Source organism: Kitasatospora sp. NPDC101155 (assembly GCF_044768305.1).
GTDB lineage: Bacteria > Actinomycetota > Actinomycetes > Streptomycetales > Streptomycetaceae > Kitasatospora.
Map to the genome: position 1 here is coordinate 190550 of NZ_JBIWPN010000008.1, position 114741 is coordinate 305290.

At 71.0% G+C, this 114741-nt stretch carries 104 protein-coding genes, 1 tRNA gene and 2 pseudogenes; 52 read left to right on the forward strand and 55 right to left on the reverse strand.

Features of this window, described 5'->3' with window-relative positions; translation table 11 throughout:
• Nucleotides 1-216: 216 nt before the first annotated feature.
• The 6 genes from ACIRYZ_RS14870 to ACIRYZ_RS14895 all read right to left on the reverse strand — a co-directional run bounded on the left by ACIRYZ_RS14870 (nucleotide 217) and on the right by ACIRYZ_RS14895 (nucleotide 4286).
• Nucleotides 217-441, reverse strand: a complete 225-nt coding sequence (locus tag ACIRYZ_RS14870; RefSeq protein WP_402943778.1) for a hypothetical protein — start codon at nucleotides 439-441, stop codon at nucleotides 217-219.
• 84 nt (nucleotides 442-525) lie between these two features.
• A complete protein-coding gene (locus ACIRYZ_RS14875) occupies nucleotides 526-1545 on the reverse strand; it encodes a DUF2637 domain-containing protein (RefSeq protein WP_402943781.1) in 1020 nt (339 codons plus the stop codon).
• Nucleotides 1542-2108: a WhiB family transcriptional regulator gene (locus ACIRYZ_RS14880; protein ID WP_402943784.1), complete on the reverse strand. Its 567-nt coding sequence runs from the start codon at nucleotides 2106-2108 to the stop codon at nucleotides 1542-1544. The genes ACIRYZ_RS14875 and ACIRYZ_RS14880 overlap by 4 nt, the downstream gene beginning before the upstream one ends.
• Before the next feature lie 108 nt (nucleotides 2109-2216).
• Nucleotides 2217-2924, reverse strand: a complete 708-nt coding sequence (locus ACIRYZ_RS14885; RefSeq protein WP_402943785.1) for an ATP-binding protein — start codon at nucleotides 2922-2924, stop codon at nucleotides 2217-2219.
• Nucleotides 2924-3973 carry a hypothetical protein gene (locus ACIRYZ_RS14890; protein ID WP_402943788.1) on the reverse strand — a complete coding sequence of 350 codons (1050 nt, stop codon included), beginning with the start codon at nucleotides 3971-3973 and terminating at the stop codon, nucleotides 2924-2926. Before ACIRYZ_RS14890 ends, ACIRYZ_RS14885 begins: the two co-directional genes overlap by 1 nt.
• A 1-nt stretch (nucleotide 3974) precedes the next feature.
• Nucleotides 3975-4286: a transcriptional regulator gene (locus tag ACIRYZ_RS14895; protein ID WP_402943791.1), complete on the reverse strand. Its 312-nt coding sequence runs from the start codon at nucleotides 4284-4286 to the stop codon at nucleotides 3975-3977.
• Nucleotides 4287-5022: 736 nt separating this feature from the next.
• Here ACIRYZ_RS14895 and ACIRYZ_RS14900 point away from each other — a divergent pair.
• Nucleotides 5023-5904, forward strand: a complete 882-nt coding sequence (locus ACIRYZ_RS14900) for a helix-turn-helix domain-containing protein (protein ID WP_402943793.1) — start codon at nucleotides 5023-5025, stop codon at nucleotides 5902-5904.
• Nucleotides 5905-5930: 26 nt separating this feature from the next.
• Here ACIRYZ_RS14900 and ACIRYZ_RS14905 read toward each other — a convergent pair whose 3' ends face one another.
• The 4 genes from ACIRYZ_RS14905 to fabG form a co-directional block, all read right to left on the reverse strand.
• The gene (locus tag ACIRYZ_RS14905) at nucleotides 5931-6497 is read right to left on the reverse strand and encodes a hypothetical protein (protein WP_402943795.1); all 567 of its coding nucleotides are present in this window, start codon (nucleotides 6495-6497) and stop codon (nucleotides 5931-5933) included.
• Nucleotides 6494-7744 (reverse strand): MAB_1171c family putative transporter, encoded by a 1251-nt coding sequence (locus tag ACIRYZ_RS14910; RefSeq protein ID WP_402943798.1) that lies wholly within the window; start codon nucleotides 7742-7744, stop codon nucleotides 6494-6496. The genes ACIRYZ_RS14905 and ACIRYZ_RS14910 overlap by 4 nt, the downstream gene beginning before the upstream one ends.
• 15 nt (nucleotides 7745-7759) lie before the next feature.
• Nucleotides 7760-8314, reverse strand: coding sequence for a hypothetical protein (locus ACIRYZ_RS14915; RefSeq protein ID WP_402943801.1), 555 nt, complete (start codon nucleotides 8312-8314; stop codon nucleotides 7760-7762).
• A 394-nt stretch (nucleotides 8315-8708) separates the two neighbouring features.
• A complete protein-coding gene (gene fabG, locus ACIRYZ_RS14920) occupies nucleotides 8709-9413 on the reverse strand; it encodes a 3-oxoacyl-ACP reductase FabG (RefSeq protein WP_402943804.1) in 705 nt (234 codons plus the stop codon).
• Nucleotides 9414-9833: 420 nt separating this feature from the next.
• Here fabG and ACIRYZ_RS14925 point away from each other — a divergent pair, with 420 nt between their 5' ends.
• The 3 genes and pseudogenes from ACIRYZ_RS14925 (at nucleotide 9834) to ACIRYZ_RS14935 (ending at nucleotide 12408) form a co-directional block, all read left to right on the forward strand.
• A complete protein-coding gene (locus tag ACIRYZ_RS14925; protein ID WP_402943806.1) occupies nucleotides 9834-10646 on the forward strand; it encodes a helix-turn-helix transcriptional regulator in 813 nt (270 codons plus the stop codon).
• Between the two features lie 439 nt (nucleotides 10647-11085).
• Nucleotides 11086-11598 (forward strand): annotated as a pseudogene (locus ACIRYZ_RS14930) (AAA family ATPase); the annotation flags it as partial.
• Nucleotides 11599-11865: 267 nt separating this feature from the next.
• Nucleotides 11866-12408 (forward strand): phosphotransferase, encoded by a 543-nt coding sequence (locus ACIRYZ_RS14935; protein WP_402944049.1) that lies wholly within the window; start codon nucleotides 11866-11868, stop codon nucleotides 12406-12408.
• A gap of 489 nt (nucleotides 12409-12897) precedes the next feature.
• Here ACIRYZ_RS14935 and ACIRYZ_RS14940 read toward each other — a convergent pair whose 3' ends face one another.
• Nucleotides 12898-13659, reverse strand: coding sequence for a methyltransferase domain-containing protein (locus ACIRYZ_RS14940; RefSeq protein WP_402943808.1), 762 nt, complete (start codon nucleotides 13657-13659; stop codon nucleotides 12898-12900).
• A 381-nt stretch (nucleotides 13660-14040) separates the two neighbouring features.
• Between ACIRYZ_RS14940 and argS the strand changes: the two genes are divergently transcribed.
• Complete coding sequence (gene argS / locus ACIRYZ_RS14945; RefSeq protein WP_402943810.1) at nucleotides 14041-15765, forward strand: arginine--tRNA ligase; 1725 nt, start codon at nucleotides 14041-14043, stop codon at nucleotides 15763-15765.
• Between the two features lie 17 nt (nucleotides 15766-15782).
• On the opposite strand, the gene ACIRYZ_RS14950 is transcribed toward argS, so the two are convergent.
• Nucleotides 15783-15905: a hypothetical protein gene (locus tag ACIRYZ_RS14950; protein WP_402943813.1), complete on the reverse strand. Its 123-nt coding sequence runs from the start codon at nucleotides 15903-15905 to the stop codon at nucleotides 15783-15785.
• A gap of 704 nt (nucleotides 15906-16609) precedes the next feature.
• Nucleotides 16610-16789: pseudogene (locus ACIRYZ_RS14955) on the reverse strand (haloacid dehalogenase); the annotation flags it as partial.
• A 95-nt stretch (nucleotides 16790-16884) separates the two neighbouring features.
• Here ACIRYZ_RS14955 and ACIRYZ_RS14960 point away from each other — a divergent pair.
• The gene (locus tag ACIRYZ_RS14960; RefSeq protein ID WP_402943815.1) at nucleotides 16885-17658 is read left to right on the forward strand and encodes an XRE family transcriptional regulator; all 774 of its coding nucleotides are present in this window, start codon (nucleotides 16885-16887) and stop codon (nucleotides 17656-17658) included.
• Nucleotides 17642-18115 carry an NUDIX hydrolase gene (locus ACIRYZ_RS14965; RefSeq protein WP_402943817.1) on the forward strand — a complete coding sequence of 158 codons (474 nt, stop codon included), beginning with the start codon at nucleotides 17642-17644 and terminating at the stop codon, nucleotides 18113-18115. The genes ACIRYZ_RS14960 and ACIRYZ_RS14965 overlap by 17 nt, the downstream gene beginning before the upstream one ends.
• Here the strand turns inward: ACIRYZ_RS14965 and ACIRYZ_RS14970 are convergent.
• From ACIRYZ_RS14970 to ACIRYZ_RS15015, 10 genes are all read right to left on the reverse strand, one after another.
• A complete protein-coding gene (locus ACIRYZ_RS14970; protein ID WP_402944052.1) occupies nucleotides 18103-18669 on the reverse strand; it encodes an HD domain-containing protein in 567 nt (188 codons plus the stop codon). The two genes, ACIRYZ_RS14965 and ACIRYZ_RS14970, sit on opposite strands and share 13 nt — an antisense overlap.
• 152 nt (nucleotides 18670-18821) lie before the next feature.
• Complete coding sequence (gene serS / locus ACIRYZ_RS14975) at nucleotides 18822-20108, reverse strand: serine--tRNA ligase (protein WP_402943819.1); 1287 nt, start codon at nucleotides 20106-20108, stop codon at nucleotides 18822-18824.
• Nucleotides 20109-20547: 439 nt separating this feature from the next.
• On the reverse strand, nucleotides 20548-20994 hold the full coding sequence (locus ACIRYZ_RS14980) for an NUDIX hydrolase (protein ID WP_402943821.1): 447 nt from the start codon (nucleotides 20992-20994) through the stop codon (nucleotides 20548-20550).
• A 106-nt stretch (nucleotides 20995-21100) separates the two neighbouring features.
• Complete coding sequence (locus ACIRYZ_RS14985) at nucleotides 21101-21907, reverse strand: hypothetical protein (RefSeq protein WP_402943824.1); 807 nt, start codon at nucleotides 21905-21907, stop codon at nucleotides 21101-21103.
• Nucleotides 21904-23616 carry a carbamoyltransferase gene (locus ACIRYZ_RS14990; protein ID WP_402943826.1) on the reverse strand — a complete coding sequence of 571 codons (1713 nt, stop codon included), beginning with the start codon at nucleotides 23614-23616 and terminating at the stop codon, nucleotides 21904-21906. Before ACIRYZ_RS14990 ends, ACIRYZ_RS14985 begins: the two co-directional genes overlap by 4 nt.
• 114 nt (nucleotides 23617-23730) lie before the next feature.
• Nucleotides 23731-24549, reverse strand: a complete 819-nt coding sequence (locus ACIRYZ_RS14995; protein WP_402943829.1) for a hypothetical protein — start codon at nucleotides 24547-24549, stop codon at nucleotides 23731-23733.
• A complete protein-coding gene (locus tag ACIRYZ_RS15000) occupies nucleotides 24546-25772 on the reverse strand; it encodes a radical SAM protein (RefSeq protein ID WP_402943831.1) in 1227 nt (408 codons plus the stop codon). The genes ACIRYZ_RS14995 and ACIRYZ_RS15000 overlap by 4 nt, the downstream gene beginning before the upstream one ends.
• 440 nt (nucleotides 25773-26212) lie before the next feature.
• Complete coding sequence (locus ACIRYZ_RS15005; protein ID WP_402943833.1) at nucleotides 26213-26932, reverse strand: class I SAM-dependent methyltransferase; 720 nt, start codon at nucleotides 26930-26932, stop codon at nucleotides 26213-26215.
• Nucleotides 26933-26984: 52 nt separating this feature from the next.
• A complete protein-coding gene (locus ACIRYZ_RS15010; protein ID WP_402943836.1) occupies nucleotides 26985-27815 on the reverse strand; it encodes a hypothetical protein in 831 nt (276 codons plus the stop codon).
• A gap of 3 nt (nucleotides 27816-27818) precedes the next feature.
• A complete protein-coding gene (locus ACIRYZ_RS15015; RefSeq protein WP_402943838.1) occupies nucleotides 27819-28667 on the reverse strand; it encodes a hypothetical protein in 849 nt (282 codons plus the stop codon).
• 365 nt (nucleotides 28668-29032) lie between these two features.
• On the opposite strand from ACIRYZ_RS15015, the gene ACIRYZ_RS15020 reads away from it, so the two are divergent.
• Nucleotides 29033-30016, forward strand: coding sequence for a phosphotransferase family protein (locus ACIRYZ_RS15020; protein ID WP_402943840.1), 984 nt, complete (start codon nucleotides 29033-29035; stop codon nucleotides 30014-30016).
• Here ACIRYZ_RS15020 and ACIRYZ_RS15025 read toward each other — a convergent pair.
• From ACIRYZ_RS15025 to ACIRYZ_RS15050, 6 genes are all read right to left on the reverse strand, one after another.
• Nucleotides 30007-30924: a hypothetical protein gene (locus tag ACIRYZ_RS15025; protein WP_402943843.1), complete on the reverse strand. Its 918-nt coding sequence runs from the start codon at nucleotides 30922-30924 to the stop codon at nucleotides 30007-30009. The two genes, ACIRYZ_RS15020 and ACIRYZ_RS15025, sit on opposite strands and share 10 nt — an antisense overlap.
• Nucleotides 30925-31018: 94 nt before the next feature.
• On the reverse strand, nucleotides 31019-32296 hold the full coding sequence (locus ACIRYZ_RS15030) for an ATP-grasp domain-containing protein (RefSeq protein WP_402943845.1): 1278 nt from the start codon (nucleotides 32294-32296) through the stop codon (nucleotides 31019-31021).
• A complete protein-coding gene (locus ACIRYZ_RS15035) occupies nucleotides 32293-33438 on the reverse strand; it encodes a glycine amidinotransferase (protein ID WP_402943847.1) in 1146 nt (381 codons plus the stop codon). The genes ACIRYZ_RS15030 and ACIRYZ_RS15035 overlap by 4 nt, the downstream gene beginning before the upstream one ends.
• 22 nt (nucleotides 33439-33460) lie before the next feature.
• On the reverse strand, nucleotides 33461-34435 hold the full coding sequence (locus tag ACIRYZ_RS15040) for an aspartyl/asparaginyl beta-hydroxylase domain-containing protein (protein WP_402943850.1): 975 nt from the start codon (nucleotides 34433-34435) through the stop codon (nucleotides 33461-33463).
• 29 nt (nucleotides 34436-34464) lie between these two features.
• Nucleotides 34465-35859: a hypothetical protein gene (locus tag ACIRYZ_RS15045; protein WP_402943852.1), complete on the reverse strand. Its 1395-nt coding sequence runs from the start codon at nucleotides 35857-35859 to the stop codon at nucleotides 34465-34467.
• 57 nt (nucleotides 35860-35916) lie between these two features.
• Nucleotides 35917-37083 carry a cytochrome P450 gene (locus ACIRYZ_RS15050; protein WP_402943855.1) on the reverse strand — a complete coding sequence of 389 codons (1167 nt, stop codon included), beginning with the start codon at nucleotides 37081-37083 and terminating at the stop codon, nucleotides 35917-35919.
• A 296-nt stretch (nucleotides 37084-37379) separates the two neighbouring features.
• Here ACIRYZ_RS15050 and ACIRYZ_RS15055 point away from each other — a divergent pair, with 296 nt between their 5' ends.
• The 3 genes from ACIRYZ_RS15055 to ACIRYZ_RS15065 all read left to right on the forward strand — a co-directional run bounded on the left by ACIRYZ_RS15055 (nucleotide 37380) and on the right by ACIRYZ_RS15065 (nucleotide 41463).
• On the forward strand, nucleotides 37380-38795 hold the full coding sequence (locus ACIRYZ_RS15055; protein ID WP_402943856.1) for a helix-turn-helix transcriptional regulator: 1416 nt from the start codon (nucleotides 37380-37382) through the stop codon (nucleotides 38793-38795).
• A 37-nt stretch (nucleotides 38796-38832) separates the two neighbouring features.
• A complete protein-coding gene (locus ACIRYZ_RS15060) occupies nucleotides 38833-39516 on the forward strand; it encodes a RibD family protein (protein ID WP_402943859.1) in 684 nt (227 codons plus the stop codon).
• Between the two features lie 453 nt (nucleotides 39517-39969).
• Nucleotides 39970-41463 carry a S9 family peptidase gene (locus tag ACIRYZ_RS15065; protein WP_402943862.1) on the forward strand — a complete coding sequence of 498 codons (1494 nt, stop codon included), beginning with the start codon at nucleotides 39970-39972 and terminating at the stop codon, nucleotides 41461-41463.
• Here ACIRYZ_RS15065 and ACIRYZ_RS15070 read toward each other — a convergent pair.
• The gene (locus ACIRYZ_RS15070) at nucleotides 41441-42799 is read right to left on the reverse strand and encodes a helix-turn-helix transcriptional regulator (protein ID WP_402943864.1); all 1359 of its coding nucleotides are present in this window, start codon (nucleotides 42797-42799) and stop codon (nucleotides 41441-41443) included. The two genes, ACIRYZ_RS15065 and ACIRYZ_RS15070, sit on opposite strands and share 23 nt — an antisense overlap.
• 322 nt (nucleotides 42800-43121) lie before the next feature.
• Here ACIRYZ_RS15070 and ACIRYZ_RS15075 point away from each other — a divergent pair, with 322 nt between their 5' ends.
• From ACIRYZ_RS15075 to ACIRYZ_RS15120, 10 genes are all read left to right on the forward strand, one after another.
• Nucleotides 43122-44036: a hypothetical protein gene (locus ACIRYZ_RS15075; protein WP_402943866.1), complete on the forward strand. Its 915-nt coding sequence runs from the start codon at nucleotides 43122-43124 to the stop codon at nucleotides 44034-44036.
• Nucleotides 44037-44106: 70 nt separating this feature from the next.
• Complete coding sequence (locus ACIRYZ_RS15080; RefSeq protein ID WP_402943868.1) at nucleotides 44107-45603, forward strand: amino acid permease; 1497 nt, start codon at nucleotides 44107-44109, stop codon at nucleotides 45601-45603.
• Nucleotides 45600-47000 (forward strand): glutamine synthetase family protein, encoded by a 1401-nt coding sequence (locus ACIRYZ_RS15085; RefSeq protein ID WP_402943870.1) that lies wholly within the window; start codon nucleotides 45600-45602, stop codon nucleotides 46998-47000. Before ACIRYZ_RS15080 ends, ACIRYZ_RS15085 begins: the two co-directional genes overlap by 4 nt.
• A gap of 74 nt (nucleotides 47001-47074) precedes the next feature.
• Nucleotides 47075-48598, forward strand: coding sequence for a Mur ligase domain-containing protein (locus ACIRYZ_RS15090; protein WP_402943873.1), 1524 nt, complete (start codon nucleotides 47075-47077; stop codon nucleotides 48596-48598).
• 39 nt (nucleotides 48599-48637) lie between these two features.
• Nucleotides 48638-49159, forward strand: coding sequence for a hypothetical protein (locus tag ACIRYZ_RS15095; RefSeq protein ID WP_402943876.1), 522 nt, complete (start codon nucleotides 48638-48640; stop codon nucleotides 49157-49159).
• Nucleotides 49156-49407 (forward strand): hypothetical protein, encoded by a 252-nt coding sequence (locus ACIRYZ_RS15100; protein WP_402943878.1) that lies wholly within the window; start codon nucleotides 49156-49158, stop codon nucleotides 49405-49407. Before ACIRYZ_RS15095 ends, ACIRYZ_RS15100 begins: the two co-directional genes overlap by 4 nt.
• Nucleotides 49408-49473: 66 nt before the next feature.
• Nucleotides 49474-50421 (forward strand): hypothetical protein, encoded by a 948-nt coding sequence (locus ACIRYZ_RS15105; RefSeq protein ID WP_402943881.1) that lies wholly within the window; start codon nucleotides 49474-49476, stop codon nucleotides 50419-50421.
• On the forward strand, nucleotides 50418-50879 hold the full coding sequence (locus tag ACIRYZ_RS15110; protein WP_402943884.1) for a hypothetical protein: 462 nt from the start codon (nucleotides 50418-50420) through the stop codon (nucleotides 50877-50879). The genes ACIRYZ_RS15105 and ACIRYZ_RS15110 overlap by 4 nt, the downstream gene beginning before the upstream one ends.
• A gap of 26 nt (nucleotides 50880-50905) precedes the next feature.
• Nucleotides 50906-52795 carry a glycoside hydrolase family 15 protein gene (locus ACIRYZ_RS15115; protein WP_402943886.1) on the forward strand — a complete coding sequence of 630 codons (1890 nt, stop codon included), beginning with the start codon at nucleotides 50906-50908 and terminating at the stop codon, nucleotides 52793-52795.
• A 33-nt stretch (nucleotides 52796-52828) separates the two neighbouring features.
• Complete coding sequence (locus tag ACIRYZ_RS15120; RefSeq protein WP_402943888.1) at nucleotides 52829-53743, forward strand: hypothetical protein; 915 nt, start codon at nucleotides 52829-52831, stop codon at nucleotides 53741-53743.
• An 86-nt stretch (nucleotides 53744-53829) separates the two neighbouring features.
• On the opposite strand, the gene ACIRYZ_RS15125 is transcribed toward ACIRYZ_RS15120, so the two are convergent.
• The gene (locus ACIRYZ_RS15125) at nucleotides 53830-54978 is read right to left on the reverse strand and encodes a helix-turn-helix domain-containing protein (RefSeq protein WP_402943891.1); all 1149 of its coding nucleotides are present in this window, start codon (nucleotides 54976-54978) and stop codon (nucleotides 53830-53832) included.
• Between the two features lie 3 nt (nucleotides 54979-54981).
• Entirely contained in the window at nucleotides 54982-55413 is a 432-nt protein-coding gene (locus ACIRYZ_RS15130; RefSeq protein ID WP_402943894.1) for an NUDIX domain-containing protein, read from the reverse strand.
• 177 nt (nucleotides 55414-55590) lie between these two features.
• Here ACIRYZ_RS15130 and ACIRYZ_RS15135 point away from each other — a divergent pair, with 177 nt between their 5' ends.
• The 24 genes from ACIRYZ_RS15135 (at nucleotide 55591) to ACIRYZ_RS15250 (ending at nucleotide 80707) form a co-directional block, all read left to right on the forward strand.
• On the forward strand, nucleotides 55591-56484 hold the full coding sequence (locus ACIRYZ_RS15135) for a TauD/TfdA family dioxygenase (protein ID WP_402943896.1): 894 nt from the start codon (nucleotides 55591-55593) through the stop codon (nucleotides 56482-56484).
• Nucleotides 56485-56549: 65 nt separating this feature from the next.
• Nucleotides 56550-56717: an FxLD family lanthipeptide gene (locus ACIRYZ_RS15140; RefSeq protein ID WP_402943898.1), complete on the forward strand. Its 168-nt coding sequence runs from the start codon at nucleotides 56550-56552 to the stop codon at nucleotides 56715-56717.
• Nucleotides 56718-56799: 82 nt separating this feature from the next.
• Nucleotides 56800-59808, forward strand: coding sequence for a lantibiotic dehydratase (locus ACIRYZ_RS15145; protein ID WP_402943901.1), 3009 nt, complete (start codon nucleotides 56800-56802; stop codon nucleotides 59806-59808).
• Nucleotides 59805-61064: a lanthionine synthetase C family protein gene (locus ACIRYZ_RS15150; RefSeq protein WP_402943903.1), complete on the forward strand. Its 1260-nt coding sequence runs from the start codon at nucleotides 59805-59807 to the stop codon at nucleotides 61062-61064. Before ACIRYZ_RS15145 ends, ACIRYZ_RS15150 begins: the two co-directional genes overlap by 4 nt.
• 15 nt (nucleotides 61065-61079) lie before the next feature.
• Complete coding sequence (gene fxlM / locus ACIRYZ_RS15155) at nucleotides 61080-63155, forward strand: methyltransferase, FxLD system (RefSeq protein WP_402943906.1); 2076 nt, start codon at nucleotides 61080-61082, stop codon at nucleotides 63153-63155.
• A gap of 5 nt (nucleotides 63156-63160) precedes the next feature.
• Nucleotides 63161-64315: a hypothetical protein gene (locus ACIRYZ_RS15160; protein ID WP_402943908.1), complete on the forward strand. Its 1155-nt coding sequence runs from the start codon at nucleotides 63161-63163 to the stop codon at nucleotides 64313-64315.
• A gap of 153 nt (nucleotides 64316-64468) precedes the next feature.
• A complete protein-coding gene (locus tag ACIRYZ_RS15165; RefSeq protein ID WP_402943911.1) occupies nucleotides 64469-66397 on the forward strand; it encodes an ABC transporter ATP-binding protein in 1929 nt (642 codons plus the stop codon).
• Nucleotides 66394-67770: an NUDIX domain-containing protein gene (locus tag ACIRYZ_RS15170; RefSeq protein WP_402943914.1), complete on the forward strand. Its 1377-nt coding sequence runs from the start codon at nucleotides 66394-66396 to the stop codon at nucleotides 67768-67770. The genes ACIRYZ_RS15165 and ACIRYZ_RS15170 overlap by 4 nt, the downstream gene beginning before the upstream one ends.
• Nucleotides 67767-68267, forward strand: a complete 501-nt coding sequence (locus ACIRYZ_RS15175) for an NUDIX domain-containing protein (RefSeq protein WP_402943916.1) — start codon at nucleotides 67767-67769, stop codon at nucleotides 68265-68267. Before ACIRYZ_RS15170 ends, ACIRYZ_RS15175 begins: the two co-directional genes overlap by 4 nt.
• On the forward strand, nucleotides 68264-69151 hold the full coding sequence (locus ACIRYZ_RS15180) for an aminoglycoside phosphotransferase family protein (RefSeq protein WP_402943919.1): 888 nt from the start codon (nucleotides 68264-68266) through the stop codon (nucleotides 69149-69151). Before ACIRYZ_RS15175 ends, ACIRYZ_RS15180 begins: the two co-directional genes overlap by 4 nt.
• Nucleotides 69152-69187: 36 nt before the next feature.
• Nucleotides 69188-69673, forward strand: a complete 486-nt coding sequence (locus tag ACIRYZ_RS15185) for an NUDIX domain-containing protein (protein ID WP_402943921.1) — start codon at nucleotides 69188-69190, stop codon at nucleotides 69671-69673.
• A 5-nt stretch (nucleotides 69674-69678) separates the two neighbouring features.
• Nucleotides 69679-69897 (forward strand): hypothetical protein, encoded by a 219-nt coding sequence (locus ACIRYZ_RS15190; RefSeq protein WP_402943923.1) that lies wholly within the window; start codon nucleotides 69679-69681, stop codon nucleotides 69895-69897.
• A 23-nt stretch (nucleotides 69898-69920) separates the two neighbouring features.
• The gene (locus ACIRYZ_RS15195; RefSeq protein ID WP_402943925.1) at nucleotides 69921-70397 is read left to right on the forward strand and encodes a GNAT family N-acetyltransferase; all 477 of its coding nucleotides are present in this window, start codon (nucleotides 69921-69923) and stop codon (nucleotides 70395-70397) included.
• A complete protein-coding gene (locus ACIRYZ_RS15200; protein WP_402943927.1) occupies nucleotides 70394-70939 on the forward strand; it encodes an HIT family protein in 546 nt (181 codons plus the stop codon). The genes ACIRYZ_RS15195 and ACIRYZ_RS15200 overlap by 4 nt, the downstream gene beginning before the upstream one ends.
• Entirely contained in the window at nucleotides 70936-71100 is a 165-nt protein-coding gene (locus ACIRYZ_RS15205; protein ID WP_402943928.1) for a hypothetical protein, read from the forward strand. The genes ACIRYZ_RS15200 and ACIRYZ_RS15205 overlap by 4 nt, the downstream gene beginning before the upstream one ends.
• Nucleotides 71101-71152: 52 nt before the next feature.
• Entirely contained in the window at nucleotides 71153-72133 is a 981-nt protein-coding gene (locus ACIRYZ_RS15210; protein ID WP_402943931.1) for an endonuclease/exonuclease/phosphatase family protein, read from the forward strand.
• Nucleotides 72130-72804 (forward strand): 2'-5' RNA ligase family protein, encoded by a 675-nt coding sequence (locus tag ACIRYZ_RS15215; protein ID WP_402943933.1) that lies wholly within the window; start codon nucleotides 72130-72132, stop codon nucleotides 72802-72804. Before ACIRYZ_RS15210 ends, ACIRYZ_RS15215 begins: the two co-directional genes overlap by 4 nt.
• 66 nt (nucleotides 72805-72870) lie before the next feature.
• Entirely contained in the window at nucleotides 72871-73551 is a 681-nt protein-coding gene (locus tag ACIRYZ_RS15220) for a hypothetical protein (RefSeq protein ID WP_402943936.1), read from the forward strand.
• A 95-nt stretch (nucleotides 73552-73646) separates the two neighbouring features.
• Nucleotides 73647-74282, forward strand: a complete 636-nt coding sequence (locus ACIRYZ_RS15225) for a DUF5753 domain-containing protein (protein ID WP_402943938.1) — start codon at nucleotides 73647-73649, stop codon at nucleotides 74280-74282.
• Between the two features lie 40 nt (nucleotides 74283-74322).
• Nucleotides 74323-75183, forward strand: a complete 861-nt coding sequence (locus tag ACIRYZ_RS15230; RefSeq protein WP_402943940.1) for a PP2C family serine/threonine-protein phosphatase — start codon at nucleotides 74323-74325, stop codon at nucleotides 75181-75183.
• Between the two features lie 78 nt (nucleotides 75184-75261).
• On the forward strand, nucleotides 75262-76080 hold the full coding sequence (locus ACIRYZ_RS15235; protein ID WP_402943943.1) for a hypothetical protein: 819 nt from the start codon (nucleotides 75262-75264) through the stop codon (nucleotides 76078-76080).
• Between the two features lie 82 nt (nucleotides 76081-76162).
• Nucleotides 76163-78799 (forward strand): hypothetical protein, encoded by a 2637-nt coding sequence (locus ACIRYZ_RS15240; protein ID WP_402943944.1) that lies wholly within the window; start codon nucleotides 76163-76165, stop codon nucleotides 78797-78799.
• A gap of 120 nt (nucleotides 78800-78919) precedes the next feature.
• Complete coding sequence (locus ACIRYZ_RS15245; RefSeq protein WP_402943947.1) at nucleotides 78920-79792, forward strand: hypothetical protein; 873 nt, start codon at nucleotides 78920-78922, stop codon at nucleotides 79790-79792.
• A 153-nt stretch (nucleotides 79793-79945) separates the two neighbouring features.
• The gene (locus tag ACIRYZ_RS15250) at nucleotides 79946-80707 is read left to right on the forward strand and encodes a phytanoyl-CoA dioxygenase family protein (RefSeq protein WP_402943950.1); all 762 of its coding nucleotides are present in this window, start codon (nucleotides 79946-79948) and stop codon (nucleotides 80705-80707) included.
• Here ACIRYZ_RS15250 and ACIRYZ_RS15255 read toward each other — a convergent pair.
• Both ACIRYZ_RS15255 and ACIRYZ_RS15260 read right to left on the reverse strand, forming a co-directional pair.
• Nucleotides 80688-80837 (reverse strand): hypothetical protein, encoded by a 150-nt coding sequence (locus tag ACIRYZ_RS15255; protein WP_402943953.1) that lies wholly within the window; start codon nucleotides 80835-80837, stop codon nucleotides 80688-80690. The two genes, ACIRYZ_RS15250 and ACIRYZ_RS15255, sit on opposite strands and share 20 nt — an antisense overlap.
• A 204-nt stretch (nucleotides 80838-81041) precedes the next feature.
• Nucleotides 81042-81323 (reverse strand): hypothetical protein, encoded by a 282-nt coding sequence (locus ACIRYZ_RS15260; RefSeq protein ID WP_402943956.1) that lies wholly within the window; start codon nucleotides 81321-81323, stop codon nucleotides 81042-81044.
• Nucleotides 81324-81416: 93 nt separating this feature from the next.
• Here ACIRYZ_RS15260 and ACIRYZ_RS15265 point away from each other — a divergent pair, with 93 nt between their 5' ends.
• A complete protein-coding gene (locus ACIRYZ_RS15265; RefSeq protein ID WP_402943959.1) occupies nucleotides 81417-82151 on the forward strand; it encodes a helix-turn-helix domain-containing protein in 735 nt (244 codons plus the stop codon).
• Complete coding sequence (locus ACIRYZ_RS15270) at nucleotides 82087-83286, forward strand: tyrosine-type recombinase/integrase (RefSeq protein WP_402943961.1); 1200 nt, start codon at nucleotides 82087-82089, stop codon at nucleotides 83284-83286. Before ACIRYZ_RS15265 ends, ACIRYZ_RS15270 begins: the two co-directional genes overlap by 65 nt.
• A 115-nt stretch (nucleotides 83287-83401) precedes the next feature.
• Here the strand turns inward: ACIRYZ_RS15270 and ACIRYZ_RS15275 are convergent.
• The 7 genes from ACIRYZ_RS15275 to ACIRYZ_RS15305 all read right to left on the reverse strand — a co-directional run bounded on the left by ACIRYZ_RS15275 (nucleotide 83402) and on the right by ACIRYZ_RS15305 (nucleotide 89292).
• A tRNA-Pro gene (locus ACIRYZ_RS15275) sits at nucleotides 83402-83475 on the reverse strand.
• A gap of 135 nt (nucleotides 83476-83610) precedes the next feature.
• Nucleotides 83611-84855 carry an MFS transporter gene (locus ACIRYZ_RS15280; protein WP_402943964.1) on the reverse strand — a complete coding sequence of 415 codons (1245 nt, stop codon included), beginning with the start codon at nucleotides 84853-84855 and terminating at the stop codon, nucleotides 83611-83613.
• 312 nt (nucleotides 84856-85167) lie between these two features.
• Nucleotides 85168-85956: a DUF1684 domain-containing protein gene (locus ACIRYZ_RS15285; protein ID WP_402943966.1), complete on the reverse strand. Its 789-nt coding sequence runs from the start codon at nucleotides 85954-85956 to the stop codon at nucleotides 85168-85170.
• 195 nt (nucleotides 85957-86151) lie between these two features.
• Complete coding sequence (locus tag ACIRYZ_RS15290; protein WP_402943969.1) at nucleotides 86152-87012, reverse strand: acyl-CoA thioesterase; 861 nt, start codon at nucleotides 87010-87012, stop codon at nucleotides 86152-86154.
• A gap of 170 nt (nucleotides 87013-87182) precedes the next feature.
• Complete coding sequence (locus ACIRYZ_RS15295) at nucleotides 87183-87872, reverse strand: alpha-ketoglutarate-dependent dioxygenase AlkB family protein (RefSeq protein ID WP_402944054.1); 690 nt, start codon at nucleotides 87870-87872, stop codon at nucleotides 87183-87185.
• A gap of 44 nt (nucleotides 87873-87916) precedes the next feature.
• A complete protein-coding gene (locus ACIRYZ_RS15300) occupies nucleotides 87917-88270 on the reverse strand; it encodes a transglycosylase family protein (protein ID WP_402943972.1) in 354 nt (117 codons plus the stop codon).
• Nucleotides 88271-88521: 251 nt separating this feature from the next.
• Nucleotides 88522-89292, reverse strand: coding sequence for a transglycosylase family protein (locus ACIRYZ_RS15305; protein WP_402943975.1), 771 nt, complete (start codon nucleotides 89290-89292; stop codon nucleotides 88522-88524).
• A 592-nt stretch (nucleotides 89293-89884) separates the two neighbouring features.
• Between ACIRYZ_RS15305 and ACIRYZ_RS15310 the strand changes: the two genes are divergently transcribed.
• Nucleotides 89885-90712 carry a hypothetical protein gene (locus ACIRYZ_RS15310; RefSeq protein ID WP_393031204.1) on the forward strand — a complete coding sequence of 276 codons (828 nt, stop codon included), beginning with the start codon at nucleotides 89885-89887 and terminating at the stop codon, nucleotides 90710-90712.
• Between the two features lie 219 nt (nucleotides 90713-90931).
• Nucleotides 90932-91561 (forward strand): hypothetical protein, encoded by a 630-nt coding sequence (locus ACIRYZ_RS15315; protein WP_402943977.1) that lies wholly within the window; start codon nucleotides 90932-90934, stop codon nucleotides 91559-91561.
• A gap of 180 nt (nucleotides 91562-91741) precedes the next feature.
• On the opposite strand, the gene der is transcribed toward ACIRYZ_RS15315, so the two are convergent.
• From der to ACIRYZ_RS15335, 4 genes are all read right to left on the reverse strand, one after another.
• Entirely contained in the window at nucleotides 91742-93202 is a 1461-nt protein-coding gene (gene der, locus ACIRYZ_RS15320; protein ID WP_402943980.1) for a ribosome biogenesis GTPase Der, read from the reverse strand.
• A gap of 154 nt (nucleotides 93203-93356) precedes the next feature.
• Nucleotides 93357-94094, reverse strand: coding sequence for a (d)CMP kinase (cmk, locus tag ACIRYZ_RS15325; RefSeq protein ID WP_393031198.1), 738 nt, complete (start codon nucleotides 94092-94094; stop codon nucleotides 93357-93359).
• Nucleotides 94095-94180: 86 nt separating this feature from the next.
• On the reverse strand, nucleotides 94181-95572 hold the full coding sequence (locus tag ACIRYZ_RS15330) for a DUF4419 domain-containing protein (RefSeq protein WP_402943983.1): 1392 nt from the start codon (nucleotides 95570-95572) through the stop codon (nucleotides 94181-94183).
• 62 nt (nucleotides 95573-95634) lie between these two features.
• Nucleotides 95635-96720, reverse strand: a complete 1086-nt coding sequence (locus tag ACIRYZ_RS15335) for a prephenate dehydrogenase (protein WP_402943986.1) — start codon at nucleotides 96718-96720, stop codon at nucleotides 95635-95637.
• 351 nt (nucleotides 96721-97071) lie between these two features.
• Here ACIRYZ_RS15335 and ACIRYZ_RS15340 point away from each other — a divergent pair, with 351 nt between their 5' ends.
• From ACIRYZ_RS15340 to ACIRYZ_RS15350, 3 genes are all read left to right on the forward strand, one after another.
• Nucleotides 97072-99354: a DUF4139 domain-containing protein gene (locus tag ACIRYZ_RS15340; protein ID WP_402943988.1), complete on the forward strand. Its 2283-nt coding sequence runs from the start codon at nucleotides 97072-97074 to the stop codon at nucleotides 99352-99354.
• Between the two features lie 3 nt (nucleotides 99355-99357).
• Nucleotides 99358-100908: a mucoidy inhibitor MuiA family protein gene (locus ACIRYZ_RS15345; protein ID WP_402943991.1), complete on the forward strand. Its 1551-nt coding sequence runs from the start codon at nucleotides 99358-99360 to the stop codon at nucleotides 100906-100908.
• 90 nt (nucleotides 100909-100998) lie between these two features.
• Nucleotides 100999-101361, forward strand: a complete 363-nt coding sequence (locus ACIRYZ_RS15350; protein ID WP_387623976.1) for a DUF952 domain-containing protein — start codon at nucleotides 100999-101001, stop codon at nucleotides 101359-101361.
• A gap of 15 nt (nucleotides 101362-101376) precedes the next feature.
• On the opposite strand, the gene ACIRYZ_RS15355 is transcribed toward ACIRYZ_RS15350, so the two are convergent.
• The 10 genes from ACIRYZ_RS15355 to ACIRYZ_RS15400 all read right to left on the reverse strand — a co-directional run bounded on the left by ACIRYZ_RS15355 (nucleotide 101377) and on the right by ACIRYZ_RS15400 (nucleotide 114026).
• A complete protein-coding gene (locus ACIRYZ_RS15355; RefSeq protein WP_393031183.1) occupies nucleotides 101377-102384 on the reverse strand; it encodes a helix-turn-helix domain-containing protein in 1008 nt (335 codons plus the stop codon).
• Nucleotides 102385-102621: 237 nt separating this feature from the next.
• Nucleotides 102622-103884, reverse strand: a complete 1263-nt coding sequence (locus ACIRYZ_RS15360; RefSeq protein WP_402943995.1) for a pseudouridine synthase — start codon at nucleotides 103882-103884, stop codon at nucleotides 102622-102624.
• 62 nt (nucleotides 103885-103946) lie between these two features.
• Complete coding sequence (locus ACIRYZ_RS15365) at nucleotides 103947-104540, reverse strand: SMC-Scp complex subunit ScpB (RefSeq protein ID WP_402944057.1); 594 nt, start codon at nucleotides 104538-104540, stop codon at nucleotides 103947-103949.
• 245 nt (nucleotides 104541-104785) lie between these two features.
• Nucleotides 104786-105700 (reverse strand): segregation and condensation protein A, encoded by a 915-nt coding sequence (locus tag ACIRYZ_RS15370; RefSeq protein WP_402943997.1) that lies wholly within the window; start codon nucleotides 105698-105700, stop codon nucleotides 104786-104788.
• A 151-nt stretch (nucleotides 105701-105851) separates the two neighbouring features.
• On the reverse strand, nucleotides 105852-106436 hold the full coding sequence (locus ACIRYZ_RS15375) for a hypothetical protein (RefSeq protein ID WP_402943999.1): 585 nt from the start codon (nucleotides 106434-106436) through the stop codon (nucleotides 105852-105854).
• Nucleotides 106433-107500, reverse strand: coding sequence for a ParA family protein (locus ACIRYZ_RS15380; RefSeq protein ID WP_030245868.1), 1068 nt, complete (start codon nucleotides 107498-107500; stop codon nucleotides 106433-106435). The genes ACIRYZ_RS15375 and ACIRYZ_RS15380 overlap by 4 nt, the downstream gene beginning before the upstream one ends.
• 425 nt (nucleotides 107501-107925) lie before the next feature.
• Nucleotides 107926-109041, reverse strand: coding sequence for an alanine dehydrogenase (gene ald, locus ACIRYZ_RS15385; protein ID WP_387623962.1), 1116 nt, complete (start codon nucleotides 109039-109041; stop codon nucleotides 107926-107928).
• 261 nt (nucleotides 109042-109302) lie between these two features.
• Nucleotides 109303-111333: an AAA family ATPase gene (locus tag ACIRYZ_RS15390; protein WP_402944002.1), complete on the reverse strand. Its 2031-nt coding sequence runs from the start codon at nucleotides 111331-111333 to the stop codon at nucleotides 109303-109305.
• Nucleotides 111334-111592: 259 nt separating this feature from the next.
• Complete coding sequence (locus ACIRYZ_RS15395) at nucleotides 111593-112240, reverse strand: NUDIX domain-containing protein (protein WP_393031167.1); 648 nt, start codon at nucleotides 112238-112240, stop codon at nucleotides 111593-111595.
• Nucleotides 112241-112346: 106 nt separating this feature from the next.
• Nucleotides 112347-114026 (reverse strand): CTP synthase, encoded by a 1680-nt coding sequence (locus ACIRYZ_RS15400; RefSeq protein ID WP_402944005.1) that lies wholly within the window; start codon nucleotides 114024-114026, stop codon nucleotides 112347-112349.
• Between the last annotated feature and the right edge of the window lie 715 nt (nucleotides 114027-114741).

Consider the following 114741-nt stretch of genomic DNA (forward strand, 5'->3'; position numbering starts at 1 on the left):
GGGGGGGGCGCCCACCCCCCCCCCGGGCGCCCCGCCCCCCGGGGCGCCCCCCGGGGGGCGCCCCCGCCCCCCGCCCCCCCCCCCCCGACCGGGGAGCCTCCGCCCCCTTCGGGGCGGGGGCGGGGTAAGGACTCCTTACCCCACAACTTGCTCCGCCAGGAGCCTGATCACGGTCACGCTCCGGTCCCGCCGTGGTGCCGTCCAGGCCGGGCGCGGTCACCGGCTGGCCTCGGTGTCGCGCTGGCGGATCTCGCGGACGAGGTCCTCGACGAAGTCGAGGGCGACGACCGGGTGGTGGAGGGTCCAGGGGCGGGAGTGCCGGCCGCGCTGGACGCTGCGGGTGCCGTCAGAGCCGGTTTCGATGCGGTGGAGGTGGCCGCGCTGGTGCAGGACGGCGAGCCAGGAGTCCGCCTCGGCCCAGGTGACGGGGGTGGTGCGCATGCTGGGGTGCTCCCGTTCGGTGTTGGTTCGGGTGGGTGACCGGCCGGGGTGACCTCGTCGGTCACCCCGGCGGTCGGGTGAAGGTCAGTCCCGGTCTGCGGTGACCGGCTGACCGTGCTGGGCGCGGAGCTGGGCCATCAGCTGGGTCAGGGTGTCGCTGGACAGGGGAATCTGCTGACCCCGGATCGCCTGGGCAACCACCTTGCGGGTCAGCTTGTCCTCCTCCTTGACCGCTTGTCGGGCGATCTTCAGCAGGTCCTCGGTGTCCAGGTCAGTGCGGCGGTCACTGTCCCGGTCGCTGACCTGTAGGGCGGCGACCGAGGTCGTGACCGGCTGACCGGTGACCTCGGCGAGGCTGACCTGCTGTGCGGTGACCGGCCCGTTGTCCGCCGGTCGGCCAGTGTCCGACCGGGCAGTGTCCGGGTGACCAGCCAGGTCAGCGGGCTCGGTCAGGCTGACCGGGCTGACCGGGGTCACCATCGGCCGCTTCTCCGACGCGGTGACCGGACGGCTGACCGGCTGACCGGCACTGGGGTGACCGGCGCTGTCCTGACCGTCGGTCAGCGCGCCCGGTCGCTCGGCCCGGTCAACCTCGGCGGTGACCTGACCCTGGTCAGCGTCGGCCATTCGGTCACCGCAGCCCGCCGGGTCAGCGAGGTTGACCTGTCCGCGGGCGATGAGGATGTAGAGGTGGACGGCGCCAGCCAGGGCGAGCGGGGCGATGGTGGACAGCACCGCGACCACCGTGTCGCCCAGTCGCAGACCCGCTGCGCTGCTCTGCTCGTTCAGGCGCACGGCGTGCAGGGCGTTGGCCCACAGGCTCGCCCCGGTGGCCGCGCCGAACAGCGTCCAGACGTAGATCCGGGCGCGCAGCGGGGCGTCGCGCAGCACCAGCAGGGCGCGCACGCCGTAGGAGATGAACCCGTCGATCACGAGCGGGAACAGGTAGGTGAGGAAGCCTCGGACGTGGATGGCGACGGCCATCTGCTGGAGTGCGTCGTAGCTGAGCGCGCAGCCGGCGGCGCCGAGGGCGATGACGACGGCACGGTCCCAGCCGGTGACGTGCGCGGAGTTCGGGGTGGTTGCGGTGGCGGTGGTGCTCATGCGGCCGTCCCGAAGTCGTCGCGGTTCAGCTGGTCGGCGGTGTCGCCGGTCGTGGCGGCGCGGGCGGCTTCCTCGGCGATCTGCCGGTGGCGGATCGCGCGGCGGGTCTCGCGGTAGAGCTTGAGGGCGTGCTCCGGGGTGATCTTGAGGAGCCAGGCGAGGCGTTCGACCGTGACGCCGTGGCGGTATCCGGCGAGGACGACGGCGCGGCGCTCGGCCTTGGTGAGGTGGATGTCGCGTCCGGTGAGGGTGGCGTTGACGCGGCTGTAGTCGAGGCGGTTGGCCAGCATGGTGTGCAGGGGTTCACGTTCCTCCTCGGTGAGGCCGCCCCGGATGCCGTGGGTGTCGCCCGTCTCCAGGGCAGCGTCCAGGCAGGTGCGGGCGACGGGGCACTGGGCGCACAGGGCCTTGGCGGTGGCGATCTTGTCGGCTTCCTCCGGCCCGGGGAAGAAGGTCTCCGGGTCGACGGGGTTGTACTCGGTCGGGTTGCAGACAGCCCGGTCCTGCCAGGTGTGGTCACCGAGGCTGCGGTGGCGGACAGGACCGGTCGTGGTGATGGTCATGCGGGGTTGCTCCGATCGCTCTCCGCGCGCGGTCGGCGTCGGCGGAGAGGGGCGCTGGGTCGGTGAAGGTTGGACGGCTCGCCATCGGGCGGCCGGACGCGGTGGCGGTCAGGCGGCGCGCTGGAGGCGTCTGCGGTCGACCGGCTCGAAGCTGACTCGGGTGGTCATCTGGGCGAGCCGGGACGTGACGCGGTCACCGAGGCAGGTGCGGAGGTCCTTGATCGGCAGGTTGGTGGTGATCAGAGTCGGGAGCATGTGGTTGTAGCGGCGGTTGATCAGCCGGTAGGTCTGCTCCTCGACGAACTCGCTCGACTTGGCCGCCCCAAGATCGTCGAGGATCAACAGCGGCACCCGGCTGTAGGTGGCCAGGACCCGCTCGGCATCGGTGTCCGAGCTCGGCCGCAGTTCGGCGTAGAGGTCGGCGGCGGTGGTGGCGCGCCAGCGCACCCCGATGCCGGCCTGCACCAGGACGCGTACGGCGCCGTACGCCTCGTGGGTCTTGCCGGCGCCGACGACTCCCGCCATCAGCAGGCTGGGTCCGGTGGCGACCTGGCGGCGGGCGCCCAGGCTCGGGGCGGCGGCCTGGGCGGCGACCTGCCGGACCCAGGTGAGGACCTGCGGGTTCGTGGCGAGCGCGTCGCGGTAGCGCGGCGGCAGCCCAGCGGACAGCGCGGCCTCCGCCGAGTAGGGCTCCACCTCGTCGGGGAGGGCGTCGACCGTGTGCTGGTCGATGCCCCGAGCGGCTAGGATGCGGGCCGTCCGGTCGAGCACCGACGGGCCGTCGGCGAGGGTCTGCGGGTCGCGGTGGGTGCGCATCACAGCTCCTCGGCGTAGGCGGCGACGGCGTCGACCGGGTTGGTCCACGCCTGGTGAGCGGGCACGTTAGGCCGGAATCCAGGCCGCGCCAAACCGGCGCCCCGTGCGTTCATGGCGTCGTTGACCAGGCTCGGCAGCCGGGACGGGTGGCCCTGGATCTCGGCAAACCGCCGCAGCCCGGCCCGGACGTGTTCGGCGGCGACGCCTTCGTCCAGCAGGGTCTTGACGACCTTGCCGAGGTGGCCGAGCACGCTGCCCGGCGGACGCTCGGCGCAGGCGGCGACGTACTCGCCGATCAGCTGACCGGCCGAGACGGTGTCCGCGTCGGGCGCCTGGCGCCCCGTAGGGAAAGAGGATCCAGGATCCAAGATCCTAGATCCAGGCGTCGAAGGCTCCGCGAGGTTTCGGCGAACCTTCGGGGAGACTTCGCCGAAAGGCGCCTGACCTGCGGTTTTCCGGGGGACCGGAACCGGCTCGCGATCGGCGTCGATCGCCGGGTCCACCGCATCGGCGGCGTCAGGAGCCGTCTGCGCAGGAGGCGCCGGGAAGGGCTCGCGCGGCTGGTCGAGGGCTGCTGGAGTGTTCGCCGAGGTTTCGGCGAACACTCGGGGAGCGCTCGCGGCGTCCTCGGCTGCGATTCCCGGGGTGTCGGCGAGGGGAGCCCGCTGGATGCAGGGGCCCTTGCAGACGCCGCACCGCTCCGGCTCGCAGTGCGGGCACGCGGGCAGCCGCGACAGGCTCGGCTTGTCGATCTTCTGGTGCTTGCGCCAGGTCGGGTAGTGAAAGTACCGCCGCCCGTCGCACCCGGTGTAGCGGCAGATCGCGTCGGCGGCGGCGAGCTGTTGGAGGTGGTCCTCGACGTCCGCGCGGGTGATCTCGTCGCGCATCGGCCAGATCAGGCCGCAGACAATCGCCGCGTTGTCGCGGTGGCGGCCCTGGTCGTCGGCGTGGTTGGTCATACCGAGGAAGGTGAGCATCGCCGGGATGGACACCTCGGCGAGCGTCTCGGAGACCCAGGTCTCCGGCTTGACCGGTCGGATACGCGCCATGTCAGCGGCCCCGGACCGCGAGGGCGAGCCGCCCGGTGACGAGGTCGAGGGTGTGCGGGCGCGTCCAGTCCGCGTCCGCCCAGGTCCGCAGCACCCAGCGGGCGGCAGTCTTGGTGGTGTTCCGGCTCAGCGTGAGCTGCTCGCCGTGCGCGTCGAGCGCCACCGTGTAGGGGTGGGGCCACTGGCGGCTGGGGTCAGTGAGGCTGACGCGGATGGTGACCGCGCCGGGCATCATGTCCGCAAGCTGGGCTCCGAGCCGCAGCTGGCTCGGGCTGGGCGCAGCGTAATGCGTTTCCCTGGGCAGGGCAGGCATGCGATACTCCGTGGTTCGTAGGAGCGCGTGCGGCGGCCTCTCGTGCAAAAGAAGTCCCGCCGCCCGCGCGGTAGTGAATCGGCGCCTTTGCGGCGCTGGCCCGGCGTCCAGGAGTTGGTAGCTCCAGGACGCCGGTCTCATTTCTGGCCGTGGCCTACGGCATCCGCCGTCCCTTCCGGCCTGCCCGCCATAGCGGCGGGACCAGAACCATAGGGCGACCATGGGTCACACATCCACCCCTTAACTCGCAGGTCAGAGAAGGCTTTTCCACATGCAGATCTCTGAGGTGCACTCCCGGCCGGCCACCGGGCGACCGTCGCGGATCTCCCGCACCCGAGCAGCAGTAGCGCTCGGGCGCGGGATGGATCGATCCGACTCCGGTCAGACCGTCCCACCCACACCCGACAGAGCTCTATACCTTGCGCTATCGATTGGTGTGCGATACTCCGGTATCGAGAATCATGACGGGGCTGCCTGGCGACAGGCTGCGGCGCCGAACTCACCTGCATCTCCACTTGCGGGCGACAACGGACCCGTCGCGGAATCTCCAGGCCAGGTCCAGTCAGCCGGGCCCAGAGGCCCGGCGAGGGTTGATTGGGGCGAGGATGCGCTGCCTGCAGGTAAGACAAGCAACGCCCCGATAGCGCACAGTATGCTACATGCTTACAGCTATCAAGCTGATGGTCGGGTCGTTACCCAGAGTTGATAATCGCCAGCCGCCACCAGGAGTATCCGGATGCCCGCTCGCCGCTTCGACGGACAGGAACTCCGCCGCGCCCGAAGAGCCCGCGAACTCTCTCAGGAGGCCCTGGGACGTGCGGAAGGTGTGGGGGTCGAGCAGCCCACGGTCGCGAAGTGGGAGAGCGGGACCACGTTTCCCGAGCCGGAGCGGCTGCCGGCCATCGCACGAGCGCTCGGCGAGCCGCTGAACACGCTGTTCCCGCGCGACGGTGAGCCAGATCTAGCCGACTTGCGGTGCGATGCCGGCTACCCGCAGAAGCGGACCGGCGAGCTGATCGGCGCCAAGTCGCATATCCCGGTCAGCAACGCGGAGCGGGGGGTGCGGCGGCTCGCCGACGCCTACGTCCCGCGCCTCGCCAAGGCCTACGGCGTGACCAAGAAGCAGCTCCTGGCTGCGCAGGACCGATCGTTCGGCGTCATTTCTGCAGCCCCGGTCGGCGCGCCGCCGGCTCCGCGGACTCTCGCTGAGAAGCTCACGTACCTGCTGGAGGCGACCTTCCCAAGCGGCCAGCCGACCGATGCCGAGATCGCGGTGGCCGTCAACAGTCACGCCGGCGTTGACGTCATCTCCGCCAGCGCCGTGAAGGCGCTGCGTAAGGGTACGCCCCCGCCCTCCGAGGTACTTGCCGGGCTCGCGGCCGGCGTCGTCCTGGAGGGCTTGGCCGAGTTCTTCGGGGTCACCCCGCTCTACTTCCAGAGCGATGAGCAGCTGGAGCGCCAAGTCGTGGACGCCATCAGTCTGCTGGCCCTGCGCGGAAGCGCCGACGACTTCGCCCTGGCAGCCCGCGGCGGCCAGGGCGGCCTCGACCCGGCGATGCTCGCCAAGATCAGCGCGATCGTGGCGGAGGTACAGAAAAACGCGGGCCCCCGCCGCTGAGGCGAGGGCCCGCTTCGGTCAGTTCTTCACCAGAGCCAGGCTGTGGCGGTCGCGGCGCCGAGCGCGGCGCCCGCCACGGTCTGCGCAACAGTGTGGTAGTTCAGCGCCACCCGCGACCAGCAAACGGCGACGACCAGCGGGTACGCGGCGATCCACCAGGGTGAGTGGACCACGGCCAACATGGTGACCACCGCGCTGGCGACCGCGCTGTCCACGGAGATCTTCCAGGCCGTGTTGACGGCGAGCAGGCCCACGGTCATCGCCCACAAGGCGATCATGGCGACGAGGATGTCGTGCGGAGCATGGCCGAGGACCATCACGAGGGAGCCGACGCCGATCGAGCCGAGGATGACGCCAAAGATGGGCGCTCTCTTGGTGCGGTCGACCACGTGCCGGTCGCCCCAGGTCCCCCGCTTACGCTCCCACTCGATGTAGGTCGCCGGGATGATGCCGGCGCACAGTGCCGCCAGCAGGCCCCAGCCGATGCCAGTCCAGTTGCCAGCGGCAGCAGCACCCAGACCCGTCAGCCCTGCCAGCAGGACGTTGCGCGGCTGCAGGACGTCGGTGACGGTTCGGGCAACGGTGGCGCTCACAGGGCCAACTCCTCTATGGCCATGGCGTGTTCTTCCGCCTCGGCGGTCACAAGCAGCTCCCGGATCTGGAGTTCGGTCGCCGTGGCGTACGCCTCCTCAACGCGCAGCAGCCAGGACACCTCCGCGTTCGGGTCCGCGATCGGCTTGCTGGGCAGCGCGGGCGCCGGCGAGTCACTGCGTCGGCCTTCTCGGGCGTTCAGCAGCGCTGCCTTGATCCACATCGCCTCGGCTGCCGCTTGCGGATCGGTGCTCCCGTCCGCGGCCTCTTCGATCACGGGGAGCAGGACGGGCGAAGCGTGGTGGCGCAGTAGCTCGACCACGTCCGCGATGTCCTGGGTCCACCGGTCCAGCCGCACGTCCATCGGCGGGTCGACGCGAAGGACCTCGCGCCAGCGGCTCGCCGGGCGCTGGAACGGGATGTCGGGGAATGCGCTGACCAGGTCGTGCCACAGCGGGTAGAGGCGCCACAGGGCTCGCCAGGACCTCCACCGCGACGCGGCGGCGTTGGTGGTCGGGATGCTCACCCCAGCAGCGAAGATCAGGAAGAGCAGGATCTGCATGTACTCGGTGTAGACGCCGAGCTTGTGGTCGAAGCCAGGGTCGAGCGGCTCGACGATGGTGACCCACATGAACGTTGTCCGGATCAGGACATACGCTACGCCGATGGCCATGGAGAGGGCCATCAGGCCCAACCCCGTACGCAACAGGCGAGTCTCGGCTCGACGCATGGCACTGGACCATTGGTAGCAGGTGACGGCAGATGAGGCACCCAAATAGACGTAGAAGATCGTCTCGTACAGGGTCGCGCCCCACTGCCCCGCATGGTCGGGGACGAAGTCCACGCTCGGCCGTCCGCGATTGACCACGGTGAAGAAGAGCACGGTCATCAGCGCCAGCTGCCCGATCGCGGCCTTCCAGGCGACACGTTCGATCCAGCGCGCCACGGCGACATGACGGGGGATCACTTCCTGGTCGGTCTTGCCGTAGCTCGCGACGACGTACGTGAGGATCGCCAGGATCGCTCCCGTGGACACGTAGTGCTTGAGCAGGACCGACAGGTCGACGATCGGCTGGTGGTTCATCAAACGGATTACGCCGGGGCTCTTGAGCCAGAGCGCCGCAGCGAACCCCATGTAGCAGCCCCAGAGAGCGCGCCGGTGCGCGTCCCCGTACAGGACGGCCGGCAGCCGCCACACCGCGACAACGGTCATCGTGGTCGCGGCGGCATAAGCCGAGAAAGCTAGCACGGACGATCTTCCTTCTTACTTTCGGCCGCGTCGGGGCGCGGCCACGGGGTGGGACAGGGTGGACTCCAGGAGGCTGACCATGTCGCCCCCGGACCCGGCGGGGAACTGACGCCGAACGATGCGCTTGATCAACGACGCGCTCAGCTCCGCCTCGCGCTCCTCGCGGGTGTCGTAGCGTGCACGGGCCTGGACGACAGCGCCGTGACCCATCCGCTCGACCAGGCCTTGGCGCAGGTGCTCGGGCAACAGCAGCCTCAGCGCGTCCTCGTCGAGGCTGGTGCCGTGGTCGAACCACTCGTGCACCAGCTCGTGGAGCCGAACGTGGTCGGTCTGGTTCTGCGTCGGCCTCGGGCGGTAGAAGATCAGGGAGAGCCCGTCCGCCCGCATCCGCAGGCCGCAAGCCGTGCGCAGGTCACTGCCGCGGTCGTCGAGCGGGACCAGCTTGATGGTGCGCCCGCTCACCTCCTCCATGGCGGCCACGAGACCCTCGATCGTGAACGGCTCCGGCAGCGGCAAGTCCGCCAGCTTTCTTTCGCACTCGCGGCGAAGCCGGCGCATCGTCGTCAGCATGCCGGCCAGCTCCCCAGCAATCGCAACACTTGTTGGGCGCAAAAGACCGTGCCATATCTGGTGCCCGCCGGCGGCGGGTTCGACGATTGGCCGTCCGGCGGTTGAGGCGCCGATTGTTGGAGAATAGACACCGAGTCCTCATGGGGGTTGGTCGGTCAGGCCGGCGGGTCCTGCGGGCCGCCGGGGAACGCTTGGGACGCAGCAAAGTCATGGTTGCTGCACGTGGACACGGCACGGGACGTCGACTGACACGGTGCCAGCGAGCGCTGCTACTACTCGCTCAGTGATCACCGTGTCGTTGCAGGGCGAAGGTGCTCGTCCCGGCGCGCAGGTTGTCGAGTCGGTCCTGGGCGTCCCCTCGCGCGCCCAGGACCGATGACGGCCTACGGCAGGGTCAGTGGCCCATTCCGGCGCCGCCGTCGACGGGAATGACCGCACCCGTCAGGTATCCGGCGGCGTCGCTTGCGGCGAACGCGACCACGGCTGCGATCTCCTCGGGGCGGGCCATGCGCCCGAGCGGAACGCGCTGGATGAGCGTCTCGCGCTGTTCCGGGGTCAGGGCCGCGGTCATGTCCGTTTCCGTCAGGCCCGGGGAAACGACGTTGCTGGTGATGCCGCGCGGGCCGAGTTCGCGGGCCAGGGACCGGGCGAACCCGATCAGGCCGGCCTTGGACGCGGCGTAGTTCGCCTGCCCGGCCTCACCCGTCATGGCGACGGCGCTGGAGATGAAGACCAGTCGGCCGTACTTGCCGCGGAGCATCCCTCGCGAGGCCCGCTTTGCCGCCCGGTAGGCACCCACGAGGTTCGTCTGCAGCGTCGCGTCGAAGTCCTCTTCGGCCATCCGCAACAGCAGGGTGTCCCGGGTGATCCCGGCGTTGACGACAAGGATCTCCACCGGTCCATGCTGGTCCTCAACCTCTGCAAAGGCCCGGTCAACCGACTCTGGTGAGGTCACATCGCACTGGACTGCCAGGAGCCCCTCCACCGCCTGCCCACTGCGGGACGTGACCGCCACACGGTGTCCGTCCGCAGCGAGCTTCCGGGCGGCGGCCAGGCCGATGCCGCGGCTTCCACCTACCACCAGAGCAGAACGGGACATGGGGGAACTCCTTATCTGTGGCGCAGAACGCCGAACTCGTCTTACAGCCCCCCGACGCGATCACGATGCCAGGGCGGGACGGGAACTCGCACTTCCAGAACTGCGACTTCCGGAAGTGGCAGTTCCGGAAGTCGGAGTTCCGAACTGCACGCATTGAGTACAGAGAGTAAGAATGATCAAGAATTTGGATCACTGGAAGGTTTGAGGTCAGCCCCACGCGAACGGTGGGCACTTGACACGCCATAAGGCGATCCAGGCAACTGGTCTACGCCTCCTAACTCATCATCATTCCGAGAAATCGCTACTGCGATAGGATGCAAGCCCGCCATGACGCCTCGGATGTGGCCTTTCCCACATGGACCTTGATCCACAACCGACGGCGCCCTGGAGCAGTTCGCCGGCTGACATAGAATCGACCCCATGGGAACCGACTACGAGCGTCTCGCCGCTCGCGACGAAGAGCTCGCCAGCATGGTGCAGCGGTGGCGCCGAAGGATGGATCCCAATGCCATTCCCGGCCTACATCGAGGCCCTTCCCGCCGCAAGCGAGAGCTTTCTAAAAGCGAAGTGGCTGGGCTGACTGGGGTCAGCGTCAAGTGGTACGGAAAGCTGGAGAATGGGGAAGTGGCCCAGTTCTCCGATCAATTCCTTGACCGCCTCGCATACGCTCTCCGCCTAAGCGACGCGGAACGGATCGGCCTGTACCACAAGGCGACTGGTCGGGCTCCAGCCCCGAGGGGACCGGAGCCCGACGCGATGGCCGCCATGGACGCCGACATGCAGCGCCTCCTCGACAAAGTACTGCCGGACCCTGCCTACATCTCGGATCTGGCGTGGAATGTCGTTGCGCACAACAACCCGTCCCGTGAGATGTACCCCTGGGTTTACCAGCCGAACATCATGAGATGGGCTTTCCTGTTCCCCGAGGCACGCGAGCAGCTTGTCAATTGGAAGGAATCCTGGGCCCACCCCTTCCTCGCCCAGATCCGGACGGCCGCCGCCCAGTATCCCGAAAACGATCAGCTGAAGTCTCTCGTCAAGGATATTCTGGAGGGCTGCCCGGAGGCCCAGGAACTGTGGGACCGGCATGACTTCTATGAGCACCCCGACGGCGATATCCGCAAAATGCGCATTCCCCACGGCGGAGCCAAGGAAGTTCCCGTGCGCATCATGGCCCTGGCTCCACTGAGGAATAAGCAACTGCGGTTCATCGTGGCTTTCCACGGCGTCTGATCAGCCCATACAGGCCCTGCCCACCCCGCGGCTGGTAAGGAGGCCGGTGTGCCAGCCGAAGCCGCAGGGGACATCCAGGATCTTCGCGCCGGGGGCATGAACGCCTTGGCACACAGGGCTTCGAGCTCGACCTCGGTGCTGTCGTACCCTGCCGAGGGCTCGGAAGGTCCGGGCCACCCCACCGCTGAGGAAATCCGCGCCGTCAGCAGGCATGGACTGCTGCCCGCCCCGGCTCCTCAGCCCGATCTGTCAGAACGGCGAAAGTCGAGTGATGCCGGTCACGCGAAAGATTCGTCACTCCGGCCAGTGCTCTCTCCGGATACGTCTCGCCAGGCAATGAGCCTCATGACCGGCGCCCGCCGGCACTGCTCCTTGCCCTTCCCCCGCCAACGTGACCGCTCGGTGGGCGAACTCGGCGAGCGCCAGTAGCGTGGCCCAGATGAGGACTGGTACCCCGGCGACCCGCCTGATCGTGCTACGCGGCAACTCGGCTTCGGGGAAGTCGGCCACAGCCGCCGAGCTCCGCCGACGCTTCGGCCACGGCCTTGCCCTGGTCGGCCAGGACAACCTCCGCAGGGTCATCCTGCGCGAACGCGACCACCCTGGCGCTGCGAACATCGGCCTGATCGACACTGTCACTCGCTACACCCTCGACGCCGGCTACCACGTCGTCCTCGAAGGCATCCTCTATGTCGACCACTACGGCGACATGCTGCAGCAACTGCGCAAGGACCACCGCGGCCCGACCCACTGCTACTACCTGGACGTCCCCTTCGAGGAAACGCTCGCCCGGCACGCGACCAAGGCCGAGGCGGCCCAGTACGGCGAGCACGAGATGCACGGCTGGTACAGGCCGCTCGATCTCCTTCCCAACGTGGATGAAACCGTCATTGGCCCCGACAGCACCCTCACCCAAACTGTCGACCGCATCATGCTCGACACCGGCCTGGCCATCGAGGACACCGTCAGTCTCACCGGCTGGCCCGACCAACCAACCCCCGCCCCGCCACCCAGGTCGGCACCCGGCACACAGGAACTCGTCGAACTGACCGGCGGACGCATGACTCCGGGCGTCGTCCGTGACGGCGACACCGTCCGACGCCCCGCCACCCCCGCATCGCCATTCGTCGCGTCCCTCCTCAGGCTGCTGGAAGCCCGCGGCTTCGACGGCGCGCCCCGCTACCTCCGCCGCGAGGGCACCACGGATGTCCTCACCTACATGCCTGGCGATGTCCCGGCACGCTTCCGCACCTGGTCGAACGAACAAGTCGCCGCCGCCGGCGCCCTCCTGCGCGCGCTGCACGACGCGACCAGGGGCAGTACGCTCGCTGGCCGGCACCCCGTGGTGTGCCACCACGACCCAGGCCCGAACAATATGACCTTCCTCAATGGGATGCCGACCGCGTTCATCGACTTCGATACTGCGGCCCCCGGATCGGCGCTCGAGGACATCGGATACATGGCCTGGACCTGGTGCATCGCGGCGAAGCCGACCGCGCCAACCGTCCAGAAGCAAGCGGCCCAGGTTCGGCTCCTCGCGGACGCCTACCGCCTCGAAGCCGCCGGACGGGCGGCGCTGGTCGACGCCATCCTGGAGCGGCAGATCCGCAACGCCCGCTTCTGGGCCGAGCAACCGCCCGCCGACCGCACCGGGGCCAGCGCATCCACCATCGCCTCCCGGATCCAGTGGAGCCGACTTGCGCATGCTTTCGTCCACACCCATCGCCAGACGTTCGATCAAGCATTGAATGCGCCAGCCTGAGCGCCGACGAGCGCGGTCGCTGCCTCTTTGCCTGGATGGATCAATCCGCCGGTGAGAAAGCCCTTATCGCCTGCGGACCAGGCATATCTCCGGGCGGGAAGGTCAGGCCCGGCCACTCGGGGCGAGGGTGCCAACGATGACGCAGAAGATCAGGGCGTAGGTGAACCGTCCCTTGCGAACGGCCTCGTCGAAACTGGGCCGTGAACTGCTCCGCGTCAACGCGGGTGATATGCCCTTGCTCAGCCGCAGCAGTCGCCCAGGTCCGCAGCCCCGGCAACTGTCGGCCTCACGGGGGCTCGTACGACGAGCATGCGGGGCCTCGGTGGTGACGTCGAGGACGCCACGGCGCGTAAGAAGGCCGGCGTGGTGGTGAGCAAGGCTGCCGTTGCGGAGCTGGACGTCGGCCCGGAAGCGAGGGACAAGGCGAGTCAACGCCCTGGTCGGCGACGTCGAGGACCGGATGCTTGCCGCCTTGGGGCGAGCCTCACACTACGCCAGACGCATGGCAGTGACGACTACTGCCGTCTCCGCGAAGAAGAACCGCGCGCCCGCAGCCGCTTCCTGCACCGCCGCGTGCCATGCCTCGACCTCCTCGATGTCTACAAGGCCCTTCCCCCGAGAGGCTGTGTGGGTCAACGCTTGCCTCATGTTCTCGATGCGCCGAGCTGCTTGGCCGACCAGCTCAGTTGAGGACGTGACCCAGGTGGCAACCCGCTCCGAGACCAACGGCGATGCCTGGACCAGTCCGGGGAGCTTCCGGCCAATTCGTCCATCCGCGTGATCCATCCACTGCTGTTGATCATCGGTGAAGGCATGGCAGATTCGTCTGTCCAGGTCGCGGTGCGCGCCCGCAATCACGATCGAGTCGAAGTCCACGTGCGCCACGACCGCGCGGCCTCCGGGTTTGAGTAGCCGCCAGGTCTCCGCGAGGAACGCAGATGCGTCCGGAAGGCACTCGAGCACGTTGTACGAGACAACCGCATCAGCACAGCCATCTGGCAGGGGAACGGGCTGTCGGAGGTCCGTCACCAGAACTTCGCTACCGCCGGCGTGATCAGCAAGCAGCTCCCGGGCTGCTTCGACACTTGCGGCAGAGCGATCGACGCCGGTCAGATGCACTATCGGGAACCGGCGAGCGAAGGCCGCCAGCGTGGGTCCCCTTCCACAGCCGAGATCGATCACTCGCCCGCTTGGCGGTGGTTTCGCCGAGTCGACTAGGTGATGGTGAATCAGCTCATCCTCTTCGGACATCCCGGCTTCTCCATCGATGCTGCGACCAGCGGACAACTGACCATCCTGCGCAAGAAGAACGGTGACCGGCTGCGTGAAGCCGGAAGCACGGATTTCTCACCGCCAGCCAGTAGCGCCACCGATGTTCTGGGTGAGCTGAGGGCGGTACCGGCCATGACATCTCGGGCAGTTCTGACCTGTGGTGATTCATAAGCTACACATCCTTGACGGACAATCATCGACGCTTGCTGCGGCCCGTCCGGATGATTTCGCATGGGCGAGCCCGACAGCTGGTAGGGCAGTCGGGCTCTGCAGCAACAAGAGGGCGATCGCCGGATCTACTCCTCGTCAGATCTGCGGCTGGGATTGGACGCGTCTCCTCGGCTCGGCTAGATTTTTGAAATGGCTAACCTGGAAGAGCTGCTGGGTCAGCGGCTCAAGTCGGCGTTCGAGGCAGTGGCGGGAACTTCCGTGGACCCCCTCCTCCGACGATCCCAGCACGCGCACTTCCAGTCCGACGCCGCCCTGCCCCTCGTCCGCAAGATCGGCGGCAACCCGCGCGAGATCGCCGCGCAGGTGGTAGTAAAGGCCAAGCTCGACGACCTGTGCTCGTCCGTAGAGATCTCCGGACCGGGTTTCATCAACCTGACCATCTCCGACGAGGTCCTCGGCCAGTTGCTGGCCGATACGCTCGATGACGCCCGTCTGGGCGTTTTGCAGGTCGAGGCCCCCGAGACGATCACTATCGACTACTCGGCCCCGAACGCCGCCAAGGAGATGCACGTCGGCCACCTCCGGTCGACGATCATCGGCGACACCGCCGTACGCCTGCTCGAATGGCAGGGGCACACGGTGATCCGCCAGAACCACATCGGAGAGTGGGGCACGCCGTTCGGCATGCTCGTCGAACACCTCCTCGACATCGGCGAGTCCGAGGCCGCCCACGAGCTGTCCGTAGGTGACCTCAACGGCTTCTACCGGGCCGCTCGCACGAAGTTCGACGCCGACGAGACCTTCAAGGACCGGGCCCGCAAGCGCGTGGTTCTGCTGCAGAGCGGGGACGAGACCACGCTGCGCCTGTGGCGCACCCTGGTCGACGAGTCGAAGAAGTACTTCCTCACCGTCTACAGCACGTTGGGCGTGCGCCTGAACGAGGACGACTTCTTCGGGGAGAGCTACTACAACGACCAACTCCAGTCGATTCTGGACGAGTTGGACGAGCTCGGGCTGCTCCGTGACAGTGAAGGCGCCAGGTGCGTCTTCCCCGGCGACTATCTCAACCGCAACGGCGACCCGCTGCCGATCATCGTCCAGAAGGGCGACGGCGGGTTCGGCTACGGCGCCACGGACCTCGCCACCATCCGGCACCGCCTGAGGAACCTGCACGCCACCCGGCTGCTCTACGTCGTTGGCCTGCCCCAGCACCAGCACCTCGAGATGGTCTATGAGACCGCCCGCGAGGCCGGCTGGCTCGCCCCGCCGGCCCGTGCCGAGCACATCGGCCACGGCTCAATCCTCGGCAGTGACGGCAAGATGCTGCGCACCCGCGCCGGCATCTCCGTCAAGCTCGTCGACCTCCTGGAGGAGGCGATCATCCGGGCCTCTGCCGTCATCGCGGAGAAGAACCCGGATCTGGACGAGGAGACCCGTGCCGCCGTTGCGCGGGCTGTGGGAATCGGCGCGGTCAAGTACTCCGATCTGTCGACCGACCGCCTCAAGGACTACGTCTTCGACTATGACCGGATGCTCTCGTTCGAGGGCAACACCGCCCCCTACCTCCAATACGCACGGGCCCGGATCTGCTCGATCTTCCGACGCGCCGGGATCGAGCCCGACCGCACCCTCGACACACTGGTCATCGCGGAGCCGGCCGAGCGTGCCCTGGCACTGGAGCTACTCGGCTTCGGCACCCTGATCTCCGAGGTCGCAGAGAACCTGGAGTTCCACCGGCTCGCGCACTACCTCTACGGGCTGGCCAGCACCTTCACGTCGTTCTACGAGAAGTGCCATGTACTCCGTGCCGAGGGCGACATCCGGCAGAGCCGATTGGCGCTGTGCGACCTCACCGCGCGGACCTTGGCGCTCGGCCTGGAACTGCTCGGGATCGACGCGCCCAACCAGATGTGACGCGGTTGCCCCACCGGCTACCGGGGTGGGGCAGGACGCCAGTTGATCAGCCCCGTCGAGGAGTACGGACGGTACCGCCGGTCGTACTCCTCGACGCTTTCCACCCCGTAGTCGAGCGCCGCACGATAGACGTCGATCACCGGTGCGCCCCGCTCCACAGCGCCTCCTTGAGGCGCACGATGGGGGATCGACGGATCACGCGACTGCGTTCGGTTGGATCCTTCTCCAGTTGCGTCGCCGACTGTTGGCGCTGAGGGACTGGCGCGCCTGGTCCGTGAATACGTCGATGTCCGCGCGTACCACCTCCCAGACGGCCGTAACGGCCATGTGTCCCGCATCGCCGACCTGTGCGGGACCGGGTGTAGTCCATTCCCCGAGAGCGAGTACCCAGCGATCGAATCCGTTGCATAGCAGTACGGCAGCGGCGCTGACCTCAGCGGGACCTTCCACAGCCACGACCGCAGCGGCGCGGCGCATGGCGGCACCGCGAGACGCGGCTTCGCTGGTGTGCTCACGGGAATCGTCGTACCGCCCCTGTGCAACGGCTTTCGCTGCCGCTTCGCCGGCCTCCAGTCTCTCCATCACCATGCCTAGGAAAGCTCCGTATGCTTCTCGCCGGACTTGACGCAGCCACTGCCGTTCCTGGAGCCGGTCCTGAGTCACACCAGTGATGTAAGCGGTACCGAGAGTTGCCACCGATCCGACGGCTGCGCCCAGAAGCGCTGCGATCCCAGCATCCATGAGCACATGCTGGCATGGGTGTTCGCCAACCCGACAGGGAACGGGCAAAGCGGGGGCGTGAGTACCAGCCGTCGCTGCCATGATCCGCGGGCAGAACCTATGCCAGGCCGTGCAGAAGGAACATTTCACGCATGATCAGGCGGTCGGTCCGGCCGTCTGTTGCTGCCGGTGCCACGGGTAGGTTCCCTGCGATGGACGACAACGCGCTGGCATAGATCTCTTTGCTCACGCCCCCGTTGTCAATGAGGGTGTGATCGATGTCCCACAAGACGATGAGCGCCATTGGATCAGCGTAGGCAGCACGTGGCGCAATCGTCGGCCTCATCGCGTCCCAAGACGTCCTTGCGAGTCCCGGCGCAGTCCGGTTGGATATCCGCTGTGAACGAGCGATTGCGCTCCGCACTCGCCCAGCGCGGTGTGCCCCCTGCGGCACTCGCAACGGTCTGCGAGGTGGACCCCAAGACCGTGATCCGCTGGTTAGGGGGGCGCGTGCCCCATGCCCGTCACCGGTGGGCTGTTGCCCATCACCTCCAGGTGGACGAGACCTTCCTCTGGCCGGAGCCCCGTCCCCGGGTCGCGCAGGTCACCGGTCCCGGTGCCGGCCTCGTGGCGACCTACCCCGACCGTGCCAGCGTCCCGCGGGAGATGTGGTTATCCCTGCTCCTCGAGGCAGAGCGGGACATCGACGTGCTGGTGTTCTCGGGGACGTTCTTCGCCCAGTCGAACCCGCGCATCGCCAGGATGCTGGCGCAGCGCGCGGCGGCCGGCGTGAACGTCCGGCTGTGCTTCGGTGATCCGCAGGGCCGCGCGGTGGCGATCCGCGGACGGGAGGAGGGCATCGGCGACGCCCTCGCGGCGAAGATCGGTGCCTCGCTGACCTACTACCGGCCGCTGCTGGGCACGCCCGGCTGCGAGATCCGTCTGCACGACACCACGTTGTACAACTCACTGTTCCGCTACGACGACGACCTGCTGGTCAACCCGCACGTCTGGGGCCAGCCGGCGTCCGCGAACCCGCTGCTGCACCTTCAGAAGGGCGGCGGGCTTGGCTGGTTCGACAGCTACGCTTCGAGCTTCGACGCGGTCTGGGACTCCGCCCGGCCGTGGACCGACGACGCACAGGGGGGCCAGTCTTATGGCCGGCAGGACTGAGTACTACAGCGATCCGGACGCACCGGCCGCGAACTCGCTAGTCCCTGCGAGCAACCTGCTCGTGCAGAACGAGGCCGGCGAGATCCTGCTGCAGCGCCGACGCGACACCGGGCAGTGGGCGCTGCCCGGCGGTAAGCAGGACATCGGCGAGTCCGCCGCCGACTGCGCGGTACGCGAGTGCGAGGAGGAGACCGGGATCAAGGCGGAGATCACCGGACTCCTCGGGGTCTACTCCAACCCGGAGCACATCGTCGTCTACAGCAGCAACGGTGAAGCCCGCCAGCAGTTCGAGGTGGCGTACATCGGCCGCCCGATCAGCGGTACCCCGACGATCAACGATGAGGCCGACGGTGTGCGCTGGGTGCGGCCGGGCGACCTGGACGACTACGACATCCACCCGAGCATGCGCCAGCAGATCGGCCACTACCTCAGCGGCCGGTACCCCTACCTCGGCTGACTCGCAAGAGCAAGCCGGTGTTCGGTGCGGGCCACCGCCGCCTCGAGCTCCGGCTGCGCGCGCTGGATGAACCGTCCCACCAGCGTGCCGACTCCGTACCGGGCAACGATCTCCGCGACCCGGTCACGGGCGCTGGTCGGCCCTCCGTCGGGGGTGGTGGTCATGTCGCAGAAGATCAGGGCGTCCACCAGCACCTGATCATCGAGCATCGGGAACTCGTCCTCCAGCACCTCGCGCAGCCCGCGCTCCTCAGCTTCCAGCAGGGCGAGCGAGTGGTTGGCCACCAGTCGCACGAGACGCGCGTCCGCGCCGTGCTCATCCCGCAGGAACCTGGCACCGTCAAGCGGATGAAAGCCCGTCAGCGCCAGGCGGGGCGCGTAGCCGACATCGTGGAGCACCGCGGCGGCGACCAGCAGGCCAGCATCCAGCCCCACGACCGCAGCCAGTTGCGCCGCTCGGCGCGCCACCCCCTGGGAGTGCGACCACCGCCTCGACATGGTGGCCGACAGCTCCTGCTCGGCGATCCTCCATGCCCACTGGGTCAAGGTCTCCATCACGCTGTCGGCCTCCTCACCTGGTGCCTGGTCCATGCGTTGCTGCAAGAGGGCACGCACTGCCAGGGCCGCCGCCGAGGCGGCGACCCTGGCAGTGGCCGCTCCTGCGCCGGAGGCCTGGATGTGCTGTTCCGGGCCTGCCGGCGGTACGACTACCTGGGTGCTGCCGGGGTCAGGGACTTGCAGCCGAGCCAGCGCTGCAGCACCGGCGGCACCGCGACAGTCCCGTCCGACTGCTGGTGCTGTTCCAGCAGGGCCGGCACCAGGCGGCTGGTGGCCAGCCCAGAGCCGTTGAGGGTGTGCACGTAGCCGGGCTTTCCCGTTGCGGGGCGGTAGCGGATGTTGCCGCGCCGGGCCTGGTAGTCCCGGGCGTTCGATACCGAGCTCACCTCGACGTAGCCGTCGATGCTGGGCAGCCAGACCTCGACATCGAAGGTCTTGGCCATCGAGGCGCTGGTGTCCTCGGCGGCCAGCCGGGTGATTCGGTGGTGCAGGCCGAGTGCCTCGACCAGGTTGGCCGCCTTGGTCAGGAGTTCCTCGTGGGCGGTTTCGGAGGTGTCGGGGTGCGCGAACTGAAACATCTCGACCTTGTTGAACTGGTGGCCGCGAAGGGTTCCACGGTCGGCGGCGCGGTAGCTGCCGGCCTCGCGCCGGTAGCAGGGCGAGTACGCGACGTACTTGCGCGGAAGTTCGTCCTCCGTCAGGACCTCGTCGCGGTGGAGGTTGACCAGGGCGGTCTCCGAGGTCGGCAGCAGGAACCGCTGAGGCCCGGCCGGACCCTGTTCGAGCGCGAAGACGTCGTCGGCGAACTTGGGGAACTGGCCTGCTACGTAGCCAGCCTGATAGGTCAGCAGGTGGGGCGGCAGGATCAGCTCGTAGCCGTCCTGGACGTGGGTCTCGATGAAGAAGTTGAGCAGCGCCCATTCGAGGAGGGCGCCGTTGCCACGGTAGACCCAGTTGCCGGTGCCGCCGAGCTTGACTCCGCGCTCGTAGTCGATCAGCCCCAGCCGGCGGGCCAGATCGACGTGATTGTGCGGCTCGAAGTCGAAGGCCGGCCGGGTGCCGTGCTCGCGGACGACCTGGTTCTGTTCCTTGCCGCCGGTCGGCACGTCCTCATCGGGCAGGTTGGGCAGTTGGTCGAGGAATGCCTGGCGCTCGCCGGCAAGCGCGGTGAGCTGCTCTTCGAGTGCGGCAAGGCGGGTACCGAGCTCGGTTGCCTCGGTGCGCTTGGCGACGGCGGCCGGGTCCACCGGGTCTAGCCGCGCGATCTCACGAGAGATCTGCTTGCGCTCGGCGCGTAGCGTCTCGACCTCGGTCGTGCCATGCCTGTATTTCTCATCCAGAGCAAGGAAGGCGGTGAGGTCGATGTGCACGGCTCGCTTCGCCAGCGCGCGCTCGACGCGCTGGGGGTGCTCGCGGATCACGGTGATGTCCAGCATTTAGGGTCCCATCGATCAGTCGGAGTCCGACGTGATCCCTTGGGGGCGTGGGCGAGAAGGGAACTCGCGGTGCCACCACGCCTTCGCCGTCACCCGGAGGGGACGGCCTCGACAGCTCGATAACGGGAGCGAACCGGCGGGGCATTGGGCCGCAATCGGCCGTTCCTCCCCGCACTCGGGAGGGGATTCACCCCAGGACGCGAGGCTGCCTTCCCAGCTGCCGGCAGCTCTCTCGGCTCGCGTGCCCTGCGGCTACTTGTCTCCGTCAGCGCGTTGCCCAGAGGATAGAACGCCCAGGGCGCCGCGAGCAACGCAGAATCGCCGTACAGATTCGGACTATCACTCAGAGTGACGTCACGGCGGTTGGTACGGATCAGTGTCCTGCCGACTCGGCAGCCTCCATGCCGCGGTTCTCATGAGGGCCGGCAGCCGAAGCTGATCAGCGCCGCTCGGCCAGCGCGATCAGCCCGCGCACTGGGTCCGAGACGTTCGGCGGCAGGGCGTTCGGCCTGACCCAGACGAAGTCGTCGTGCTCGCTCAGGATGATGGGCTCGGTGCTCGGCGCGGTGGCGGTGAAGGCGTACTGCCGGCCTCGCTGCCCCTTGCGGTTGGTGTAGTCGACGGAGCCGAGGTAGCCGGTGATCGTCACCGCCAGGCCGCACTCCTCCAGGGTCTCCCGCAGAGCGGCCTCCTCCACGCTCTCACCTGGTTCCACACCTCCGGACGGAAGCTCGTACTGGCCCGCCATGCAGTCGCCCTGCTTCCGTCGAAGGAGCAGGATCCGGCCACGGTCGCGGATCAGGCACCCGGCACCGAAGCGCTCGATGCCGTCACGAGCAGCATCCTCCACGGGGGCAAGGACGGACGGCGGGATGTTGCGGCACATGCGCTGCTCCTCATGTCTGGACCGCTCATGGTGAGCTGGGCCGTTACGGGCTCATTCTCGTGCCGTGGTTGGCCTGGGGAGGGACCGCCGCAGGCCAGCCGTCCGTCTACGGCGTGTCGCCGTGATCCGCCCATCTGCCGGCAGCATGGGCGGCCCGGACGCGGTAGTCGTACAGCGCACCAGGCGGGTAGTGGTCGATGCGGCTGCTCCAGTAGGTCGCCAGGATCCGGGCGACGGTCGTGACGGCCTCGCGCGGTGCCGCTTTGAAGGCCGGGACGGTCCGGACGAGTGCCTCGGCGCCGCAGGGGCTGTGCCCGGCCACGATGAAGTGCGGCACCATGAACGCGGCCACCAACCAGCCCGCCCCGAGGCGGCTGGAGCCCCAGTCGATCACGTGGACCTCGCTGTTGATGATCAGGTTGTCCGGTCGCGGGGAGCAGTGGAGCAGCGTGTCACCGGCAAGAAGTTCCGCCGGCGCTGTCTGGTAGGCACGGTGGTCGCTGATCGCAGCGGCGCCGACGAACGGGCTCGGGGTCAGGAGGTCGATCAGCGTGGTGATCTTCTCCAGGACCATGGGGATGTCCGGTGAGCGCGGGCTCAGATCGGGGTGGCGCCCGTCGACGTGCTCGAAGACGAGGGCGAGCCAGCCGTCCACGGTGTCGGTCCACAGCAACCGGGGCCCGAGGCCGGGGGGCAGGACGGAGTTGATCCCGGCTTCCAGCTGGTGGTCCTTCGAGCGCGGGTGACTGACGGCTATCGCCTTGAGGAAGACACTTCGGCGGGTCAGCGTGAGGGCGGCGCTGATGCCGGGGGTGTGGCCGCCTGGGCGCTCCTCAACATGGAGGACGGGGCCGAACTCTCGTTCCACCGCTATGCGTAAGGGGGCGGGGATGATGCCGCCGGGGTGGTTCAACGGGTGGTCTCCTCGATGATGTATGGGCCGGCCACGAGCGCGTCCAGGCCGCAGCGCAGGAAGGTGCTGACTGCATCGTTCGGCGTGCAGACGATCGGCTCGTCCGCGCCGTTGAACGAGGTGTTCAGCACGACGGGTAGACCCGAAAGCTGGCGGTAGGCATCGATGACGTTCCACAGGAGCGGGTTTGTGTCCCGGTGCACTGTCTGGACGCGGGCGGAGCCGTCCACGTGGACCACGGCTGGAAGGCGATCCCGCTGGTGCTGGCGCACCGTGCCGGTCGCCAGCATGTACGGGTAGACGAGTGCGCCGGCCGACTGCAGGGCGAAGAAGTCGTCGGCGCGCTCAGCCAGTACGGCCGGTGCGAAAGGGCGGAACGCCTCCCTTTGTTTGATCATGGCGTTGATCCGGGAAGCGGTCGTGGCGCACTGGGGAGAGGCGAGGATGCTGCGGGCTCCCAGTGCCCGCGGCCCGAACTCCATGCGGCCCTGGAACCAGCCGATCACCTTTTCTTCCCTCAGTAGCTGGGCGGCTTCCTGGTGCGGCTCGGCCGTGCGCCGTACCCGGTATCGGCCGGCAGGGATGCCGCTCAGGGCTGAGCGGATGGTCTCCTCGTCGTAGGAGGGGCCGAGGAAGGCGTGTCGCAGCGGGCGCCGGACTGGGCTGGCCGCGGTGGCCAGCGCCGCGCCGATGGAGGTGCCGGCGTCGCCTGCTGCGGGCTGGATGAAGATCCGGTCGAACCGGCCCGAGGCGATCACTGTGGCGTTGGCGACGCAGTTGAGTGCGACGCCGCCGGCCAGGCAGAGCGATCGTCGCGGTACGAGGTGCTGGGCGAAGGCGAGGAAGGAGTCGACCAGCTGCTCCAGGAGGTGCTGGAGGGCGCGGGCGATGTCGCGGTGTCGATCGGTGATCGCGTCCTCGGGGCGCCGGGGCGGCCCGAGGAGTTCGACCAGAGCGGGGCTGAACAGGTTGCGCTGGGCGCTGGGCCGGCGGTGGTGGTCGAAGTAGCGCAGGTTCAGGTGCAGTCGGCCGGTGCGCTGGTCGAACCAGGCGAGGCGCCTGATCTGGTCGAAGTACCGAGGGCCTCCGTAGGCTGCCAGGCCCATCACCTTGTACTCGTCGTTCTGCGGCCGGAAGCCGAGGTATCGGGTCAGGGCGCTGTACAGGTATCCGAATGAGTGCGGGTAGGCGATGTGATGGCGTCTCGTCATCCGGCCGTCTGTGCCGTCGTAGATCGCGGCGGTCTCGTACTCGCCGCGGCCGTCGAGGGTGACGACCAGGGCGTCATCGAAGGGGGAGGTCAGGTAGGCGCTTGCGGCGTGCGCCCGGTGGTGCGACACGGGTGTGAGCGGCAGGTGGCCCGGTAAGAGACCGCTGCGACGAACCACTTGGGGCAGTCTGCGCCGCGTGCGGTACTTGTCCAGGTCGGACAGCAGCGAGCCGATCGACGCCGGTGTGCCGTAGCGCAGGTTCGACGGCGCCAGGAGAAGGTGGAGCTTCGGGTCGACGAACAGCGCTGCCTGGTCGAGGTCCTGCGGATGGGCGCCGGCCAGGTCCAGGCAGGCCCGGATCGCCTGCTCGGGGAACACCTTCGTGTTCTTGATCCGATTCAGGCGCTCCTCTTCGACGGCGGCGGTCACCGTCCCGTTGTGAACGATGGCCGCCGCCGCGTCGTGGGTACCGAAGTTCAGCCCCAGGGTCAGAGTCAACAGCGCCGGCCGATCCGCTCGCGGCCTCCCATGCACGGGCGCTGGGCTCTGAAGGCGACGGTCACGCTGTCGGCCTGGACGTGGCTCTCGGGGGCCGTTCGTGGCAGGGCGAGGTCAATCACAGGACGGCCTCCTTGAGCCCGGTGCTGCCAGTGCAGGGACCGGAGGCCTTGAGCGTTGCGAGTTCCGAACGGTGTCGATCACTTCGTTGACGTGCTCCGGTGAGGACATGGTGATGGCGATGGTCTCCACACGCGGATCACGTAGCACCCAGGCAAGAGGACGGAGTCTGCTGCTGGCGGTGCGGGCGAGCGGGTCGATCAGGGCACCGCGGTTGAGCGGCGACATCCCGACGAAGCCGCGGCCGGCCTGCGAGATCTGGGCCAGGTGGGAGATCGGCCAGGGTGAGGCGAGGTGGTACTGGGCGGCGACAGCCGTGATCGGCTCCTCTCGCAGGGCGGCACGGACCGCAGCCGGGCCATGGCAGTAGGCGTAAACAGCGCTGATCCGCCCGGAGGCGAACGCAACCCGGGAGCCATGCCGGTAGAAATCCCTCAACGCCTTGGGGTCGTTGAGAAGTTCGGCCCGCTCGGTGCGCTTGAGGTCAACCTGGAGTACTACCGCGTCGATCCGGGCGATGCCCAGCTGGCCGGTGGACATCTCGATGGCCGTGTTGATGCGCGCTTCGAGATCTCCCCGCAGCGGGCACTCCGCCTTGACCAGGTGGCGGAGTCCGGCAACGGGGCCTACCTCGTCCAGCACCTCCCGCACTGCCCACTGCGTGCCGAGGTGTGGGTTGGAGTGGATCGTGCGGACCCCGGCGTTCAGCGCGGTGCGCAGCGCTTCCAGCCCCGGCCGGGAATCCTTGCCGGGCAGCAGACGGCCGGCGACGAACGTCGAGGTGCCGAAGCACAGGCGTTCCAGGTCCGTCACATCTCGCCCCGTGCTTCCAGCGCCTCGCGGGTCAGGATGGTGCGGAAGTGCGCGATCGGCTTCTGCTCGCCGACGACTTTGTCGAACCGCAGCTCGCCGAGCTGGTCGCGGTAGTGCTTGCGGTTCGGGTTGTCGATGTCGAACTGCTCGCTGTCGCGGTAGCCGGTCAGCCGCTTGAACGTCTCGCGCTTCTCGTCCAGGGACATCCCCCACAGGACCGGGGGGTTCTTCTGGCTTATGCAGACCGTCGTCATCCCGTTCGGGCTGATCCGCAGCTTCCAGCAGCCGCCGCACGGGTAGTCCCAGGAGAACATCGCGAGCACCGCGACCTTCACCCCTGTGTCGCCGATCTCGTAGTAGTTGTAGCTCGGGTTGTCGCCCTCGATCGACTCCCGCCGCACCGGCCGCAGCTCACCCGCTTTTGCGAGCGCTTCGAGGATCGCCTGCTCCTCCACGAACTGGTCCTTCCAGAACGCCTCGCCCTCTGCACCGAGTTGGGCGGGGTTCGAGGGGAAGAACTGGTTCAGCTTGATCGCCAGCTGGCCAGCCCCTCCGCTGTTGTTCAGCTGACGGGCGTAGTCGATGAAGGCGGGCAGCTCGTGGAGGGTGTCGCGCATGGTCACGCACGAGATCTTCGTCAGGGTTGGCAGCAGCTCGACCGAACGCTCGATGCTGCGCAGGGTGTCACTGTGGAAGCCGCGGCGGGTGATCAGCAGATTGCGCTGCTCGTCCAGGGTGTCGATGCTGACGATCGCCCGGGTCAGGCCGGCGTCGACCGCCTCCTCGATGAAGTGGTGCAGGCGGTAGCCGTTGGTCGTGACGATCTGCTGGTCGTAGCCGATCTCCTTGCCGGCGCGCAGCAGATCCACGAAGTCGCGCCTCACGGTCGGCTCTCCGCCGGTGTAGTGGACCCGCCGGAAGCCGATGTCGTAGCCGGCCTGCAGGACCTCGATCGCCTCCTCCTGCGAAGGCTGAACGATGACTCCCTGCTTCCCCTCCGGCAGGCAGTACTGGCAGCGGATATTGCAGCGGGACGTGATGCCGAACCGGAGGTTCCATTTGCGCATGCCGGGCGAGTACCGGTTGTCCATCACCTTCGGGGATTTCTGCCTGGCTTCGTGCTTCACGGGCACCTGCCTTTCAGGGGAATAACGTCCAGGAAGAGAGCTGCGCGAATTGAGCCGGTTCCAGAAGCTGTTCTCCAGGCCGCGATTACCTTGCACCGCCAGAATGGAGAATTCTCCCGATTCTGGCGGCTCTACTGGGTGCCTTCCAACCACGTTTCGGGACGCTCTGGGGACGTCCCGAAACGTATCCGGTGGGGCTGCCTGGCTCCCGCGCAGATGGCGGCGCGGAGCCGGGTCCCACCGCACTGCGAGCGACGGCGGGACCGGATCGGGGGTCTACCGAGGGAGGTGGATGCTGGTCGTCCCGCCTATTGGTGCGAGCCACCGGGGCACGATGACGTTACGCCCATAGGCCCAACTGTCGTTTTCACGAAGACCGCGAGTTCGACACCGACATGGGCCAGGCTCTGGCCTCCATGCCAGCGTTACGCGCAATGGCTGGCTGTTCGCCGACGGTACCGGCCTGCCGAGAAGAGCACGCTGCCAATCAGGGCGCTGGAGGGCGCGTGCCCCGGCGCCAGCGGCGGTGCGCTTACTCAAGCGTTGGCCAGCCACAGACCCTTGTACTGGATCTTGGGGTGCCGGTGGTCTCTTGTGGTGGCACCGGCCGGGGTGTAGCCGCAGGACCGCAGCAGGTCCGCCGTCGTGAACTTGTCTCGTTCCTCGTTGTAGACGCCGATGATCAATCGGCCGCCCGGAGCGACAACATGGTCCAGTAGATGGGCCACGTACGCTCCACGCAGGTCCGCCGGCACGTAGTCCACGCCGGTGCGGACGGCATCGAAGCGATGCGGAGGCTTCCAGCCCATCGCGTTGGCGGTCCAGATTCGACGCGCCCACTTCGGGCAGCGGGTTCGGGCGAGGTCGGCGAGGGCGGTGGAGATCTCCACCCCGTAGGGCTCGATGATGATCCCGGCTTCGGCCGCCCACTCGGTCAGGCTCTCCATGAGGTGGCCGTTGGCGCATCCGATGTCGAGGAAGGTCCCACCGTGGGGCGGGAGCAGGTCGACGAGCAGGCTGCGGGCTTCTCGCCAGCGGGTCTCGTCGCCGCTGTGGCCGGACTGGGCCCGCGGGTTGTCGCCGTTGAGGTAGGCCGGTTCGATCACGCCCAGGACGGCGGCGTGCCACTCGGTGGCCGTGATCTCGCCCGCCTGGTACGCGTCGTCAATGGGTGCCAAATCGCTCCAGCCTCGCTCCTTCGCGCTCGCGATGTCCTCGGCGTCGGTGTCGGCCGGACGGCGTGTGGGGGGGTCCATGCGTACTCCTTCCTTGTTCGCTGACGTTGGCGCTTTGTAGGCAGGGTGACGTTCAGTCCCCTTGAAGAACGCGGATCAGCCGCGCGGCCTCCCGGTGTGCCAGCCCCATTCGGGGGTCGTTCGGACTGGCGTGTGGTCCGACGATCTTCGCCAGCACGAACAGCTGCATCAGCAGACCGTCGCGGCTCTCAAGGTCTGCCCAGCGCTCCCTACGCACCCGGTCCGCGAGCGCGGGTACGGCGAGGGAGGCGGCGTACAGCGATGCCGAGTCGAGGCCGCGTGGCGCCATTCCCCAGTCCTCCCAGTCGAACATGCAGAACTCACCGGGGCCGGTGACGTTCGCCCAGTTCAGGTCGGCATGAGCAGGACACCACTGGTCCACCCGAGTGTCATGCGTTCCGGGGAAGGCAGCCTTTATTGTGTCGTCGATCAGCTGCTGCGTGATCCGTTCCGTATCCGGGGCCGCCACCCGAGCCGTTCGGTGAACGGCCAGCGCTGCCAGCGAGGCATTCAGCGAGCGCCACCAGTCGCCCGGCAGCTCCGGGTCGATGGTCACCACCGCGGCTCCGACCGGGAGCTCGGGCAGCAGCGAGGTCTCGTCCACGTGCCAGATCGCTCGGTCGTCCGGGTCCTGCCATGTCGTCGACCCGTACCAGCGTGGCATCGCCACGCTGGCCAACGCCGCTGCGGCTTCGAATCCGCCCCAGCCCTGTTCCCGCGCCCGCGGCCAGGGGCGGCGTTCGACCCGGGTCCAGCTACCGCGGTCGGTGCCGGCTCCGACCGTCCGGCGCTTGCGCACCACGCTACGCCGGTCCAGCCTCGTGCCGAGGCGCTGCTCCACCTGGTCCAGGATGTGATCGACGAGCTCCTGCCGGAGGTCCATGGTCTACCGGACGAGGCCGGTGTTGGTGCCCTGCGGTGGGGTGACACCGGTCAACTCACGTGCCTGCTCGGCGAGGAGAGGCGCGAGTTCTGGGTAGTACCCCCGATCGACAGCCTGGAGCATCTCCGCGAGAGCGATGAGCTGACCGACGCGTCCGGCCGGGGTGTCGAGGATGTCGGCGAACTCCGCGCGGATGCGGTCCGCGACCTCGGGCACGAGGAGGCTGCTGACCCACAGGACCGCAGGGTCGTAGCCGACCGGCACCAGGCCCCAGCGTTCCCAGTCGAGGATCTTGAGCGGCGCGGCGGTCAGGTTGGCCCACTGGAGATCACCGTGCCCGGTGGTCCGGTCGATTTCGGCTGGGGCCGGGATGCCGAGGTACTTCGGGAAGACCTCTTCGACCCATGTCTGGCGCAGAGTGATCTTCGTGCTCGGTGCTTCCGCGATGCCGGCCACCGCGTTCCGCAGCCCGGTCCACCAGCTGTCGTCTAGGCCGGGATCGTCGCGAAGATCCGGGGTCGAGGAGACCGCGGGTCCTACCAGGTCGAAGACGTCGGCCTGGTAAAACCAGCCCGCTTCCGTCCAGTCCACGGTGTCGTGGAGCCGGGGGCGCGGGACGGAGGCGGGGACGAGCTGTTCAGCGCCGAGGGCGCCCTGGCCGGTCGGCCGGGGCGCCCGGTGGCAGCTGCTTCTGGAGACGCGGAGCCAGGTGTTCTCGGCCCGGCGGCCGACGGTGGTTCCGGAGGTACCAAAGACCGGCGGTTCGGCGCACACGAGGCCGAGGAACGCTGCGGCCTTCTGGTGTGCTGCCGTCAGGCTGTGCCGGGTGTCGCCATCCGGCTGAAAGGGCATCAAGCACTCCTGAATCGCTTGTCGGGGATCGGTTCGGCGAGGGACACCCTGGCATCGTCCCAGTGCCGACGGGTGCTGGTCACGGTGAGAACGACGTCCAGCGCCGAGCATGCTCCGATGACCTGGAACGCGGCGGCGCGCAGGTCGTCCCGGCTGGATTAGGTTCACCAGTTCGGGTGTCATCAGGCCGGGCAGCCCCACGCGCTACAGGCTCGCTTCCGGCTCGACGCGGGATAACTGTGGAGAACCGCAAGCATTAGCCGCGAGCACCGGTATCGTCGACTCGCCGCACAGGTAACGTAGTTGACTGTGGATCATATTCCTCCTGCGCTTCACTGCGCCTGTTAGAAGTTCAAGGTAACCGCATGGAATTTCTACTGATCGAGCGCGCCGCTGAGGCGTTCCAGCAGCCAGTGACCGCCGACGAGATCCAGGCCGTCTGCCATCGGGTCTTCGGTGCCGACGTGCTGTCCGCCAGAGAATTGGGCTCGGGCATGTACAACAACACCTACCGCGTGGCCGTGGCCGGACACGAACGTCCGGTGATCCTCCGGATCGCTCCAGAGCCGGGTCGGCAGTTCCGCTCCGAGCTGCAGTTGATGCGCAACGAGTACGCCAGCGTGCCATGGTTGACGGCAATTGCGCCTCTCATGCCGCGTGTCATTGCCGCGGATTGGTCGCACGAGGTGATCGGCCGGGACTACATGGTCCAGACCCATCTTGACGGCGTACCCGCCCCCGAAGGTCTCGGTAGGTACTCCCGCACGAGCTGGCCGAGCTTCTTCCGGCAGATGGGCTCGATCGCGCGGAAGATCCACGGGGTGCGCGGTCCGCACTTCGGCCCCATCGCCGGCCCGGCATACTCCGCATGGAGCACGGCCGTGGCGGCCTCCCTGGAGGACATCGCTGTCGATCTCGACGCTGTCGGACTGGACTCCGCTGATCTGCGCAAGGTAGCCGAAGTAGCGAGCCAGCACCGTGCAGTTCTCGACGAGATCACCGAGCCACGCTTTCTCTCGGGTGACCTGTGGACCGTCAATGTAATGCTCGCCGAGAGCGCACCCGACCCAGTGATCTCCGGAGTCCTCGACCTGGACCGCACCTGGTGGGGTGATCCCGCCGCTGACTGGACGATCCGCATGGCGATGGCGAAGGCCGACGAGCGGGAGGCGTTCTGGGAAAGCTACGGCCCCCAGGACCGTTCCCCTTCCGCGGTGCTGCGCTCGCGAATCTACGAGGCCCGCCACATCGGTGCCATCCGCCTGGAGCGGCATCGGCTGGGAAACGTTGACACGGTGCCGCAGACGTACGAGCTGATGCGGGACGTACTCGACCAGCTTCAGGCGTGAGTCGCAGCATCGCGCTGGCGAGAGGTCTCGCGGCTCGGCATGCGTCTGACGCTGATCTGCGCCGCTCGCAGCTCGGTCATGAACTGGTCCTGTGGCTGGACGTAGGCGCGCAGGTCGACGTCGTGCAGCAGCACAGGTGGCCGGCTCAGCCGATGCGTGCCGGCAGCGATGAGGAAGGTGCGGGTCGTGGCGTCGCTGCCTCGCTTCGTGCGCGGCGCCTGATAGAGCAGGTACGCCGCCTGCAGCCAAGCGGTCAGCGCGGCGGCCGGGGTGGTGTGGTCCTGGGCGAGCAGAGTCATGGCGCTGCGGAAGATCGCCCTTCGGTCCGTTTCCGGAGAGCTGGCGCTGTAGACCAGCAGCTGGCCGTCGGTGGCAATCCGGGAGGTGTCCCCGCCCCGTGCGGCGACTCGAGCGACCATCACGGCCGCAGCATTGTGGGCGGCACTGCCTCGCAGTAATCGCATCCCGTGTGCTGCCTGACCGTCGGGCAACGTGACGCGGTTGCACACGACGTCCACGTCGGGCGATTGGGTGAACCTTGCGGCGATCAGCTCGGCGATCCGTCGCATGGTCCGGCTGGCGGGAGTCTCGGCGCCGCCGAGGTAGGTCCGCGTGGCCGGGTCCCAGGTGGCGCCGTCGCGGAGCCGCTCGTGCTCCCCGATCCGGAAGAGGTTCGGGTTGTCGTCGGTGATCGGTGTGCGGAACTGCTCCGCCGAGGCTGCGCCGTAGCGGCCGGTCGGGTGCGGGTTCGCCACCGCGGTCCGGTACCGCCAGTCCTCCGCTGCTTCGAACGCCGTAGTGAATGCCGTGGCCCGCGCGTCAATGTCGCGGGCCGTAGGCAGAACTTCGGTCAACGACTGGTGGAGTGAGAGTGCTGCCTCAGCCTGACAGTGAGCGAACTCGCGCACGACCCTCTGGGTGGTCGGCTCGTTGCTACGCAGAACCACGTCCGGTGTCGGGAAGCACTCAGCTGTGATCAGCGTGGGAGCTGGACGGGACATCCTAGGTCTCCGTGGTCGTGGAGTGGCTGCCCGGCCAGTCGCCGGGCTCGACGTCAATGCGGATCTGGTCGAGCAGCTGCTCTGCATATAGGTCGACAGACTGCTGGTTGGGGCCTACCACGACGAAGCTTCCGAGGCGGGCGGTGTTGTCCGTGGCTCCGTTGACGGTCTGCCCGACGACCTTGCGTGCACGGACGATCGGCACTCGGGGACTGGGGTCGGGTAGTCCGGTCACGGTCGCCAGGCGTCCAGGGTGCGGGCTGGTCAGGAAGCGCACGGTGGCGTAACCGCTGCGGGTTGGGGCTAGGTGAGCTGGGCGGCCCAAGGCCGTGTCGAGACAGGCCGCCCACGGATCGATACCGAGCGCGTGCTGGATGAGGAAGCCGATCTGCCCAGCGCCGATACGGGCTCCGATCTCGATCACGGTGCACTGGCCGTTCGGCGTCAGCATCACCTCCGTGTGTGACGCCCCGTTGCGTATCCCGACCGCGGCGATGGCCAGGTCTACCTCCTTGAGTACGGTCTGCTCGGCCACCGGAGAGAGAACGGCGGGAAGGGCATGGCCGAGCTCGACCCGATGGGCACCGCCGGTGACCGTCTTACGGGTCACGCACAGGTGTGTGCTTGTCCCGTCCTGGGTGATGGATTCGACGCTGTACTCGGTGCCCTCGATGAATTCCTGGACAAGGACCCGCGGATCGGGATCCATCCCGTACATCCCACGCGGCACCTTTGCGGCCCTGAAGGCTGCGGTGGCCTCGGCCGGACTGGTCACTACCGTGACGCCGGCGGAGCTTGCCCCTGCTGCGGGTTTCATGACGCATGGAAAGGTGATCTGTCGGGCGGAGCACAGGGCGAGCAGTTCGTCCTCGGTGCCGACAGCCCGGCTGCGGGGCGCGGTGACGCCGTGGCGGGCGAACGCCTCGCTCATGGCGACCTTGCTCCGTGCCGCAGCAGCCCGGGCCGGATCGTTGCCGGGCAGGCCGAGGGCCGCGCACACGTGCGCGAGCAGCTCCGTGAGGTACTCATTGCTGGTGAGTACCGCGCCGATGCCGTGGCGGTGGGCGTAGTCGATGACATCCCGCAGTGCCTGCTCCGTTCGCGAGAAGTCTGTCAGCAGGCGGCCGGACAACAGCGCTTGGAGGTCGGTGGCATAGGTGGCATGTGTCTCGGGATCGGTGGCGGCGTGTACCTGGTAGCCAGCTGCGACCGCAGTCGCGGCGAGGGCACCGGACTCGGGGCCGGCCGCCTCCAGGAGCAGGACGCGGGGCGTCGTCACGACAGGTAGTCCTCGCATCCGCCAGAGCGGTGGGTGTCGAGGGTGAAGCAGTGGAAGCCTCCGCCGAACAGTCGCCGGTGCCGGTGGCGGACCGGCACCGTCGTGAAGCCTGCTGCGTCGAGTGTCTTGATCAAGCCCGTGCAGTCCTCGTTGACCAGCACCGTGTTCTCGTCGATCGACAGCACGTTGAGGTCGATGTAGGGGCTGGTCAGGACCAGGTCGGCGTCGTCGTAGGCCGGGAACGCGCCGGGGTCGGGCTGCGGCGGGACGATGAACTGCCAACGTTGCAGCGGCTCGGGCAGCAGGTCACGGATGCCGTCGTGGCGGGCGAGGAACACCCCGGGCTTGAGCGCCAGGAGCATGCTGTCGATGTGGTTGTCGGCCATCCGGTGGACACGGTGGACGCGGTAGTGGCCGTCCAGGTGCCGTTCCAACCACTCGACCGCCATCGCGTGGTTCTCGTGGGCGATGTTGACCACCAGGTCGTGCCCCAGGCGCAGGACCTGGGCTCCGTCGAGCATCATCTCGAAGCCGACGTCGTACGGGGACGGCTGGGGGGAAGCGATCGGTTCGGTGGGACCGCCGAGGGTGGTGGTGGCGTCACGCGCGTAGGAGAGGTCGAAGGAGTTGTCGGTGAGCAGGGGCCGAGGCATCGTCGTCCAGCGGGCGCCAGCCGCGTAGTAGGCGTGGAAGACCGGGGCGAGCAGGCGGGTCTCCAGGTAGCGGGAGCGGATCGCGGGCGGCGTCTCGATGATCTCCTCGCCGAGGATGAGCGTGTTGTCACGGATGTTCAGTGCCGGGGTCGCCACGGCCTGCCAGCCGAGGCCGGCGATGGGGGCGGCGTTCGGCGGCAGCGGCAGGGGCCGGTGGACGATGACGCCGAGACCGGCGAGGGTGGCGGCCAGGTTCTCAACGTCCTCGTGGAGTTCCTCGGTGTAGCGGCGCTTGATGTGCCAGCTCTGCGGCCCGGCACCGCGGGTGGTGGCCAGGCGGGGGTAGGCCCAGTCCGAGCGGAAGCCCGTCAGGTTCTCGTGGTGAAACAGTTCGAAGGTGACGTCACGCTCGTGGGAGAGGTAGTTGGCGGCGGAGCCGACGATGATCTCGCGCAGCGGGGTGAAGTCGTCGTAGCTGTGCAGCTTCATGGCTGGTGGCCCTCCGGGCTGGTCAGTGGGCGGTGTTCGCAGCCGGCAGGTGACGGTGGAGGGTGGTGCGGCCGCGACGCACGTGCAGCAGGACCCCGTCGGCGGCGGGCGTGAGGGTGCGCTGCTCGCTCCAGCCAGCGAAGTGGTACTCGCCATCTCCAGTTGGCGCGAGGGCGAGGAGGCGTCCGGCGGTGGTCAGCGTCAGCTGGCCGTCAGGCTGCTGGGTGATCTGGATGGGCTGGAGTTGGCCCTCCAGCGGGTCGTCATGGTCGAAGTCGGTGAAGCCGCTGGGCAGAAGCGCCGAGTACGGAAGCGGGAACGCGAAGCCGGTGGCCTGCGGGGTCGGCCGGTTGAACAGGACGTCGGCTTCAGCGAGGATCGCCCGCCAGCCGGTAGGGAACAGGTCGACGAGATCCTCGGTGAGAAGGGCGTCGATGACGGTGTGGACCCGCACCGTGTGGCCGGTGTTGCGCACCAGGTGCTCGCGGGAGAAGTCGCCGTACCAGAACTCCCCGGCCTGCCAGCAGTGCTCGACGCCGTCCAGGACGAGTGCCGCCTCGGGGTGGGTGACGATCGGGATGTGCAGGCGTACGAACCCGCGGTCGAGGCGATACTTGGGGTCGCAGTGGGGCTGCGAGGCAGCGCCGGGGCCGAGCGCCATCAGCCGCACCGCATTCAGCGGCGCCGGGATGCCGGCGAGGATCTCGCGCAGGTAGGGCAGGCGGTCGAGCCACTGGGTGGGAGCGAAGTCGACCGGGCCGGGCCCGCCCGGGTCGGTGCGCTCCCCGTCGCCACCGGGGCTGCGCAGTGACAGGACTCGCCAGTCGATCGCGGTCGCCTCGCCAATGTGGCCGCCGGGGGCGTGAATGCGCTGGCGCTGCCAGCGGTGGCCTGTGACGGCAGCGAGCTCCCGGGCGAGCCGGTCGGCGTCGAACGTAGGGGTGAGGCGGGCGGCTTCGGCGAGCCGGACGGGTCCGGGGCGGGCAGGCGCGTTCATGGTGGAACCCTTCGAGGTGGCGGCGGCACTCAGGACGCGAAGTGCGCGGGGATACCGACGTGGTCGCTGGCGCTGTATGCGCTCTCGGGCACCGTCGCGAAGCGGGCGTTCAAGCGTTCCCAGACGGCCTGGCGGTCGGCTTCGGTGGCGTAGGCGAGGCAGAACACGAACTGCGCAAGACCCGGCTGGAGCGGGACGATCGGCATTGAGACGATGACGCCGGTGCGGCTGCCGGCATCCCAGGCGCAGCCGAGCTCGGTGAGGGCCGTGAAGAAGCTGTCGGCGTCGGGGACGGACCAGGTCGGGGGGACGTGGTACTCGACAACGGATCGTTCGGGCAGGGCGGACGTGTCGACGATGCGGTGAGCGATGACCTGGTAGATGTGCAGTGAGCCGGAGACTTGCGCGTTGACCTCGGTGAACAGCACGCGGCCGTCCGGGGTGGCGATCGCGTCGGCGCTGAGGTGACCGCGGTAGCCGAGTGCCCGCCAGGTCTCGGCCAGGCGGGTTCCGCCGTCCAGGAGCTGGGCGCGGACCTTGTCGTCCACGTCGCGCAGGGGGATGATCTGGTGGCTCAGCCGCCGGCCGACGTACAGCAGGGTGCCCATCTCGGTGGGACGGGTGCCGGTGTCAGCGGCGTAGTGCTCGGAGTAGAGGGAGGTCGCGTTGGGGGTGAACTCCTCGACGACGACGGGGAAGTGGCCCTCACCACTGGCCCAGTCCCAGCGCTGCTGCCAATACGCATCGATCGCGTCCGGCCTGGGGTCGAGCTGGTGGAGGTGTCGGGCGCCGACGTGGTCCACGGCCAGCATCGGGTCGCGGACCAGGAGCTGGTTGCCGACGCCGGCTCCGTTGTGGGCCTGCTTGACCACGACCGCCCCAGCGCTGCTGAGCAGGGTGTAGGTCGCGTCGATCGCCTCGCTCACGCTGCGACACACCGCGCCGGGGGCGATCGGCACGCCAGCCCCGGCGGCGAGCGCCCGGAAGACGGCCTTGTTGTTGCCGAGCTCTCCACCGCCCTGGGCGAAGAACGCGGCACCGGGGAACCGATTGGCCATGCCGAGGGCTGCGGCGAAGCGGGCCACGGAAGCGGACGGCCACAGCGCGAACACCTCCTCCACGAGCCGACCACTGGCGGCGGTGAGCGCCTCGCGTGCCGCGTCGAGGAACTGAGGACTGGTCAGGGCGTCTGGGTCGAGCAGGCGGCCACCGAAGCGTCCGGGCGGAGTGATGAGCACGTTCAGGCTCGCCGGGTCCACACCGGTCAGCGCGGTGACGTAGGCCAGGAACTGCGGATCGGGGGCATCGCAGAGCACGATCAGGTCCCCGTCCTGGGCGAACCACAGCAGACGCTGGGTCCAGGCTCGCAGGTCACCGCGGTCGCGGATGGCGGGATCGATGTGGTTGCCGATCAGAACTCTCATCAGGGCACTCCAGGTCACGAGGGACGTGCGACTGCCGCCGGGGCGGCGGGGGAGCGATCACGCGCCGAAGACGACCGGAAACCGGTCGAAGACGCGCATCGTCGCGGTGCGGCGCCGCACCGGTGCTCCCGCTGCGCGCAGGCGGGCCGGGTGGTCGAGGAGGGCGTGCACCAGGACACGCAGGGCGGCCTGGGCAGGGACCGTACCGATGCAGGAATGGGTGCCCCAGCCGAATCCAAGGTGCCGGTTGGGCGCACGGTCCAGCACCAGCTGATCCGGCTTGGGGAAGTGCTCCGGGTCGTGGTTCGCGGCGGCGAACAGCGCCAGTACGGTCTCTCCCGCCCGCACTGCGGTACCGCCTATCTCGCAGTCTTCGGTGGCGATCCTGCTGGTGCCCTGCACCGGTCCGTCGAACCGGACCAGCTCGTCCACTCCGCTGCGCAGCAGGTTGGGGTCGGCCATCTGTTCCAGGGCGTCGGGGTACCGCAGGAGGGTGTGCACGGCGTTGCCGAGGGCGGCAACCATGGTGCTGTAGCCGCCCTGGAACATGACCCGGGCTGTGTTGCGGACGAACAGGTCGAGGTCGGCGCCGCCGGCCGGATCGGCGTGCTGGCGGACGTGGGCCAGAAGCCCCGGTCGGCTGCTGACGGTGAACCAGGACTCCACAAGAGCGGTCAATTGCTGCCGGGCGACTTGGCCCGGCTCGGCGAGACTCGGATCGAGGCCCGCGTCCATGCTTCGCATGATCCGGTCAGAGATCTCGGCGAAGGAATGGAGGTCAGGCTGCTCCACTCCGAGGAGATCCGAGATGACGGCGAGCGCGAGTGGCGCCGCGATCTCGACCATCACATCGAAGGGGCCCTCACCGGTGAGCTCTTCGAAGCGTGCGGCCAGTAGGCGGCGGCCACGCTCCTCGATCGCTCGAAGGTCCTGGGCGCGCAGCGCGTTCATGAACAGCGAGCGCACCAGAGCCTGGTCAGGTGGATCCAGCGACTGCACGCTCAGGCTCGGCTCCGGCACCAGGGCGCCCGTGCGGCGGCGGTCGCGGGCGAAGCGTTGGTGGTCGCGCAGCACAGCGACGCAATCCGTGTAGCGGGTCAGCGTCCACGACCGCATGCCCTCATGCCAGAACACCGGCGTGGCTTCGCGCAGTGCGGCGAGTACCGGGTAGGGGTCCTCCAACGTCGCCGGGTCCAGCGGGTTGTACATCGTCAGGGACGGCATCAACTCTCCTCGCGGCTCCAGAGCGTTCCGTGGCTTCTGGCGTCGGGCCAGGGCTGCGTGCTCCCGCCCCAGCCCGACGATCAAGATCAGTGGTCGTAGGACATTGCAGACCTCCTCTCGATGCGCCGGGTCGGCGCGCCGGCACTCGTGCCTCCGGCGAGACCCCAGGGAATCGCTGCGAATGAGCTTTGAACAGAGCAGAATTGATGCACCGATGAGGCATTCATGTGGCAAACCCGCGTCTGGCCTGGCAACTTATGCAACCGACAAAGTCACGGCGCGGCAGGGGGTGGGTTATGGCGACTAGGCGCGACCGGTTCATCGCGCAACGCGCGAGCGCGGGGTTCACGCAGGAGTCCCTGGCGGCCGCGATGGGGGTCGACCGCACGACGGTCGGCCGGTGGGAGCGCGGTTCCGCTCTCCCACGCCCGTGGCAGATGGCGAAGCTCGCCAGACTGCTGGGGGTTATCACGAGCGAACTCGCCGCGCTGCTGGCACCTCTCGAGCAGGATGTACCGGCCGCCAACACGGCGTCGGCGCTTGGAGCCTCGCTGCCCAGTGGAGCCGTTCAGCGTGTCACGATGCCGGAATGGAACACGCCCGGCCGCGACGGGTACACAGCTGGCGCTGCAGTCGGCGCCGCTTCGATGACGCTCATGGACGGCGGCGCCCGGGTAGGCTGCCGGACCGCAGACGGGAGGATCATCTTCGTGGCCGTGCCGCGTAGAGCCCTGCTGCGGGGCGTCACCGGTGCTGCGGGCGTCACGGCTCCGTCGGGTCTCGCGGCACCCGATATCCAGGCAACCCCGCCTGCCCTCTCGCCGGACATCCACCCGGTCGAGAACATGAGGTCCCTTCGCAGGTCGCTCGTCGAGTGCGACAACGTCCTCGGGCCTCGCGAGGTTGTCGCCAGGGCGCAGGAGCAGGTCCGCCTCATCCAGCACCTTCGCCGCGAGGCGTCCGGCCGGGACCGGCATGACCTGCTGCAAGTGCAAGCCGAGTACGCCGAGTTCTGCAGCTGGTTGTACCAGGACAGCGGCGACCACCTTGCCGCCCAGTACTGGGCGGACCGCGCCGTCGACTGGGCGAGCGCCTCCGGAGACCAGGACCTGTCCGCCTACATCATGGCCCGCAAGTCCCAGCTCGCCGGCGACATGCAGGACTCGATCGAGGCCATCGACCTCGGCGCCTCCGCCCAGCGCATGGCCGGCGCGGGAAGTCGGCTGAGTGCCATGGGTGCGGTGTACACAGCGCACGGACACGCGTTGCTCGGCGACGAACGGACAGCCCAGTACGCCTTCGACCAGGCTCTCGCGCTGCTCGCCAAACCGCCCGAGGCACCGTTTGGCCGAGGCCGCTGGCTCAACGAGGCGTACGTGGAGGCCCAGCGCGCACAGTCGTTGTCGCTACTGGGCCGCCACCGCGAGGCGACGTCCGGGTTCGAGAAGGCGATCCGGGCCCTGCCCGCGACCTACCAGCGCGACCGCGGCGTCTACCTCGCCCGCTCGGCCATCGCCCAGTTCCACGCCGACGGCCCCGAGCACGCCGCCACAACCGCGTACTCGGCGTTGTCGATTGCGACGACCACCGGATCCGCCCGGATCCTCACCGAACTGGCGCGCCTCGACGCACTACTGCAAAGGTGTGATCGCGTGCCCGAAGTCACCCAGTTCCGGCAGGCGCTCGACAGCGTCCTGCTCCATGAAGTGTGATCAGAGTCCTTGTCGCCTCGAGAGAACGGACCCGCTGATGGCCTCCCGCCCCTTCGTCCTGCTGAGCGTCGCAACCTCCGTCGACGGTCACATCGACGACGCCTCCCCCGAACGTCTACTGCTGTCGAATGCCGAGGACTTCGACCGCGTCGACCAGGTCCGCGCCGAATCCGACGCCATCCTCATCGGTGGCAACACCCTGCGCAGCGACAACCCGCGGCTGCTGGTCAACAGCGACAAGCGCCGGGCCGACCGGATCGCGGCTGGCAAGCCCGAGTACCCGCTCAAGGTCACCATCTCCGCCAGCGGCGACCTGGGTCGGGACCTCAAGTTCTGGCACTTCGGCGACAAGAAGGTCGTCTACACCACTGACGCTGCCGCACCGAAGCTCCGGGAGACGCTCGACGGCCTTGCCGACGTCGTCAGCACCGGCCCCACCGTCGACTTTGGCGCACTGCTCGACGACCTCGCTACCCGCGGGGTCGAACGCCTCATGGTCGAGGGCGGTGGCAAGATCCACACCCAGTTCCTCTCCCAAGGGCTGGCCGACGAGATCCACCTCGCCATCGCTCCGCTGCTCGTCGGCGACGCCGCCGCACCCCGCTTCCTTCACCCGGCGAACTACCCCGGCGGCAGCAGCCGGCGGATGATGCTTCTGGAAGCCCGGACGATCGGCGACGTCGTGCTGCTGCGGTACTCCCCCAAGCCTGCGTCCAACTGATCTTCGAGGGCTCACGCCGCCCGTCGTCGAGTGCTCCCCCACTGGAGGACCACCGCCGTTGGCTCGGGCGCTTTCTCGGCGCCCGGCCGGGTGCGGTGGCTCTCCAGACGGCGGGTAGCCTACGAGCAGCCAGTAGGCCGGCCGAGAGGACGCGACCGTATGACCGAGAGCTTCGGGCTCTCGCCCAACTGGGTGGCCCGGAAGGTGGTGGCGTACGACGAGCTCCGGTCGGCGTCGGGCTCACTGTGGTGGTTGCAGTCGGATCCCGATCACGGCGGATGCCGTCGGGTCATGCGCGCCGACCGGTCGGGCACAGTCGTCGTGGTGACGCCCCCCGGCTTCTCGGTCGGAGGTCAGCTCCATGCCTACGGCGGCGGCGCCTTCGCGGTGACATCGGAGGAAGTGTGGTTCGTCGATGACGACGGTTCCCTCCTCCGGCAAGCAGCTGGCCGCATGCCCGAGCGGCTCGACTCTGTCGTCGGGTCCGCGCAGTACGGAGAGCTGGCTCCGGCACCGGGCGGCGGTCTGCTCGCGGTTCGCGGGAACGACGCCGTGGACGAGATCATCGCCGTGTCCCGGGCCGGGCAGACCCGGGTCCTGGTTCGCTCCCGCGACTTCCTCGGCTCCCCTCGGCTGGCGGCGGGCACCCTGGCGTACGTGGAGTGGCAGCGCGACCAGATGCCGTGGGACAGCACTCGCCTCGTGCTGGCCGACATCCGGTCGGACACCGTCGGGCCGACTCGCGTTGTCGCGGGCGGCCCCGGGGAGTCGGCGGTGCAACCGTCCTGGGGGCCGGACGGCCTGCTGTACTTCATGTCGGACCGGACAGGGTGGTGGAACCTGTACCGGCTACGCGATGGCGTGGTGGAGGCGGTCGCGCCCATCGAGGCGGACTGCGCGCCTGCGCCCTGGGAAGGCGGCTACCAGTCCTACGGTTTCACCGCCGACGGCACCGTCGTACTGACGGTGATGGACGGGTTCGCCACCGAGCTGCTCGCCGTCGACGCCAAGGGCCGTCGGCGACGGCTCGGCTCGAATCTCACGTCCGTGAAGCCGTACGTCGCCGTCGACGGCAGCCTCCTGGCCGTGGTCGGCTCCACGGCAAGCAGCCCGCCAGCCATCTGGTGGGTCGATCTGGCCGCGCAGACGGACTCCCTGGCCTCCCCGGTGGGCAAGGCCTCCGAGTTCCCTGTGCCCTGGACGCCGGTTCCTCCGTCGGTCGAGACCATCGCGGGTCCGGGCGGGCCGGTGCGCTTCCTGCTGCACCTGCCGCCCGGAGACACGCGACCCGGTCCTCTCCTCGTGCGGGCCCATCCCGGCCCGACGGACGACGTCCCCCTACGGCTGGACTGGGGTACTCAGTACTTCGTCAGCCACGGCTTCACCGTCGCCGAAGTTCTCTACCGAGGCAGCACGGGTCAGGGACGCGCCTTCCGGCAGTCGCTACACGGCCACTGGGGCACCTACGACGTCGACGACTGCGCGGCCGTCGCAGAACATCTCCTGACGATCGGCCAGGCGACTCCTGGAGCGGTGTTCGTCAGCGGGGCGAGCGCCGGCGGCTACACGGCGCTCCAGGCGGCATGCCGTCCGGGACCGTTCACTGCCGCGACAGCCATCTCGGCGATCACCGACCCCGCACGGTGGGAGCTGTCCGTTCCGGCGTTCCAGCGTCCGCACGCAGCTGCGCTGCGAGGCCCGGCCGGTGCGGTGAAGCCTGAGCGGATCCGCTGCCCCGTGCTGGTGATCCACGGCTCGGCCGACACGATCACGTCCGCGGAGGAGGCTATGCGCTTGGCCGAGGAGCTGGTCGGCCAGAGCGGTGACCACGGCAGCCTGCTGTTGGAGGACGGCGACCACTACCTGTCGGCGCCCTCGGCGCGGGAGCAGGCGCTCCGCGCCGAACTCGACTTCTACCGGAGCATCATGAGCCGCCTGCCAGCGTGATCGCCAACCTATCGGCTTCCGGCAGCACGGCCCGGGCGAACTCGCGCAGTTCCCGGACCGGAAGGTAGTCGGCATGGATCTGCAGGTCGGCCAGGAGGCCGGCCACCCGCTGAACGCACCGGCCTGACCCTGTCCTAGCGGTGTAGGCGACGGCTTCCCGGCCGACCGCGCACGCCCGGTCGACGTTCCCGCTGCGCAGCCAGGTGGAGGCGAGCAGGGCGGCGTCGATCGCGCGTCGGCGGACCTTGTCCTTGCCTACGCCGTCGAGGGCGTCGGCGATCTGGATTCTGGCGTCCGGCGCACGGCCGAGGTCGTGGAGGCAGTGTGCGGCCTCATCCGCGAGGTAGGCGTGGGTGAAGTAGCGGATCCAGGTGGGTTCGTCGTCCACGCTGGCTGCGTCGAGCAGCTTCTCGGCTTCGAGGATCAGCCGGGTCGCCTCGCTCTCCCTGTGCATCCTGGCGTTCGCGCGGGCGACGACGGCGGTGATGGCCGCCCGAGTGGCCGGGCTCGCGGCGGTACCGGCCGCAGCGTGGGCGGAGGAGGCCCAGCGCAGGGCGATCTCCGGATTCCCGCAGTGCAGGGCGAGGTGCCCGAGGTTCACGGCCACCAGGTAGGCACCGTACGCCTGGTCGCCTGTCGCGGTCGTCAGGGCCAGGGCTCGCTGGTAGTACTCCTGGGCCCGGTCGGGGTTGCCGATGTCGACGGCCTGATATCCGGCAAGCTCGCAGAACCCGACCGTGAGCCTGGCGCGTTGGCGCGCTGCCTGTTCGTCGGCGGCGGGCCGGCGGAGCAGGGCTTCGAGTTCGTTGTCGATGTAGGAGCTCACCTGCCGCCAATGCTGCCGGGCCCCATGCGTGTGGTCGAGCTGGCGGAACATACCGAGCACTCCCTCGGCGACAACGACGTCTTCTTCTGTGACCCACAGCGACATGGTGGCAAGCGGAGCTCCCGAGTTGACGGATGCCCAGTCGCTGACCAGCGCGTCTACCGTGGCAAGGCGCAGTCCGGCATCGCCGGCGTTGGAAGCGGCCCCTTGCCCGGTCATACCTGGTCCCGGTAGCGAAAGCGTGGCCGCCGCCGACTCGTCTCGCCGTGCTTCTGTTCCTGTTTTCGGCGCGTGGTCGGCGTCCGGGTTCTCGAGGAGTGTGGAGCGCAACTCGTCCCGGGAGATCTTCAGCAGTCGGGCGAGCTTCGGCATTTGCCACGGCTGCGGTGTCGCTTTGCCGTTCTCCCATCGGTGGACTGTTGTGCGGTCCACATCCATCAACGTCGCAAGCTGTTCCTGGGTGTAGCCGGCAGCCCTGCGCAGCGCGGCAAGCCGTCCCCATCGCGTCATCGCGCTCCCCCAGAGAAAGATTGTCCGCCGACTTCGCAGGTCATGGGCAGATTTTCAACATCAACGCCACACGATGCAACAAGTCTGCACTGTCGCACGGGCTTTGGCTGGTGGTTCCGTATGACCCGCCCAAGATTCGGCAGCGCCGATCGGACCCGGCCATCACGCAGGCGCCGGGCCCTCGGATTTGCTCAGCCCTTCCGCCCTTGTTCCGGGCGCGATCGGCATCCCCTCCAGGAAGGACCCGGCCATGGACACTGCATTCGCCCTTGATCCTGGTCGGTTCGTCCAGCACCCTGCGGGCCACGACGGCGACCTTCGTGTGGCTGTTGAGGAGTTGCAGCAGGGACGATGGATGGCTGCCCGTGCGGTGCTGGCGAGCTCGTGGGGCAGCTGGCCGCTGTGGACCGGTCGTACCCAGGTCCTGGCCGCCGTTGCCGCGCGGACCAACGTGCTCGACTACTGGTATGCCGAGGCCCCGGACAGCACCGGGCTGGTGACGCTGCTGGCACGGGTGGCCGTGGAGCGGGCGCTCCTGACCGGTGTGCAGCCGACGGATCCGCGGGTGGTTGCCGGCCTGGAACAGTCGGCCCGGCAACTGTGCTGGGACGCTGCCGCCACACTCGCCGACGATCCGGTGCCCTGGATTTGCATGCTCGCCCTGGCGCAGCTGGATCTCTCCCAGTCCCGTCCGGAGCACCGGATTTCGGCGCCCGACCAGATGCTCCCGCCCGGGCCGTGGGGGCTCCTCGCCCAGGTCCGACGGGCGGATCCGTGGAACCGCGAAGCCTTCCACCGGCTGCTCCGATTCTGGCTCGCCCAGGGTGACGGCGGCTCCGCGAGCGACTTCCTGGCGGCGTTCCTGCCGGGTGCGCCGACGGGCTCGCCTCTGCATGCCCTGCCGCTGTACCTGTATGTCGACCTTTACCGGCGGGCCGAGCGCAGGGACAAGGAGCGGGCGCGGCTGCGGTGGACGAAGAACGAGCAGGTCCGCGCCACGGTGCTGCGGGCCTACGAGAACTGGCGTGCGGCGCCCGGCGAACAGGGCCGGTGGCCTCTGGTGGATGAGAGCCACCTGGCGCACGCGCTCTGGGCGACCCGATGCCGCGCGCAGGCTGCCGAGGTGTTCGCGTCCATGGCACCCTTCATCTCCTCTCAGCCGTGGGTGAGCGTCGGCGATCGCCCGGACGCGGTCCTCCGCGAGGCCCTGGCCCAGTCGATGGCGGCCACCCGCTGACCCCTTGCCCACTCCCTGGCTAGGTGCCGGGGGCCTACACCACTGTCCTTCTTCCTCCGGAGATTTCCTCATGCCGCGCTCTGACCGCATCCCTCTCGCCCACGAGGACGACGACCATCTGCAGCTGCTCGGGATCAAGCCCGAACTGGTGCGCAGGATGGGCGGCTTCGGGAACCTTGCCATCTCCCTCACGGTCATCAGCGTGCTGTCCGGGTGTATGACGCTGTTCGGGTTCGGGCTCGTCAGTGGCGGCCCCGTCGTCATGATGTGGGGCTGGCTCGGCGTCGGCCTGGCCGTGCTGCTGGTCGGCATGGCCCTGGCCGAGGTGACGTCCGCCTACCCGACCAGCGGCGGCCTCTACTACATGGCGCTGCGGCTGGGCGGCCCGCGCTGGGCGTGGGGCACCGGCTGGCTGAATCTTCTGGGCCTATTGGGCGGGATCGCCGGAATCGACTACGGCGCCGCCTCGTTCATGGCCGCGTTCGCCGACCTGCAGTGGGGAGTCCAGGCGTCTCCGGGCCTGATCCTGGAGATCTTCGCCGGGGTGCTGTTGCTCCACGCCCTGCTGAACGTCTTCGCCGTGCGCGTGGTGAGCGCGCTCAACAGCATCTCGGTGTGGTGGCATCTGCTGGGCGTGCTGGTGATCGTCGGTGTACTCGCGGTCGTCCCCTCCCACCACCAGTCGGCTTCCTTCGTCTTCGGGCACTTCGCCAACGAAACCGGCTGGTCGAACCCGATCTACGTCTCGGCGGTCGGCCTGCTGCTCGCGGGCTACACCTTCTGCGGCTACGACGCTTCCGCTCACTTGAGTGAAGAGACCACGAACGCGCGGGTCTCCGCGCCGCAGGGCATCGTCCGCTCGATCTGGATCTCCCTGATCGCCGGGTTCGTACTGCTGGCCGGCATGCTGTTCGCGGTCCAGGACTACGCAGGCGCCGCCGCTGCGGACGTGCCGCCCGCGCAGGTGTTCCTGGACGCTCTCGGAACGACCGGCGCCAAGGCGCTGCTGCTGATCGTGATCGGTGCCCAGCTGTTCTGCGGCTCGGCCGAGGTCACTGCGTGTTCGCGGATGGTCTACGCCTTCTCGCGGGACAACGCCCTGCCCGGCTCGGCCACGTGGCGCCGGGTGTCACCCAACCGGGTCCCGGTGGCAGCCGTGTGGTTGTCGGTGTCGGTGGCGTTCGTGCTGGCAGTGCCGTCCATGTGGAACGCGGCGGCATACGGGGCGGTCACCGCGGTGAATGTGATCGGGATGACGCCCTCGTACATCATCCCCGTCTACCTGCGGCTACGGCAGCGGGACCGGTTCGTCCCGGGACCATGGCACCTCGGCCGGTGGAGCCGTCCCGTGGGGATCGCCGCCGTGGCGTGGGTGGTCGTGCTGACCGTGCTCGTGTGCCTGCCCCAGCGCTACCCCGTGAACGCCGAGACGTTCAACTACGCACCCATCACCCTGCTGGTGGTCCTGGCACTGGCGGCGCTGTGGTGGCGGCTGGCCGGCAAGCGGTTCTCCGTCCCGGTCGTCGAGGACCCGCACCTGGCCGAGATCGAGGAGCAGATCGTATGAGGCCCACGATGCGCACCACCCGCCCTCTGCCGAACCGCTCCACCCGGACCATCGAACCGGTCGGCCAGCTGGCGGAGCTGGCGGAGGCCTTCGGCCTCGACACCGTGATGCTGGCGGCCGTCGATCCACAAGGACGGCTCAAGGGCAAGGAGTACGACGCCTCCGTGCTGCTGGAGCGTCTGGCGTCAGGGGGGCTCCGCCCGGAGATGTGCGGGTACGTGCTCGGCACGGACCTGGGAATGACGCCCCAGGCCACAGGTGAGTTCTCGTGGGAGTCCGGCTTCGGCGACACCTCTTTGGTGCCCGACCTCGACCGCGCCCGCGTGATCCCATGGGAACCGGGCACCGCCGTGGTGTTCGCCAGTCCCGTCGACGGCGACCGACCGCACCCGCTGGCCCCGGCCACCGTCCTGGACACACAGCTCGACCAGCTCGAGGGCCTCGGCTTCGAGGTGCGGGTCGGCATCGAGACCGAGTTCGTCGTCTACGAGGGCACAGGCGCCGCCGCAGCGGCGGCTGGCTGGCGCGGGCTGCGCCCGGTGACGTGGGACAACCGCGACTACGCACTCGATCGGCCGGGCGCGGCGGCCGGCTTCTCGCGGTCCCTGCGGCAGGCTCTGGCCGGGGCGGGGCTGCCCGTCGAGGCGGTGAAGCTGGAGAGCGCGCCGGGACAGGTTGAGGTGACGTTCCCGTACGGCCCGGCTCTGGAGGCCTGCGAGCAGCACGTGCTGTTCAAGCACGCCGCCAGGGCGGTGGCGGAGCAACTTGGGCTGGCGGCAACGTTCATGGCGGCCCCGGCGGCTGGGGTGGATTCCGGGATGCACCTGCACCTGTCGCTCTGGCGTGACGGCGACCCGCTGCTCGCCCGCGCCGACGACCCGCACGCGCTGTCGGAACTGGGTGAGCGGGCCGTCGCCGGGCTGCTGGAGGTGCTGCCCGCCACCGCGCCGATGTGGGCGCCGTACGTGAACAGCTACAAGCGCCTCGGGGGTCCGTTCGCGCCGTCCCGGTTCGCGTGGGGGCGGGACAATCGCTCCTGTGCGGTGCGGGTGGTCGGCCACGGACGCGGTCTGCACCTGGAGGTCCGTCTGCCCGGCGCGGACGCCAACCCCTACCTGGCGCTTGCCGCCGCCGTGGCCGCCGTCCGCCACGGCATCACCGGCGAGCTCAAGCTCGGCGAGCCGGTCACCGGCAATGCCGACTGGGACGAGGACCTGCCGATGGTGCCCCGTGACCCCTTGTACGGCATCGAGGCGTTCGAGGAGAGCCGCGTCGTCGCGTCGCTGCTGGGCGGGCCGGTCGTCGCCCACCTGGCCTCGCTCGCCCACCTGGAAGTCGACCACCACGCCGCCCGCGTCACCGACGCGGAGCTGGCGCGCGGGTTCGCCCAGGCCTGAGCCCCGGGCCGGTCGCGGAGCCACACCCCCGAGCCCGCGACCGGCCCGGTTCCACCCCACCCCTGTTCCTGACCATGCCGGAGACCCTGATGGACACCACCGTCCACCCCCAGAAGAAGAGCGCGACGCCCGCCCCTACCGGGCCCGGCCTGCTGGCCAAGACCCACCTGGTCGGCGCCACCGAGTCCGGCATGGAGGGCCTGGCCCTGTGGCTGGCCTCCCGCGGCCTGGACGTCACCGGCAGCATCGACCCCGCGCACCAGAACAGCCCCGCCGCCGACCGGCTGCGCGCGGCCGGCGTGGAACTCACAGTCGGCTCCGACGCCGGGCACGTCCGCACCGACCGAACGGCCGTGGTGTGGTCCGGGGTCGTCGTCGCCCCGCACCCCGAACTCGACCGGGCCCAGGCGCTGGGAGTGCCGGTGCTCGCCCGCGCGCACGCGCTCGCCATGCTCTGCGAGGACTTCGGCCATCCACTGGTCTCCGTCGGCGGCAGCCACAGCACCACGACCGCGGCAGCCGTTCTGGCCGCAGCCCTGGCCGACGGCCAAACCGGCTGGATCCTCAACGCCCCTGCCGTCGGCAGCACCTGCGGCCAGGGCGGCGGCCAGCGCCTCGTCGTGGACCTGTGCCCGGACACCGGCACCCACGAGGCCGCACCGCCCGGCTCCTGGAACTACCGCCCGTACGGCCCGAACCTCTACCGGCGGCCGTCTCCGTCGGTGGCGCTGATCGCCGCCGTCGCAGCGAACGCCCCGCACTTCGCGGACAACATCGAAGCCCTGGACGCCGCCACCAGCCTCGCCCACTCCGCGAGCACCGTGGTCCTGCCGACCTGGGACACCGGCGCCAGAATCGTGCACGAGAGGCTCACCGACCGCCCCGGCCCCACCGTCGTCACCGTCGGCCTCGACGAGAGCGCCGACGTGTGGGTCCTCAAGCCGCGGTGGCTCGGCGGCGAGTACCTCCTCACACTCCACTACCAGAGCACGAAGCACCAATTCATCGTGCCGATCGCCGGCGACCACCACGCCCTGGCGGCCTGCGCCGCCATCGCCACCGCCCTCGTCGCCGGCGAGGACGCCAAGGCGGTCGCCGAGCGCCTGACCGCCTTCGCGGGCGTCGAGCGGTCCCTCACCGAACTCGGCACCAGGGCGCGCGTCACGGTGTTCGAGTCCCGTGCCCGGCACCCCCAGGAGGTCGGCGCGGACGTCGAGGCAGCCCGGCTCCTGACGGAGGGCTCGGTCATCGCGGTGCTGGAGCCGGACGGCATCGCCCGCACCAGCGCGCACGCCGCCGAGCTCGGCGCCGCCCTCGCCAAGGCCAACCAGGCCGTACTGCTGCCGGCCGCCACCCCGCTGACCACGCTGAACGTCCCCGACCCGCTCGACGCCGTCGCCACCGCCGCCACCGCGACCCTGAGCGCCGACCGGGTCCACCGGACCCACTCGGGCCCGTGCGAACCCGGCGTCGAGCAGCTCGTCACCCACCTCGCCGAGCCCGGCGACCTGGTGCTCGTCATCGGCACCGGCGAAGCCACCCGCCTCGGCCCCCGCCTGCTGGACCGCCTCACCCGCAGCAGTTCCCCCGCCAACTGACCGTCCGTGAACCGCCCGCCGACCACCAGAGGTGCCGCCATGGCCACCGCCCTGCCCGCCCACAACCTGCCCGAACGTGACGTCCGGCTCCTCGTCCACATCGCCACCGAGTCCCAGACCCGCACGATAGCGGCCGACCCCGCCCTCACCCTGGCCCCTGCCGACGTCGACGCCGCCGTCCGCGCGCTGTTCACCGCCACCGGCACGCGCACCGTGCTGCAGCTCGTCGCCTGGGGCGCCGCGCACGGCATCGTCACCGGCACCACCGAGCCCTGCACCGCGCTCACCACCGCACTTCAGCTCCCGCGCCGCCTTCAGCGGGTCCTCGCGGGCTGGGTCGGCGGGCGCACCACCCCGGAACTTGCGGCCGACTTCGGCGTCTCGACCACCACGATGCGCGGCTACGGCAGGGACCTGCGCGCCTGGCTGGGTGTGCCCAACCAGGTGCAGGCGAGCATCGCCGGCGTCCTGGCCGGACTGGTCCTGCTCAGCGACATAGACCCCACGTGGCCCGCCGAACCACTCGACCGTGCCATCCCACCCCGCGGACACGCGGCGTGAACACCCGCCGCACCAGCGGCCGGATCGCCGTCGGGCTGGTCTGCTTCCTGCTGGGAGTCGAGGTCGGGGCCGCCGCCATCTACCTCCTCCAGCACCGCACCAAGCTCGCCCAGCCGCTCTATCTGGCGATCTTCGCCCTCGTCGCCTTCGGCACCCTGGCCGTCGCCGACCGCCTCATCGCCTCACGCTCCGCGCCCAAGCGCCGATCCGGCCCCACCGCGGAGAAACCGCACCCGCCGACCGACTGAGCACCACCGCACCACCCATGGCGGCCGTTCGGGCCCGGGCCGCACCCCTTCGACCCCAGACAGAAGATGAGCACCTTACGACCACCTGCCGACGGACTGGCGGCCCGCGACCTGGACCGCCACCTGATCAACCGCGCGGGCATCCTCGTCGACGCCAACACGCTCGCCGAACTGCCCGTCACCCGCCTGTCCGGGGCCGCACCCATGCTCCTGGCCGCAGGCGCCCCCATTCCGGCCACCGTCCCCGCACCACTGCTGCGGTTGCTCATGCGCGCCGGCTCCATGGCGATCCCCTGCGCCCTGGTCACCGAGCGCCTGGGGCTCGACGTGACCGGCATGCTCACCACGCAGCGCGTCCCCAACGTATGGTCCGCGTCCGTGTCGGCGGGTGAGTCCCGCGAGCAGGGCCTCAACTCCTACCGTGCCGCTGCCCGTGCGCTCAGCCTTCCGGTCGAGAGCTGCCTGGTGATCGCCACGGACGCGGCGTTACACGAGGCCCAAGCCGCCGGAGCACGCCGTGCACTCCTCAGCCGCACCGGAGCCCTCAGCGTGGCCGCCAGGGACGTCGCCGGACTCAGCGAGCGCGAGTACAGCGTCGCTCTGCACGTCGCCCTCGGATACTCCTACGAAGGCGTCGCCGAACAGCTCGGCTGCTCCGCCAGCTCCGCCGCCAACACGATGTCGAGGGTGATGCACCGCCGGGGCCTCAGCGACCGCACCCGCGCCATCGCCGACCTCATCGCCTCCAATTTGCTCGACACCATCGAGCTGCGCGCCGCCCTGCCCGGCAACCTCCCCGACCTCGCCCCGCAGGAGCACCAAGTGCTCACCTTGCTCGCCACCCACGAGGCGCGCGCCGTCGCGCGGATCACCGGCATCAACCAGGACACCATCGGCCGGGTCATCACGCGGGCCACCGCCGCCATCGGAGCCCGCAGCCGCACCCACGCCGTCGTCATGGTTCTCCTGCTCGCCCGGCCCGGCCCGGCCACCGATTCCGGCGGTGCACCGTGAGGCTGGTCGAGTACCCGCAGCACTACAGCTCCGACGGCAACCCGTCGCTGTACCTGGCCGGTTCGGGTGCCGGCCAACCCAGCTGGCAGGCCAGCGCCGTCGCCCTCCTGGCCGCGGCCGGCTTCACCGGCACCGTCCTCAACCCCCAGCCCGCGCCCCACCCTGACTCCGGAACGGGAGCACCGGCCGGCTGGCAGGAGCACAACCTGCGGCGCATCGGCGTCGTCCTCCTCTGGTGCCCGCACGGCGCGCAGCAGGTCCTCGATGTCCGGCAGCGGTTCCTCCACCGCTCGCGCACCGAGCTGGTCGTCGGGTGCGACGGGGAGGACCGGGTCCAGCGGTTCGTCCGCGCCGAACTGCTCGGCGCGATGCCCCGCTTGGCCGTCGCCACCGATCTCGCCGCCGCCGTGCGCGCCGCCCTCGACCACCTCAGCGCCTCGGCCACTGCCCGACGCTGAACGCCACCACCGCCGTCAGGAACCCCATGCCCGCGCTCTCTGCCCCGCACCGCTCCCGGTCGCTCATCGAGGACCATGGCCTCATCGGCAGCACCGCCACCGGCGCCCTCGTCCGCTCCGACGGCACCGTCAACTGGCTGTGCCTGCCCCGGTTCGACTCCCCGGCCGTGTTCGCCGCCTTGCTCGGCACCGAGGAACACGGCTTCTGGCGCATCGGCCCCGCCGCCGCCGGGTTCCCCCTGGTGGCCGACCGGCGCCGCTACCGCGACGCCACCATGGTCCTGGAACACGAGTGGGAGACCCCTACCGGCAGCGTCCGGCTCATCGACTTCATGCCGCTGGACACCACGGCGGCCCGGATCGTGCGGATCGTCCAAGGCCTCACCGGCACGGTCGAGATGACCTCGCTGTTCCGCGCCCGCCCCGGCTACGGCTCCGCCACTCCCCTGTTCACCCGCACCGAACGAGGCGACACCGCCCGCCTGTGCGCCACCGTCCTCCCCGACTCCTACTGGCTCGACGGCCTCCACCACACCGTCACCGAGGACGGCGCCCGCGCCAACTTCACCGTCACCGCAGGCGAATCCGTCACCTTCTCCCTCACCTGGTGCCCCTCCTTCAACCCAGCCCCCGCCATACGCAGCCCCCGCGCGGCGCTCACCCGCGCCGCGGCGTCCTGGCGCGAGTGGGCGTCCCGCTGCACCTACCAAGGCCACTACCGCGAGGAGGTCCTGCGGTCGGCGCTCGCCCTCAAGAGCCTCTGCCACCCGGGCGGCGGAATCGTCGCCGCCCCCACCACCTCCCTGCCGGAGGACATCGGCGGCGAGCGCAACTGGGACTACCGCTACACCTGGCTACGCGACGCCGCCCTGACCATCACCACCCTCGCCCGCCTCGGCTACACCGACGAGGCCGAGGCCTGGCGCGACTGGCTGCTCGGCACCCTCGGCCGCGACGCCGACCGGCTGCAGATCATGTACGGCCTCGGCGGCGAACGCGACCTGACCGAATTCGAGTTGGACCACCTGCCCGGCTACGAGAACTCCCGCCCGGTCCGCATCGGCAACGGCGCGGCCGGCCAGCTCCAGCTCGACGTCCCCGGCGAGGTCGCCGACGCCCTGCTCACCGCCGAGAACGCCGGACTGCACCCCTCCCGCGACGCCGACGCGATGCTGCACGCCCTCGCCCGCTGGACCGAAGACCACTGGCAGAACCCGGACGAAGGCATCTGGGAGGTCCGCGGCCCGCGCCGGCACTTCGTCCACTCCAAGGTGATGGCCTGGGTCGCCATCGACCGCACCATCACCTTCCTGCGACGCCGTGCCACCACCACCGCCGACGAACTCGCCCACTGGGAACGGCTGCGCGAGGCGATCCACGCCGACGTCTGTGCGAAGGGCTACGACCCGGAGCGCAACACCTTCACCCAGTACTACGGCGGCCAGGAGCTGGACGCCTCCCTGCTACTCATCCCCCAGGTCGGCTTCCTGCCGCCGGACGACAAGCGCGTCATCGGCACCATCGAGGCGATCCAGCGCGAACTGTCCACCGAGGACGGCTTCGTGCTGCGCTACCCCACCCACGACGAGACCGGCAGCAACGTCGACGGCCTCTCCGGCCACGAGGGCGCCTTCCTGGCCTGTTCGTTCTGGCTGGCCGACGACCTCGCCATGATCGGCCGGGTCCAGGAGGCGCGCGACCTGTTCGACCGGCTGCTGTCACTGCGCAACGACCTCGGCCTGCTCGCCGAGGAGTGGGACCCGCACCTCAAGCGCCAGGTCGGCAACTTCCCGCAGGCCTTCAGCCACGTCCCGCTGATCGACACCGCGCTGCGCCTGACCGCCTGCGGCGGCGTCCACCTTCCCGGACAGCGAGACCGCCTTCCCACAGGCGCCCTGGCGGGCACCCGGTCCTGACGCCCCAGTCCACCCACATCCAGGAGAACGCCCATGGGCACGATCACGATCGGCAGCTTCAACCTCGACCACGACGGCTTCACCAAGCACCCCAGGGGAGGCGGCCACTTCGACAAGTGGTACGCCGCCCACGAGGTCCTCGCGAAGTACCCGTTCGACGTCCTCTTCCGGCAGGAGATGAGCCACTCCCGCGCCGAGGGCGGACGGCTGCTCCACGAGGCCGAGCACATGCTCGGCATGCGCGGCTTCCTCGCCCCGCCCGCTCCCCCGGAGTCGGACAACCCTCCGGGGATGTTCATCCGGCCGGACACCTTCCGCGTGACCGGCGTCTGGCCGCAGGAAAAGGAGTGGTGGCTGCCGCCGTGCGCCGTGTCCGTGAAGCACGGCGAGAGCGGCGTCCCGCTCCAACTCGCCTCGGTGCACCTGAGCTTCCGCTCGCCCGAACGCCGCCGGATCGAGGCCGGCAACATCGCCACCTGGCACCGGCCCGACCGGGCGGTGCTCCTCGGCGGGGACTTCAACTCCTACAGCGCCTCTGGCCAGGAGCAGCAGCCCTTCCCGGACTGGCCGACCATCCTCGACCGCACCCACCAGGAACACCGCACCCGCGGCGGGAACGAGAGCGACACCAAGCCCGACCGTGCCCTCACCCGAGTCGGAATCGACGACGTCGCCCTCCACGCGGCCACCCACCTCGGCCAGGCCGACGCCCTCGTACCGACCGCCAGCCAGTATCCCCACGTCGCCGGTCGCCAAGGGCCCCGCCAGCGCATCGACTTCCAGCGCGCCTCCCGCGTCCTGCTGCCAGCGCTCAGGGAGTTCAAGGTCATCCCTCTGCCTGGGCTGTCCGACCACCCGCTCCTCGTCTCGGTCTGGGACGAGGAGGCGTTCATGACCGGTCTCGCCAACCAGCAGGAATTCGACTACCGGCAGGCCCACACCCGCTGACTCCCGCCAGCTTCCTTGCCCGAAACCCGTTCACCCGAAGGAGAGGAGGACCAGCCGTGTCCGTCGCTGCAACCCCGAGCCGGCCATCAGGCTGCTATCTCCGCCCTCAGCCGCGCCAGGGCGTCGTTCGCCCGTCCTTGGACTTCGGGCAGGCGGCGACCGGCCCGTACGACGCGCTGGAGCTGGTGCGGCAGACGGTGGAGGGTCGCCCCGTCGACTGCGGCGGTCAGCTGTTGCGCGGCTCCGGTCGCATCCCCTTGGCGCAGCAGCACCTCGCCGGCGGTGATCGCCGCGATGATTCGCCACTGGGAGGTCGCTGCGAGTCCGGCGGCCGGCGCCTGGTCGAGCTGCCGGACCGCTTCCGCGACCCGGCCGGTGCCCATGAGGCCGCGAAGGCGCACCTCATGAAGGGTGAACTCGGAGAACAGGGCACTGGGCGCCACTTCGTTCAGGAGTCGGCGGCCGTCCTCGACCGCTTCGTCGAAGACTGCGGCGTTACCGGCGGCTCCGGCGGCGCGGGCGAGCAGGATGACCGCCTCGGCGCGTTCGGTGGTGGTGCTGGCGGTGTCGCGGGCCTGCCCGAGCCGGTCCAGCGCGCGAGGGTGAAAGCCGGACTTGCGCAGCTCGTTGCCATGGTGACGCAGTGCGTGGGCGTGCAGGCCCGGATCGCCCAGGCGCCGGGCGACGCTCAGGCCTTTGCCGGTCCAGCGGGCCGCGGTGGCCAGGCGCTCCTCGGGCAGCACGTGGCCGAGCGCAACGCCGAGGCCGATCCGGGCTCGGGCGAGCAGGCGCAGGGTGTCGAGGTCGGTGTGGCCGTCGGCGGTGCGGGCCTCCAGGCGGGCGACGAGTGGCCACAACTCGGCGACGGCGGTGGTGGCCTGGCCGGCCTGGCGGGCGATCTCGGCCAGGCGCAGAACGGACTCGGCGAGCTGGATCACGAGCTGGTGGTCTCCGTCGGCGTCGTCGGTGATGCCGAAGCAGTGCGGCGGCAGGCCCAGGCGTTCGGCGATGTGCCGCAGGACGCCGATGTCGGTGATCGTGCGCGAGCCGGTCTCGATGCGGGAGACGTAGCTGGTGGAGTAGCCGAGGAGGTCGGCGAGTTCCTGTTGTGGCAGGCCGTGGAGGTCGCGGTAGAGCTGCAGGATCTCGGGCAGGGCGCGGCGGCGCAGGATGTCCTGGGCTTTGGGGGTGGTCCAGTGCCAGCGGATCCCACCGTAGGGGTCGATCCGGACCACCGGTCAGGCCCGGTCCTGCAGTTCGCACCAGTGGGCGATGGAGTCCTTGTAGCCCTGCGGCATGACCAGGCCGGGCACTTCGTCGCGGTGGAAGAGGCCGGCCTCCTTGTGCTCATGGCTGACGACCGGGGCCTGGTGCGCGTCGGTGGCGGTGCAACCGTAGGTGACGATGAAGACCTTGCGGCCGGGGATCGGCTCGTACATCCACACGTCCAGCAGGGGGCCGGCGGTCGCCGTCCAGCCGCTCTCCTCCTTGATCTCCGTGACCACCCGCTCCTCGGGCGTCTCCGTCCCCTCCAGCTTCCCGCCCGGCAGTTCCCACTCCTGGCGCTCGTTCTTCAGCAGCAGCACTCGTCCCTGCGGGTCGAGCACCACGCCCTTGATGGAGATCGGGAAAGCCGTTGGCACGTAGGGCTGTTCTGTCTGTCCGGTCATCGCTTCTTCCGGGGCGCGTGGGCGGGCACGGGCTTGTCGAAGGTAGCAGTTGCGCGGTGGCGCAACGCCCCGTTGCCCGGTGATCGCTCTTTGACAATCTGTCACTTCCCATGGGAGCGGTCCGGCGTGGAGAGTGTGTCGCCTCCCATCCACTCGGCCCCACGAGGGAGATCCACCATGCCGTCTTTCGACATCAACGGCACCAGCGGCCAGGAGTTCACCGCAGGCGTGCTGGACGGAGCAGTGCGCGAGCGAGCCGGAGCGGTGCTGCGCGAGCACGGGCTGGTGAGGCTCGCCAGGCTGGGCGGGCGCGACGATGTGCTCCTCGCGGCCGGCCGGCTGATGTCCTCGCTCTGGAAGCACCGGGATGCCGACCCGGACGGTCTGACCGTCATCCGCGACACCGGCCGCCACGCCGGACGGGCGGGCTTCGCCGGCCTGGGACGCGGCGCCCTGGCCCTGCACACCGAGTGCGCGCAGTACCCGGATCCGCCCCGTCTGCTCCTGTTGGTGTGCGCGCGGGCCGGCGACACGGGAGGCGAGAGTCTGCTGGTCGACGCCCAGGACGTCCTCGCCGAGCTGGCCGCGCACCACCCCGCCGCGATCGAGGCACTCGCTGCGGACCGGGCCGCGTACTTCGGAGGATCGAGCGGCCACTTCGCCCCGGTCCTCCAGCAGCTGCCCGCCGGGCGCTGGCGACTGCGGTTGCGGCAGGATGACCTCGCCCGGTTCTCGCCCGACGCCGAGGCGCATCTGCCCGCTCTTCGCCAGGCCATCGACCGGAACACTCAGCGGTTGCGCCTGGCCCCCGGACAGGGCGTCGTGCTGGACAACCACCGCTTGCTGCACGGACGCACGGCCTTTTCGGGCGAGCGGCTGATACTCCGCGCTCTGGGTGAGCCGCACTCCGCGCTCGCTCTCGGCCCCGGCTTCCTCGCGCCGTGGTCGCAACCCAGCCCCACCGCCCCGCCCGCGGAAGCCCACTCCGCGGGCACTCCCGGCGAACTGCGGCCCCGCGCAGGGCAACTGGCCGTCGACAGGCGGCACTGCCGCCCCACCGTCTCCTGGTGATGCGGGGCGCATCCCGCGCCCCGGCTCCAGGTCCCGCAAGGGAAACCTCCGAAGGAGGAGCCACCATGGCTCAGAAGATCCCGGCCGAGACCAAGGCCGCCATGTCCGTCGTCGGCGACGAGTTCGACCTCGACGTCAGCACCGTCGAGACCACCGACGCGGCCAGCCTGCAGGTCCTCACCGACGACGGCTGCGGCGCCACCTGCGGCGCCTGCACCACCGGCGTGCACTGACCCTGCCGGCTGGTGCCCCGGGTGTACGCCCGGGGCACCAGCCGCCGCCCTGTCCCGTCTCCGAGATCCGAGGTTCGCCGCCATGCGCCCATCCGCTCCCACGGCCTCCTACCGCGCCGCCGGCGTGGCGCTCGTGCGCGCCGTCGCGCGCCCCGACCTGCCGGTTCCTGCCTGGCCGGACCTCGACGGTAACGGCCCCGCTGTGACGCACCAGCAGACTGGATGGCTGCGCACCGTGTGGGCCGACGATCGCCTGGCCCAGGCTCTCGGTCTGGCCAGCCCGGTGCTCGCCGATCGTGTCGCCCGCCTCACCGCCGCCCCTCAGCCCGATCCGCGCGAAGTGCGGCGCGTCGTGCGTTCCACCGCCCGCTACCTCCTGCGTATGGCCGGCCGGCCCACGCCGTTCGGGTACTTCGCCGGCGTGCAGGCAGCATCGTTCGGACCGTCCTGCGACCTGCGGTGGGGCGACGGGCACCACGTTGTCACCCGCATCTCGGCAACCCGGCTCGCACGAGCGATCGAGCAGCTGGAGCACCTCCCCGCCCTGCTGGCCAATCTGGACGTGACCGCGAACAACACCGTCCATGTGCGCGGCGACCGGCTCGTCGTCCCCCACCGGCCGGTCGTCCGGCCCGGCGGCGGCACGGCCGCGGGCGAGACGACCCTGCGCCACACCCGGCCCGTCGCCTTCGTCCTCGCCGCCGCACGCCAGCCGCTCCGCTTCCAGGACCTGGCCGACAAGGTCCACGCCGAGTTCCCCGCCGCAACCGCCGAACAGGTCACCGGCATCCTGTCCGAGCTCGTCACCCAGCGGGCACTCATCACGAACCTTCACGCACCGGCGACCGACCCGGACCATCTCGGGCACCTCCTGACCGCAGTGGAGAAGGCCGGAGCCGAGCAAGTCGCCGATGCGGCCGGGATCCTGGTGGATCTGCGTACCGCTGACGGCAGCCTTCCGGCTCCGGCTGTCGACCTGCGGCTGGACGCCGACCTCGTCCTCCCGCACGCGGTGGCCGACGAGGCTGAGCAAGCTGCCCAGCTTCTGGCCAGACTCAGCGCCGCTCCCAACGGCACGGCAGCGTGGCGGGCCTACCATCAGAAGTTCTACGAGCGCTACGGCCGCGGCGCCCTGGTGCCACTGCTCGACATGGTGGCGGACAGCGGTATCGGCTGGCCCGACGGCTACCCCGGCGCCCGGCCTTCCGAGGTGCCACGCTTCGACGAACGCGACGAGCTACTCGCCGCCCTCGCCCAGCGGGCCGCACTCGACGGCGAGCGCGAGGTCGTTCTCGACGAGGCGCTATTGACCGCGCTCGACCTTGGCCCGGCCGCGCTTCGGCTGCCCCCGCACCTGGAGATCCTGGCGCGCCTTCACGCCGGATCCCAGCAGGCCCTCGGCCAGGGCGACTTCCGGCTGGAGGTGGTGTCGGCGTCCCGGGCGGCCGGTGTCTCGGTCGGCCGCTTCCTCCACCTTCTCGAACCTGGGCACCGGGCGGCGTTCGTCGACGTGCTGACGAACCTGCCGACGATGGACGAGCACGCCGTGACCGCGCAGCTCTCGTTCCCGCCGCTGGACGCGGCGACCGGGCACGTCGCCCGCAGCACGGCGACCGGCCAGCTGGTGATCAGTCTCGCCGAGCACCGCCGCGCCGCCGAAGGTGTCCTCGGTCCGCAGGACCTGGCGGTGGGCTGCGACGGACGGCGCATGTACCTGGCGGCGCCGGCGCTTGGGGTGCGGGTTGAAGCCGCCGCCGTCCACGCCCTGAACCTGCGCACGCACACCCCGCCGCTCGCGCGGCTGATCACCGAGCTGTCCCGTGCGCAGGCCGCGCAGGTGACCCGGTTCGGCTGGGGCTCGCTCCACGCGCTGCCGTTCCGGCCCCGGCTGCGGCACGGCCGTGTCATCCTCTCTCCGGCCGCCTGGCGGCTCACCGCCGCTGAACTCCCTTCCGGCAACGTCGCCCAGGAGGTGTGGGACGAAGTCCTCACGTCGTGGGTGACGCGGCGCCGGGCCCCGCGGCACGTGATGCTGGCCGCCGACAGCCAGGGCCTGCCGCTCGACCTCGACCACCCCGGCCACCGGGCGCTGCTGCGCGATCACCTGCGCTCCGCGCCGCACGCGGTCCTCGTCGAGGAGCCCGACCCAGCCGACCTCGGCTGGGCAGGCAGCCGGGCCCACGAGATCGCCATCCCGGTCACCGCCACCCGCGCTCCGGCCTGGCCACGACTGCCCACACCCACCGCAGCCCGGATCCTGCAGCGAGGCCACGGCGACGCCCCGGGCACCTCCCGCGTGCTCCTCGCCTCCCTCTACGGCGACCTGGAACGCCAGGACACCGTCCTCGCCCGGCACCTACCCGACCTCCTCGCACGGCTCGGGCACCCGAAGTGGTGGTTCGTGCGCTTCCGCGACCCGCGCCAGCACCTGCGGCTGCGCATCGCCCTGCCCGACCCGGCCACCTTCGGCCCCGCCGCCGCCGTGATCAGCACCTGGACCGCCGAACTCCACCAGGCCGGCCTGCTGTCCGAGGTCGTGTACCCGACCTCGTACGCGGAGACCGGCCGCTGGGGCGAGGGGCCGGCCTGGGCCGCAGCGGAGGAGGTCTTCCGCGCGGACTCCACCGCCGTCCTTGCCCAGCTGTCCCAGCCCGCGCTGCCCGATCGGCAGGCACTGCTCGCCGCCCACGCGGTCGCCATCGCGGCAGGGTTCACCGGCTCGGCCACCGCCGGGCTGCGCTGGCTCGTCAACAACGTCCCCGCCCAGGCCCCGGCCGCCGTGCCCAGGCCGGTGTTCAAGGAGGCCGTACGCCTTGCGGACCCGGCTCGCGGCTGGGCGGCACTGCGTGCCGAGCCCAGGGGCGCCGCCATCGTCGACGCCTGGGCGCGGCGCCACCAGGCGCTCGACGCCTATCGCCACTTCTTTCCCGGTCCGCACACCCAGGGCGTGGAGGCGGACGACGTGCTCGGCTCTCTCCTGCACTGCTCCTACGTCCGCGCGTACCGCATCGACTTCGACGACGAGGCTCGGGTCCTCTACCTGGCCCGTGCCGCCGCCCTCGCCCGCCTCTCCCGGGACGGTGACCAGTGACCACGCCGCACCCCGCCCTGCGACTGTCCGACCGGATCGCCGAGCTGCTCGCCAACCCGGCCAATGCCCCGACGACGTGGACGTCCCGGCCGCAGTGGCGCCAGTCCCTCGCCCACGGCGCCTCGGGTATCGCCCTGCTCCACATCGAACGCGCCGCCGCCGGCCGGGGCCCATGGGAGCCGGTGCGCGCCTGGCTGTCGGTCGCGGCCGGCGCCCCGGTCACGAGCGGAGCGGACAGCTACCTGTACTACGGCGCGCCTGCGCTCGCGCATGCTCTCACCTGCGCCGCCCAGGCGCAGCCAGGCTCTTACCAACGCGCCCTCGCCCACCTCGACCAGACCGTGGCGGCCGACGCGGTGCGTCGCTGCAACGAAGCTCTCGCCCGGATCGACCGCGCCGACTTACCCGCGCTGGCCGAGTTCGACGCCGTCCGCGGCCTGGCCGGCGTCGGCGCCGTGCTCCTGCGCCGGGCCCCCGGCGGCGAGACGATCCGCCAGGTCCTGGGCTACCTGGTCCGCCTGACCGAAGACGTCAAGCACAACGGCGAGGTCCTGCCGGGCTGGTGGACCCCGGACGGACCGTCCGGCACGCCGGACGAGCGATTCCCAGGCGGGCACGCCAACACCGGTGTGGCGCACGGCATCGCGGGCCCGCTCGCACTGCTCTCCCTCGCGCTTCGGCAAGGTGTCGAGGTCGACGGCCAGCGCGAGGCGATCCGCACCATCCTGGCCTGGCTGGAGCGCTGGCGTGACGGCCACGCCTGGCCGTACTGGATCACGCCCTCACACCTGACCAGCCCCGGCCGCAAGCCACTGGCGCCGCAGCGGCCGAGCTGGTGCTACGGCACCGCCGGCACCGCGCGCGCCCAGCAGCTCGCCGCCCTCGCCCTCGGCAACCTTCACCTGCGCCACGACGCCGAGAACGCCCTCGCCACCGCACTGGCGGACCCGAAGGCACTCGCCGCGACCACCGGCCTGTCGGCCTGCCACGGCTACGCCGGGCTCGCCCACATCGCCCACCGCGCCGCCGACGACGCCTCGCCGCGCAACGCCGCCCGGCTGCGCTCGGCCGCCGACCTGCTCCTGGATACCACCCACCCTCCGCACACCGACCCCGACGAGCAAGCACGCCGCCTCCTGGAGACGGCGGGGCCCGCGTTCCTGGAGGGCGCGGCCGGCACCGCCCTCGCCCTGCTCGCCCCGGCCACCGGCATCGCGCCCGCGACCCGCTGGGACACCTGCCTCCTGACCACCTGACCGAGGACCGATCCGATGACCACCGACTGGATTCAGCACACCATCACCCCCGTCGACCGAAAAGCCACCGAGCACCTCGCCGCCGACCGCCTCGCCCCCGTCCTCAACGCCGGCCAGGAGGCCGGATCGCTGGAGGGTTGGTGGTACATGCGCAAGGAGGGCCTGCGGCTGCGCTACCGCGCCGCCGTCCCCGAACCCTCCGTCACCACGTTGCTGAACACACTCGTCAAGGAGGAGCTCGTCGAGGGCTGGGCCACCGTGATCTACGAGCCGGAGGCTCATGTCTTCGGTGGCCCCGAGGCCATGGAGGTCGCCCACCAGCTCTTCCACGCCGACAGCCGGCACCTGCTGGCCCGGGCCGCCGAGCCCTGCACGCCCACGCTCGGACGAGCCGAGACCGTCGTCGTCCTCGTCTCCGCCATGCTCCGCGCCGCCGGACTCGACTGGTACGAACAGGGCGACGTCTGGGCGAAGTTCGCCCTGCTTCGCGACGTCGCCGCCCCCGTGGCCCCCGAGCGGGCGGCTGCCCTGACCGCCGCCATGCAGCATCTGATGCGCCTCGACACCTGGGCGCTCACCCGCGGCACCACCCCGCTCGCCCACCACGGCGATTGGGTCGACGCCTTCCAACAGACCGGGCAGGATCTCGCCCGCCTCGCCCGCGACGGTGTTCTCACCCGCGGTCTGCGCGCCGTCCTCGCGCACCACATCGTCTTCCACGCCAACCGCGCCGGCCTGCCGGTCGATCACCAAGCCGCCATGGCCGCAAGGGCGTTGGACGCCGTCTTCCGCTCCGACGAGGGTCCCGTGCCCTCGACGTCCGCCATCCACGCAACCACTAGGGTCACCCACATGACTACTCTCAGCAATGAAGCCGATTCCGCCGAGCAACTGCGCGGCGCCCTCACCGACCGCCTGCTCGACCAGGGCGCCATCCGCACCGGCGCGGTCGAGGCCGCCTTCCGCGCCGTGCCCCGCGAACCCTTCCTGCCCGGCTTCCCGCTGGAGGCCACCTATGCGGACAACCCGAACTACACCAAGACCGACGGCAGCGGCACGCAGATCAGCGCCGCCTCCCAGCCCGCGATCGTCGCCCTGATGCTCGAACAGCTCGACCCGCAACCCGGCGAGAAGATCTTCGAGGCCGGAGCCGGCACCGGCGTCAACGCCGCCTACATGGGCCACATCGTCGGCCCCGGCGGGCACGTGGTGACCGTGGACGTGGACGAGGACCTTGTCGACGGCGCCCGCAAGCACCTTGCCGACGCCGGCATCACCAACGTCGAGGTCGTCCTCGGCGACGGCGCCCTCGGCCACCCGGACGGTGCCCCGTACGACCGCGTCATCGCCACGGTGAGCACCAGTGAGATGCCCACCGCCTGGCTCCAGCAGGTCAAGCCGACCGGCCGGATCGTCCTGCCGCTGCGCCTGCGCGGCACCGCCAGCCGCGTCATCGCCTTCGAGCGCGGCGAGGGCGGCTGGGCATCGGTCGACGACCAGCTCGCCGTCTTCATGCCGCTACGAGGCAGCATGGACGACGCCCGCCGCACCGTCTCCCTCACCAGCGAGGGCGACGTCACCCTCCAGGTCCACAAGGACCAGGACCAGGCCATCGACGCCGACCTACTGGCCGACGTCCTCGACAGCGAACGACACGAGACCTGGACCGGCGTGACCATCCCGGCCGGCACCACCTACGAGTACCAGGACCTCTGGCTGGCCCTCACACTCCCGAACTCCCTCATGCGAATGAGCGTCACCGGCAACGCGCGCGAGCGCGGCGTGAACCCCATGTTCGGCTGGGGCGCCATGGCCACCGTCGACGCCGGCTCCCTCGCCTACCTCACCCTGCGCCTCGGCGAGCCCGACGCCGACGGCCGCAAGACCTACGAGACCGGCGTGATCGGCCACGGCCCCGCGGGCGCCGCCCTCGCCGATCTCGTCGCCGAGCAGATCCGCGTCTGGAACGCCGGCTTCCGCGGCCGGACCTTGCGCATCGAACTCCCCGACACCCCCGCCACCGCGGACCCGTCCGCTGGCCGGTTCGTCATGGACCGCCCCAACCACCCGATCACCCTCGCCTGGGAGTGACCCGCGTGCACCCGACCGGACCGATTGCCCAGCGCTTCCCGCTGGTACCGCGGATCCGGCCCGCGTGCCTACCCCTCGACGCCCGTGTCGGCCAGCTCGTGGAGCTGGCCGACACGGCCTCGCGGCAGGTCGACCCGGGCCACGCATCTGTCGTCTTCAACCAGGCAGCGCTCCTCGCCTCCGACGTAGGCCTGCCCGGGTACGCCCGCGAGCTGTGCCACCGCCACGCCGCCCTCTACCTCACCCGCGGGCCGCTCCCGGCGATGAGCGCCATCCGCGGCCTCGAACCCCTGGTCAACCTCGCCCGCCTCCACATCCGCGCCGGCCACCACCAGCACGGCCACCAGCTCCTGCTCGACCTCTACAGCGCTGTCACCCGCGCCACCGAGACCGTCCTCGACGGCCTCGCCGTCCCCGCCCACCTCACCGAGACCGACGAGCAGCGTGGCAAGGTCCGCCAGTGGCTGTGGCGCGTCGTCATCGCCGACGGCACCCGCGCCCTCACCGCCGCCGGCCGCTGGACGGATGCCCTGCGCCACATCGAGGAACACCGCGGCATCGGCCAGCGCATCCTCGACGGCCGCCAGGTCGCCATCCTCACCCGCATCACCAACGCCGACCTGCCCGGTGCACTCGCACTGCTGGCCGCCACCGACCCCGGCGACCCTTGGGAGGACGCCGTCACCGCCATCCTCACCGCGCTATGCCGCCCCGACGACGCGCGCACCGCCGAAGCCGCCATCGACCACTGCATCACCTTCGAACCGGACGAGGGCCTGGCCGTCTTCAGCACCCGCCTCGCCCTGACCGCACTCGACGCCGCCGGCCAGGACACACCCGCCGCCCGAAACCTGATCGAGCAGCTGTCCAGCCGAACGGGTGAAATGGGTGATGGTTACGCGCTGCGCGACCTCCTCGCCCACCCGAGCGTCCGTGACGGCCTCGAACCCGACCGGACAGCCGCGCTCGAACGCGCTCTCGCCGCCTGCGCACTGGGCTCCGGAACACTGCCCACCCCCCTTCGCGAGCAGTTGGAGGAGGCGCTGGGCAGCGCCTCGGCGGTGCTCGAAAACTCCCCGTTCGACCCGGGCTCGCCCGGTGGTAATCCGCTTGAACGGCACACTCGAACAGCACCATCATCAGACCCTCCCCGTCTGTGAACCAGCCCCAACTCGGCTTACCCGATGCCCACTTGGGCCATCCTTTCCTGCCGATTCGGCGGCTCCGTATGCCCGCGCACTGTCCGTGTCTGGAGGAGCTGTGGTGAAGACCCCCGCCTTGATGGTCAGCGACCCGTGCAAGGAGGCGAACGCGTGAGTGCCGCGACCCAATCGGCCGAGGCCGCCGACGAGGAGCTGCAATGGCTGGCCGACGGCCGTCGCATCGAGGCCATCGAGGCGATCAGCGTCAGCGCCATGGCCCGCCGTCTGCCCACGCTGGTGGTCCGCGCCTTCCGACTCGGCTGGCGCATCGACCGCGCCTCCGTCGCGCTGCTGCTGGCCTGCCAGGTCGTCTCCGCCGTACTCGGCGCGGCCGGACTGTTCGCGACCACCGGCACGATCGCGGCCCTGTTCGACCCGGGCCGGATCAGCGACAAGCTCGCCCACGCCGCGCCGTCCATCCTGGTGATCGCCGCAGCAGCTGGCGCCCGCTCGCTGCTTGGCATCACCATCCGCACTATCACCGTCCACCTGTCCCCACGGATCTCCCGCGAGGCGGAAGCGGCGGTGCTGCGCGCCACCGTGGCCGCCGAGCTGACCGCCTACGACCACGCCGGCTACAACGACGAGCTGGAGGCCGCCGACCGCGGCGCCGAGGTGTGCGTGGACATCGTCGGCGAGGCACAGAACCTGATCGCCTCACTCGCCTCCCTCGTCGGCGCCGCGAGTGTGCTGACGGTGCTCCACCCGCTGCTGCTTCCGCTCCTCGTGCTGGCCGCACTGCCGCAGGGCATCGCGTCGGTTCACGCCGCCAGAGTCCAGTTCCTCGCGAACCGGGCCGCCATCGGCGACCGCCGGATCATGGCGAACCTGCGCTGGTACATCCACCTCAAGCGCAACGCCGACCAGGTCCGCTCCGACACCATGGGCGACTTCCTGCTCGCCAAGTACGAGCTGGTCGGCCGACGGCTGGACGCCAGCTCCCGGCAGGCGGCGATGAAGGGCGCCAAGGTCTCGGTAATCGGCGCCGCCGCGTCCGGCCTCGGCACCACCCTGGTGTGGGCCGCGATGCTGTGGCTGGTCAGCACCGGCCGGATGAGCCTGCCCCACGGCGGCGCGGCCGTGTTCGCCCTCGGCGCGGTCAGCACCAGCCTCCACGGCATCGTCGGCTACGGCGCCGACCTGTTCCGCACCGGCATGTACCTGGACGACTGGTCGAGCTTCCTCGACACCGCCGGCGGCCACCGACTGCAGCGCGGCGCCGCCGTCCCGCAAGCACCGCACCGGATCACGGTCAAAGACCTCACCTACGCCTACCCCTCCTCCGAGCGCACCGCGCTGGACAAGGTGAATCTGCACGTCGACCGCGGCGAGATCCTGGCCCTGGTGGGCGAGAACGGCTCGGGCAAGACCACCCTCGCGAAACTCCTCGCCGGTTTGTATCTTCCGGCCGACGGATCGGTGCGCTGGGACGGACACGACACGCGCGACCTCGACCCGCACGCCCTGTGGCGCCAGGTCGCGGTCGTGCCCCAGGACTACGCACGCTGGCCGTTGACCTGCCGGGAGAACATCACGCTGGGACAGCCGGGCCCCGACGGCGACGAGGCGGTGATGCGCGCCGCCGAAGCCTCCGGAGCGGGCGAGGTCGTCGCCAAGCTCCGCCGGGGCCTGTCCACGCTCCTGGCCGTGGAGTGGATGGGAGGAGAGGAGCTGTCCGGCGGACAGTGGCAGCGACTGGCCATCGCCCGGGCGTTCCACCGCGAGGCCGGACTGCTGGTCCTGGACGAGCCCACCGCCGCCCTCGACCCGCGGGCCGAGCACCGGATCTTCCAGAACCTGCGGGTCGTCGCCCGCGATCGGGCGGTCGTCCTGGTCACCCATCGGCTCACCAACGTCGCCATCGCCGACCGGATCGTGGTCCTCGAAGACGGAAAGGTCCTCCAGGAAGGAACCTTCGCCGAGCTGGTAGCCGACGCGGGCGGCCGGTTCAGGGAGCTGTGGGACCTGCAGAACGAGCGCACCGGCGTGCCCGCCCAACGAGCCGTACCGGTCCGAGAGAGCAAGGAGCCCCTCCAGTGATCGACTTCGACGTGCTGACCGACCTGGCCTCCCGCGAAGGCATCGAGGGGATCGGCGTAGGCGTGGTCGTCCGCGACGCCTCCGGCCGCATCCTGATGATCCGCAGGGCCGCACACGACGTCCTGCCCGGCCTGTGGGAGTACCCGGGCGGCGGCCGGGAGAACGGAGAACCCGTGCCGGCGGGCGCGGCGCGTGAGCTGGCCGAGGAGACCGGGCTCACTGGCCTGGCGCTGGAGTACGCACGGCACCTGGACTTCACCAACCAGCGCGGCCTGCGGGTCCGGCAGTTCGTCTTCACCACCGTCGTCCCCGACGGCACCCCGGTCGTCCTGTCGCCCGACCACGACGGCCACCAGTGGGCCGGCGCCGACCAGCTGCCGCCGACCAGCGAGGGCCAGCGCGCGGTCATCGAGTGGCTCACCCACCGCCTCGCCGTCCCCGGCTGGCGGCCGGTCGGCGGCTACCTCCTCACCATCGCCCGTCCCAGCTCCTACGCCTGCTTCCTCGTCACCGACCCGCAAGGCCGCGTCCTCGGGATGCGCTCCACCATCAACCCGGGCGTGTGGAACTTCCCGGGCGGCAACGTCGAACACGGCGAGACCCCCTTCACCACCGCCCTTCGCGAGGCCCAAGAAGAACTGAGCCTCGACCTCGCAGCGGAGAACCCCGAGGTCATCGCCCGAAAGCGCCTGGTCGCCGTCATCCACGAGCAGGCCGGCACCGAGTACCCCGTCCCCGTCTGCGGCTACGTCTTCGACGGCGGCATCCTCACCACCGAGCAGCGGGCCCGGATCCACCTCGATCCAGCCGAGCACACCGAGTGGCGGTTCGAGACCGCCCACGACTGGCGCGCCCACATGAACCCGGACCGCTACCGGCGGCTCCGGCAGGTGCTGCGCGCCCACCGCTCCGGTGTCCCGCTCTACCTGGAGCGCCCCACACCGGCCGACGACGACTTCGAGGGCGTCCTGGTCTTCGTCACCGACCGGGTGGGTCGACTGCTGATGCACCTACGCGAAGCCGGGCCGGGCATGGCCTGGCCCGGCTACTGGACTCCGATCGGCGGGTGGCGCGAGGCCGACGAGAGTGCCCGGGAGAGCGCGGTGCGCGAGGTTCGCGAGGAGGCCGGTATCGAGATCACCAGGCTGCGGCCCCTCCCCGACCCGCACCATGACCTCGGCCTCCCGCTCACCCGCGTCCTGCACGCCGTCTGGGACGGCACCGACAGCGACCTGCGGCTCGGTGACGAGGGCCTGGCCGTACGCATGGTTCCCCTCGACGAGGTACTGGACCTGAAGGTGCCGCCCTACATGCACCACTACCTGCCGCTGCTCGACGCTGCGGCCGACCGGCCCACCGGGAGGATCTCGTGACCCAGCTCGACCACCCCAGCCGGCCAGCGGACAGGGAGCCCCGCAAACCGGGGACGGACCCGCTGACGCTGGTCGTCGGCGTCCACCTCGTCTTGCTCGACGACGGGACCGTGCTACTCGGGCGGCGGCGCAACACCAGCTACGCCAACGGACTGTGGCACCTCCCGGCGGGACACATGGAGCGGGGCGAGCCCATCACCCGCTCGATGACCCGCGAGGCGGAGGAGGAACTCGGTATCACCATCGCCGAGAACGACCTCGAACTCGTCCACACGCTGCACCACCTCGACGCCGACGACGGCCGCAGCCGTCTCCAGTTGTTCTTCCATGCCGCGCGCTATGAAGGCCGGGTTCGCAACGCGGAGCCGCACAAGTGCGAGGAACTGCGGCGATGGCCACTCGACCGGCTGCCGGCCGATATCGTGCCCTACACCGCGCACGCGCTCGGCGAAATCGCCTGCGGCAACCCGCTGTCCACCGTCGGCTGGCCGGCATGACCGCACCCGCCCTCCCCGACGACGCCGACCGGCTACTGCGCGAGACGGCAGGTCCGTACGAGCTGCTGTGCGCATGCTCGCCTGACCCCACCGGAAGGGCGACGGTGTGGGAGGTCCGTACCGATGACGGCAGCCGCCTGTTCGCCAAACGGCACAAGAACGAGTTCATGCACCAGCGCGAGACCACCGCCTACCGGATCCTCGCGCCGGTCCTCGGCGCCGGTCTGGCACCGGACCTGCTGGCCGAGGACGCCCGATCGTTGCTCGTCGTCACCGCCGCGTTGCCCGGCACCCCGGCCACCAGGACCGCCCTTACCGCGGCCGAGGAGCGGGAGGTGTACCGGCAAGCCGGGCAGCTCGCGGCCGTCATCCATGCCCACCCGACAGCTGGTGCCCCCGTCGGGGAGCAGCTGCCCTGGGCCGAAGAGCGTGACCGGGCGCTCGCCCGCGCCCGCGACGCTCAACTGTCCGACGAGGACATCGAGGTCCTGGCCGACGCCACCTGCATCGAGCCTCCACACGTAGCTCTCGCGTACTGTCACGGCGACTTCGGCCCCAGGAACTGGCTCGTCCACCATCAGGGTAACAACCTGATCGTTAGCGTGATCGACTTCGAGCGCAGCCAGGTCGAGGCGCCGGTGCGGCGCGACCTGATGCGGGTCATGCTCCAGCTCACCCCACACCGGCCCGACCTCCGCACGGCGTTCCTCGCCGGCTACGGACGAGACCTCACCGCTGACGAGTGGGCGGCGTGCCGGGCCTGGGCAGCGATCGACTGCCCCGCCGCCCTGCGCTGGGCCCTCGACCACCACCACGACGAAGAGATCATCGGCTACGCCCGCACCGTCCTGGAACAGCTCCGCCACCCCGCGCCGACCGCCTGAAATCCCCATCCACTCAGCCAACTTGGAGGTAACACTGTGGAGAGCCTTCGCCAGGCCGTGGCCGTGATCGCCCACGACCAGCCCCGGGGCCGGATCGCGACGATCCACTACGCGGCGAACAGCTGGAGCGCGACGCCGGCGTGGACGATCCCCGGCGGCAAGGTCGAGGTCGGCGAGCGCCTCGACGAGGCCGCCGCCCGTGAACTACGCGAAGAGACCGGGCTGATCGTCGAGCCCGAGCACCTGCGGCTCGTCCACACCGCCCAGGTCCGTGTCGGCTGGGACGGCAAGGGGCCCTTCCTGCTCAGCGTGTTCCTCGCCACCGCCTGGCGTGGCGAGCTGACGAACACCGAGCCGGCCAAGCACCTCGCCGTCACCTGGACCCCGGCCGACGCACTGCCCCTGCCGATGTTCCCGACCTCCCACGCCGCCCTCACCCTCTACCTGTCCGGCGGACGGGGCTTCTCCACCCACGGCTGGGACGGCAAGCCCTTCGACCCGCACGCCCTGGTCCGCGCGTGAGAGCGATGGGACGACACCGACGACCGCCCGACCCTCAGCTGCCGGACGACGCCGACGCCCGGCTGCACGCCATCGCCAACAAGCAGCCCATCGTGGAAGAAGGCGTCGTCGTCTTCCACGACAGCACCGTCCCCTACGCCTACCGGACCGTGCACCGGCCGGACGGCGGGACCGACCGTCACCTCGTCCGCCTGGATCCACCGCCACCGCAGCTGTCCCACTGACCGCCCTTCCCGGAGGAATCCCCTTGCCCGGTCAATCCGTTCGCGCCGCCGGCCCGCAGGACGCCGACGAGCTACTGCGCCTGCGCGTCGCGGTCCTCGACGGCGCCCAGCTCACCGACGAGTGGCGCTCGACCTTCCGCGACGACATGCACGCCCGCCTCGGCACCGATCCGCACCTGCTCGCATACGTCGTCCCCGCCGACGAGCACACGCTCGCCTCGTGCGCCATCGGCATCGTCTACCGCGGCTACCTCGGGCCCACCCACCCCACCGGGCTGTGGGGCCGCGTCCACACGGTGGCCACCGACCCCGCCCACCGGCGCCGCGGCCACGCCCGCGCCGCCACCGAAGCCCTCATCGACGCGCTCAAGGCGACCGGGTGCGGCTCGATCGAACTGCGCGCCACCGAGGCCGGCGCCCCGCTCTACCACTCCCTCGGCTTCGGACCGCTGGACGGCTACATGGCGCTGCGCCCCGGCCCCGAGGGCTGGACGCGGTGAACGGCTTCGACCTCGACACCTACAACGAGCAAGCCCGCAACGGGCCATGCTTCATCTGCTCGATGCTCGCCGACGTTCCCGGATACGAGCACCGGATCGTCCTGGACGACGGCGTCCACGTCGCGTTCCTCGACCGCTATCCGACGCTTCCGGGCAAGGTGCTGGTGGCCCCGCGCGCCCACGTCGAGGACGCCATCGGCGGCTTCACCGAGGAGCAGTACCTGGCCCTGCAGCTGGTGGTCCACCGGGTCGCCACCGCCCTCGCCGCGACCGTCCCGACCGAGCGCCTCTACGTGCTCAGCTTGGGAAGCCAGCAGGGCAACGCGCACGTCCACTGGCACGTCGCAGCCCTGCCGCCCGGCGTCCCGTACGAGCAGCAGCAGTTCCACGCCCTGATGACCGAGGGAGCCGGCGTCCTGCCGGACGACCCCGAGGAGTCCGAGCGCCTCGCCGCCCAGCTCCGCGCCCGGCTCCACCAACCCGCCCAGGAAGACGCGGTGTTACCGGCGGCCCGTCCGAGTCCTGCTGAGGAGACCGCTTGAAGGCCCGCCCCTCCACGCGCGAACAGGAAGGCGCGGTCTCCGACAGCGAGCGGTTCCTGTTCGGCTGCCGGCTGCGCTACGACTACAGCTTCGCCGACCACGAGCCCGACATCCCAGGCCAACGCCTCGCCTCCGACGTCCCCGCACGCCAAGCCAACTGACCGCCAAGACCACTTCGCGACACCGCAGCCATACCTGCCCGAGGAGCCGACCTTGGTCCGCATCACCAACTTCAACGCCTACAAGCTCAAACTCACCGACCGCAACACCGCTGGCTGGAGGGCCCGTGTCACTGCCATTCAGGAGGTGGCGCCCGACATCTTGACCCTCCAAGAAGTCCTCGTCGACGAGGAACTGAAGCAAGGCGAGACAGAGCTTGACCGCGCGCAGCGATGGCGGGCCGAGGCCGGCGAGATCATCGGATCCCTCGCGGCCGACTGCGGCCTGACCGCCACGACGATACGTGCGGACGGAACCCGCGGTGGCATCGCCATGGCGAACAACCAGCACCGGGGCTGGTACACCGCCATCCTCTGGAATCCGGACACCGTGCGCGCGGTACCCGGAGGATTCCGCCCGTTCGGCGCACCGGACTTCTGGCACGGCTGTACCACCGTGCAACTCGATGTCGGCGCGGCGGAGCCCCTCCTCGTCGCGAGCTACCACGGTGACCCGTTCCGGCCCGACTTCCGCGCGAACGAGGCTTTGCGACTCAAGGGGATCTTCCGCCGCACCGGCGGAGCGAAGCCGGGCATCCTGGCGGGCGACTTCAACTCCATCTCCGCCGCGACCACCATCCCCGGCGGCACGCGGTTCTACGACCCCGAGCCGTACCTCGACCAGGACCACGACGACCTGGAGTACCAGCTCCAGCCCGGCACGGCCGGGGGCACCCAGCTGGCCGACCGGCGCCAGACCGCAGCGCTGCTGCGCGCCGGCTACATGGTCGACGCCGCCGCCCACCTGGCGGCACCGTGGCAGCCGACCGTCGGCTACTGGGCCGACGGGCAAGGCGATCCGGACCCGTGGGGCGAGCGACGCATCGACCTGATCCTTGCGACCCGGCCCGTCGCCCCCGCCCTGGTCCACTACCTTGCCCACGTCAGCCCGGCCAGCGAGGCTGCGGCCGACCACCGCCCCGTCTACGCCGACCTGGACGTCAGCGCTATCCCGGCCCCGCAGGAGACGCGGTGAGGAAGTTCATGACCATCAGCCGCTGGTGGGGACGCCAGGACGGCCCAGCTGAGGACTGGGTGCGACCACACGTCCTGTGGTTACCCCAGGACCAGCCGCAGGTCCTCGAGTACTTCGCCCGGCTGCGCGAAATGACCGAGCAGTACCCGGACGTGATCGCACCAATTGCCGATGACGACCTGCACATGACGATCCAGAAGATCCACCCGCTGACTGCCGCCGGCGCGCGGGTCGACGGGGCGATCCTCGCGAGCGCCGCCACCGCCGTCCAGAAGGAACTCGCCGACATGGAGCCGTTCACCATCGAGATCGGCCCGGCCCGCGCCTCCGGCTCCGCCGGCCTCGTGGACATCTGGCCGGAGCACGGCCCTGACCGGCTGTACCAGCGTGTGCGGGCCGGGCTCACCGACGCCGGTCTGGAACTCCCGCCCGCCGAGAAGCACTTCTGGTGCCACATGTCGTGCGGCTACGGTGTCCAGGACACCGATACCCCCGAACTCGCCGCCCGCTCGGACCGCCTCGCCTCCGACCTCGGCCGCCAGATCCGGCCGGGAATCCGCACCAACGCCACCGTCTCCAGCGTGTGGCTGGTGTGGGAACGCCAGCACCCCGCCCCGGTCCCCCGCTACACCTTCGAGCGCGTCCACCAGCTGCACCTGGGCAAGTCCTGACCAACAGCGGCCAGGCCGAGCCGCCCACGCGAACGGCCGCCGCACCAATGTGACGGAGAAGCGATCGTGGAGAAGTTCGTTCCGAAATTCCAGGGCGCGCCGTGGCCCGACGGCGCCCGCGTCCTGCACGTCTACGCCGTTCCGGACCTGCAGACCGACCTCCCCCTGGCCCGGCTGGTCAACGAGTGCCGGGACGCGATGAGCCCCTATCCGATCACCTCGATCGGCGACGGCACGCTGCACTGCACCATCGAGATGGTCGCCGACACCACCGCCGACAAGATCACGCCGGAAGAGCGCGACGACCTTGTGGCCGCCCTGCACACGCACCTGGCCTTCACCGGCCCGCTGGAGGTCACGGCCGGCAGCCCGATCGCCAACCGGGCCGGGGCCTTCCTGGACCTTTCGCCCGACGCGAGGCTGGTCGACCTGCGCGAGCATGTCCGCGACGCGATCCGCGAGGTCCGCGGGCCCGGCGCGCTGCTCCACGACGGCGGCCGGCACCACATCTCACTCGGCTATGCCTGGGCCGAGGCGTCTTCCGACGCGCTGCAGACGGCCCTGCGGAGGATCTCGCCCAGCCACGTCCCCGTTCGTTTCACCGCGCTCCACCTGCTCGACGTGAAGTTCCAGCAGGTCCCGCGTCCGGGGGGCGAGTTGGCCTGGGAACTGACGTGGGAGCCGGTCGCAGCCATCGCCCTCAGTAACGGCTCCGACGACGCCCAGCCGTCGCAGCCCGCTCACTGACACCCGTTCGCCGTCCCGCCCGGCGCAGGCACGCGTCGGGCGGGACAACCCTTCCACCAGGCTCCACACCGCAGCCCGTAACCAGGAGGAACCGCATGTCCGACCCCACCGTCCCCGCCCCGGACCTCACAGCTGCCGGCCCGGCCGCCATCGACTGGCCGGGTCTTCTCCGGCAGGGAACCGGGCCGACCCAGGCCGAGTTCCGCCGGCTCGTCGAGCAGACCACGCACTACCACGGCTACAGCCCCAACCTCGTCTGGGGAAACCTGCAGACCCGCGCCTACGCCGAGGAGGTCCTGCGTCTGGTCGTCGACCTGCACGGCATCCCGCGGGACATCGAGGCCGGTGCCGCCGAGCGCGTCGCCCGCGCCCAGTACTTCGGCGTCGGCGGGCGCAGCTTCCACGTCCTACTCGGTGAGCAGGCGCTGCTCACCGGCATCGGTGGCCCCGAGGTCATGCGCGCCCAGCTCGAACACCTCCTGGAGGCCCTGAAGTTGCCCGGCCTCACCCTCGGCATCATCCCCGCCCGCGCCCGGCTCGCCGTCTATCCCGGCGACGGATTCGGGATCTTCGACGGCGCTCGCGTCGAGGTCGAGGGCTACCGAGGGGGCGAGACGATCACTGACGACCGTGTTCAGATCTTCCACCGGGCCTTCGATCGGCTCCACGAGTCCGCCGTGTACGGCGACGACGCCCGGGCCATCATCACCACGGCCCTGCACACCTGCTGAGCTCCGGCCGCCGCTTTCACACCCGCGAAGGACACCGCCGATGTCGACCACCTCCACCGTGCCCGTCGTCCGCACGGGCGAGCGCGCCGGACAGGACAACCGCCCCACCGAGGACCGGATCGTGGTGCTTGACCACGCCCTGGTCGTTCTGGACGGCGTCAGTACCGTCACCGACGATCAGCCGCGCGGCGGCTGGTACGCCGGGGCCCTCGGCGAGCGGATCGCCAACCTGCTGACCCGCACACCCCGATCCGATCTTCGCGAGGTCCTCACCGCCGCCATCGGCGGCCTCGCCCGCGACCACCACTTGATCCCCGGGCGCTCCCCAGCCGCGACCGTCGCCGTCGCCCGCCTCGCGAACCACCAGATCGACGTCGCCGTCCTCGGCGACAGCCCGATCACCGCAATTCACCACGACGGCACCCTTCTTCAGCTCCGGGACGACCGTCTCGCGCACCTCGTCGACGCCCAGCCCCAGGCGGCCCTCTACCGGTCCCGGCTCCGCGCCGGCCGCGGCTTCGACCAGCAGCACCGCGAAATTCTGCGCGAGCTACGGGACTTCCAGAACACCCAGGTCAACCGCCCCGGCGGGTACTGGATCGCCGAAGCCGCCCCCGAGGCCGGCCAGAACGCCTTCGTCGCAACCTGGCCGGCCGAGGGGCTCACCGACCTGCTCCTGGCCACCGACGGCATCACCGAGGCCGTCGATGCCTACGGCCTCCTCACCTGGCAACAGGTCGCCGCCCTCTCCCGCGCAGTCGGGCCGGACGCCGTCATCGACACCATCCGCGACTTCGAAACCCAGGACCCGGACGCCCGCCGCCACCCCCGATACAAGCCCTCCGACGACGCCGCCCTCGCCCACTGGCTACTCGCCGCTCCGCAACCCGGCTGCCCGTGATCCGAGGAAACCAGAATCGGAAACAGCTATGCAGCCAACCAGGGGATCGATGACAACCAACACGACTATGGTGGGGCGGTGACCTGGAACTTCGCCACGAGCCACATCGGCCACGACGGCGCCGGCAACCTCACGCTGGAGGTCTGCCACCGTCGCGCGGACTACGGCAACCGTTTCGGCGGGGTGTTCTGGCTCAGCACCCCGCCACCGCCGGACGGTACGCCCGAGCTGGACGTGTGCTGCCCGCTGTGTATGGCAGACCGCGGCCTGACCGTCTCCGGGGCCTGGGGCGGTCCCGCCCGGCTGACCTGCGTGTGCACTCACTCCTGGACGCCCCGGCTGCCCGGCCTCTCACCCGAGGATGTTCTGCGGAAGCTCGTGCGCCTGGCCCTCGCATCGGATCCCGGTCCCGGTATGCCGTTGTGGCGGATGCGGGCCGACCACGACGCCGAGCCTCCCACGCCGCTCCAGCAGGCCGTCCACCCGTACGTCGCCGACGCCTCTCGCGCACTCAACCGTCGAGAGTGGCAGTTCAGCGACAGCGAGTGCTCTGTGGCCTCCAACCTGCTGACGCGGGCCGGCTGCCGGTCGTACTGGAGCCCCGAGGCACTTGAGGCCCTGGCGCAGGAAAGGCGGACCGACGAGGACCACCTCAAGTGGGTTCATGAAAACCTCCAGGCGCTGGAGGATCACGGCAGGACGACCCGCGGCCGTCTCGGGCAGTTCCTATCGGACTGCGCCGCCGCGCTGCGACCGGCCGCCCTACTGACCATGGACGACCTGGAACCCGGGAAGACGTGGTCCCGCATGCCGCCCGTACTCGATGACGCCCGAGGGGCGCTCGGCAGCGTCCACGTCGTACTGACCGCGGGCGCCACAGGCGACGTCGATTACTGACGCCGACCACGATCTGCCGCACCACCCCTTGCCCCACGAGGTGTTCGGTCGGCCTTGGCGGCACACCGCCTAGGATCGACGCATGGTCAGCAATAGTGGGCGATTGTGGGAGGACGCCCGGGCCAAGGCCCGCGAGTTCCAGTGCCTAGATCGCGACGTCCGAGATGTCCTCGCCCTGATCTACTACCTGATCGCGGTTCAGGACGGCGCCGCCATGGACCAGGTCTCCCTGCGGTCTGTCCGCTACCGCCTCGCCGATCCGCAGCGCCTGCACCAAGACCTCGCCGACCTGCTGCCCGGCCCAGCACGTGAGGAGGACTGGACCAGGCCTGTTGAGAAGGGCATGGCCGATCTGACGCAGGCACGGCTGGCCGAGCACGGCCAGGACCACGGCCCGTTCACCGGCCCGCCCCCCGTGGAGGGAACGGTCTGGAGGCTCTGGCACGCGCTGAACGCCCGGCACGGCGTGCCGCTAGAGGACACCCTGACGTCCGACATGGTCACCGAGGACGTGTACGGCAGGTACAAGTCGAGCGGGATGACCGTCTTCGAGCACGCGGTACGCGAGCTGACCGGCCAAGTCGACCAGCTTCTCCTGCCGACCAGCGGAGCGTTGAACCTGCGGGCCCACGTCAAGGTCACCGGCGGCCTCCACGCCGGACGAACCGGCCGCCTCCGCGCGGTCACCTGGGGCGCCAACGACGAGCAGCGCACCTGCACCGACGCCCCCGCAGTCTTCCGGGTCAACTTCGACGACCGCCACGAGAGTGCCGACATCGCCCCCGGCGACGTGGAGAAGCTGCCTGAGTGGGACCGCCGGTTCGTCGTTGTCCACGCGGGCGAGCCGCTGCCGACCGAGTGGGCTGCCTCGGTTCTGCTGGCCGCCGCCGGTCCGTCGCCCGCCTGGCACGACGAAGCGACGGAACGCCTTCGGCGGTGGCAAGGCGACGGACGCATGGTCGTCCTCGTGGCCCGGCCGCGGCACGGCCAGGCGCTGAGCGCCGAGGAGGAGCGGTGGGTTGACTCGGCCGCCGCCTGGGCCGACGAGATCATCGCCCTCGAAGCCGACGACCGTTCCTCGCCGCCTCGCCTCACGATCGACCAGCCAGCCGACGCCCTCCACCGCCCTGCGCGCCTGACCCTCGCAGCCGCTCCCGGACGGGCGCCGGCCCCCGAAGACGCTCCCTCCTGGGCCCGGACCCACCGCGTCGCCGTTGCGCCCACGATCACCGCAGCGGTCGAGGCCGCGCTGAGCCGGATCGGCCGAGGGCACCAACGGACCGCCGGGTATCGCCAGGTGCCGCTTCTCGTCGCCCGCTCCGCGGCGTTCATCGGCTGGTCCGTGGAACAGCTGACGGCAGGCACGGTGCTGGAGGAAGCCCGGGTGGAGTGGGCGTGCCGCGAGGAGGATGCCGGTGAGCCGATCTCGTGGTGGGCCCTGCGCACCCGCCTCCGGTACCAGGACGGCTCTCGAAGCGAGGAGACCGTGCTCGCGCACCCGGGCCTACTGAGCGTGGTCGTCTACCACGCGCAGGAGCCGTGGACGGACACCGAGGTCGTCCTCCTTCCCAGCCCCGCCGCCGCACGCGGGAAAGCACGCGAGTTCCTGCGCCTTCCCACTGTCACCAACAACGTGCGCGCCGGCGGAGGCAACACCGACCGCGCCTGGTCGTTCCTCGTGGAAGGGCTGAACCTGTTCCTCGACTCCAGTCGCCTGCGCCGGAGCGAGGTCCGCAACGACAGCCAGCTCACCTCTGCCCACCGCAGCGTCGTCCCCGTGGCGTTGACCGACGAGGAGTTCGACGACCTCCAGGACCGACTGGAGCTGAGCCCGCCCGGCGCGCCGGAGGTGCACCGGTTGGCTGACCTCATGGCGAACTCGGTCTGCGACTGGGCCACGCTGGGCGCCATCACCACCGCCGTGCAGCCCAACCTGCCGGCCGCATCCCTTGACCCGTGGGCCGCGCGCCAGAGGATGCTGCAGTGGCGCGAGGCCGTTACCCGGGCCACCGCCCTCGCCGCTCCCCACCACGAGGGATCGGATTCTGCCGCCGTCCGGGACATCATCACGCTGATCCTCTATGCCCTCCACCTGCGCGAACGACAGCCGGTTGGCGATGTGTCGTGGTGGACCGTGCTGTTCCACCTTCAGGACGACCAGCACGTCATCGACCTGGTGGAGCAAACGCTCCAGGACAGCGGCCACGACGTGATCCCACGGCTCAGCTTCAGGTCGCCCGACCAGAGGAGGGCCGACCCCGTTACCCGGCGGTGGGAACGGCTGAACCGCACTCGGAACACGGGTCACCCGCAGGACTCGCCTGCGGCCGGGCCACCCGACGGCCCCGATCACGGGCCCGATGTACATGGCAGCCGCCGCAGCCGACCCGACCCGATCATCAAGTCGTGCGTCCCTCTTGCCGCAGCCGCCGTCCACGCCGTTCTGGAGGGCGGTTTCACCGAGCATCAGCGCATCCGCGTCACGGCCGGCCCGTACGAGGGCCGTACCGGCTTCGTACGGCGCCCCGTCTGGAGGCTGGACCGCGAGACCTTGCAGATCGTGGTGCCTCCCACCACGTACATCGTGAACCTCGACGACCTCGACGACACGATAGAGATCGACGCTGGCCAGCTCACCGGCCACACGGACGGACACAGCCGGCCCAGCTCCCCACTTGCCACCCCGAACAACCCGGCTGGCGACCCGACTTCACGATAGGGTCAGGCCTCGGCGTAGGCCCCAAACAGGCTCGCCGGACGCCGCTCTCCGGGGTCGCCAGCTCCCAGCAGCTCGACCGGACATCACGGCGCCACCGAAGGGGTACGGGAGGGAAACTCGGTGAACGATCTGATGAACCAGCTGCCACGTCCGCTGGTTGAGCGGATGGGCCGGATGAGCGGCATGGCACTGCGCGGCATCTTCGCCCTGGTCGACGAGCAACCCGACACCTTCGCCGCTCTGGTAGAGCGGATCGGCACCTGGGACGACGATCCGGGGCGCCCGCCGTACCCGCGGCCCCGTTACCAGTTCGCCGTCACCGAGGTGCTGCGGATCATCAACGACGCCTTCACCGCCATCGAGGAGGTCGGCCCGCTGCCCAACGAGGCCGTGGTGGAGGGCGCCCGCCCGTTGATCGAACGGTTCGCCCCTGCGGAGTACCGCGACGCCGCCCTAGAGAAGCTGGCCACCTTGCCGCCAGGCAGCGAGCCGATGAACCTCTCCGGCGGCGAGGAAGCCGGGGCCGTCGACTTCGTCATCGCCGCGGCGGCAGCCGCGTGGATGATCGGTGGCGCCGGTGGGCGCATGGCAATGCAGCAGTCCGTTCGGTTGGCCCTGCTCAAGCAGGTGCGTTACGCCGAGAGCACGGCCTCCGGTGCCCCGGAGCGCGAGCAGGTCAACGACGTCAGCGACGCTGACGCGCTCGCTCTGCTCGCCACCCTGTACAACGAGGACTATGTCCGGCTGATCCCCGGCCCCCGTGACCGCGGCCCCTGGGAGTGGGACATGCTGGCCGTCCTCAAAACCCACCTGTTGGAAACCCCGGCCGCCGCCACCACCCCCGAACAGGCCCAGGCGCTCAAGGCCAAGCTCGTGACCATCCTGCAGGCCGCCGTGGCCACGGTCGAAAAGCCGAAGGCGCCCATGGTGCGCCCGATCGGCAAGCGGATCCAGCCCAAGCGCCAGCCGAAGAGGAAGCGGAACGGCAAGTAGTCGGCGGACTCAGGGTTAGCCGGATGCCGGCGGCAGGTCTTCTGCCCGACCGGCGGGGTCCCATCTCGTGGGACGCCCGGGCGGACAGCGGAAATTCCGTTGCCCGCCCGGGCCGGCTAACGATTCCATGGCCAAATGGAGACGACAACTCCCTTGGCTGTCAGCAGCTTTCGCCGTGACGGCTACTGCGTTGTGCCCGATGTCCTCACCACCGAGCAGGTGAGCCACTGGCGTTCGGCGCTCGCGCGGCACGTTGCGGCCCAGCCGCCCGAGCCCGGCCGCACCGGTCCGTACTTCCTGTGGCCGAGCCTCGCCGACCATGCCGCCCTGCGCGCCCTGTACGAGGAAAGCGGCATCGGCGACGCCGTCCGCGCGTTTCTGCGGTCCGACCTCACCTTGCCAGCCCCGGAGGTCGCACAGCTGGCGCTCACCCTGCCGCCGCACCTGCACCGCCCCGGTGCCCCTCACATCGACGGCCTCACCCCCACCGAGGACGACGGCCGCCCCGGCACGTTCACCGTTCTGGCCGGCCTCCTACTCACTGACCAGCGCCAGCGCGACCGCGGCAACCTATGGGTCTGGCCAGGCACGCACCTGAGCACGGCAGCGTGGCTGCGCCACCACGGCGCGGACGCGCTGCGCGACGCCACGCCCTACCCGCCCGTGGACCTGCCCACCCCGCTCCAGGTGACCGGCACGGCCGGAAGCCTGGTCCTCGTTCACTACCTGCTCGCCCACAACATCGGCGGCCACTTCGGTACCGCCGACGACGAGCGCCGGGAAACCGTGTACTTCCGACTCCGCGCCGACGGTCACCGCGGGCGGTGGCGCGAGGCCGTCACCAACGCACTGCTGGAGTTCACTACGCCAGCACCAGACGACAGCCCCGGCACCGTCAACGACGGCGGGCGGTGACGGCCTCCGTGCGCACTGCCCCCTCGAATATGCCCGAGGGCTCGGCGGACAGCAGGGCCTCGCACACATCAGTCGTGAACGCCTTCCCGTCCGCGCCCAGTTGGCCCGGGATGCTGAAGCTGTAGGACATGCAAGCCCACCACCTCGTCCACCATGCGGTTGACCACGCGGCTCCAGCACGCGGTCTCGATCCGGGCGAGCGGGGATCGGGCCAGCACGTCCTGGTGCCGCTCTTGCGCGTGCGTACAGGTTCCGCGGTCGACCCTGCGCTCAGACGCCAACTGATTACCGCTCCCATCCTGGCCTCCCCGCGCGGGCGGCCAGGATGAGCTTTCTATGCACACAACTTGTGCGCCTCTCCCGCCCCGAAGGCTCCATGGCCCTCGGCCGCCCCGCCGTAGCCTGTGACGCCGAGCAGCGCCAGCAGGTCCGAGGTCACAACGCGGTAGGCACTGCCGAGTCGCAGGACGCGGACGGGGTAGTCGCCCGCCTTCGCGAGCGCATACCCGGTGGACCGGCCGATCCTCAGCGCCCGGTTGGCTGTGTCGAGGTCGATCGCCACCGGAAGGGCGAGCAGTTCGGGCGCGCTCATGCCGCCAGAGGTGGGTGCCGTCATGATGCTCTCCTGGTCGCTAGACGTGCTGCGGTGACGCCATCAGTTTGTATCACGGAGTTGTGGCAGCACTTTTTCTGATCGTAAAGTGCATCTATGACCCCAGAGCATTGGTCGACGACCTTCACCACCCGGGTGGCACAGTCCATGCGCGAGGCCCGGAAGGCGGCCGGCCTCACGATGTCGGCGGTCGCGGACGGCTGCGCCGCTCGTGGCCTGCCGGAGATCACCGATCAGACGATCAAGAACCTGGAATCAGGACGCCGGAGCACCATCACGCTCACCGACTTCGCCGTCCTCGCAGACGTGCTCGGGGTGCCACCAATCACCCTGCTGTTCCCTCTCGGTTCCGCCGAGACCGTCGAGGTTCTGCCTGGCCAGGAGGTCTCCACCTGGAATGCGCTTGCCTGGTTCACCGGGGAAACACCGACCACAGATCCGGCACCGCCAGGGAGCGCTCGCGACGTGCTAGACACCTTCCGGGCGCACGCCGACCTCGCCGCCGCAGCCAGAGCATCCGCAGCACTGGCAACGGAGCGGCGCCGGGCCGCGAGCACCACGCCGGCTCCGGATCGCAAAGCCGCTCTTCTGGAGCTGGCCGCTGGTTATGAGGAGTACGCGGACGCCGACCGCAAGGAGCTGGCCTCCTTCCGGAAGCGGATGCGCGAGCGGGGTCTCGTCCCGCCTATGCTCCCCGACGATCTCTCGGCCGTCGATCAGGCCGAGGACGCAGTACGCACAGAAGACAGAGAACGAAGGAAGCTACGTGAAGGAACCCATACGCAAGATCGTCCACAAGGACGGCAGCGTCCGCTACCGCCTGGTCGTTGACATCGGCGTCACCGCCGAGGGCAAGCGCAAGCAGCTCACTCGGACCTTCAAGACCAAGAAGGAGGCGATGGCCGAGCTTTCCCGTATCCGTCACGAGCTCGGCACCGGCGCATTCGTGGCCCCGAGCAAGATGACGCTGAACGACCTGCTGGACATCTGGCTCAAGAGCGCGACGCGCGACGTCGAGGAAGGTACCGCGTCCAACTACGAGAGCGCGATGGTGCCGGTACGCGCCCACAGCGGCCACAAGGAACTCCAGAGCCTCACCGAGGACGACATCGAGGCCCTCGTGGACTGGATGCTGACGAGCGGTCGGCGTCGCGGCGGGCGACCCGGCACCGGACTCGGAGTCAGGAGCGTGCGGCTGGCGCTGGGCCGCCTGCGGGCCGCGCTGAACCTCGCCGTACGCCGCGGCCTGGTGGTGCGCAACGTCGCCCAGCACGTCACGATCTCACGCGAGGCCAAGAAGAAGGCGGAGGCGAACAAGCCCAACAACATCCCGTGGCACGAGGCCGAGGTCAAGACGTTCCTCGGTGCCATCAAGGGTCACCGCCTCTACGCCGCGATGATGCTGGCGCTCATCGCCGAGCGCCCCGCCGAAGTCTGCGGCGCGCGCTGGGACGAGGATGTCGACCTCAACTCAAGCGGCACGATCGCCGTCCAGAACACCCGCACCATCGTCTACGACCGCACGCTGGAGAAGGGATTGCGCAACAAGGTCGTAGAGAAGGACACCAAAACCGAAGCCGGAAAGCGCACTCTTCCCCTACCGGCACCCGCCCTCAAGGCCCTGAAGAATTTCAAGGCGATCCAGGCGGCAGAGAAACTCGCGGCCGGAACCGCCTACAACGACACCGGATATGTTCTCGTGGACGAGCTGGGAAACCCACTCAAGACGGACAAGCTCCGACGCGAGGCGTACAAGCTCATGGAGACCGCCGGCGTTCGAAAGGTTCGCCTCTACGACGCCCGCCACGCCACGCTCTCCTGGATGGCCAACAACGGCGTCCCGGACACCGTGGTCTCCGCCTGGGCCGGTCACTCGGACCTCAGCTTCACGAAGCGGGTCTACGTGCACCCCGACCCGCAGAGCCTCAAGGCAGGCTCGGAGAAGCTCGGCGAGCTGCTCGGCTGACCATGATCATCACCAATGTGAGAAGTTGTGAGAGGCAGGCCCTGAAAACGATCAAGGGCCCCGCTCCACTCTCGTGAAACAAGGCCCTGACCTGCGACAATGGAGCGAACTCCAGTCGGGACGACAGGATTTGAACCTGCGACCCCTTGACCCCCAGTCAAGTGCGCTACCAAGCTGCGCCACGTCCCGTGGTCTCGTGCCGTGCGGCGGGGCCTGGGGGGCTCAGCCGGGTGGCTTTTCGACCTTGTCTCCGGTTGTCCCGGCGACGTGGAAAACAATACAGCACGTCGGGGGGTGCTCGCTGCCAGGTTTGGGGTGGGTGGGTCAGGGGGTCGGGTGGCGGGCGTCGTAGGTGAGGAAGGCGGGGCGGCGGGCGGCGAGGAGGAGGACGGCGGCGACGCAGGCGAGGCCGCCGGTGATCACGGAGGTGGCGGGGCTGGTGAGGGCCGCGACGGCTCCGGACTCGAAGTCGCCGAGGCGGGGGCCGCCGGCGACGACGACGGTGAAGATGCCCTGGAGGCGGCCGCGCATCTCGTCGGGGGCGGCGACCTGCATCATCGTGTTGCGGAAGATCATGCTGATGGTGTCCGCGCAGCCGGCCACGGCGAGCAGCAGGAGACCGAGCCAGAGGTTGTGGAGGGCTCCGAAGGCGGCGATGGCGAGGCCCCAGGCGGAGACGGCGGCGAGCACGGCGGCGCCCTGGCGGTGGACCCGGCTGACCCAGCCGGAGAACAGCGCGCCGATCAGGGCGCCGACGGCGGGGCCGGCGACCAGCAGGCCGACGGTGCGGGCGTCGCCGCCGTAGAAGGTGACGGCGATCGCCGGGAAGAGGGCGCGCGGCAGGCCGAAGATCATCGCGGCCAGGTCGGCGAGGAAGCTGGTGCGCAGGTTGGGCTGCTCGCGCAGGAAGCGCAGCCCGTCGAGGACGGAGGCGCGGCCCTTGCGTTCGCCGAGCGGTCGGATGGCGGGCAGGCGCCACATCGCGTACAGGGTGCCGGTGAAGGCGGCGGTGTCGACCAGGTAGGCGGCCTGGGCTCCGTAGGCGCCGATCAGGATGCCACCGAGCATCGGGCCGACGGTCATACCGAGGTTCATGCTGACGGTGGCCAGGGCGTTGGCCGCCGGGAGCTGGTGGCTGGGGACCAGCCGGGGGATCATCGCGGAGCGGGCGGGCGAGCTGAGCGCGAAGAACCCGGCCTGAACGGCGACGGCCGCGTAGAGGACGGCGACCAGACCGAGCCCGGCGATGGCCTGGACGGCAAGGACGGCGGATACGGCGGCGAGGCCGGCCGAGCCGATCAGGCCCAGCTTGCGCCGGTCGGCGGTGTCGGCGATCGCGCCGCCGTACAGGCCGAAGGCGACCAGCGGGACGAAGGAGAACAGCCCGACCAGGCCGGTCGCGAAGGCCGAGCCGGTCATGGCGTAGATCTGGACGGAAACGGCCACGGCCGTCATCTGCTGGCCTATGGAGGACACCACCTGCCCGAACCAGACCCGGCGGTAGTCGGGGTGGTCGCGCAGCGGGCTCAGATCGGCGAAGGCCCGTCGGTACCAGGGCGCGGGCCCCACGACCACCTCAGAGGCCGGTCCGGACGACGAAGCGGAATCGGCTGACGGAACGGGGTCGGAGGGCGGAGCAGGATCGGACGACGGAGCGGGTTCGGAGGGCGGGGCGGGATCGGTGGCTGAATTGGCAGGATGATTGGTCGACACAGCCCCCATGCTCCGCCCCGCCCCTCACCCACTCCACACCGGGGCCGACACCGAGTCGGACACCGGCGCGCGCATCGGCGCGGACACCGGCGCGGACACCGGGTCAGCCCCGCACCCGACGCCCCGCGCCCCGTACCCGACGCCCCGCCCCGCCGAACCCCCGCCGGACTACCGCGTCAGCACCTGCTTCTCCCCCGCCTCCACCGCGAAGTCCAGCCGGTTGCCCGGCGGCGGGAACGGGCAGATGAAGTGGTCCGCGAAGGCGCAGGGCGGCAGGTAGGCCCGGTTGAAGTCCAGAACGGTGCGGCCCTCCGCGTCCGGCGCCGGCAAGGTGATGAAGCGGAAGCGGTAGGTGTCGACGCCGCTGGTCGCGTCCGCGATGACGCCGCTGAGGCGCTCGCCGGAACGGCCGACGGTCAGCGTGCGGTGCTCGCCGGCCACGGTGAACTCGATCTTGCCGGTGACGGCCAGTGGGCGGTCCTTGCCGTCCGCGTTCGGGACGACGACCGACTGCGTCTCGTCGTCGAAGGGGGCGTAGACGGCGGGTACGGCCCACTCGGGGGCGTAGGGGTAGGCCGAGATGCCCGCGAAGGCGGCCCGGCCGGGCGCGGCCGGGTCGAACACCCGCAGGGCGAGCTCGCCCTCCCGCTCGATCGGGACGAGCAGCAGGTCGCCGAGGACGGCGGTGTCGGCGGCCCGGTCGGTGTCCGGGCGCAGCAGCACCTCGCCGTCCACCGGCCCGTTCGCGCCCGCGACGCTGATGCCGTCGGCCGCAGCCGCCCGTACCCGGACGCCCTCGGCATCGGCCCACCAGTGCCCGGGCAGGCCCGGGACCTCGGCGGGCTCGGGCTCCAGCCAGTGCGTGCCGGTGAGTGCGAGCTGGCCGTGCGGCGCGCTCACCGATGCCGCCCGACTGTCGCTCCAGTGCTTCCAGTCCTCCGCTGCCGTCGCCGTCATCGGTCAACCCTCCCGGTCCGGTCTGCGGGCGGCCCGCCGTTCGAGCCGTCCGTCTCGGTCATCCTCGACAACCTCATCCTCCACAACACCGTCCGCCGGGCCGGATCATTCCCCGCTCCCGGGAAGCCGCCGATACCGCAAGCAGACTGCAACGGGACCGCACGGAGGGTGCAATACGGCGGCAACACCCGAAGCTCAGCCCTTCAGCGGCCGGAACAGGCCCTCCTGCACCACCGACACCACCAGCTGCCCGTTCCGGTCGAAGATCTGCCCGCGCGCGAGGCCGCGCGCGCCGTGGGCGATCGGGGACTCCTGCTGGTAGAGCAGCCAGTCGTCGGTCCGGAACGGCTGGTGGAACCACATCGCGTGGTCCAGCGAGGCCATGTCGAAGTGCCGGGTGCCCCACAGCGGCTCGACGGGGGCGCGGACCGCGTCCAGCAGCGTCATGTCACTGGCGTAGGTGAGGGCGCAGACGTGGATCAGCGGATCGTCCGGCAGCGGACCGTTGGTGCGCAGCCACACGCCGCTGCGCGCCTCGACGCCCGCCAGCTCCTCCTTGCTCCAGCGCAGCCGGTCGACGTAGCGGATGTCGAAGGGCTGGTGGCGGCTGATGAACGGGGGCAGCTCGCCGAGCCGGGAGCCGACCTCCTCCAGGGCGCTGGGCAGCTCCTCGGGGGCGGGGACCGCCGGCATCGGGTGCTGGTGCTCGATGCCGCCCTCCTCCGGTCTGTGGAAGTCGGCGGTGAGCGCGAAGATCGACCGGCCGCCCTGGATGGCGAGCACCCGACGGGTGGTGAAGGAGCGGCCGTCGCGGATGCGGTCGACCTGGTAGACGATCGGCACGCCGGGCACCCCGGGGCGCAGGAAGTACGCGTGCAGCGAGTGGACGGGACGCCCGCCCTCCACCGTTCGCCCCGCCGCGACCAGCGCCTGTCCGGCGACCTGGCCGCCGAAGGTGCGCTGCAGCGCCTCCTCAGGGCTGCGCCCGCGGAAGATGTTCAGTTCTATCTGCTCCAGGTCGAGCAGATCCACAAGGTCGTCGACGGGGGTACCCATGCGCGCGCTCCCTCTCAGGACTTCGATCGATTCTCCAGCTCAATCGAATTCTCCGGCGACCCGGGTCATTCCCGCGCACCGGGCCCGACCGAGCAATTCACTCGAGCGAGTAATCGATCATGCGCACAGATGACGGACACCTCAGGACGCGGGCACCTCACGGCGGGCCCCTACCCCGCCAACCCCGACTCCCGCACCGTGATGTTGAGCCGCCCGACCAGCCCCAGCCCCGGATCCGCCGTCCCGGGGAGCGTCCGCACCACCCCGTGGTACGCGAACCGGACCGGCCCGCCGAACACCAGCAGGTCCCCGCTGCGCAGCTCCAGATCCGTCCACGGCCGAGTCCTGGTCTCGGTGTTCCCGAGCCTGAACACGCAGCCGTCGCCGAGCGAGAGCGAGACCACGGGCGCATCCGTGCGCTCGTCGCGGTCCTGGTGGAGGCCCATCTTCGCGCCGTGCGGGTAGTGGTTGACGATCGCGATGTCCGGCTCGTACGCCGCCGCTCCCGCGATCTCGCCGACCCGCTCCCCGTACGCGTCCGCCACCGCCCGCCGGGCCAGGTCCCCGAGCAACGGCGGGAACGGCTTGACCGGCGCACCGTCCTCGGCGACCCGCGCGTACCCGTACGGGTACCAGTGCCGGCCGAGGCTGACCATCCGCACCGACATCACCCCGCCCGTCGGCATCCGCACCGCGTGCAGCCCGGCCGGCGGGCGCGCCCACTCCCGGCAGGCGGCGATCAGGCTCAGCTGCGCGTCGGGGTCCAGCCAGCCGGGCAGGAGCACGGCCCCGGGCGCGGGCTCGACGCGCTCCCGGGCCGCGGAGCCCCCGGGCAGGTCACCGAACAGCTCGCCCTGGATCACCCCACCATCCTCCCCCACCACCCGGACGGCAGCCCACCCGCCTACGCCCCGCCGATCAACCCCAACTCCCGCGCGCAGGACGGCCAGGCCTCCCACCCCTGTTGCCGCAGGATCTCCTCCCCGACCGTCGTCTGCTCCCGCCGGCTCGCGCGGTCGGGCCGGTCCGCGAAGTGCAGGCCCCCGGACTCCTCCCAGGTGGAGGGCCGGATCTGCAGCCCGCCGTAGAAGCCGTTGCCGGTGTTCGCCTGCCAGTTGCCGCCGCTCTCGCACTCGGCGAGCCCGTCCCACACCAGGTCGGCGACCCGCATCGCCGCACCGGCCCGGAGACCGCCCGAGACGACGACCATCACCACGGCCGCGGCGACGACCATCACCACCGCGACGGCGACCCCCACCCGTAGTACCCCGACTCCCCCAACCCGCTCGTCAGACGATTCCGGCACGGCAGCCGACCCTAGACAGCCCGTACCCCCACCCACCCCGACACGCCGAAAACGCCGACGGCCGCTCCCCCGCACAGCGGAGAAGCGGCCGTCAGATTCGGAGCGCCGAAGCCCGAGCATCACCGCCCGAGCGGCGAAAGCACGAGCGCCGAAGCCCGAGCGGCGAAAGCCCGAGAGCGACAGGTCGCCCGGAAGCCCGAGCCTCAGATGCTCAGGGTCTGACCGGGGAAGATCAGGTCGGGGTTGCCACCGATGACCTTGGCGTTGTTCTTGTACAGCTCGTGCCAGTCCAGGCCCTGCGCGGTGGCGATGGAGCTCAGGGTGTCACCGGACTTGACGGTGTAGCTGCCCTTGGCCGCCGGCTTGGCGGCGTTGGAGCCGGTCCAGGACTTGGCGGCGTCGTTCTTCGACGCGGCGTCAGCCTTCGGCGCGGCCTCAGCCTTCGGGGCGGCGGCCTTCGGGGCGGCGGCCTTGGGCGCGGCAGCCTTCGGGGCGGCAGCCTTCGGCGCCGGGGTCTGCGCCGGCTTGGCGGCAGCGGCACCGGAACCCGCCGAGGTGTCGACGGCGGCCGGGGCGCCGCCCTTGGTCAGACCCGCCTTGACGGAGCAGACCGGCCAGGCGCCGGGGCCCTGCGAGGCGAGAACCTTCTCGGCGACGGAGATCTGCTGCGCCTTGGTGGCCTGGTTGGCCTGCGCGGCGTAGGCGGTGCCGCCGTAGGCGGCCCAGGTGCTGGAGGTGAACTGCAGACCGCCGTAGAAACCGTTGCCGGTGTTGATGGCCCAGTTGCCGCCGCTCTCGCACTGGGCGACAGCGTCCCAGGTGGAGACGGGGGCGGCGGAGGCCGAGGTGGCCGTGACGAGGCCGGCCACCGGCAGGGCCGCGACAGCGGCGCCCGCCACGACGGCCATCCGAACGCGGTTGCGCTTGGTGGCGGCGGAGGTGGTGGCAGCGGCGTTCTCGTTACGGAAGGTCATGAGGTTCCTCTCGACAGCCCCGGGCGGGCATGCGGAACCAGGCCCTGGAGAGGGCCGCGTTCGCTTGCCGCGTCCGTCGGGCGGCCGTGCACGTGTCGGACGTGCCGCTGCCGCCCCGGCCACCCAGCCGCACACCGACGACCTGTTCGAGCGGTCGCGTCGGCGGGCACCTGCCGCGCCCGGCCTGAGCCGGGGGGCTGTGCGTCGGGGGTGAGCCCGGGTGGCGCTCGTTGCGCCGCCCAAGAAGCTACGAGCCGGTCGGCGGGGAAACCAAAACTCCACCGGTCTGCCCAGCTCAGCGAAGGGTTACCGGCGGTAATGGCCGCGCAATCTTGACTGAAATGTCCGTTTTGACCATTGATTCCTAGATCAAACGCCGGGGTGGCGTGACTCACCTCACGGGTTCATTCCGGCAGTCCTGTCACCTACATCGACAGATTGCGACCAGGAGAACACGCGGCGCGGTCGGATCCGGGGCAATTCCCGTCAGCCTCGACGAGCACCCGTGACGCCTGACACAAGGGCCCGTTGGGCATGTCGACCTCCCCGTGTCCGCCCCCGAACCCCATCCGCATCCACCCGAGGAGACCCTGTGCCGCGCATGCTCGACGTCAGCGACGAGGTCCGGTCCGAGATCGGCGACGACGAGGCCGACCGCCTACTCGGCGGCGGCCGCGCCCCCGACAGCTACGAATGCACCTCCTGCCGCACCCCCGGCAACACCCACGCGGACCCCACCAGCACGGTGCTGTTCGTCGGCGAGGAGACGGCCGTCCTCGCCTTCGCGCACTCCCGCTGCATCCCGTCCCAGGTGGTCCCGGTCTCCGAGGAGCAGCTGGCCGGCGCCGTCCGCAGCATCAGCCAGACCCAGCCCGCCGCCGCCCCGCACCTCGCCGTCCCCGCCCCGGCCGCCCCCACCGAGCCTCTGGCCCAGCCGACCGCGCCCGGCCAGGCCGCCATCCTCGGCATCACCTGCGGGCTGGTCCTGCACGGCAAGGTCGGCCACGCCTCTCTCGTGGTCGAGCCCACCGGCCCGGTCGGCCGCCCCGGCAGCACCTCCGGCGAGGACGAGTTCCTCGACCTCCTCCAGGACGCCGGCTTCCAGCGGGTCACCGACCTCGACGAGACCCCGGACCAGCTGCCCGGCTGGTCGGTCCTGGTCGCGATGGGCAAGCTGCACGCGATCCTGCAGCCCGCCGCGGCCGGCGGCAGCACCGGATGGTGGCAGGCGCACCAACCGCTCCAGGTCACCGACGCCTGGCGGATGGCGGCCAGTCAGCTCTCCGAGGTGACGATGTACGCCGTGCCGGCCGGCATGGTGGGCCGTCAGCCCCGCGAGGACCTGCTGCGCCAGGCGCTGGAGCGGGCGGTGGCGCTGGGCCAGGTGGTCGCCGCTTCCCTGCCGCTCGCCGGCACCTGATCGGCCGCTCCGACGCGCCGGATGGTGGCCGCTGCCGGACCGACCCGGCAGCGGCCACCATCCAGGGCCCGGCCCGCCACCATCGCTCAGCCCCGCCACCATCGCTCAGCCCCGCCGCTCAGCCCCGGCGCTCAGCCCCCCGGCGCCGGGAACACCCCCAGGCGCCGCCGTACGCCGAACGGCCCGCATCCCCGCCGCCTCTCACTCGTTGGCCCCTACGTGTACAGCTACGACGTCTCCGCGCCCTCCGGCCGGTCCGCCACCACTCCCCGCGCGATCCCCAACATGCGCCCGTCGTACGACGCGGAGCACCCCCACTCGACGACCCCGATCTACGACGAGCTGTACTTCGAGTACCGACGGCTGTTCCGCGCCCTGCCGGGCGACCGCTCCGGCGAGGAGGACCTGAAGTTCACCGGCTTCGCGGTCCGCGACGGCTATCCGCGACTCGGCGAGCAGCGCCCCTACGCGCCCCAGCAGCAGTCCTTCCACACCTACGCGGGCCAGGTGCCCGGCCTCCCCCAGTTCCTGCCGGCCCAGCAGCAGTACTCCCACCAGCACCCCCACCCCGAGCCCGCCGTCCCCACCACCGCTCCCACCACGGCTCCCACCAGCGACGGCTTCGGCCAGGCCGCCCCGGCCGCACCGCCCGGCGCCCAGTTCACCAACGGCCAGGGCTGGGTCGCCGCCGGTTACCTCGGCCCGGTGCCGCACGCCGTGCCCGCGCCGCCCCCGGCCCCCTCCCCGACGCTCGGCACGACCGCCGGCCTCGCCGACACCCCGTCCACCGGCGGCCGCCACCGTCAGATGCTCTCCCTCCCCCCGGGCCGCACCGGCGACCACCACTGACGCCCGTAGGAACGGCGCCCGTGGAAACGTCCCCCTGAGACCCCCTGGGACCCCCTGAGAACGGCGCCCGCACGAACGCCCCCGGTAAAGCGGCACGCGGAGAACCGCACCCGGAACACCGAAAGGGCCCCGCCACCACCGTGACGGAGCCCTTCCAACGCGGTCCGAGAACCGCTGCTTCTACTTCTTCTTGTTGTTGCGCTTCTCCCGCACCCGCACCGAGATCGAGATCGGCGTCCCGACGAAGCCGAACTCCTCGCGCAGCCGGCGCTCGATGAAGCGCCGGTAGCCCGCCTCCAGGAAGCCCGAGGCGAACAGCACGAAGCGCGGCGGACGGATGCCCGCCTGGGTGCCGAACAGGATGCGGGGCTGCTTGCCGCCCCGGATCGGGTGCGGGTGGGCGGCCACCAGCTCGCCGAGGAAGGCGTTCAGGCGCGCGGTGGGGATGCGGGTCTCCCAGCCCTCCAGCGCGGTCTCGATCGCCGGGACGAGCTTCTCCATGTGCCGGCCGGTCTTGGCCGAGACGTTGACGCGCGGGGCCCACTGCACCTGGACGAGGTCGCGCTCGATCTCGCGCTCCAGGTAGTAGCGGCGCTCCTCGTCCAGCTGGTCCCACTTGTTGTAGGCGACGACGACGGCGCGCCCGGCCTCGACGGCCATCGAGATGATCCGGGTGTCCTGCTCGGCGAGGGTCTCGCTGGCGTCGATCAGGACGACCGCGACCTCGGCCTTCTCCAGCGCGGAGGAGGTGCGCAGCGAGGCGTAGAAGTCGGCGCCGGCGGTCAGGTGGACCCGGCGGCGGATACCGGCGGTGTCCACGAACTTCCAGGTCTTGCCGCCGAGTTCGATCATCTCGTCGACCGGGTCACGGGTGGTGCCGGCCAGCTCGTTGACGACGACGCGCTCCTCGCCGGCGACCTTGTTCAGCAGGCTGGACTTGCCAACGTTGGGGCGGCCGATCAGCGCGATCCGGCGCGGGCCGCCGGGGGCGGCGTCGCCGAAGGTCTGCGGCGGGGCCTCGGGCAGGGCGTCCATGACGGCGTCCAGCAGGTCGCCGGAGCCGCGGCCGTGGAGGGCGGAGACGGGGTACGGCTCGCCGAGACCCAGCGACCACAGGTAGGCGGCCTCGGCCTCGGTGGACGGGCCGTCCACCTTGTTGGCGCACAGGACGGTCGGCTTGCCCGCCCGGCGGATGATCTTGATCAGGGCCTCGTCGGTGTCGGTGGCGCCGACGGTGGCGTCCACGACGAACAGCACCGCGTCGGCCTGCTCGATGCCCAGCTCGGCCTGCGCGGCCACCATGGCGTCGATGCCGAGGACGTCGATCTCCCAGCCGCCGGTGTCGACCACCTTGAAGCGGCGGCCGTTCCAGCTGGCCTCGTAGGTGACCCGGTCGCGGGTGACGCCCGGCTTGTCCTCGACGACGGCCTCGCGGCGGCCGATGATGCGGTTCACCAGGGTCGACTTGCCGACGTTCGGGCGGCCGACGACGGCCAGCACGGGCAGCCGGACGTGCTCGGCGCCGTCCACGCCGTCGAAGCCGTCGAGGTCGAAGCCCTCCTCGGCGGCGAGGGCCATGAACTCGGCGTAGTCGGCGGCGTCCAGCTCACCGTGTCCGGTGTCGGAGTGCTCTGCGGTCATGTTCGTCTGTTCCGTTTCCCGGCCCGGCCCTTCCCAGGGGCGTGCCGTGCGTACCTGCCCCGCTCGGGGCAGCGCGATGGTTTCCTCCGCGGCGCCTTGACGGCCCGCGGTTCATTCAGTGGTCGGACGACCAGATGGCCGGATGGCCGGCTGGTCAGACCGAGGACAGCCCGGCCCGCTCCTCCACCAGCGCGGCGATCCGGTCGATCACCTGCTCCAGGGTGAGGTCACTGGTGTCCACCAGCACCGCGTCGCCGGCCTGGGTCAGCGGCGCCGTCTCGCGCGAGGAGTCGGCGGCGTCGCGGCGGGCGAGGTCGGCGGCCATCGCGGTGATGGTCGCCTCGTCCACGCCCTTGGCGCGCAGCTCGGCCGCCCGGCGCTCGGCCCGGGCCCGCTCGGAGGCGGTCAGGAAGACCTTGACGGTGGCCTCCGGGAACACCACGGTTCCCATGTCCCGGCCCTCGGCGACGATGCCGCGCTCGGCGACCTCGGCGCAGCCGCGCTGCAGCTCCACCAGCCGGGCCCGCACCGCCGGCACCGCGGCCACGGCGCTGACCTGCGCCGTCACCTCGGGGCCCCGGATCGGGCCGGAGACGTCCTGTCCGTCCACCGTGATGGTGGGGCCGTCGGCGTCCGTGCCCGACACGATCACCGGCTTGCCGCACGCGACGGCCACCGCCTCCGCGTCATTGACGTCGACGTCGTTGGCCAGCATCCACCAGGTCATCGCCCGGTACATGGCACCGGTGTCCAGGAAGCTCAGGCCCAGCCGGGCGGCGACCGCCCGCGAGACGGTCGACTTGCCGGAGCCGGAGGGTCCGTCGATGGCGACGACGACCGGGGCGTGCGCTCGGTCGGCAGTGTCCACGGGGGCGAACCTCTCTCTGAGCATGGAAGCCGACGCCTGCGCGGGCGGACGGCCGGGGATTTGTCTCCCTCAAGGTTAATGGACCGCCACCGGACCCCGTCCCGGGCGGGTCACCAGGGGCGGACCATCCGGAGGGCGGCCTCCAGGTCGGACCCCTGCGGCACCTCCGGGACGACCTCGCCGCTGCGGCGCATCAGGAGCCCCGTCCACCATTCCTCGTCCAGCCGGACCAGGCAGAGCGGCGGGTCGAGCTCGATCACCGCACCCGGCTTGATCCCGGCAGCCAGCCCGGCATGACCGGGCCCCTCCCGGACAACCTCCAGATCCGCCTCCAGCAGCCGGGCGAACGCGACCCCGGTCACGTCCCGCACCCGCTCGACCGTCCATCCCTCCGGCAGCTGCTCCGCGGCCAGCCGGCCCTGCTCGGCGGCCGGGTCCACGGCCTCCCGCTCCACCTCCAGCACCGCGGTCCCGAGCCGGGGCCGGACGTACTCGCCGTCCCGCTCGATGCCGAGCACCCCGCCGACGAAGGCCATCCGCCGGATCCCGGCCGGCGTCTGCCACTCGAAGGGCACCTTCGACACATGCGACGGGAAGGCGTTCTCGGTGAACCGCGTCCGCCCGGCCCGCCAGCCGAAGTCCGTCCGCGCCTTCGGCCCGGACAGGGTCTGGGTGTGGGCGAAGAAGGCGGTGATCCACCCGGAGACGAAGTCGCCACCGGACTCCGAATCCCACTTGTAGAGCGAGCGCCAGAACTCCTGGTCGACCGGCCCGCCCGCCGCCGTCGCCGCGATCTCCGCCACCACCGGGCGCAGCTCGGCGAGCCAAGGCCGGAGCGGCTCGAACCACCCGGCGAGCTCCCCGACCCTCCGCGCCAGCAGCGCCCAGTCCTCGGCCGTGCCCTCCAGCCGGATCCGCGGGATGCCGCACAGCGAGATCCAGAGGAACTCGTAGTACGGGCTGACCACGTCCATCAGCGCCACCAGCGCCGCCGAGGCGTCGTCCGGCGTGGTGGTCGAGAAGGTCGGCTGGAACAGCTCCACCAGTTCCGGCCCGATCGCCGCCGCGAGCGGATCCCGTACCAGCCGGATCGAGCGCGCCCAGTCCGGTGTGGCGTCCAACAGGCTGTCGTCCCGGACCACGATCGTCTGCTTCGCCCCGGGGGTCGAGGTGAACACGCCCTCGTAGTCCCCGGCGTTCAGCCGTACGTGCACCGCGACCTCGTGCACCACCGCGTACCAGAGCACGTCCGGCGACAGGCTCAACGGCAGGTGCCCGCAGAACGCCAGGTGGACGGCGCGCAGCAGCAGGCTCCAGGTCGGCTCGCCCTCGCCCTCCGGCCGCCGCTGGCCCGGCGCCGCCAGCAGCGTCTCCGTACTGCGGTGGTGGACGGTGAACTCCCCGCCCACCACCGCGGCCAGGAACCCGTCGTTCCCGACGACTTCCAGCTGCGCCGCGTCGCCCGGTTCTCGCCCGTCCCCGAGCGGAATATCGACAATCACGCCTGTCCCCCCTCATCCGACAGACCTCGGTCCCGCAACGGGCCTCGGTCCCGCAACAGACCTCAGTCCCGAACGCTCCACCCGCCCGCCCGCAGCGCCGCCGCGAGCCGCTTGACGGCTGTCGGCGCCACCGCCAGCTGGACGAAGCCGACCTGCTTCCCGTCCGAGTGCTCGATGACGACGTCCTCGATGTTGACCCCGGCGTCGCCGACCTCCCCGAACAGCCGCCCCAGCTCACCCGGCTGGTCGCCGAGCACCACCGCGACCGTCTCGTACCGGGTGGGCGGCGCGCCGTGCTTGCCGGGGATGCGGGCCTGGCCGGTGTTGCCGCGCCGCATGACCGCCTCGATGCCCTGGGCGCCGGACCGGCGTTGGCCCTCTTCGGCCGCCGCGAGGGCGCGCAGCGCGGTGACGGTCTCGCCGAGGTCGGCGGCGACCTCCTCCAGCACGTCGGCGACGGCGCCCGCGTTGGCGGACAGGATGTCGACCCACATCGCGGGGCTGGAGGCGGCGATCCGGGTCACGTCGCGCACGCCCTGGCCGGACAGCCTTATGGCCGTCTCGTCTGCATGCTCCAGCCGTGCCGCGACCAGCGAGGACACCAGCTGCGGGGCGTGCGAGACCAGGGCGACGGCCCGGTCGTGCTGGGTCGCGTCCATCACGATCGGCATCGCACCGCAGAGCGCGACCAGCTCCAGCGCGGCGTTGAGCGTGTCGGTGTCGGTGTCGGCGGTCGGGGTGAGCACCCAGGGGCGCCCCTCGAACAGGTCGGCGCGGGCGGCCAGCGGGCCGGAACGCTCCCGGCCCGCCATCGGGTGACTACCGATGTAGTGGACGGTGTCGCAGCCGAGCGCCGCGACCTCGCTGCCCGGGCCGGCCTTCACGCTGGCCACGTCGGTGTACCAGTGCGCCAGGTTGCGGCGCTGGCAGTCGGCGAGCACCTTGCCGACCAGCGCGGGCGGGACGGCGATGATCGCCAGGTCGACCGGGCCCTCGGCCGGTTCGATGGTGCCCGCGCCGAGCGACTCGGCGGTGCGGGCGGCGTCCGGGTCGGCGTCCTCCAGATGGACGGTCAGCCCGCGTGCGGACAGGGCCAGGGCGGCGGAGGTACCGATCAGCCCGGTACCGACGACGACGGCAGTGCGCATGACGGGTGGCTCTCCTCGATCACGGTTCTCGACTCGACGGTTCGACGATCCTCTGACGATTCTCGCCGGGTGCCGGGACCGGCCTGGAGCACCCGCGCCCATCCTCCCACCCGCCGGACCCCGGCCGCGGCCCCGCCCCGCCCCTGTCCCCGCCCCCGGCCCCACAGGCGGCGGCGGGGACGGCGGCAACCGCAGCGCCTCGGCCCCCGTCTCCCACAGTGCACACGCCGCGCCCCGGGAAATCCGGCGACGCCCGCCCCGAGCCGGGGCAGACTGGCCGCCCGGGGGCCGACGCGGCACGACGGCGCCCGGCGGGACGCGCCGCACCGGACGCGAACGAAGGGGTTGCGCATGGACGATCAGCACAGCAGTCACACCGGGCCGTCGAAACCTCCGGCCGTACCGGCGCACCCGTCGGTGCTCGACTCCGTCGTGGTGTACGCCGAGGGTGCGGTGTGCCGCCGCCGGGCCACCGTCCCGGTCCCGCCCGACGGACGGCTGCGGCTGACCGGCCTGCCCGACTCGATGGACGGCAACTCGCTGCGCGCCCGGGTGCTCTCCGGCCCCGCCGGCACGACGGTCACCGAGGCCCGCCTCGAAACCCTTGCCGAACTCCTCGAACCAGGCGAACTCACCACTCTGCGCCGCGAGTTGGACGAGGCCATGGAGCGCCAGAGTGCCCTGAACGAGCGCCACCGGCTGATGCTGACCGCGATCGCCGAAACCGCCGCACTGCGCGCCGTCCCGCCGCAGCGCCGCCACGGCGAGCCGCTGCGCCGCACCCCCGCCGAGGCCTGGCTGGAGCTCGCCGACTTCGTCGACGAGCGGCTGGCCCGACTCCAGGAGCGCACCGAACAACTCACCCGGGATATCGAACTCGCGGACCACGAGCGCGAGTTGGCGGCCGACCGGCTGGAGCGGGCGTCCACCGCCGAGCGGACCGCGCTGATCGAGACCGTCGACACCGTGCTGCTCACCCTGCACACCACCGGCCCGGCCGACACCGAACAGCCCGACCGGGAGCCGGCGCTGGAGCCCGGCCTGGAACCAGAACTGGAGCTGGAGCTGGAGTACAGCGTCCCCACCGCCCGCTGGGTGCCCGCCTACCGCCTCTCCCACCGCACCGGCTCCGACACCGGCCATCTCGTCCTGCGCGCGGCCGTCGCCCAGCACACCGGCGAGGACTGGACAGGCGTCCGACTCGCCCTGTCCACCGCCGACCTCGACCGCCGCACCGACCTGCCCAAGCTGAGCTCACTGCGGATCGGCCGCAGCCAGCCCGCCCCGCCGCCCTCCGGCTGGCGCGAACCCCCGGCCGGCCTGTCCGACCTCTTCACCGGCTACGACGCGGCCACCGCCACCCGCGCCGCCGCCGAGCGCGACACCCCGCTCCCGGTGTCCGCCCCCGTCGCCGCCAAGGCCGCCCGGATGGCCGGCCGTACCGGCGGCACCCGCCCGTCCGGCCCTCGCCCCGGCGGTGCCCGCCCCGAGCTGTTCGTGGACGAGGCGGCGCCCGCCGGCCCGTACGGCGGCGGCTCGCTGAGCGTCCAGGAACCGGGCCAGGAACCGCCCCTGGCGCCACCCCAGCCGCCACCCCACGGGGCAGTGCCCACGCCCCCGCCGCCCGGCTTCGCCGGCTACGGTGCCCCGCCCGCGCTCTCCGCTCCCGCACCCGCACCCGCACCCGCCGCACCGATGCCCCAGGCCCCCGGCGGCGCCATGCCACAGGAGCCCCGCCGAGCGCGGCTCCGCAGCCCGCGTGCCACCCCGCCCCCGGCCACCACCGGCCTCGCCCTCGACACCACCCTGCTCGACTACCCCGACCTCCTCCTGGCCGGCCCCGACGCCCCCGCCGACCGGCGCGGCACCCTGCGCCCGAACCCCGTACGGGTCGAGCGCTATGAGCTGGAGCGGTTCCTCCCCGGCGGCCGCGAGGGCGGCCGGCTCCGCGACCTCGCCCTCCCCCACCACGCCGTCCCGCCCCGCGAGTCGGCCGGCTCCTTCGACCACCGCTTCGACGCCGCCGCCCCCGCCGACATCCCGTCCGACGGCACCTGGCACACCGTCACGGTGGACGAGATCCCGCTCTCCGTCCGCCCCGAGTACGTCACCGTCCCGGCCGTCGAGGAGAAGGTGTACGCGACCCTGGTGCTCGCCAACCGCACCGACCGCGCCGTACTGGCCGGCCCGGTCGAGGTCACCGTGGACGAGGAGTTCCTGCTCACCGCCGCCCTGCCCACCCTCGCCCCCGGCGGCACCCGGCGCCTGGGCATCGGCGTCACCGAGAGCATCGAGGTGGCGCGCCGCACCGAGCTGCGCGAGTCCGCCACGGGCATGCTGAAGGGCAACAGCACCGTGCTCGACCACCGGGTGCACGTCCGGCTGGCGAACCGGCTCGGCCGCACCGTCACCGTGGAGGTCCGCGAACGCGTGCCGGTCACCTCCGACGCCGAGATCCGGATCGAGGAGCGCGCCGACTGGCACGCCCCGACCGAACCGACACCGGACTGCCCGCCCAGCACCCGGCTCTGGCGGGTCGACCTGCCACCGGGCGGCCGCACCGAGCTGGACGGCGGCTACCAGATCAAGATCCCGGCCGGAAAGGCCATCGTGGGCGGAAACCGGAGGAACTGACAGATGACCGGAGAAACGACCCCCCTCCCCGTCACCGCCGTCACCTGCCTGGAGGACCGCGCCCAGGTCGAGCGCACGGTGACCGTCGAGCTCGCCGAGGGCGTCCAGCGGCTGCGGCTCGGCCCGCTCACCGCCCTCGCCGTCGACCGCACCCTGCGCGCCGAGGCCACCGCCCCCGGCGCCCGGGTGCTGGAGGCCCGGCTGGTCCGCACCTGGAGCCCCCGTGCCCCGTTGCCGCCCGGCCCGGAGGACTCCGCGCTGCGCCACCGGCTGCACGGTCTGGAGGCCGAGTCGCGCCTGGCGGACCAGACCCGGGCCCGGCTGGAGGCCCGCCTCGCCCTGCTCGCCCAGCTGAGCGCCGACCTGCTGCGGGAGGTCGGCGAGGGCGCCGGCGTCGGCGAGATCGAGCGCACCCGCTGGGCCCGCGAGCTGGACCGGGTGGACGCCGAGCGCGAGCGCTACGGCGAGGAGCTGCGCGCCACCCACTCCCGGCTGCGCCGCCTGGACCACGAGCGCTCCCAGGCCCTGATCGCCCTGGACGAGGCCGAGCAGGAGCCCGCCGAGCTGGTCGCCCACCTGGAGCTGACCGTCGAGGCCGAGCGGCCCGGCCCGGCCGCGCTGACCGTCAGCCACCTGGTGCCCTGCGCGCTCTGGCGCCCGTCCTACCGGGCCACCCTGGACGACGGCGGCGACCTGCGCCTGGAGTCGGAGGCGGTGGTCTGGCAGCGCACCGGCGAGGACTGGACCGGCGCCCGGCTCACCTTCTCCACCGCCCGCTCCGCCCTAGCCACCGACCCGCCCGCGCTCACCGAGGACCTGCTGACGCTGCGCGAGCGCACCGAAGAGGAGCGCCGCACGGTCGAGGTCGAACTGCGCGAGGAGGAGATCAGCACCCTCGGCCCGACCGCCGCCGTCCCCGGTCTGGACGACGGCGGCGAGGTACGGGTGCTGCCCGCCCCCGCCCCGGCCACCGTCCCCTCGGACGGCCGTGCGCACAAGGTCCCGCTGGGCGCCTTCACCGGCCCGGCGAACGGCGAGTACGCCTGCGCCCCGGAGCTGTCCCCAATGGTCACCCAGGTGGTCCGGTTCCGCAACGCGGCCGGGCACCCGCTGCTGGCCGGCCCGGTCGAGCTGGTCCGCGGCAGCGGCTTCACCGGCCGCGGCGAGCTGCGTTTCACCGCCGCCGGGGCCGACGCCGAGCTGTCCTTCGGCAGCTCGGACGGCTACCGAGTGGTCCGCGAGACCGAGGAGCGCCAGGCCACCGCCGCCCTGACCGGCCGCCAGACCACCATCCGCACCGTCCGGCTGCACCTGTCCCGGTTCTCCGGCCCGGAGGAGCACGGCGAGCAGCTGGTCACGCTGCGCGAACGGGTGCCGGTCTCCGAGGTCGCGGCGGTCGAGGTGCGGCTGCGCAAGGAGGAATGCTCCCCGCCGCCGGACTCCTTCGACGCCGAGGGCATCGTGCGCTGGGACGTCCCGCTCGGCCCGGGCGCCCGCCGCACCCTCACCCTGGTGTACGAGATCTCGGCCTCTGCCAAGGTGGCCGGGCTGTGACCGGAGCGGTCCGGCTGTGACCGGCGGCCGGGCCATGACTCCCGACCGCTCGTGACGACCGCTCAGGACTGAAACGGGTAGAAAAGGAACATGATCCTCCACCTCGCTCCCCTGGACGACTGGCTGTCCGACCCCGGCCGCCCGTACGCCGCCGCGTCACTGCTCACCGACGGGTTCATCCACTGCTCCGCGGACGAGCAGACGGCACTCGCGGTGGCCAACGCCTTCTTCGCCGACACGCCCGACCCGCTGATGGTGCTGCTGATCGAGGAGTCGCTGGTGGAACCGATGGTCAAGTGGGAGGCCCCGCACGGAGCACCGCCGCCCGGGGCCACCCCCGGCATCCTCTTCCCGCACATCTACGGCCGGCTGAACCGCTCCGCCGTGGTCGGCCTGGAGAAGGTCGAGCGCGGCCCGGACGGCCGCTGGGTCTCGCTCAGCCCCTGGAGCTGACCGGCTCCGGGACGCTCACAGCCATCCCCGCTCCCGGGCCGCCATCCCGGCCTGGAAGCGGGTGGTGGCCCCGAGCGAGCGCATCAGGCTCTGCAGCCGCCGCTGGGTCGTCCGGGCGCTCCAGCCCAGCGAGCGGGCGATCGACTCGTCGGTCAGCCCCGCCGCCAGCAGGCCCAGCAGCTTGCGGTGGTCGGCCTCCGGCTCCGGCGAGGCGTCCCCGGTGCCGATCGCGGCCTGCAGCTGCACGGCCCGCTCCCACTCCGCCTCGAACAGCGTGTCCAGCGCCTGGAGCAGCGCCGAGGGGTGGATCACGTACGCGGCGTCCAGCACGCTGTCGCCGACGCTGATCGGGATGACCGCCATCCGGTCGTCCGAGATGATCATCTTCATCGGCAGGGTCGGCCGTACCCGGGCCTCCTCCCCGTCCGCGACGCCGACCAGGATGTTCTTCTCCAGCCGGCCGGGCCAGGCCACGGCCTCCCGGTCGTATATGGTCCGGAACTTCAGCCCCTCCCGCAGCCGCCGCCGCTGCAACGGCATCGGCGCCACCGGGTCCTGGATGTACGGCGGGCGGTCGAAGCCACGGACCTGGTACTGGCTGGTCTCGGTGATGTGCTCCAGCCGCTGGGCGATCGCCTCGCCGCCGGTCAGCACCTCCACCGAGTGCGCCGGGTCGGTGTAGCGCGAGGCCTCCCGGAAGGCGTCCATCAGCCGGTGCATCTCGGCGCGGGCGTGCCGCAGCTCGGACTCCCGGTGGCCGATCAGGGTGCCGATCGCCACGTCCGGGGCGACCGCCAGGAAGCGCTGCCGGTCCACCGGCGCGCGGGTGGCCATGCCCTGCTGCGCCAGCCGGTCCAGCGCGCGCACGCTCTGCTGGAGCGTCAGGCCGCAGCTCTCGGCCAGCTCCTCCGCGGTGGACTGCGGATTGGCCACCAGCGCCGCGTAGACCTGCCCGTCCGGCTCGGCCAGCCCCAGTGGGCCGAGGGCCTGTCCGGCCGACCGCCCCAGTACTGCATCGGACACGACGCCGTCTCCCCCTGCTCGCCCCGCACACCCCACCGGCGCCCGTCCTGGCGCAGTCCCGCCACAGGGCGGGGCGGTGGTCCAGTGGCCATCCTCTGCCACGGATCATGACGCTGACAAGGCCGTGACCAGGGGTTGCGTCCCGACTCACATACACGCGGGAGGGTCCCCCGCCACCACGGGCGGGGGACCCTCCGACGAACGACCGGTGAAAACCCGGGGGACGGACCCCAGGGCCTACAGACCGACCTCGCGCATCAGCTGGCCGACCTCGGGGTTGGTCAGACGGCGCAGCCAGCCCGACTTCTGGTCACCGAGCGCGATCGGGCCGAAGTGGGTGCGCACCAGCTTCTCCACCGGGAAGCCCGCCTCGGCGAGCATCCGGCGCACGATGTGCTTGCGGCCCTCGTGCAGGGTCACCTCGACGAGGTAGTTCTTGCCGACGTTGGAGACCACCTTGAAGCTGTCGGCGCGGGCGAAGCCGTCCTCCAGCTCGATGCCCTGGGCCAGCTGCTTGCCCAGGTCGCGCGGGATCGGGCCCTGGATCGCGGCCAGGTAGGTCTTGGTCACGCCGTAGCGCGGGTGGGTCAGCCGGTGGGCCAGCTCGCCGTGGTTGGTGAGCAGGATGATGCCCTCGGTCTCGGTGTCCAGGCGGCCGACGTGGAACAGCCGGGTCTCCCGGTTGGTCACGTAGTCGCCCAGGCACTGGCGCCCGTCCGGGTCCTCCATGGTGGAGACCACGCCGGCCGGCTTGTTGAGCGCGAAGAACAGGTAGGACTGGGTGGCGACGGTCAGACCGTCGACCTTGATCTCGTCGTTGTCGGGGTCGACCCGCTTGCCCTGCTCGGTGACACGCTTGCCGTTGACCTCGACCCGGCCCTGCTCGATCAGCTCCTCGCAGGCGCGGCGGCTGCCGACGCCGGCCCGGGCCAGCACCTTCTGCAGGCGCTCGCCCTCGGGCTCGCCGAAGGTCTTGGGCAGCTTGACGGCCGGCTTGTCGTGCCGGGCGAGGACGGCGTCCTCGATCTTGGCCTGCAGCTCGCGCGAGCGCTGCGGCTGGCGGCGCGGGTCGCCCGGGGCGCCCTGGCCCTCACGGCGCGGGCGCGGGGCCGGGCCGGGGCGCCGACCGGCGAAGCCGCCGCGGGCCGGGGTGGCGTTGGGGCCGCCGCCGTACTCGGGGCGGTCGTACTTGCGCTCCTCGGGCCGCAGCGGGCGGTCCGGGTAGCGGCGGTCGTCGCGCCGGTCGTCCCGGCGGCTGTCCCGCCCGTACGAGCCGCCGCGCGAGCCCGAGCCGCCACCGTACGAGCCCGAACCCGAGCCGCCGCCGTACGAGCCGCCGCGCGAGCCGGAACCCGAGCCACCGCCGTACGAACCCCCGCGCGAGCCCGAGCCGCCGCGGCCGCCGCCGCTGCCGCCGTAGGAGCCGCCCCGGCCCCCGCCCTGTCCGCCGCGACCGCTGCCGCCGCCGCTGCTGTTCCTGCCGTTGCCACTGCTACGCATCAAAGTGTCCGTACGTCGTTCCGTCTGGGATGTGCGGTCGTTTCGGCCGACCTCACCTCCCCCTACCGATCAGGCGCTGCCCGACCGGCCTCGCCACTGCCGTCCGCGGCCTGTGCGGCAGCGGAGGCGACCGCCTCCGCGATCATCGTGCCCTCCAGGGACTCCGCTTCCACGTCGTCGACCTCGGGCAGGAAGGGAGCGAGCTCCGGCAGCTCGTCCAAGCCGCGGAGCCCCATCCGTTCCAGGAAGTAGTTCGTCGTCCGATACAGGATCGCACCTGTTTCGGGCTCGGATCCGGCCTCTTCCACCAGTCCTCGCTGTACCAGGGTACGCATCACGCCGTCACAGTTCACACCACGGACGGCGGAAACCCGCGATCTGGACACCGGCTGCCGGTACGCGACCACGGCCAGGGTCTCCAGCGCGGCCTGGGTCAGCCGGGCCTGCTGGCCGTCCAGCAGGAAGCGGTCGACGGCCCGGGCGCAGCTGTCCCGGCTGTAGAACCGCCAGCCGCCGGCCACCAGCCGCAGGTCGAAACCGCGGCCCGCCGCCTCGTACTCGGCGGACAGTTCGCGCAGCGCCGCGGCCACCTCGGCCCGCGGCCGCTCCAGCACCCCGGCCAGCCGCTCCTCGGTGACCGGCTCGTCGACGACCATCAGGACGGCCTCCAGCTCGGCCCGCAGCCCGGGCCCGGCTGGCTCCTCCGGCTCCCCCGGCACGTCGGAGGCCGGCGGGGCCGACTTCTGGTGCACCACCCTCGGCTCGGTGCCCACCGCAGCCACAGGCGCCGCCACGGGCTCCGGCAGCAGCTCGAAGGCCGGCTCCAGCCACTCCTCGGCCCGCGGCTGCCCCGGCAGCCCGAGCGGGCGCCGCACCGGCCGCCCACCGTCGTTCCCGCCACTCATCGCCGCCCGTCCTCCTTCGCCTCGCCCGCGACCCCGCCCGCGGCCTTGTCCCCGGCCTTCTCCGCGACCTCGCCCGCCGGCCGGTCGAACTCGTCCGTCACCTCGACCGCGCCCCGGCCCTCCTCGGCCACCCAGCGCACCCGCAGTTCCCCGAGCGCCTCCGGCTGCTCGAAGGCGAGCACCCGCTCCCGGTACAGCTCCAGCAGCGCCAGGAACCGGGCGACCACCACCAGGGTGTCCGGCGCGTCCGCGACGAGCTGCTGGAAGGAGGCCTCCCCGAGGCCGGTGAGCAGGTCGACCACCAGCCCGGCCTGCTCGCGCACGCTGACCGGCGGGGTGTGGATGTGGTCGACGTACACCACGGGCTTCGGCTTGGGCTCCATCGCCTTGGCCGCCAGCTGGGCCAGCCGCTCCGGCCCGACGGTGATCACCACCTCGGGCAGCAGCTCGGCGTGCCGGGGCTCCAGCCCGACGGTCCGCGGCCGTCGCAGCAGCTCGGCCGCCCAGCGCTCGCCGAACAGCGCCGCCGCCCGCTTGTACGCCCGGTACTGCAGCAGCCGCGCGAACAGCAGGTCCCGCGCCTCCAGCAGCGCGAGGTCCTCCTCGTCCTCGACCTCGGCCGCGGGCAGCAGCCGCGCGGCCTTGAGGTCCAGCAGGGTGGCGGCCACGACCAGGAACTCGGTCGCCGCGTCCAGGTCCCAGTCCGGTCCCATCGCCCGGATGTACGCGATGAAGTCGTCCGTCACCGTGGCCAGCGCCACCTCGGTGACGTCCAGCTTGTGCTTGGCGATCAGGCCGAGCAGCAGGTCGAAGGGGCCCTCGAAGTTGTCCAGCCGTACGCGGAAACCGCCCCGGGACTCCTCCTCGGTGGGGTTCACGGCGGTGGCGGCTGGTTCGACGGTGCTCGGCATGACGGTCCATTTTCGCCCGGCCCCGCCGCCCACCCCGCCGCGGGGCCGTCGACACGCCGCCCGACGGGCCCCGGGGCCCGGACGACGGCCTCAGCGCCCGGCCGCCCGGCCGGCGGCGCTCAGCGCCCGGCGGACAGCCCCGGACGCCGTCCTACCGGCCGCGCAGCCGCCGGACCAGGATGGAGGCCTCGCCGCGCTGCTCCAGGTCCGCCAGGACGACCGCGATGGCCTCCCGGACGATCCGCCCGCGGTCCACGGCCAGGCCGTGCTCGCCGCGCAGCACCAGCCGGGTGTGCTCCAGGTCCATGAGCTCCTCGGCGGAGACGTACACGGTGATCTTCTCGTCGTGCCGCTCGCGCCCGCTGGGGCGGCGCGGCGCGCGTCCCCGCGGCCGGGCGCGCCCGGCGGCACCGGTCTGCTCCTCGGCGGCACCCGCGTGCGCCCGGCCCGCCGGGGCGGCTGCGGCGCCACGGCCGCCGGAGACGGCCTTCCCGGCCGATCCGGCACCCTGGTCCCCGGCCTGTCGCTGGGCGGGCGGCTGCGCGGGCGCGGGCACCCCGGCGGCCGACTGCTGCTCCTGCCGGTCGTCCCGGGCGCCCTCGGCGCCGTCCGTGCCGTTGACGGTCCGCGCGGTCTCCGGTCTGGATGCCTCGGCAGCCGGACGCGGCGCGAGGGACGGCGACAGCGCCATCCCGCCGGTGGTCCGGAACAGCTCGTCGGCACCCGGGAGACTCACTCGGCGGGGCGGCACCGGTCGAGCACCTCCCTGGCGAGCTGGCGGTAGGCGGCAGCACCGACCGAGTTGGTGGCGTACGTGGTGATGGGCTCGCCGGCGACGGTGGTCTCCGGGAAGCGCACGGTCCGCCCGATGACGGTGTGGAAGACGTGCTCGCCGAACGCCTCGACGACCCGCGCCAGCACCTCACGGCTGTGCACGGTGCGCGAGTCGTACATGGTCGCGAGGATGCCGTCCAGGCGCAGCTCGGGGTTGAGCCGCTCGCACACCTTCTCGATGGTCTCGGTCAGCAGCGCGACACCGCGCAGCGCGAAGAACTCGCACTCCAGCGGCACGATCACGCTGTGAGCGGCCGTCAGCGCATTGACCGTCAGCAGACCCAGCGAGGGCTGGCAGTCGATGATGACGTAGTCGTAGTCGGGCAGCAGCGGCTTCAGGGCGCGCGCCAGCGCGGACTCCCGGGCCACCTCGCTGACCAGCTGCACCTCGGCGGCGGAGAGGTCGATGTTGGAGGGCAGCAGGTCCATGCCCGGGACGGCCGTCTTCAGCAGCACCTCATCGGCCGTCAGGCCCCGCTCCATGAGCAGGTTGTAGACGGTGACGTCGAGCTCCATCGGGTTGACGCCCAGTCCGACCGAGAGCGCGCCCTGCGGGTCGAAGTCGACGAGCAGCACCCGGCGGCCGTACTCGGCCAGCGCCGCGCCCAGGTTGATGGTCGACGTGGTCTTGCCGACGCCGCCCTTCTGGTTGCACATGGCGATGATCTGGGCGGGACCGTGCTCGGCGACCGGCGCGGGGATCGGGAAGTACGGCAGCGGACGGCCGGTCGGGCCGACCCGCTCGCGGCGCTGGCGCGCGGCGTCGGGGGCCAGCGTGGCGGCGTACTCGGGGTCCGGCTCGTACTCGGCGTCCGGGTCGTCGTAGGCGCCGTAGGCGAACTCGCCGTAGGCCAGGCCGTAGGCGGCCAAGTCGGCGTCGTGATCGGTCACCGTGGTCACCTGCGCTGTGTTCTGGCGTGCTTCGAAGGTACGGAGTGCGACCGAGCCGACCTCGGCCGAGCCCACGGTGGACTGCCGGGCCCCGGACTCCTCACTCGGCTGGCCGGCGGTGAGCTCCGCCAGTCCTGGCTGACCACCCCCGGGAGCAATTGTCGACTCATTCACAAGTCGTCTTACCTCCTTGGGGATCCAGGACTCTATGTCGATTCGTCAGCGTGGCAGCACGCCGACGGTTTGCGACTCTAGGCCGTTCAAGGCGTTCGCAGCAACACAATCCACGGTAGTGGGCACGATGTGTCGACTATCGGGCGGGCTGCTGTCAAGGGATGAGTAGGCCTATGACCCTAACGTTTCTGCGGTCGAGTGACACGACCCACGGGAATTGACGACAGAGCGACCCGCCCGGTCCACCGACTGTTCACGCGCACGGCGAAGCCCCCGACCCGAAGTGATCAGGTCGGGGGCGAACGACCGCCGAGCGGTCAGGGTGTTCAGGCGAGCACGCTCTCCAGCGTGACCGACTCCAGGCCGAAGGCCTCGGCCACGGCCGGGAAGGTGATCTGGCCCTCGTGCACGTTGAGGCCCTTGGCGAGCGCCTCGTCGCGACGCAGCGCCTCCTTCCACCCGCGGTTCGCCAGCTCGATGACGTACGGCAGGGTGGCGTTGGTCAGCGCGTAGGTGGAGGTGTTCGGGACGGCTCCCGGCATGTTGGCCACGCAGTAGAAGACCGAGTCGTGGACCTGGAAGGTCGGGTCGTCGTGCGTGGTCGGGTGCGAGTCCTCGAAGCAGCCGCCCTGGTCGATGGCGATGTCGACCAGCACGGAGCCCGGCTTCATGCGGGAGACCAGCTCGTTGGTGACCAGCTTCGGGGCCTTGGCGCCCGGGATCAGCACGGCGCCGATGACCAGGTCGGCGTCCAGGACGGCCTTCTCCAGCTCGAAGGAGTTGGACATGATGGCCTTGATCTTGGTGCCGAAGATCCGGTCGGCCTCGCGCAGCTTGTTGATGTCGCGGTCGAGCAGGGTCACGTCGTAGCCCATGCCGATGGCGATGGTGGCCGCGTGCCAGCCGGAGACGCCACCGCCGATGACGACGGCCTTGGCCGGGTGGGTGCCGGGCACGCCACCGGGCAGCACGCCGCGGCCGCCGGCCGGACGCATCAGGTGGTACGAGCCGACCTGCGGGGCCAGGCGGCCCGCGACCTCGGACATCGGGGCGAGCAGCGGCAGCGCGCCGTTGCCCAGCTGGACGGTCTCGTACGCGATGGCGGTGGTGCCCGAGGCGATCAGCGCGTCGGTGCCGGCCCGGTCGGCCGCCAGGTGCAGGTACGTGAAGAGGGTCTGCCCCTTGCGCAGCCGGTGGTACTCGGAAGCGATGGGCTCCTTGACCTTCAGCAGCAGGTCGGCGGTGGCCCACACCTCGTCGGCGGTGGGGAGGATGGTGGCGCCGGCGGCCACGTACTCCTCGTTGGGGATCGAGGAGCCGAGACCGGCGTTGTCCTCGATGTAGACCTCGTGTCCGTTGCGGACCAGCTCATGCACGCCGGCGGGCGTGATGGCCACGCGGTACTCGTGGTTCTTGACCTCGCGGGGGATGCCGACCTTCACGGCTAAACACGTCCTCTTGCCATGGGGGTCCCGACCGGAGAAGACCGGTGGGCGACGCGCACGTGGGGAAGCCTCCGGGCAGCCCGGGGCAGGGGATCGCTGCGCGACTGAGTTCGAGTGTAATGAAGCCCAGGCGGCCTGTCAGCCTTCCAAATCGAATAATTTCGCTGAACACATTGGCAGGTTCGTAGGCTTCCGCCGGAGCTTACCTGCCATAGATGTCGCAACCGGGCACTTCCGACGATACATCCGAAAGCACCCTCACCACCCGGCGCCGACACGTTCCCGCAGGTCCGTGAGGGCCGCCCCGACGGCCTCCCGGCCCCGTTCGTCGCCGATCCGGCGCAGCACCGCGAGCGCGGCCCGGTACTCCCGGTCGGCCTCCTCGAAACGGCGCTGCGCGGCGTGCGCCTCGGCCACCCGCGCCAGCAGCCGGGCCTCCGCCGCGTGGTCCCCGAGCGACTGCCGCAGCCCGAGCGCCCGCCCGTACCAGTCGGCGGCGCGCACCGCGTCGCCGAGCGCCCGGTGGCAGCCGGCCGCGCCCTCCAGGGCCCGGGCGCAGAGCGGTTCGTCCACGACCGTACGGGCGTGCTCCAGGGCGGCCCGGTAGTGCGCGGCGGCCTGCTCCCAGCGGCCCGCCGCGACCTGGAGGTCCCCCAGGTTGAGCAGCGCCGCCGAGGCCCGGCGGGGCCGGCCGTTGCGCTCGGCGACGGTGCGCACCAGCTCGTGCAGCCGGTAGAGGTCGGCCGGGGCGGCGCCGGTCAGCGGCAGCGACCGCAGCAGCGCGGTGACCAGCCGCCCGGCCGAGCCGTCCAGGTCGCCCTGACCGATCGCGTCGGCCACCGCGCCGAGCAGCAGCTCCCGCTCGCCGAGCAGCCAGTCCCGGGCCTGCGCGGCCGAGCGCAGCCGCAGCGCGGCGGGCAGCGGCTCGGGCCCGGGGCCGCCCGCCGGGTCGAGCAGGGCGCGGGCCGACTCGGTGAGCCGGACCAGCCGTTCCAGCAGCCGGGCCCGGGCCAGCTCGGTCTCGGCCGGCCGGTCCTCCCGCTCGCGCAGCCGGACCAGCCGCGGGTAGAGCCGTCCGGGCACCCGGTAGCGCGGGGCGCCGTCGCCGGCCGGCGCCTCCTCGCCGAGCAGCTCCCGCTCGGCGAGCACGGCCAGCGTCGCGGCGGCCTCCGCTGCCGGGCAGCCGACCAGGGCGGAGGCGGTGCGCGGGTCGGCGGTCTGCACCGGGGCCAGGGTGAGGGTGCGCAGCATCCGCGCCTGGGCGCGCGACAGGGTGCGGTAGACGAGGGTGAACGCGCCGATCAGCGGATCGTTGTCGGGTACGGGCACCGGCTCGGCCGGCTCGGGCTCCGGCCTGACCCAGGTCGACGGGTCACCGGCCGGCTCGGGCGCGGCGACGGGCTCCGCGGCCTTGTCCTCCGCCGACTGCTGCGGGCCCTCCCTCTTCTTCCCCGCCTCGGCGGCAGCCCCGGCCCCACCGGTCCTGCCCGCCTTGCCCGCCTTGCCGCCCTCGCCACCGGCGGCCGCCGACTCCTCCCCCACCACCAGGTTGAGCTGCCGCGCCGCGTCCGTGACCGCGATCTCCGGGTTGCCGCGCAGCCACCCCGCCATCAGCCGCAGGGCGGCCGGCCGGGCGGCGCAGGCCTCGGCCAGGTCGGCCCCGCCGACCGGGTCGCAGGAGATCCGGGTGCCGCCGACCAGGTCGGCCAGCAGTTCGCCGGAGGCCTGCCGGTCCAGCCCGCCGAGGATCACCGGGTCGATGTCCTCGATCCCGGTGAGCGGCCCGGCGGTGGTGGCGAGCACCAGGCAGCCGGGCTCGTCGGCGAGCAGCGGCCACACCTGCCCGGCGTCCCGCACGTCGTCCAGCACCAGCAGGACGCGCAGCCCCGCGAGCGCCTCCCGCAGCGCCACGCAACCGGGCTCGTCCCGCCCGTCCTCGACCGCCCCGGGCAGCGGCACGGCGGCCTGCGGGTCGAGCTGCTCCAGCAGCAGCCGGGCCGCGCGCGCCGGCTGCACCCGCCCGCCGTCGGGGGCGGACAGCCGTGCGAACAGCACGCCGTCCGGGTAGTCGGCGGCGACGGTACGGGCGAAGCGGGCGGCCAGCGCGGTCCGGCCGGAGCCGGGGCGCCCGGCCAGCACCAGCACCGGGCAGCGGCCGCTCACCGGACGGGTGGCGGCCGCCCGCAGCGCGGCCAGTTCGGCGCGCCGCCCGGCGAACACCGTGGGCCCGGCCGGCAGCCGCTCCAGTCCGGGGACGGCGCTCGCGGGCGTGTCAGGGCCGGGGTCCATCGTCGCCGTCTTCCTCGCCACCCGTGCCACTCCCGACGTCATCCCGCGCCCGGCGTCCGGCTGGTCAGCGTCCGGCGCTCGGCGAAGGCGGCCCGGCACGGGCGCCCCGTCTGCGAAGCGTAGTTCGACCGTCCGGCTCAGCCGAGATGACATCCGGTCGTACGAACCGGCAAATCACCCCAAGGCATCAACCCGGGCGGTCCGCCCGCGTCTCGAACGGCCCCTCATCCTCGAAGGAGGCTCAGGCCTCGAAGGACGCTCAGGCCTCGAAGGGCCGGGCCGGCCACGGCGAGTCCGGCCGGCGCAGCCCGTCCAGGCCGTCCGGGGCGGTGAGCGCGGCGTGCACGGCGAGAGTGCCGGTGATCAGGGTCGGGTTGTGCAGCTGCCCGGCCTGGATCAGCCGGATCAGTTCGGGCACCGGGACCCAGGCGACCTCGATCTCCTGCTCCTCGCCCTCGGCCTGGTAGCGCTCGCCCTCGGCGGCCGACAGGTCGGTGGCCAGGAACATCCGCAGCGCCTCGTCGGTGCCGCCCGGGGAGGTGTAGTAGTCGGCGAGGATCCGCCAGGTGTCGGCCTTGCAGTGCGCCTCCTCGTACAGCTCGCGCTGCGCGGCGTGCCACGGGTTCTCACCGGGCACGTCGAGCAGGCCGGCCGGCAGTTCCCAGAGCCGCTGGCGGACCGGGTGGCGGTACTGGCGCAGGACCAGCACCCGCTGCTTGTCGTCCAGGGCGAGCACCGAGACCGAGCCGGGGTGGGTCTGGTAGTCGCGCCGGGCCCAGCTGCCGTCGGGCATCCGGACCTCCTCGCTGCGCACGCCGGTGACCTTGCCCTGGAACGGCGTCGCGCTGCCGCGGACCTCCCACTCCTCGGCCACGTCGGCGATCACCTGGTCGCTCTGCTCGTCCATCGCTCTCCCCTTTTCGTCAGTGCGACACAATCTAACGCCGAACGGCGGCCCCGCGGGAATCGCGGGGCCGCCGTCCGGTGAACGACCGAGGCCGAGAAGAATATGACTACTCGGAGGCCGCGGTCTTGATGTCGATGGCGGCCTTGACCAGGCCCGCGAACAGCGGGTGCGGGCGGGTCGGGCGGGACTTCAGCTCCGGGTGGGCCTGGGTGGCCACCAGGTACGGGTGCACCTCGCGCGGGTACTCGACGTACTCGACCAGGTCACCCTTGGGCGAGAGGCCGGAGAACTGCAGGCCGGTCTTCTCCAGGTCCGCGCGGTAGGCGTTGTTGACCTCGTAGCGGTGGCGGTGGCGCTCCTCGACGTACTGCTCGCCGCTGTAGACCTCGCGGACGATCGAGCCCTCGGCGAGCTTGGCCGGGTACAGGCCCAGGCGCATGGTGCCGCCCAGGTCGCCCTTGCCGTCGACGATGGCCAGCTGCTCGGCCATCGTGGAGATGACCGGGTGCTTGGCGGCGGCGTCGAACTCGGTGGAGTTGGCCTCGGGCAGGCCGGCCAGGTTGCGGGCCGCCTCGATGACCACGCACTGCAGGCCCAGGCACAGGCCGAGCAGCGGGACCTTGTTCTCGCGGGCGTAGGTGATCGCGCCGACCTTGCCGTTGACGCCGCGGTCGCCGAAGCCGCCGGGGATGCAGATCGCGTCCACGTCGCCGAGCTGCGCCTGGGCGCCCTCGGGCGTCTCGCAGTCGTCCGAGGTGACCCACTTGATCTCGACCCGGGCGTTGTTGGCGAAGCCGCCGGCGCGCAGCGCCTCGGTCACCGACAGGTAGGCGTCCGGCAGGTCGATGTACTTGCCGACCAGGGCGACCTTGACGATGTGCTGCGGCTCGTGGACGCGGCGCAGCAGGTCGTCCCAGGTGGTCCAGTCCACGTCGCGGAACGGCAGGTCGAGGCGGCGCACCACGTAGGCGTCCAGGCCCTCGCCGTGCAGCACCTTGGGGATGTCGTAGATCGACTTGGCGTCGATGGCCGCGACCACGGCCTCCTCGTCCACGTCGCACATCATCGAGATCTTGCGCTTGATCGCCTGCGGGACCTCGCGGTCGGCGCGCAGCACGATCGCGTCGGGCTGGATGCCGATGTTGCGCAGCGCGGCGACGGAGTGCTGGGTGGGCTTGGTCTTCAGCTCGCCCGAGGGGCCGATGTACGGCAGCAGGGAGACGTGCACGAAGAACACGTTGTCCCGGCCGACCTCGTGGCGGACCTGGCGGACGGCCTCCAGGAACGGCAGCGACTCGATGTCGCCGACGGTGCCGCCGACCTCGGTGATCACCACGTCGACGTCCTCGGTCGCCATCCGGCGGATCCGGGACTTGATCTCGTTGGTGATGTGCGGGATGACCTGGACGGTGTCGCCCAGGTACTCGCCGCGGCGCTCCTTGGCGATGACGGTCGAGTACACCTGGCCGGTGGTGACGTTCGCCGAGCCGTGCAGGTTGGTGTCCAGGAACCGCTCGTAGTGACCGATGTCCAGGTCCGTCTCGGCACCGTCGTCGGTGACGAAGACCTCACCGTGCTGGAACGGGTTCATGGTGCCCGGGTCCACGTTGAGGTAGGGGTCGAGCTTCTGCATCGTCACGCGCAGGCCGCGGGCCTTGAGCAGCGCGCCGAGGCTGGAGGCGGTCAGCCCCTTGCCGAGCGAAGAGGCGACACCCCCGGTGACGAAGAGGTGCTTGGTCGTCACGGCGCGGCCGTTCGTTGCCTTGCCGGAATGGGGCTGTGCCAAGAGGGGGCTCCCGTGGGTCGCGTGTCGAAGGTGACGTGGGCGGGAGGCTCGCGGCTCGCCGGGCGACGGGAGGCCGACTCGGTAGGCGGCACTCGAAGGGTCGTCGGTTCGGCTGGTCCGGGGCGTTTTATCCCGCCGGTCCACGGGATACCAGGGTATCAGTGACCTGACCCGGATGCCGTGCGGCCCGCGTGCGGCACTCCGGGAGCGTGCGCCTGGCGCACCACCGGCGCACCATCGGCCGCACGGGTCACACCGGTCGCACGACCGGCCGGACCGGGCCAGCCCGCGGCCTCCGTCCGGGCCATCCCGGCTCCTCCGTTACGGCCACCCGGAGGTGATCCTTCCGGACCATCCTGCGCCACGCCTCCGCGATGCACGGCATTTCCGCCGAATTGCGGCGCCACACGGGGCAGCGTCCGCGTGCTTCGCCCCTTTCGTCCGTCGTAAGCTGCACGGACGCATCGCGACAGCACGAGCACGCGGAGGGCGTGGGAGCGTCAGGACACTCCCGGTCCCCGATGCGCGACCGGACCTCCCCGTATTCCAGCTCCTCCCCACCCACCTCAGGGGCTCCACCGAGCCCCGCGCGGACACTCCAGCAAGGCCCGCCACCACCCCCGGCGGACCGGACGTCCCGGGGTGAACCTCCGGCCCCGCAGACCGCTCGCTCCCCCGTTCGCCGATGCCCTGACCACATTGCGAACTGGAGATC

Excerpts from the sequence above, each read along its gene's own strand:
- ACIRYZ_RS14870 (WP_402943778.1), bottom strand. The coding sequence starts at position 441 with ATGCGCACCACCCCCGTCACCTGGGCCGAGGCGGACTCCTGGCTCGCC.
- ACIRYZ_RS14925 (WP_402943806.1), top strand. The coding sequence starts at position 9,834 with ATGGGAACCGACTACGAGCGTCTCGCCGCTCGCGACGAAGAGCTCGCC.
- ACIRYZ_RS15240 (WP_402943944.1), top strand. The coding sequence starts at position 76,163 with ATGGTCAGCAATAGTGGGCGATTGTGGGAGGACGCCCGGGCCAAGGCC.
- ACIRYZ_RS15140 (WP_402943898.1), top strand. The coding sequence starts at position 56,550 with ATGGCTCAGAAGATCCCGGCCGAGACCAAGGCCGCCATGTCCGTCGTC.
- ACIRYZ_RS14885 (WP_402943785.1), bottom strand. The coding sequence starts at position 2,924 with ATGCGCACCCACCGCGACCCGCAGACCCTCGCCGACGGCCCGTCGGTG.
- ACIRYZ_RS14915 (WP_402943801.1), bottom strand. The coding sequence starts at position 8,314 with ATGCTGACGACGATGCGCCGGCTTCGCCGCGAGTGCGAAAGAAAGCTG.
- ACIRYZ_RS15065 (WP_402943862.1), top strand. The coding sequence starts at position 39,970 with ATGCCCGAGCGGCTCGACTCTGTCGTCGGGTCCGCGCAGTACGGAGAG.
- ACIRYZ_RS15335 (WP_402943986.1), bottom strand. The coding sequence starts at position 96,720 with ATGCGCACTGCCGTCGTCGTCGGTACCGGGCTGATCGGTACCTCCGCC.
- ACIRYZ_RS15255 (WP_402943953.1), bottom strand. The coding sequence starts at position 80,837 with ATGTCCTACAGCTTCAGCATCCCGGGCCAACTGGGCGCGGACGGGAAG.
- ACIRYZ_RS15115 (WP_402943886.1), top strand. The coding sequence starts at position 50,906 with ATGCCCGCGCTCTCTGCCCCGCACCGCTCCCGGTCGCTCATCGAGGAC.
- ACIRYZ_RS15120 (WP_402943888.1), top strand. The coding sequence starts at position 52,829 with ATGGGCACGATCACGATCGGCAGCTTCAACCTCGACCACGACGGCTTC.
- ACIRYZ_RS15145 (WP_402943901.1), top strand. The coding sequence starts at position 56,800 with ATGCGCCCATCCGCTCCCACGGCCTCCTACCGCGCCGCCGGCGTGGCG.
- ACIRYZ_RS15305 (WP_402943975.1), bottom strand. The coding sequence starts at position 89,292 with ATGACCTTCCGTAACGAGAACGCCGCTGCCACCACCTCCGCCGCCACC.
- fabG (WP_402943804.1), bottom strand. The coding sequence starts at position 9,413 with ATGTCCCGTTCTGCTCTGGTGGTAGGTGGAAGCCGCGGCATCGGCCTG.
- ACIRYZ_RS15350 (WP_387623976.1), top strand. The coding sequence starts at position 100,999 with ATGATCCTCCACCTCGCTCCCCTGGACGACTGGCTGTCCGACCCCGGC.
- ACIRYZ_RS14965 (WP_402943817.1), top strand. The coding sequence starts at position 17,642 with ATGGCCGGCAGGACTGAGTACTACAGCGATCCGGACGCACCGGCCGCG.
- ACIRYZ_RS15050 (WP_402943855.1), bottom strand. The coding sequence starts at position 37,083 with ATGCCGTCCCTGACGATGTACAACCCGCTGGACCCGGCGACGTTGGAG.
- ACIRYZ_RS14880 (WP_402943784.1), bottom strand. The coding sequence starts at position 2,108 with ATGACCATCACCACGACCGGTCCTGTCCGCCACCGCAGCCTCGGTGAC.
- ACIRYZ_RS15390 (WP_402944002.1), bottom strand. The coding sequence starts at position 111,333 with ATGGACCCCGGCCCTGACACGCCCGCGAGCGCCGTCCCCGGACTGGAG.
- ACIRYZ_RS15040 (WP_402943850.1), bottom strand. The coding sequence starts at position 34,435 with ATGAACGCGCCTGCCCGCCCCGGACCCGTCCGGCTCGCCGAAGCCGCC.
- ACIRYZ_RS15005 (WP_402943833.1), bottom strand. The coding sequence starts at position 26,932 with ATGGACCCCCCCACACGCCGTCCGGCCGACACCGACGCCGAGGACATC.
- argS (WP_402943810.1), top strand. The coding sequence starts at position 14,041 with ATGGCTAACCTGGAAGAGCTGCTGGGTCAGCGGCTCAAGTCGGCGTTC.
- ACIRYZ_RS14900 (WP_402943793.1), top strand. The coding sequence starts at position 5,023 with ATGCCCGCTCGCCGCTTCGACGGACAGGAACTCCGCCGCGCCCGAAGA.
- ACIRYZ_RS15225 (WP_402943938.1), top strand. The coding sequence starts at position 73,647 with ATGTCCGACCCCACCGTCCCCGCCCCGGACCTCACAGCTGCCGGCCCG.
- ACIRYZ_RS14980 (WP_402943821.1), bottom strand. The coding sequence starts at position 20,994 with ATGTGCCGCAACATCCCGCCGTCCGTCCTTGCCCCCGTGGAGGATGCT.
- ACIRYZ_RS15180 (WP_402943919.1), top strand. The coding sequence starts at position 68,264 with ATGACCGCACCCGCCCTCCCCGACGACGCCGACCGGCTACTGCGCGAG.
- ACIRYZ_RS15080 (WP_402943868.1), top strand. The coding sequence starts at position 44,107 with ATGCCGCGCTCTGACCGCATCCCTCTCGCCCACGAGGACGACGACCAT.
- ACIRYZ_RS15190 (WP_402943923.1), top strand. The coding sequence starts at position 69,679 with ATGGGACGACACCGACGACCGCCCGACCCTCAGCTGCCGGACGACGCC.
- ACIRYZ_RS14970 (WP_402944052.1), bottom strand. The coding sequence starts at position 18,669 with ATGGAGACCTTGACCCAGTGGGCATGGAGGATCGCCGAGCAGGAGCTG.
- ACIRYZ_RS14890 (WP_402943788.1), bottom strand. The coding sequence starts at position 3,973 with ATGGCGCGTATCCGACCGGTCAAGCCGGAGACCTGGGTCTCCGAGACG.
- ACIRYZ_RS15085 (WP_402943870.1), top strand. The coding sequence starts at position 45,600 with ATGAGGCCCACGATGCGCACCACCCGCCCTCTGCCGAACCGCTCCACC.
- ACIRYZ_RS15260 (WP_402943956.1), bottom strand. The coding sequence starts at position 81,323 with ATGACGGCACCCACCTCTGGCGGCATGAGCGCGCCCGAACTGCTCGCC.
- ACIRYZ_RS15345 (WP_402943991.1), top strand. The coding sequence starts at position 99,358 with ATGACCGGAGAAACGACCCCCCTCCCCGTCACCGCCGTCACCTGCCTG.
- ACIRYZ_RS14875 (WP_402943781.1), bottom strand. The coding sequence starts at position 1,545 with ATGAGCACCACCGCCACCGCAACCACCCCGAACTCCGCGCACGTCACC.
- ACIRYZ_RS15135 (WP_402943896.1), top strand. The coding sequence starts at position 55,591 with ATGCCGTCTTTCGACATCAACGGCACCAGCGGCCAGGAGTTCACCGCA.
- ACIRYZ_RS15070 (WP_402943864.1), bottom strand. The coding sequence starts at position 42,799 with ATGACGCGATGGGGACGGCTTGCCGCGCTGCGCAGGGCTGCCGGCTAC.
- ACIRYZ_RS15265 (WP_402943959.1), top strand. The coding sequence starts at position 81,417 with ATGACCCCAGAGCATTGGTCGACGACCTTCACCACCCGGGTGGCACAG.
- ACIRYZ_RS15360 (WP_402943995.1), bottom strand. The coding sequence starts at position 103,884 with ATGCGTAGCAGTGGCAACGGCAGGAACAGCAGCGGCGGCGGCAGCGGT.
- fxlM (WP_402943906.1), top strand. The coding sequence starts at position 61,080 with ATGACCACCGACTGGATTCAGCACACCATCACCCCCGTCGACCGAAAA.
- ACIRYZ_RS15090 (WP_402943873.1), top strand. The coding sequence starts at position 47,075 with ATGCCGGAGACCCTGATGGACACCACCGTCCACCCCCAGAAGAAGAGC.
- ACIRYZ_RS14940 (WP_402943808.1), bottom strand. The coding sequence starts at position 13,659 with ATGTCCGAAGAGGATGAGCTGATTCACCATCACCTAGTCGACTCGGCG.
- ACIRYZ_RS15130 (WP_402943894.1), bottom strand. The coding sequence starts at position 55,413 with ATGACCGGACAGACAGAACAGCCCTACGTGCCAACGGCTTTCCCGATC.
- serS (WP_402943819.1), bottom strand. The coding sequence starts at position 20,108 with ATGCTGGACATCACCGTGATCCGCGAGCACCCCCAGCGCGTCGAGCGC.
- ACIRYZ_RS15060 (WP_402943859.1), top strand. The coding sequence starts at position 38,833 with ATGGCCTCCCGCCCCTTCGTCCTGCTGAGCGTCGCAACCTCCGTCGAC.
- ACIRYZ_RS15105 (WP_402943881.1), top strand. The coding sequence starts at position 49,474 with ATGAGCACCTTACGACCACCTGCCGACGGACTGGCGGCCCGCGACCTG.
- ACIRYZ_RS15370 (WP_402943997.1), bottom strand. The coding sequence starts at position 105,700 with ATGCCGAGCACCGTCGAACCAGCCGCCACCGCCGTGAACCCCACCGAG.
- ACIRYZ_RS14895 (WP_402943791.1), bottom strand. The coding sequence starts at position 4,286 with ATGCCTGCCCTGCCCAGGGAAACGCATTACGCTGCGCCCAGCCCGAGC.
- ACIRYZ_RS15015 (WP_402943838.1), bottom strand. The coding sequence starts at position 28,667 with ATGCCCTTTCAGCCGGATGGCGACACCCGGCACAGCCTGACGGCAGCA.
- ACIRYZ_RS15395 (WP_393031167.1), bottom strand. The coding sequence starts at position 112,240 with ATGGACGAGCAGAGCGACCAGGTGATCGCCGACGTGGCCGAGGAGTGG.
- ACIRYZ_RS15095 (WP_402943876.1), top strand. The coding sequence starts at position 48,638 with ATGGCCACCGCCCTGCCCGCCCACAACCTGCCCGAACGTGACGTCCGG.
- ACIRYZ_RS15055 (WP_402943856.1), top strand. The coding sequence starts at position 37,380 with ATGGCGACTAGGCGCGACCGGTTCATCGCGCAACGCGCGAGCGCGGGG.
- ACIRYZ_RS15020 (WP_402943840.1), top strand. The coding sequence starts at position 29,033 with ATGGAATTTCTACTGATCGAGCGCGCCGCTGAGGCGTTCCAGCAGCCA.
- der (WP_402943980.1), bottom strand. The coding sequence starts at position 93,202 with ATGACCGCAGAGCACTCCGACACCGGACACGGTGAGCTGGACGCCGCC.
- cmk (WP_393031198.1), bottom strand. The coding sequence starts at position 94,094 with ATGCTCAGAGAGAGGTTCGCCCCCGTGGACACTGCCGACCGAGCGCAC.
- ACIRYZ_RS15365 (WP_402944057.1), bottom strand. The coding sequence starts at position 104,540 with ATGGTCGTCGACGAGCCGGTCACCGAGGAGCGGCTGGCCGGGGTGCTG.
- ACIRYZ_RS15340 (WP_402943988.1), top strand. The coding sequence starts at position 97,072 with ATGGACGATCAGCACAGCAGTCACACCGGGCCGTCGAAACCTCCGGCC.
- ACIRYZ_RS14935 (WP_402944049.1), top strand. The coding sequence starts at position 11,866 with ATGCCTGGCGATGTCCCGGCACGCTTCCGCACCTGGTCGAACGAACAA.
- ACIRYZ_RS15045 (WP_402943852.1), bottom strand. The coding sequence starts at position 35,859 with ATGAGAGTTCTGATCGGCAACCACATCGATCCCGCCATCCGCGACCGC.
- ACIRYZ_RS15010 (WP_402943836.1), bottom strand. The coding sequence starts at position 27,815 with ATGGACCTCCGGCAGGAGCTCGTCGATCACATCCTGGACCAGGTGGAG.
- ACIRYZ_RS15230 (WP_402943940.1), top strand. The coding sequence starts at position 74,323 with ATGTCGACCACCTCCACCGTGCCCGTCGTCCGCACGGGCGAGCGCGCC.
- ACIRYZ_RS15290 (WP_402943969.1), bottom strand. The coding sequence starts at position 87,012 with ATGGGTACCCCCGTCGACGACCTTGTGGATCTGCTCGACCTGGAGCAG.
- ACIRYZ_RS15035 (WP_402943847.1), bottom strand. The coding sequence starts at position 33,438 with ATGAAGCTGCACAGCTACGACGACTTCACCCCGCTGCGCGAGATCATC.
- ACIRYZ_RS15285 (WP_402943966.1), bottom strand. The coding sequence starts at position 85,956 with ATGACGGCGACGGCAGCGGAGGACTGGAAGCACTGGAGCGACAGTCGG.